The organism is Acinetobacter sp. ABJ-A23_2 (assembly GCF_044538765.1).
GTDB classification, from domain to species: domain Bacteria; phylum Pseudomonadota; class Gammaproteobacteria; order Pseudomonadales; family Moraxellaceae; genus Acinetobacter; species Acinetobacter nosocomialis_A.
In genome coordinates this window covers 1-90,870 of record NZ_JBIUCP010000009.1, presented here as the reverse complement: position 1 = coordinate 90,870, position 90,870 = coordinate 1, and the positions used below count along the sequence as shown (strand labels likewise).

The following is a 90,870-nucleotide window of genomic DNA, read 5'->3' as shown; positions in this document are numbered from 1 at the left end:
TATTATATAAATAATATATTTATACTTATGCAAAATTATTTTTATAAATAAAACAATTTAGCACTAATAATTATAAAAATAATAAAAAATGGAGGAAAATACACTCATCTTTAAACCATATATTATAAAAAAAATTATTATTTTTATGTCTAAATCAGAATGAATATCTAATTGTCAAAATATTATAATTATCAAATTATTTGAGTAGAAATATGGATTGACACTTTTTGAGATCTACCCAATACTAAATTTTAATTATTGAGAAACATATCTCAATAATTGCCTAACGCAATAAATAAATACTTACTTAAAAATACATAAATATACAGGAAATAGACCATCATGTTCTTACTGAAAACTCTCGTATCTTCAATAACAAAAGTTACTCAGGACTTGAGTAATGTTGTATCAGTGAATCCTGTTGTAAACACAGGTTCTACTGTTAATGTAAACGTTTCCGATATAAATATTGCTACTGGAAATGTTTCAACATCAGGCTTACTTTCTAATGTTGTTTCAACTGTAACCAATACCGTTTCTCAGACAACAGGCTTAGTCTCTGGTGTAGTGGGTACCGTAACAGGTGCTGTTGGTGGTGTAACTGGTGGCGCTACTAGCGGCAATCCAGTCGGTGCAGTAACCGACATCCTTGGCGGTGTGACTGGCACTATCGGCGGCCTGACTGGTGGTTTAACTGGTGGCGTGACTGGCGGCAATCCAGTCGGTGCAGTAACCGACATCCTTGGCGGTGTGACTGGCACTATCAGCGGCCTGACTGGTGGTTTAACTGGTGGCGTGACCGGCGGTAATCCAGTTGGTGTAGTAACTGACATTATTGGTGGTGTAACTGGGGCTATCGGCGGTGTGACTGGTGGTGCTGGCGGTAATCCACTTGGTACTGTTACTGACATTATCGGTGGTGTGACAGGCGGTATTATTGGTGGTGGTACATCACCTATTTCCCCAGTTGTTGATGTGGTTCAAGGCGGCATCGATGTTCTTCAAGGTGTGGAAAGCCTAAAAACCAGCATTATTAATACAGGAATTAATACTGTTGCAGACACTGTAGTTGGTGTACTTCCTCAAACTGAGCACCCTGTTACTGATATTGCTCACCTCGGCACTTTAACTTTCGAAACATCTCGCGACACTGTAAATGGTGCGCTTGAGGTTGTATCTGATTTAGTAGGTGGCGATATTCAAGGCGCTACCCAATCTGCAACTGGTATTGTCAACACGCTCATTACCAATGGTACAGCTGCGACTGGTATTTTAACTGACATTCTTGGCGGTGTGACTGGTGCTATTGGTGGTGTGACTGGTGGCGTAACTGGCGGCGTAACTGGTGGTAATCCGCTTGGTACTGTTACTGATATTATCGGTGGTGTGACTGGCGGCGTAACTGGTGGTAATCCGCTTGGTACTGTTACTGATATTATCGGTGGTGTGACTGGCGGCGTAACTGGTGGTAATCCACTTGGTACTGTTACTGACATCATCGGTGGTGTGACTGGCGGCGTAACTGGTGGTAATCCACTTGGTACTGTTACTGACATCATCGGTGGTGTGACTGGCGGCGTAACTGGTGGTAATCCGCTTGGTACTGTTACTGACATTATCGGTGGCGTGACTGGCGGTATTATTGGTGGTGGTACATCACCTATTTCCCCAGTTGTTGATGTGGTTCAAGGCGGCATCGATGTTCTTCAAGGTGTCGAAAGCCTAAAAACCAGCATTATTAATACAGGTATTAATAATGTTGCAGACACTGTAGTTGGTGTACTTCCTCAAACTGAACACCCTGTTACTGATATTGCTCACCTCGGCACTTTAACTTTCGAAACATCTCGCGACACTGTAAATGGTGCGCTTGAGGTTGTATCTGATTTAGTGGGCGGTAATATCCAAGGCGCTACTGATCATGCAACTGGTATCGTCAACACACTCATTACCAATGGCACAACTGCGACTGGTATTTTAACTGACATTCTTGGCGGTGTGACTGGTGCTATTGGTGGTGTGACTGGTGGCGTAACTGGCGGTAATCCGCTTGGCACAGTGACTGACATCATCGGTGGAGTTACTGGCGGCGTAACTGGTGGTAATCCACTTGGCACAGTGACTGACATCATCGGTGGCGTGACAGGTGGTGTTACTGGCGGTAATCCGCTTGGGACCGTTACTGATATCATCGGTGGTGTGACTGGCGGCGTAACTGGTGGTAATCCACTTGGCACAGTGACTGACATTATCGGTGGTATAACTGGTGGCGCTACTGGCGGTAATCCACTTGGTACTGTTACTGATATCATCGGTGGTGTGACTGGCGGTATTATTGGTGGTGGTACATCTCCTATTTCTCCAGTAGTTGATGTAGTTCAAAGTGGTATCGATGTTCTTCAGGGTGTGGAAAGCCTAAAAACCAGCATTATTAATACAGGAATTAATACTGTTGCAGACACTGTAGTTAGCGTACTTCCTCAAACTGAACACCCTGTTACCGATATTGCTCACCTCGGCACTTTAACTTTCGAAACATCTCGCGACACTGTAAATGGTGCGCTTGAGGTTGTATCTGATTTAGTCGGCGGTAATATCCAAGGTGCAACTGATCATGCAACTGGTATTGTCAACACGCTCATTACCAATGGCACAACTGCGACTGGTATTTTAACTGACATCCTTGGTGGTGCGACTGGCGCTATTGGTGGTGTGACTGGTGGTGTTGGAGGTGACAGTCCTCTTGGTACTGTTACTGACATTATTGGTGGATTAACTGGTGGTGCGACTGGCGGTAATCCACTTGGCACAGTGACTGACATCATTGGCGGTGTAACTGGTGGCGCTGCTGGCAGTAACCCTATTGGTGTCGTAACAGATATCGTAGGTAGCTTAACTGGTGGTGTAACTGGTACAGGTGGCACAGACGTTATTTCTAACTTATTAGGTGGAGTAACTGGCGGCAATGTAGGTGGAGTCACTTCTACAGTATCGAGCGTAACAAACACGGTTCATACTCTAGTATCTCAGTCATTACTTACTGACCACTTCTTAGATAATACTTTACATACAGTTTAATAATCTTTAAGAAAGCCACTAATAAAGTGGCTTTCTTTTTAAATATATTTTTAAATATTAATTAATATTAATTCATTTCTTGCCATCTATAATATTTCTTATGTGCCAGCTCTAACATTGCATAATCATTAGGAGTATCACCATAAGCATAAATAGTAGAATATTGGGTTAAATCATATTTATTTTTTATTCTATTTACTTTTTCTAAATAACCACAATCACCATCAACAAAATTACCAGTTAAAATACCATTATCTATTTCAAGTTGATTACAGATAACGTCCAAATCTAAAGACTGACACCAACTTTCTAAATAAACACCCAATGAAGCGGATACCACAACAACCTGATCTCCTTGCTGTTTATGCCAATGAATACGTTCTAAAGCATTTTCACGAATACAGGCAGGAATTACCGTTTTAGCAAACTCTTGTCCCATATATTTTAGGGAATCTGCATCGTAGCCTATATATCCCACCTGACAGAGCTTAGTTCGTATGGTCTTATCCGTTACCCATCCAAACTTATAGCCTGCAATATAAGGTGCAAGACGAATACCACCTAGTATTTGAGTTTTTCTGCTCAAAGAAAATTTAAGGAACAAACTGAAAGTATCGTTATGGGTGATCGTGCCATCAAAATCAAATAAAGCCAGATTCATTTATCGTTATCTCTAATATAATTAAAAAGTTATAAATTTAAATTTTTTAAAAATTACTAAACAACAGATACAAAAAAACCGCTATAAAAGCGGTTAATTCTTCAAGTTGGTGCGCTCAGAGAGATTCGAACTCCCGACCCCTTAGTTCGTAGCCAAGTGCTCTATCCAGCTGAGCTATGAGCGCGTAACTTGTGTGCCTTTCAGCGATTCGTTCTGTTTTACTTGGTGCGCTCAGAGAGATTCGAACTCCCGACCCCTTAGTTCGTAGCCAAGTGCTCTATCCAGCTGAGCTATGAGCGCATTAAGTAAATGGCGGTGAGAGAGGGATTCGAACCCTCGATACCAGTAATAGGTATGCTTCCTTAGCAGGGAAGTGATTTCAGCCACTCATCCACCTCACCGGAACGAGCCGCCATAATACAAACTAAAACCCTATTGTTCAAGTCATCATACTGAAATTTTCTTATTTTTTCGTTCAATGAATTATTTTTTAAGCAATTTCCTTATTATTTTCGTCTTTTTCGATCAAACGCTTGTTAAGATAGATATTATTTCTTCATTAAAATACAGTAGTGCATAACACATTATTGCAAACCTAAACGTGCAGTTCGGGTCTGCATGGCTTATGCTAAACTTATCTGCCAAGCGTGAAATCAAAAGACATGACAAAAAACTGGGCTGATCCCGAAGCGAAAGCTGAAGCTGAACGTTATGACAATCCTATTCCAAGCCGTACTCTAATATTAGATACGTTGGAACAATTGCAAACACCGCAATCTCATGCAGAACTTGTTGACCATTTTCATATTCAAGACCAAAAAAGTATCGAAGCTTTAAGCCATCGCTTAAGTGCAATGGTTCGTGATGGTCAAATCATGAAAGACGGGTTCAAGTTTCAGTTAGTGACAGACCAACCCACTTATGAAGCGACCGTCTATATTAATAGTAAAGGTTTAGGCACCGCACATATTGATGGTCAAGATGATCTTTTACTTCCTGAGCGTGAGTTACGTTTAGTCTTTAATGGTGATCGAGTCCGAGTTCGGCAGACCTCTGTAGACCGAAAAGGTAAACCGTGGGGGTTCATTACCGAGGTTCTACAACATCGTGTAAAACAGTTAATTGGTAAATTATCGGTACATGAAGGTGAATACTTTATTCAACCTAATAATCCAAATCAGCACCAACCTATTCCATTAGAAAAAGAATTAGTTGCACATGCCAAAGCGAATGTTGGTGATATGCTTCGTGTTGCCATAGATACCTACCCAACCCGTGAAGAGTTTGCAACGGCGCATATTATTCAATCTATGGCAGATAAAGCGGATACTGAAATTATTATTCCGCAGACTATTCTTGAGTTTGGCTTACCTTACGAATTTCCAGATGAAGTTATAAAAGAAGCTGAAAGTTTTAAAGAACCTTCTGCACAAGACCGTGAAGGACGAGTTGATTTAAGAGATTTAGCACTCGTCACAATCGATGGTGAAGATGCTCGAGATTTCGATGATGCTGTATATGCAGAAAAACGTCCAGGTGGTGGTTATCGCGTTGTCGTAGCAATTGCCGATGTCAGCCATTATGTACGTTTAGACTCAGCTCTGAATGAAGAAGCAGAAGAACGTGGTACTTCGGTTTACTTCCCGCACTTTGTATTACCAATGCTACCAGAAGCATTATCAAATGGATTGTGTTCACTTAACCCGCACGTAGACCGTTTATGTATGGTCTGTGACCTAAAAATCTCACGTACTGGTCGTGTAACGGGTTATGAGTTTTATCCATCTGTGATGCACTCGAAAGCACGTTTGACCTATACACAAGTAGCGCAATATTTTGACGGTGCAACCGATGCGATTCCAAAAGATCGTGATATTCACAAATCGCTAAATACGCTTTTCCAGCTTTATCAGATTCTGAAAAATTTACGTGCTGATCGTCATGCAATGGAATTTGAAACCATTGAAACGTACATGACTTTTGATGAGCTAGGCGGAATTAAAGAAATTTTGCCTCGTACACGTAATGAAGCACATAAGCTGATTGAAGAATGTATGTTACTTGCTAACGTCGCCGCGGCTGAATATGCATTAGAACATGATGTTCCAATGTTATATCGCGTACACGAAGCGCCTGAGTTCTCACGTATTCAGAAAGTAAAAGACTTTGTTAAACTTCTTGGCTTACCTTTCCCAGATCAACCAACCCAAGCAGATTATCAAAAAGTTATTGAGGCAACTAAAGACCGCATTGATGCGCCAAGCATTCATGCAGTGTTATTACGCTCAATGATGCAAGCTTACTATGGTGCTAAAAATGCCGGTCACTATGGTTTAGCTTATGAAGCTTATACGCACTTCACATCACCAATTCGCCGCTACCCAGACTTATTGTTACATCGTGCTATTAAAGCTCATTTGAAACAAAAGCCTTATCCGCTCTCTGGTGCAGCTTTAGATGATGCTGGTGAGCATTTCTCTCAAACCGAGCGCCGTGCTGATGAAGCATCTCGTAGTGTAACGACTTGGTTGAAATGTCACTATATGCAACAGCACTTAGGTGATGAGTTTATTGGTATTGTGAGTGCTGTCACTGAATTTGGTCTATTCGTTACTCTTAAAGACCTCTATGTTGATGGCATGATTCATATTAGCCAGCTCGGCGATGATTTCTTTATTTATGATCAAGCAAGTCAAAACCTTATTGGACAAAATCGTGGTCAGGTCTTCGGTTTAGGCGATGAAGTTAAAATTCAGGTTGCTGGTGTAAATCTGGAAGAACGTAAGATCGATTTCCAACTTATTCAGCAAGTGACTCATGCTGGACGAGTAGTTCGTAGTCGTGCCCCACGTACAACCAGAACAGCAACACAAGCAACTGAAGAAGTTTTTGGTAAACCACCTACTACTTCAAATGATGGCGAAAAACCTGTCCGTAAAAAGAAGGAAAAAGGTAAACCAAGTTCATATACTAAAAAATCTGGTAAAAAAACCACTACGAAAGCAGAGGCTAAGCCAGAAAAAGTAAAGAAAAAAGCAAAACCAAAAAAGAAAAAGTCGAATGCCAAATCTAAGGCTGACTAATTCATAAATGTTTTTATTCTTTGTTATTAAGCTCCCAAACATGGGGGCTTAATATTTTTAGAACGTTTATTTTCAATTTAAGCTTGATTTCCTGCCTAACAATACCTACATCTAATACTATGTTTAAAAAATAATGTGGCTATTAGCAATGACTTTACAGCAAGCGACTCTACCTACTCCCCGCTTTGACCAAATTACATTAGATAATTTAAAACAAGATATTCAACAAGCGATTCAAGTAGGACAAGAGTTCTTAAACACACTTACAGCTGCACCTTCTGACACAGACCAGCAACTTGCTGTACTTGAACAAATTGATACCCTTGAAAATAATCTCAGTGAATCATGGGGTGTTTTATCGCATTTAAATGCAGTGATGAGTAATGCTGAAACTAGAGAAGTCTATCAGTCACTCTTACCTGCTTTAAGTGAATATTACACTCAGCTTGGCCAACACACGGCGCTGTACCAGACCTATCAACACATTCATGATGGTCAGAGCTATTCAACGCTAAGTCCTGCTCAACAAAGTGCTATCCGACTCGCATTACGTGACTTCAAACTTTCTGGCGTTGCTTTAGAAGGTGACGAGAAAAAACGCTACGCAGAGATTTCTGCACGACTTTCACAGCTTTCTTCTGACTTCTCAAACCATGTACTTGATGCGACACAGGCTTACTTTAAACCACTTACAGAAGACCAGCTAAAAGGTCTTCCAGAAAGTAATGTTGAGTTACTAAAGCAGTACGGTAAACAGCGCGAGCTTGACCAAGCTGTAGCAACTTTAGATTTCCCAGCTTATTTTGCAGTCATGACCTATGCAGATGACCGTGTATTACGTGAAGAGCTTTATAAAGCTTATGTCACTCGTGCATCGGATCAATCTGAACAAACAGAGTTTGATAACAGCAAAATTATGGAAGAAATCTTGAGCCTTCGCCAAGAAATGGCAAAACTACTTGGTTTCAATAACTACGCTGAATATTCTCTTGCTAGTAAAATGGCTCCTGACGTCAAAACAGTTCACGACTTTTTAGCCGACTTAGCTGAGCATGCACGTACCCCTGCTCTCCAAGAAGTTGCTGAGCTACAAGCAATTGCCAAACAAGATGGGATTGATGAACTCAAACCTTGGGATACGACTTACTATTCTGAAAAGCTTAAACAACAACAGTTCAACTTATCTCAAGAAGCATTAAAACCTTACTTCCCTGCTCCGAAAGTCATTCAGGGCTTATTCCAGATTGTTCAGCGCCTATACGGCATTAAGATTGTTGAACGTGAAGCTCCTGTTTGGCATCCAGATGCACGCTATTTTGAATTAGAAGACCAAGGCCAAGTAGTTGGCGGGTTCTTCTTTGATTTATATGCACGTACTGGTAAACGCGGCGGCGCATGGATGAGTGGCTTCCGCTCACGTATGCAAACTGTTCATGGTTTACAAAAACCAATTTGCTATATGGTGTGTAACTTCACTCCACCTGTAGGCAATCAGCCAGCCTTACTGACTCATGATGAAGTCATTACACTGTTCCACGAATTTGGACATGGCTTACACCATATGTTAACTGAAGTAGATAATATCTCGGTTGCAGGTACTCACGGCGTTGCTTGGGATGCAGTCGAGTTACCAAGTCAGTTTATGGAGTTTTGGTCATGGGACAAAGAAAGTCTTGATGTTTTAAGTGAACATATTGAAAGCAAGCAGACCTTACCTCAAGAGTTACTCGATGCATTATTAAATGCTCGTTTCTTCCAGTCTGGCATGCAAACTTTACGTCAACTTGAATTTGCACTGTTTGACTTAACTATTCACACCAAGACTCCTGCGTTGAATAGTGAGCAAATTCAGCAGACTTTAAATGACATTCGCAAACAGTACGCAGTAGTTCCAACTGTCGACTACAACCGCTTCCAACATAGCTTTAGTCATATTTTTGCAGGCGGTTACGCAGCGGGTTACTACTCTTACAAGTGGGCAGAAGTTTTAGCGAGCGATGCATTTGATCGCTTTGAACATGAAGGTATTTTCAACACTCAAACGGGTAAAGAATTCCGTCAAGCAATTTTAGCTGTCGGTGGGAAAGACACAGCTCTTGAAGCATTTGTCAATTTCCGTGGTCGTGAACCAAAAATTGATGCATTGTTACGTCATCAAGGTTGGACGAACGACAACAAAACCGCTTAAACTATGGGCCTAAATTGATCGTGTGGTTAGGGTGATAAAGATGAAAAAACGTTTCATTGCTGGGGCTAAATGTCCAAAATGTGAAGCCATAGATCGGATTGTCATGCTAACCACCGCTGAAGACGAATGGATTGAATGTATCGAATGCGGTTATAGCGAAAATCGTCCGACTCATATTGATGAGCCAGAAACACCTGCTATACCTGATGAAGTTGGAGTAATACAGTTCAAGCCTCGTCGTTCTGACTAAAGGTCTTAAACATGCCACTACAAAGAAAACAAAACTCAAAACTCTTGTGGATTTTAATTGGGGGCTTAAGCATTCTTGTAGTGCTTTTTTTCGCAGCACAATGGTTTTTCAAAAAAACCGAATCGTCAGCACCAATGGTTGATCTTCAACCTGTCTCGACACCTGCACCTCAAAAAACTACAAAACCATCTGCAAGCTCTGAGCCTGTCGCTCAAACACAAACTGCTAACGCGCAACAGCTTGTAAATGAAGATGTGCTCAAACAACCTGTTCCAGCTCAAGAATCTTTAGCAAAAGAAGAAGTGTCTAAACTCAATGACATTCACCATCAGCTGCAAGATCAGGAAGAGACATTAAAAGCTCAACATGCTGATGCAGATCAACTGATTAAGCTAAAAGAAGAGCAAGTGAAGCTCCTTGAGGCTCAGGTTAAACAACAATAGTATTTGTTTAACTCTAAATATGATGCAAAAAAGCTAGTTCATACGGAACTAGCTTTTTTATTTATTAAGAATTTATCTGCTCAAAATAACTACGACATAAAAAAACACCCTCTTAAAGAGAGTGTTTTCACTCAGCTTATATTTTTAAATTACTTGTACCAACCAAATAGTTTCAGCACTAATGGAGCATAAGTGACTAATACCAATGATGAGAACAAGACAATAATTGGTAATAACCAACGTTCATATCGGTAGTAGAAACTTGTGTATTTCTCTTTGGCTTCTGCATCGGCAGCATTTACCTCATCATCACCAACGGATAACCGCGTGAGTAGATGGTTCAAGGCAACTGGTGGTGTTACATAACCAAACTCGAATGCAACCAATACAATCATCCAGAAGTGAATTGGGTGAATACCATTTTCGTAGGCTACAGGAGCAATCGTTGCTGCTACTAAAATTACAGCACCAAATGGATCTGTACACATACCAATAATGGCAAGTAGTAATGCAATAAATGCGAGCGAAATATAAATATTACCCAAGTGAGTCGGCAACATTTCAACAATTTCGGTACGCTCGATTAAACCACCCACACTTGCAGACAACGCCATTAAAATAATAAGCGCGCCAATATGTCCAACTGTTTCTGATGTTGCAAAACGTAATGCACCACCAAAACCTAGACGGAACTGTGAACTATGTGGATCGTGTGACTGTAAGAATGGAGATTTTTTCTCATGTTCACGAACAATTGCTTCATGAATATTTAACGCTGGTGCCTCTTTAGGCATAACCATTTTATCGTACAAGATCATCGCAATGAGCACGAGAGGCAGAATCACTGGTGCAGTAAATTCATTCATACCTGTATCTAATGCATATTTATAAAATGCAAGAACAACTACAGTAATCAAGATGTATGGAATAACCGGTACAAAAGCACGTGCCATACCTGGAAGTGCTACTTTCGGTGAGTTCACGCGGAACTTCTCTTCTGCCAAGAAAAGAGAGACACCCAAGAAAATAAATGCAGTTAACCAGAAGACATAAATACCATGTCCAAATAATTCATCAGACGTAACATGACGACTATCCAACATCGCAATTAGAACGACTAAAAGGCAAGGACGTACCACTACACCTAGTGAACCAGACATTGCAGATACAGCGAGTGCATACTGACGGCGAGCGCCTGCATTCCAGACTTCTTTATAAATAATCGCACCGGCCGCTATAACGAAAATTCCAGAAGCACCTGTATAGGCAGTTGGTACAGCAGCAGCGATCAAAATTAACCAAGTTAAAGTTTCTGGTGCCAAGTTCCATGGACGAAGTACGTTTAGGAACAAATCCATAACACGTGTTTGCGTGAGCAACATACCTGCCCAAATAAACAAGGCAAGGTTTAAGAAAATGCCCGAGAACTCTACCAACTGACCAAGGTAAATCCCTTGCCCCATTGGGTAATCCATAAAGAACGTAAATGCTACACCTGTAATCACAGCCATATATGCATACAAAGGCACACATAATAAAGCTAAGCCAATATTGCCACCCTCACGTTTTGCTGGTGGGGAAACAAATAGCTGATAAAGACTAATTAAAGTAAGGACGACAAATAAAATCATCCATAACCAGTAAATAATGATTGTTTCATGAGTTGGAGAAACCCCTGAATTAATCACAGAACGGTACTGGCTAATTACTGAAGAACTAAGCAATGCATTACCAAGCAACATAAAGAAGGCATACACTTTGTAGTCCAGCTTGGTTGCAGGGTTACGTAAACCAATATGGTGAAACTTCAACGATGCAGTAATCGCTGAGATTAAGACCATAAAGACTAGTAAAATTGCGCGGTTCTCTGTTCCAAATTTAAATATGCCAAAGAAACCCGTTTCAATCGTACGATATGTACGTACCCCTGGATTTGCTTCAATATATTTAATGGTTTTATCGTAAGCCAGATATTTATCTTCACATTGCTGCTGTGCTGCTTGTAAGGATGCACGGACATCACTTTCTGAGGCAGCACCAAAGAAGCTTGCGAAATCATCAGATGCGTTCGCTTTCATTTGCTCTTTTACTTGAGCATCAATATTTGGATGTCGATCACAAGACGGCTTTTCAGGCTCCGCACGCAAAAACGAATATTGCATGCCTATAGCAGGGTCACCATAAAGACGTTCCCCGATACGTAATAATTGTCCGTGGATCATTTCCCCGGTACCAATTATGAGCGTCATTAATAGTAAAATGAGGATTACGAATGTTGAGATCCATTCGTTCCATATATAACCCAGCAGACCTAATCCAGATCTTTTTTCTTGATATTCTTGCATAAATATTCCAATTTTGTTCTCTCAAACCCCTCATAACAAAGGCTTTGAGTCATGCAATTTCCTTGGTCAGGGGTATCGTCCATTCCCCTTCTACCAATCCCTTTATTCAACGATCAAATTTGCATCAAACTTTATCAATAAAGAATGACTAAAATCTCTTTTTTAACAGTTTGTATTGTCAATCTTTCTATTTGAACCTTTGTATAAGCCAATAGCATCCTCCAAAGATTGCACCGCCTATCGCCCCATATAAATGAGCTTCGGTTAAAACAGGACTCCCTATCAACTGTGCTGTGCCTGTTTGTCCAAAGGTGTTTTCCCAAATCAGCTTGGCAATAATTAACCCTAAAACCAGTAATGCAAAATTCCGTTCTTTACGGTATTGCAAATAAACTAAAGCAACAGCCGTATACAGCCCATGGAGTACTCCAGATAGACCGGCATATGCATCGATATAAGGCAAATAAAAATAGAACACCAAACTGATAAAAGGCGGCAAAAGAAAAAGAAGACTTAAGATGTGCCACACTTTGGTATGCGGAAATATGAAGGGCAAACATGCGAATGCCATCATATTTAAAAGAAAATGAATCCAGCCAACATGTACCCAGTGTGCTGTCCACAAACGCCAAAACTCACCGAGTAAGCTTTCGCGCCAATAAATAAAATAGTCTGGAAATACTTGTAGACATGCAGAAACAGAAATGCACCCTGCGACCAAAAGCACTTTTTTATTGAGTACATGATCTTTCATAGCACACTCCTTTTAAAACCGAACCCCTTACGATTAATCAGAAAATACGTAGCAACCGCAAGGAGTTAGTTTCTTCAGATCTGTTTACTGTGCAGGTGCAGAGGTCGAGTCAGCTGGAACTTCTGATGCAGCTCCACCATCAAACAACTCATCCAGTTCTGCTGAACCTTCGTTTTTCTCATCCCAGAAATGAGACATACCATTATCACCTGTACGAACACCTGTATGCTCAGTCCAATAGCGGTCAGAAATACCACGGACAATTAAACCCGCCATACTATCGATTAACTTGAAGTTCGGATTGACTGGCTTGTCATCTGCTTGAGATGCAGCATAAGTTTTTAATGCATCACGGATTTTGGCGTCGTCACCACTCGCTTGAGCAGCTACAGCATAGAGTGCATGGGACAAACGAACACCTTTTTGCTCACCGATTTGCACTGACTGCTTTAACGTCTCATACGGGTCTGGTTTACCTTCGTTAGCCCCTGGTAATAAAGTCCAGATCACCGCACGTGTTGCATTTGGTGCTCCCCAGAACTTTTGGTTATCAAGACAAACCATGCCACGTTCTACAATAGCAGCAATATCTTTCGGAACATTGACAGAACCACCTGAGTTAATGTCATTCGTCACCGCTTGAAGACCACTGATCATTCCAAGTAGATATACAGTCTGATCGGTATCACTACGCATAGTTGGACAAGAATCACCTAAATGGTACTTATATTTAGATTCCCAACGATCAGCGAATAATTTATAGCCGGTATATTGGCGTTCAGCAGCAATAGCAGCCCAACGCTTCTGCGCAATACGTGCATCTTGAGCTTCTGTTACTTGTCCTGCTTTTGAAGCGCGCAAATAACGTAACTCCTGTTCTAATGCTTGGTTTTCCGCACATACACCTGAAGCAGCATACATTAAGACAGCAACACGAGTAGGATCTGCACCCATACCTTTAGTCGACATGATTGCAGGAGTTAAGGCACTACCAGTATTACAAACCATTTCAGCATCTTGCATTGCCAAAATAGGTGGAACGACGTGCTTTTCCGTAAAACCTAAAGCAACATTTGCTCCGCTTTTCACGACGTATGAACAACCTGATAAAACTGAAGCTGCAAGAAAACTCATCGCCAAACCTTGGCTTATTTTTTGGACTTTAGACATCTTCCTGTCCTCGATGTAATTTGTTTTTTCCTTTTCAGATGTACATTAGCAGATGCATATCTTGAATAAAAGAGTAATTACTCTAATTGTAGCGCTTATACTTTGACACACTTCACAGCAGATAAAATTGACAGTTTTTCAGGGAAACAAAAATTTTAGGCAAAAAAAAGTAGCATTGCGACGGTTCAGCACATGCTACTTATTAACTGGGATAAGCTTTTAACGGCTTATATTATTGTTGTTCTATATAATCCTTGAGTAAAGTTCCTGCTCTTCCTACTACTACAGCCATAACAACTGCAATTAACAGAAACATCCACATTGAAATCTCCATGAGAGACCTCCTTACTACATTCGCACCCAGTAAAACTGGACACTTGATGAAATTAATCGATTAACCAATTAAACTATTGGCTGACCGACGACCTTTGCATCCTCTGTCTCTTAACTTTGCTATAATTAGCTTTATTAAGATATTCCCTGAGTAAAGTTCCTGCTCTTCCTATCACCACTGCCAAAATGATGGCAATGACCAAGAACGACCATGTTGGCATCTCCATTTGAGACCTCCGACACACTTTACGTTGGTGTTTGTACTTTAACCGATAGAATAATAACCATATTGAGAAATTGTCGGACAATTGACTTTCTTGCTATTTTTTCTGTATTTTAACTAGACAATTTAAATTTTCCGAAAATAAATAAATTTTAATTATTTGATTTTTAAAATTTTTAAATAAATATACAAATGTAGAATTGTCTAACAATTAATAGAATTTTTCTAAGGTTTTAAGTTGTTTCCACTGCGACAAAGGCATTTGATCAAACCAAATCACAGAAGTTAGTGTCTTATGCTCTTCAAAATAGATCACTATGAAAATCTGATAATCAATTATTTTTAAAATTTCTACACGAGAAATGGTTTGTTCTGAATGAAAGCTAAGTGACCATAATTTCTGATCTAAATAAGCAATTTGAACGAGCTGTGGTCGCTTTAAAAAGAAAATAAAACTTATAAATAATAAACAGACCGCAACCAACCACCAGAGTATTGTTATCAGCTGATAAAACAGAGCTGCTAAACCTAGGCCAATAAAAAACTGAAATATAATCGAGAAACGGCTATATTTCAGTTTAAAATTCAATTGGTTGACCAAAACTAATCAGCCATGAACATAATGCTTTAATTTATGAATAAAATCACGTAATTCAGTACGTGGTGGTTCAGATACTTCCATAAACCAGTCAAGTAAATCAGGATCTTCCTGCTCTACTAATTCAGCAAATAATGCTTTTTCTGCTGGATCTGCCTTTAAGTAATAATTTTTCACATACGGGTCAAAATAGACATCAATTTCCTTTAAACCGCGGCGTGCGCGATAAACTACTTTACGTTCTTCCAAGGTCATTTCTTCAGACATTTATTTCCCCATCTGCGTTGATAGTGCGCCTAGTTTACCTGATCACATAAGAAAGTTCGCTAAAAATATCAAATTGACCAAACTTATCACTTCATAGCTATAAATGAGCATTCATCACATTGTTAGACCTAGTGAGCTTCCCGTATTTTAGACTTATAACATCAAGCCCAAACCAAGGAAGAAATACAATGCAATCTGGTGCTATTCGTCCCATTCCAAATATGTTACCTCGCCATCTATTAAATGAAGAACATGAAGCTTTCCGAGAAACTGTACGCAAGTTTTATGAAAAAGAAGTGGTGCCAAATACTGAAAAATATGAGAAACAACAACATGTGGACCGAGATCTTTGGAATAAAGCGGGTGCGTTAGGTTTACTGTGCACAACCATGCCAGAACAATACGGTGGCTCAGGTGTAGACCGTCTATACAGTATGATTCTTATTGAAGAACAAGCCTATGCCATGGACTCAAGTACAGGTTTCTCGCTGCATTCCGATATTGTCGCCAACTATATCAATAACTTTGGAAATGAAGAACAAAAGCAAAAATGGCTCCCTAAGATGGCGACTGGTGAAACAGTGACCGCAATTGCCATGACAGAACCAGGAACGGGTTCAGATTTACAAGCTGTTCGAACAACAGCCGTTCTTGATGGCAATGAATATGTCATTAATGGTTCAAAAATATTTATTACCAATGGCTATTTGTGCGATATGGCCATCGTGGTCTGTAAAACAGGTAACAGCGATAAAGGCTCTGCCAATTTATCACTTATTATTGTTGAAGCTGACCGTGCCGGTTTTACTAAAGGTAAGCCACTCAACAAAATTGGCATGAAAGGCCAAGATACATGTGAACTCTTCTTCGATAACGTTCGTGTTCCTAAAGAAAATCTTTTAGGCATGGAAGGTATGGGCTTTATTATGCTCATGAAAGAATTAGCATGGGAACGTATGTTGGTTGCAATTATCTGCCAAGCTGGTGCAGAAGCAGCGTTTGCACATACTGTTCAATATACAAAAGATCGTAAAGCATTTGGCAAGCCAATTAGTGCTTTCCAGAATACACGTTTTAAACTAGCAGAATTACGCACAGAAATTGATTTCTGTCGTACCTATTTAGATCGTTGTATGGAATTACAACTTGATGAAAAATTAAGTGTCGAAGCTGCTGCTGCCGCAAAATATAAAATTTCTGATATGTTTTCAAAAGTGGTTGATGAATGTCTTCAATTACATGGAGGCTATGGTTACATGCTGGAATACCCAATTGCTCGTGCTTATATTGACCACCGAGCAAACCGCATTTATGCAGGCACCAATGAAATTATGAAAGAGTTAATTTCCAGAACACTTTAATACCATACATAAAAAAGGAGGCGATCTGCCTCCTTTTTTATTTCAAATCTTAAGACACTAGCTTTGGCTTACGTGTATTTACATCTGAATGTTTGTGAAAATGAAGAATGCCATCATCGAACTTAGCATTTTGTAATGACTTTCTATCTTCAAGATAGTTATTGGTTACTTGCCATGGAGCATGCTTACCTTGCTTTGGAAGCTCATGAGCTGCACGACTAATATAACCAGAAGATAGTTTACCCATTACAGTATCTTCTTCCATTTCGTTTTTATTTCCCGCTGGAATAACTTCGTCATAGTTATTCTTGTCCATATAATTTAATAGACGGGAAATATAATCAGCTGCAATATCAACTTTTAATGTCCAAGATGCATTCACATAGCCAATAATCATTGCCATGTTTGGAATATCACTTAGCATAATGCCATTGTAAAGCATATGTTCTGAGGAGTTGATTGGCTTACCATCAACTTTAGCTTGAACACCACCCATAATTTGAACTTGTAAACCAGTTGCAGACACTATGATGTCGGCATCAAGGTGTTTACCAGACTTTAATTGAATACCAGTCTCTGTAAATTTCTCAATCTGATCAGTTTCAACACTCGCCTTACCTTCACGAAGAATCTTAAATAGATCACCATCAGGTACTACACATAAACGCTGATCCCAAGGATTATAAGAAGGCGTAAAGTGTTTCATATCTACTTTACCCTTAAGCTGCATTTCAATTGCTTTTAAGAGTAAACGACGAACTGTTTTAGGATGCTTCTGAGACAATGCGTAAATTGCGCGTTGCATACCAATATTACGAGCACGGGTAAATTTGTAAGCCGCCTCTTCAGACATAAATCTACGAGTCTTTTCATAGATGAAGTCAATAGAAGGAACAGTTGCAATATACGTAGGCGAACGTTGTAACATCGTCACGTGACCTGCACCACCTTTTGACATTGCAGGGACCAGAGTAATTGCAGTAGCTCCACTACCAATAATTACTACTTTCTTACCTGTATAGTCTAAGTTTTCCGGCCAATGTTGCGGATGAATGAGTTGACCTTTGAAAGCTTCTTGATTTGGGAAAGTCGGTGCATAGCCTTGGTCATAATTATAATACCCGGTACAACCTACAACAAAGTTAGCTACCCAAGTCTGCTGTTTTTTATTGCTATCTTCGACAACAACATTCCACTTCTTAGATGAAGAATCATAATTTGCAGAGAGTACACGATGACCAAAGTGAATTTTTTCTTTTAACTTAAACTCATCAATCACTTCACCTAGATACCCTTTAATAGAAGCACCATCAGCCAATACATTTGCTTTACGCCATGGTTTAAAGTTAAAACCAAAAGTGGACATATCAGAATCTGAACGAATACCAGGATAACGGAAAAGATCCCAAGTCCCGCCAAAGGATTCACGACGTTCTAAAATTTCAAACTGACGTTGCGGAGAATTTTTAGATAAATGGGCAGCAACTCCGATTCCTGAAATGCCTGCACCAATGATTAAAATATCAACTTGCTTTTCCATTTTATTTTTATACCCATTGTTGAGAATATGACTTTATTAAAGCACAATTTTGACAATACACAATGTCAAGTTTGACCGTTTATCCGTTTTTTTATGTCACTTGAGGACATTTTTTTATTTTTATAATTTTCAGAAAATAAAAAAGACCGGCATAAAGCCGGCCTTTTCCGAATAATATCAATTATTCAGCTGAAGTGTTAACTTCACGATCTACAAGCTCAACGTAAGCCATCGGTGCTGCATCACCAGCACGGAAGCCCGCTTTAAGAACACGTAGATAACCGCCGTTACGTTCTTTGTAACGAGGGCCGAGTACGGTAAATAATTTACCTACAGTTGCAGCATTACGAGTACGAGCAAATGCTAAACGACGATTTGCTACAGTATCGTTTTTTGCTAGAGTGATTAAAGGCTCAGCAACACGACGTAATTCTTTAGCTTTAGGCACAGTTGTTTTGATCAACTCGTGTTCAAATAAAGAATTAGCCAAGTTTTGGAACATCGCTTTACGATGGCTGCTTGTACGGCCTAATTTCACACCACTATTACGATGACGCATGGTGATAGTCCTACTTAATTAACGGCTACGATAGGCAAAACGGTCGTCCATACGAAGACTAGCTGGTGGCCAGTTTTCAAGACGCATACCGAGTTGTAAGCCTTTCGATGCCAAAACATCTTTGATCTCTGTTAACGATTTTTTACCAAGGTTAGGAGTTTTTAACAACTCAACTTCAGTACGTTGAACGAGATCACCAATGTAGTAAATATTTTCTGCTTTCAAACAGTTAGCAGAACGAACAGTAAGCTCTAGATCATCTACTGGGCGAAGCAAGATTGGGTCAACTTCTTCACGAGGTTCTTGAGCAACTGGAGTTTGGTCTTTCTGAAGATCAACAAAAATTGCAATTTGTTGTTGCAAGATTGTTGCCGCTTTGCGGATTGCTTCTTCAGGATCAACCGTTCCATTTGTTTCAAGATCGATTACCAGTTTATCTAAATCGGTACGTTGTTCAACACGCGCATTTTCAACGGTGTAAGAAACACGTTTAATTGGGCTATAAGAAGCATCTAATTGTAAACGACCTACAGGACGTGTTTCACCTTCAGGGAAACGAGAATCAGAAGTTTCATAACCACGACCTTGAGAAACTTTCAAGCGCATTTTTAATGAACCTGAAGCACTCAAAGTACCGATTAAATGATCTGGGTTAACCACTTCAACATTATGAGGTAAACGAAGGTCAGCAGCAGTAATATCGCCAGGACCTTGTTTTTCTAATGTTAAATAAGCTTCATTTTGATCGAACAGCTTAATAGACAATCCTTTTAGGTTCAGCAAGAGCTCGACGATGTCCTGCTGCAAGCCTTCTAAAGTACTGTACTCGTGCTCGACACCTTCTATCTCTACTTCAACCACAGCAGCGCCAGGTAAAGAAGACAATAGAATGCGACGTAAAGCATTACCAAGAGTGTGGCCAAAACCACGCTCTAAAGGTTCTAGAATCACTTTTGCCGAGGTCCCGCTAACCGCTTCGACCTTGATCGCTTGCGGAGTTAGAAACTCGTTTGCAGTACGCGTCATTATTGCTACCTCAAGGATTATTTAGAATACAATTCTACAATCAAGCTTTCGTTGATTTCAGCAGGTAAATCAGAACGATCTGGTGCAGCTTTAAACGTACCTTCAAGTTTAGAATGATCAACATCAATCCAAGCTGGAATACCACGTTGAGCAGCTAATTCAATCGCGTTTTTGATACGCAATTGTTGTTTAGCACCTTCGTGAACCGCAATTACATCACCCGCTTTAACTTGAATAGATGCGATGTTTACACGACGACCATTCAAAGTAATGCTACGGTGACTTACTAACTGACGAGCTTCTGCACGTGTAGAACCAAAACCCATGCGATAAACAACGTTATCAAGACGGCTTTCAAGCAATTTCAACAAGTTCTCACCAGTTGCGCCTTTAACACGAGCTGCTTCTTTATAGTAGTTACTAAATTGACGCTCTAACACACCGTAAATACGACGGACTTTTTGTTTTTCACGTAATTGTAGTGAATACTCAGATTGCTTACCACCGCGAGCCTGACCATGTTGACCAGGTGCTTTGTTAGCTTTTTTAGTTTTGACGTCAAATGGTTTAACGCCAGATTTAAGTTGCAGGTCTGTCCCTTCGCGGCGAGAGAGTTTGCATTTTGGACCAATATAACGAGCCATGAATGTTTCTCCTTACACGCGACGTTTTTTAGGTGGACGGCAACCGTTGTGAGGAATTGGAGTCACATCGGTAATGCTGTTAATCTTATAACCCACTGCGCCTAATGCACGAACCGCAGACTCACGACCTGGACCAGGACCTTTTACAAGGACGTCTAGGTTTTTCAAACCGTAATCTAAAGCTGCTTTACCAGCAACTTCAGCAGCTACCTGAGCAGCAAACGGAGTTGATTTACGTGAACCACGGAAGCCTTGTCCACCTGAGGTGGCCCAAGCCAATGCATTACCTTGACGATCGGTAATCGTAACAATGGTGTTATTAAAAGACGCGTGAATGTGTGCAACACCTTCAGAGACGGTACGAGTGACCTTCTTGCGTGTGCGAGTATCTTTAGCCATCTTTTAGCTTCCAGAAATCTTACTTTTTAATCGGTTTGCGCGGACCTTTACGGGTACGTGCGTTAGTTTTGGTGCGTTGACCACGGACAGGCAAGCTGCGACGATGACGAAGGCCACGATAGCAACCTAAATCCATTAAACGTTTAATGTTCATGGAAATTTCGCGACGTAAGTCACCTTCGGTAGGAACCTTAGCAACTTCTGCACGAATCGCATCAAGCTGTGCATCGTCCAACTCACGGATCTTAGTAGTCTCAGTAATACCAACTGAAGCTAAGATATTCTTAGCAGTGTGGCGACCGATACCAAAGATATAAGTGAGGGAGATAACAGCATGCTTGTTATCCGGAATGTTTACACCGGCAATACGAGCCATTCACTTTCTCCAAAAAGGCAGTAGAGATAATCAACCGCCCCACAAAAATCTTGAGGGGCGGATATTAACCCAATTCGCCTACTGAAATCAACAGGTCTTGATTAGATTAACCTTGACGCTGCTTATGACGAGGTTCTGCGCTACAAATCACGCGAATAACCCCATTACGACGGATAACTTTACAGCTACCACAAATTTTCTTTACAGAAGCTTGTACTTTCATGATGAAACCTCTAAGTGCGCTTATCCCTTAGGATGAGCAGTCGTTTTTCTCATTAATGTTTGATTGTCATATTGATGAGATGTTAAATGCGCTTGTAGCTGAGCCATAAAGTCCATAACAACAACGACTACGATCAGTAATGAGGTACCACCCAAGTAGAATGGAATACCAAAAGAACTTTGTAGAATCATTGGCATCAAACAAATGACTGTAATATAAATCGCACCAATAAACGTCAAACGATTAAGAATATGATCTAAGTAACGAGCAGTTTGCTCACCTGGGCGAATACCAGGCACATAAGCTCCGCTGCGTTTTAGATTTTCTGATACTTCCTTAGGGCTAAATACTAAAGCCGTATAAAAGTAACAGAAAAAGATAATTAACGCACCAAAGAGCACCAAATACAAAGGCTGTCCAGGCGACAATACCAAAGCTAAATCTTGTAAGCTACGTTTAATTAAACCAGCACTCGGATCTGCACTACCTACCCATTGACCAAGACTTGCTGGGAACAATAGTAAAGAGCTTGCAAAAATCGCAGGAATCACACCAGCCATATTAATTTTTAATGGTAGATGTGTTTGCTGAGCTGTAAATATACGACGCCCTTGCTGCTTCTGCGCATAGTTTACTGGAATACGACGCTGTGCTTTTTCAATAAACACAATCGCAGCCAATACACCAAGAGACAAAAGACCAAAGATAACAAGACCAATTAAACTTGTTTGACCATTATCTACAGATGACACTGATTGCATAATTAACTTAGGCAAACCAGCTACAATACCTGCAAAAATAATCATTGAGATACCATTACCGATACCTCTTTCAGTGATTTGTTCACCTAACCACATTAAGAACATAGTTCCAGCGATAAGTGATGTAACAGCAGGAATATAAAATGCAAGACCCGTAGACAGAGTAATACCCTGACCAATAAGGCCCGCACACATACCTACTGCCTGAACCACTGCAAGTAGTAATGTACCTTGACGCGTATATTGATTAATTTTTCGCTTACCTTGCTCTCCTTCCTTTTTCAAGGCTTCAAGAGAAGGAATCACCGTTGACATTAACTGCACAATAATTGATGCAGAAATATAAGGCATGATCCCTAAAGCAAGAATAGACATTCGCTCTAAAGCACCGCCAGAAAACATATTGAATAGCCCAAGAATAGTTCCTTGGTTTGCATGAAATAAATTTTCTAACGCAGCATTATTAATGCCTGGTACTGGAATATGCGCTCCTAGTCGAAAGACCAGCAATGCACCGATTAGAAAACTCATCCGGCGAATAATTTCACGGTATTTCACATGAAATGGCTGACCTTTCATCATGTTGACATGACCTGAAGAACTAGGAGACATAGACACTCGAGATTACTCCTCGACTTTACCGCCAGCTGCTTCAATTGCAGCTTTAGCGCCTTTAGTCAATGCAACACCTTGAACAGTGAATGCACGAGTGATTTCACCAGAAAGCACGATACGAGCACGAATTTGATCGCGACGAACAACATTCGCAGCTTTTAAAGTTTCAAGGCTAACGATGTCGCCTTCCACTTTAGTTAACTCAGACAAACGTACTTCAGCAGTTTTTAAAGCGATTTGGCTAGTGAAACCGAATTTAGGTAAACGACGATAAATCGCTGTTTGACCACCTTCGAAACCTGGACGAACGCCACCACTTTTACGTGATTTTTGACCTTTGACACCACGGCCACCAGTCTTACCAACGCCAGAACCGATACCACGGCCTAAACGACGGTGTTCACGTTTTGCACCTTCTGCAGGTGCAAGCTCATTTAAACGCAGAGTCATGGCTTATTCCTCTACACTAACCATATAGTAGACTTTGTTGATCATACCGCGGTTAGAAGGCGTATCTTGCACTTCTACAGTATGACCAATACGACGCAGACCTAAACCTTGTAAGCAAAGCTTGTGATTTTTCAAGCGATGTGAAGAAGATTTAGTCTGGGTAACTTTAATCGTTTTCATGATTGATTACCCTTGAATTTCTTCTACTGATTTACCACGTTTCGCAGCGACTTTCTCAGGAGAAGTCATATCACGCAAACCTTTAAAAGTTGCGTTTACTACGTTAGCAGCATTTGTAGAACCATAACATTTAGCAAGTACGTTATGTACACCTGCAGCTTCAAGAACGGCACGCATTGCACCACCAGCGATTACGCCAGTACCTTCTGAAGCAGGTTGCATGTATACACGGCTTGCACCATGACGAGCATTCACAGGGTGTTGTAAAGTAGTACCAGCAAGGTCTACAGTGATCATGTTGCGACGAGCAGCTTCAAGTGCTTTAGAAATAGCAGCAGGAACTTCACGTGCTTTACCACGACCAAAACCAACACGACCATTACCATCACCCACAACAGTTAATGCTGTGAAAGAGAAGATACGACCGCCCTTAACAACTTTGGCTACACGATCAACGGCAACCAGCTTTTCAACAAGACCTTCGTTTTGTTCAACTTTAGCCATGATTAGAACTCCAAGCCGTTTTCACGAGCAGCATCAGCCAAGGCTTTGATACGACCATGATATTTAAAACCAGAACGGTCAAATGCAACTTTAGTTACACCAGCTGCTTTCGCACGTTCTGCGATTAAAGCACCTACTTTAGTAGCCGCGTCTACATTACCTGTAGTACCGCTACGTAAAGATGCATCCAAAGTTGAAGCTTGCGCTAAAACTTTGCCACCATCTGCTGAAATAACTTGAGCATAGATGTGACGCGGAGTGCGGTTTACACACAAACGAGTCGCACCCAATGCACGAATGTGCAAGCGTGTGCTTTTCGCACGACGCAAACGGGATTGTTTCTTTTCGTTCATAAGAACCTCGCGCCTTATTTCTTCTTAGCTTCTTTACGAAGAATGACTTCATCCGAATAACGAACACCTTTACCTTTATATGGTTCAGGAGCACGGTATGCACGGATTTCTGCCGCTACTTGACCTAACAACTGCTTGTTTGCTGATTTCAAAATGATTTCAGTAGCAGTTGGAGTTTCCGCTGTTACACCTTCCGGTAAAGCGTAGTCAATTGGGTGTGAGTAACCAAGGTTAAGGTTTACAACAGTACCTTTAACCGCAGCTTTATAACCAACACCAACTAGCTGCAACTTACGTTCGAAGCCTTCGCTAACACCTTTTACAAGGTTGTTCAATACAGCGCGAGCAGTACCAGCTTGCATCCAAGCATCTTTCGATTCTTTAACTGGAGCAAGTTGAAGTTTACCTTCTTCCTGTTTTAGCTCGACCAGCGCATGCAGGTTGAAAGACAATGTACCTTTAGTGCCTTTCACTTCGACCTGCCGGCCGTTCTGAGTAACTGCTACACCATTAGGTACAGTTACTGGGGCTTTAGCCACACGAGACATGAGGAATCACCTATTAAGAAACAAAAGCAATAACTTCACCACCAACGCCCGCAGCACGTGCAGCGCGATCAGTCATGATGCCTTTGCTTGTAGAAACAATTGCAATACCTAAACCTTGCTTAACGCTTGGAAGTTTATCTTTACCACGGTATTGGCGAAGACCTGGACGGCTTACGCGCTTAACCATTTCGATAACTGGTTTGCCTTCGAAATATTTTAAAGTAATTGTCAAAGTAGATTTTGTCTCTTCTTGAGCAACTTCTACATTTGAAATATAACCTTCTTGTTGAAGTACGTTTGCAATTGCAACTTTCAACTTAGAAGAAGGCATAGAAACAGTTTGTTTCTTAGCCATTTGTGCGTTACGAACACGTGTTAGCATGTCGGCAACGGTATCTTGCATACTCATTTAGTCGCTCCTTACCAGCTTGCCTTAACAACGCCTGGTACATCACCCTGCATTACTGTGTCACGTAATTTGTTACGGCTTAAACCGAACTTACGGAAGTAACCATGAGGACGACCAGTTAAACCACAACGGTTACGAAGACGTACCGGAGATGCATTACGTGGCAATGCTTGTAACTTTAACATCGCTTCGAAACGCTCTTCTTCACTTGCATTTACGTTTGCAATCGTAGCTTTTAATTCAGCACGTTTTGCAGCGTATTTAGCAACTGTTTTTTCGCGTTTCAATTCGCGATTAATCATACCTTTCTTAGCCATATCGACCTCTTATTTGAACGGGAAGCCGAATGCACGCATAAGCGCACGGCCTTCGTCATCGGTGCGAGCAGTCGTAGTAATAGTAATATCCATACCACGAATACGATCAATCTTATCGAAATCGATTTCAGGGAAAACGATTTGCTCTTTCAAACCCATTGAGTAGTTACCACGACCATCAAATGATTTCGAAGAGAAACCACGGAAGTCACGGATACGAGGGATTGCGATTGAGATCAAACGGTCCAAGAATTCGTACATTTGGTCGCCACGTAAAGTAACTTTACAACCAATCGGCCAACCATCACGGATTTTGAAACCTGCGATAGATTTACGAGCAAGTGTAATTACTGGTTTTTGACCAGCAATTAATTGCATGTCGACTACAGCGCCATCTAATAATTTCTTATCAGTTGCAGCTGCGCCTACACCCATGTTTAGGGTAATTTTTGTGATGCGTGGAATTTCCATCACGTTCTTAATGCTAAGTTCTTCTTGTAACTTTGCTTTAAGTTCATCGTTGTAACGTGCTTTAAGTCTGGCCATTGCCTTTTCAACCTATTACTTCGCTACCGCCACTGATTCACCATTTGATTTATAAACGCGAGTTTTCACGCCATCAATCACTTGGTAACCAACACGGTCAGCCTTCTGGGTTGTAGCATTTAAAATTGCCACGTTTGAAATATGAAGCGAAGCTTCTTGAGTAACTACACCGCCTTCAGCGCCAGTTACACGGTTAGGCTTTTGATGCTTCTTCACTAAGTTAAGGCCTTCAACCTTAACGCGGTCTTCAGAAACAGACAATACAGTACCCTGTTTGCCTTTTTCTTTACCTGCGATCACGATAACTTGATCGCCTTTTTTAATCTTAGCCATGATTGCCTCTTATAGAACTTCAGGAGCCAATGAAATGATTTTCATGAACTGTTCAGTACGAAGTTCACGAGTCACTGGTCCGAAGATACGAGTAGCAATCGGAGCTTTGTTGTTGTTCAAGATAACTGCAGCATTATCATCAAAACGGATCACAGAACCATCTGGACGACGAATGCCGAATTTAGTACGAACTACAACCGCATTCATCACGTCACCTTTTTTAACACGTGCGCGTGGGATTGCTTCTTTTACAGTAACTTTAATAATGTCGCCAACAGAAGCATAACGACGATGTGAACCACCAAGTACTTTAATACATTGTACGCGGCGAGCACCACTGTTGTCTGCTACGTCGAGCATAGTTTCGGTTTGAATCATTGCCCTACTCCAAAACCGAGCATCACCGGTCACAATTTCGAAAGGCTCAAAGAGTACTCGAAATTGACCGATGATGCAACAAGAACGTCGAATTACTCAGCAGCTGCTTCAACTACTTCCACTAAAGTCCAAGCTTTAGTTTTAGAAATTGGGCGGCTTTCTTTAATGGTTACAACATCGCCAATTTTAGCAACGTTGTTCTCATCATGAGCGTGTAACTTAGTTGAACGGCGAATTGACTTGCCATACAACGGGTGTTGAACGCGGCGTTCAATAAGAACAACAATAGATTTATCCATTTTGTCACTTACGACTTTGCCGGTTAACGTGCGGACTGTTTTTTCACTCATTGTCCGTTCCCCTGTTTTTCGGTAAGGAGTGTCTTAATACGAGCAATTGTCTTACGAGCAACTTGCACTTCGTGCGATTTACCCAACTGACCAGTTGCTTTCGCCATACGAAGACGGAATTGGTTAAGCTGTTGCTCATCAAGCAAAGCTTTCAACTCTTCTACCGATTTTTCACGTAGATCTTTAGTTTTCATTACATTACCGTCCGAGTCACGATAGTGGTTTTAAACGGAAGTTTAGCAGCAGCTAAAGCAAATGCTTCACGCGCTAATTCTTCGTTCACACCTTCAATTTCGTACAGGATTTTACCTGGTTGGATCTGGCAAACCCAGTATTCCACGCTACCCTTACCTTTACCCATACGCACTTCAAGAGGCTTTTGAGTAATTGGTTTATCCGGGAATACGCGAATAAAGATTTTACCACCACGCTTAATACGGCGGCTAATAGTACGACGTGCAGCTTCAATCTGACGCGCAGTCATACGACCACGTTCAGTTGCTTTAATTGCAATCGAACCAAATGATACTGTACTACCACGATGCGCTAGACCAGTGTTACGGCCTTTGTGCACTTTACGGAATTTGGTACGTTTAGGTTGCAACATGGATTATTCTCCCTTGTCAGCAGCACGGTCACCGCGACGACCACGACGCTCTTGACCTTCACCACGACCACGACCACGTTTAGCTGGACGATCTTCAGCAGGAGCAGGGTTCATGACTTGTTTCATGCCACCTAAGATCTCGCCACGGAAAATCCAAACTTTAACACCAATCGTACCGTAAGTTGTTTCTGCACGCATAGTTGCATAGTCAATGTCTGCACGTAACGTATGCAAAGGTACACGACCTTCACGATACCATTCTGTACGAGCAATCTCTGCACCACCTAAACGGCCAGACACTTCAACTTTGATACCTTTAGCACCAGCACGCATAGTGTTTTGAACCGCACGCTTCATAGCACGACGGAACATAACACGCTTTTCTAATTGAGAAGCAATTGCTTCAGCAACTAAACGCGCATCTAAGTCTGGGCGATCAATTTCGTTGATACTTACTTGCGCTGGAACACCCATAATGCTGGTAAGTTCGCGCTGTAATTTCTCAATATCTTCGCCTTTTTTACCGATTACGATACCAGGACGAGCTGTGCTAATAGTTACTTTAGCAGCGCCTGATGGACGTTCGATAAGAATATTGCTTACCATCGCATTCTTAAGTTTTTTAGTTAAAAACTCACGAACTTGAAGATCTTTAAGCAAGTATTCAGCGTATTGTTTCGGATTCGCATACCAGTTAGCGTTATGACGTTTCACAACACCTAGGCGGATACCGATTGGATGAACCTTCTGACCCATATCAAACCCCTACCTTAACGGTGATGTGACAAGTACGCTTAGTAATACGATCTGCACGGCCTTTAGCACGTGGCATAATACGTTTAAGGCTCATGCCTTCATCAACGTAAATCGTAGAAACTTTAAGATCGTCAACATCTAAACTGTTATTGTGTTCAGCGTTTGCAATCGCAGATTCCAATGCTTTTTTTACTAAAACAGCAGCTTTTTTATTGCTGAAGTTTAAGATATTTAAAGCATGCGCAACAGATTTGCCGCGAATAAGATCTGCAACCAAACGTGCTTTTTGTGCCGAGATAGCGGCACCGCGTAATTTAGCAGTTACTTCCATCATGACACCTATTAACGTTTAGATTTCTTGTCAACACCGTGACCACGATAGGTACGAGTTGGCGCGAATTCACCGAGTTTATGACCAACCATATGCTCAGTAACAATTACTGGAACGTGATTACGACCATTATGAACAGAGATTGTTAAACCAACAAAATCTGGAAGGATCATCGAACGACGAGACCAAGTTTTGATCGGCTTGCGAGAGTTACTAGCAACAGCCGCTTCAACCTTAGCGAACAAGTGCGCATCGACGAATGGGCCTTTTTTCAGAGAACGAGGCATTAGTCAGATTCCTTTACTTGACGCGACGGTCGCGAATAATCATCTTAGTCGTACGCTTATTGGTACGTGTCTTGTACCCTTTAGCTTTTTGACCCCATGGGCTTACAGGTTGAATACCTTTGTTACGCCCTTCACCACCACCGTGTGGGTGGTCAATCGGGTTCATCGCCATACCACGTACGGTAGGACGAACACCACGCCAGCGTGAAGCACCAGCTTTACCCAATGAACGAAGGTTGTTTTCTTGGTTAGAAACTTCACCAATTACAGCGCGGCATTCAACGTGTACTTTACGCATTTCGCCTGAACGAAGACGAATAATCGCGTAAGAACCATCACGACCCAACAACTGAACAGAAGCACCAGCAGAACGCGCTAATTGCGCACCCTTACCAATTTTAAGTTCAACGTTATGAAGTGTAGAACCGATCGGCATGTTACGAAGTGGCAAGCAGTTACCTGGACGAATTGGAGCATCGTTACCAGATTGTACTTTATCGCCAGCACGTAAACCTTTAGGTGCAATGATATAACGACGCTCACCGTCAGCATATTTCAATAAAGCAATATGTGCTGTACGGTTTGGATCGTATTCAATACGCTCTACAACAGCTGGAATGCTGTCTTTGTTACGTTTGAAGTCAACGATACGGTAGTGTTGTTTATGACCACCACCAACGTGACGAGTAGTAATGTGACCGTTGTTATTACGACCACCAGTACGTTTTTTAGCTTCAACCAACGGTGCGTAAGGAGCGCCTTTGTGAAGATGGTCATGAACCACTTTCTCTACAAAGCGACGTCCTGGAGACGTTGGCTTACATTTTTGAATCGGCATAATTTTCGTCCTTATTCCGCTGCGCTTTCAGCGGTATCGCCCAAGTCAGCCATTTCAACATCTTGGCCGGCTTTCAGGGTGACGTATGCTTTTTTAACATCAGAACGACGTCCTAATGTACGACCAAAGCGCTTAGTCTTACCTTTAGTAATAGTTGTGTTAACTTTAACAACTTCTACACCAAAAAGTTTTTCAACTGCTTTTTTGATTTCAAGCTTAGTAGCATTGATGTCTACTTTAAATACTTGAACACCAACAGTATCACCTAAAACTTGTGCCTTTTCTGAGAAGACTGGTCCTTTAAGGACTTGATAGATACGTTCGTTGTTCATCCGAGTTCTACCTCAATTTTCTTAGCAGCAGCTACAGACATCACAACTTTATCAAACGCGATCAAGCTTACAGGATCGATTGCAGTTGCATCTACCACATCTACATGCGGAAGGTTGCGTGCTGCAAGATATAAGTTCTCATCTACAGCGTCAGTAACGATTAATGCACGAGCAGCATTTAAGTCGTTAAGTTTTGCAAGCAATTCTTTAGTTTTTGGAGCTGCAACAGCAAACTCTTCAACTAATACAAGGCGATCTTGGCGAACAAGTTCAGCTAAGATACATTGCATTGCACCGCGGTACATCTTACGGTTTACTTTTTGAGACCAATCTTGTGGACGAGCAGCAAAAGTTTTACCACCACCAACCCAGATAGGGCTACGAATAGAACCCGCACGAGCACGACCAGTACCTTTTTGACGGAATGGTTTTTTACCACCGCCAGAAACGTCTGCACGCGATTTTTGAGCACGAGTACCTTGACGACCACCTGCTAAGTAAGCAGTAACAACTTGGTGTACAAGAGCCTCGTTAAATTCACGTCCGAAAGCAACTTCAGACAATTCAACAGCAGAGCCGGAAACAGTTTTCAAATTCACGGTATTTCCCCTCAGGCCTTGATGGTAGGACGTACAATTACGTCACCGCCAGTTGCACCAGGAATTGCACCTTTAACAACTAAAACAGAACGTTCAGCGTCAATAGATACGATTTCAAGACCTTGTACTGTTACGCGTTCATCACCTAAGTGACCAGCCATTTTTTTGCCTTTGAACACGCGTCCAGGAGTTTGGTTTTGACCTGTAGAACCTAATACACGGTGAGAAACTGAGTTACCGTGAGTAGCGTCTTGGGTACGGAAGTTCCAACGTTTAACACCACCTTGGAAACCTTTACCTTTTGATTGACCAGTTACGTCAACAATTTGACCAACTGTGAACAAATCAACGCCAATAGTACCGCCAACTTCACGACCGTCAAGCTCAGCTTCAGTAACACGGAACTCTTTAACTAAACGACCAGCAGCAACACCAGCTTTCGCGAAGTGACCTTTCTGAGCGTTAGTTACGCGAGATTCGCGACGTTCACCAGTAGTTACTTGAACAGCTTGATAACCATCAGTTTCAAGTGTTTTGATTTGCGTAATGCGGTTTGGATCGACTTCGATGACTGTAACAGGTACAGAAACACCAGCATCTGTAAAGATGCGAGTCATACCACATTTGCGACCGACTAAACCAATAGCCATGTGCATAAACCTCTAAAAAAGCGGCCTAATTAACTAATCGTTAATTAACCGAAAGCCTTAACCCAAAGCGATCTGAACATCAACACCAGCTGCAAGATCCAACTTCATCAATGCATCAACAGTTTTATCTGTAGGTTGAACGATGTCGATCAAACGTTTGTAGGTGCGGATTTCGTACTGGTCACGCGCATCTTTGTTAACGTGCGGTGAAGTAAGAACGTTGAAGCGTTCGATGCGAGTAGGCATCGGAATTGGACCACAAACTTGTGCGCCGGTACGCTTAGCGGTTTCTACGATCTCTTGAGCTGATTGATCAATCAGACGATGATCAAAAGACTTAAGACGGATACGAATTCTCTGGTTAGACATACCAGTAAACTCCAAGCCAAATATATAAAGAATCACCTTTGACGCATCTCACCTATTGGTAAGTGTCAAAGGCAGTGATAATCACCAAGGTCGTGATCGATGCCACGACTGTAATGCACATTTACTACTTTCTTCGCAGTAAATGCCCTCTTCTTGAGGGTCGCTCATTATAACGATTGTTTAAGTCTTATGCAATTCTCTTTTTCTATTTTTTGTTCAAATCCTGCTTTAGCCAAGTATGAGTAATTCATTCTATGCACTTATTACAAACTCGATCGCTTTATTTAAGAGTTGATTACCCTGTTCAAATTTTTGTGCTTCCGAATATTGCAGTTCTCTTGCCGATTGAACATATTCACCGTCAAAAATAGATAGCTCCTCTTCATTTTCAAGTAAGAGTTCTAAAGCTGCCGGTGTCATTTCCGGATGAAATTGAAAACCTAATACATTTTTCCCAATCTGATATATCTGATTACGACAAGCAACGTTCTCAGCTAAACGTATAGCACCTTTAGGTATTTCAAATGTTTCACTATGCCACTGCATCACATTAATTTCTTCAGGTAGCGGAAAGCTTTCTTGGGGTAAGTTAGCAACTCTTTGAACTGTCGACCATCCAAGTTCTTGATAACGATTGCGACTAACAGCTGCACCTAATGCATTTGCAATTAACTGCCCACCTAGACAAAGACCTATAGCAGGTTTTCCTGCCGCCAAATATCGACGCAACCATCTTTTTTCTATTTTAAGCCATGGATAGTTTGCCTCGTCATTTACACTCATGGTTCCACCCATGATTAATAGTAAATCTACTTCTTCAATTCGTGGTAAAGCTTCTATTTCAAGTGACCGATCAACTGGTAGTGCAAAGAACTCCGTAGAGCTAATAGTGGCCTGATGAGCTTTTAAAAATGAATAACAGCTTCCAAACCCTTCGCCAGCAATATGTTGAAAATAGTGAACACGTAAATGCGACTTCATGCGCTTAAACCTATTGTTGTTAGAATGTTGGTTTGATCTTTGCAAAAATAAAGCCAAGTTTTTAGTGAATGTTACAGCAGTAACGAAACATCTTAGAATTAATCAAAAATCTAGCGAATAAGTGAGTTTTCTCTTAATCTAATCTTATTATTTAAAGCATAGTGCCCCATGAAAAAGCATAACAATTTCCAAACCCGACTCATTCATGCACCACGAAAAGCGCCTCAATTCATCGAGACCGTGCAACCTCCCTTATTTCGTGCATCGACTATTATTTTTAAATCAACTGCGCACCTTTTTGACCGTCATTGGACCAATCCTTATGACTACAGTTATGGTACACACGGCACACCAACAACGTTTACCTTAGGCGACAATATTGCCCAAATAGAGGGTGGTTCATACTGTTTACTTGCACCAAGTGGGTTATCTGCAATTAATCTAGTTAACTCTACTTTTTTAGGAACAGGGGATGAAGTTTGGGTACCAGATAATATATATGGCCCAAATCTGGAGCATCTAAACTATTTAAAAGATCAATATGGTGTTAGCGTCAAAGTTTATAATTCAATTGATGCCTCAAGCTTTAGACCAACTGAAAAAACCAAACTTTTATGGATAGAAGCAGCAGGTTCTGTCACTCTCGAATTCCCTGATCTTAAAGAGTTAGTTAAAAAAGCAAAGGCACATGGAGTTGCAACTGCTTTAGATAATACTTGGGGAGCTGGACTTGCATTTAATACTTTTGATTTCTCTGATGAGCACTTGTCAGTAGATTTAACTGTTCATGCGCTAACAAAATATCCAAGTGGTGGTGGTGATATTTTAATGGGAAGTGTTGTAACACGTGATGAGAAGTTACATCATCGTTTGTTCCGAATGCATGCCATTTTAGGAATTTCAGTATCTGGCGATGATACAGCTCAAGTTCAACGTAGCCTTGCTCACATGTCGTTAAGATATGAACAACAATCAAATAATGCTAAAACACTGCTGAAATGGTTAAAGGAACAGCCGCAGTTTGCTCAAGTTTTACATCCGAGTGATGAAGCTTCCCCAGGTCATCAATACTGGCAAGAGATTTGCACAACAGGTAAGAGTGCAGGATTAGTCAGTGTAATATTTAAACCTGATTATGACATTTCAGCAGTACGTCGTTTTTGTGATGCTCTTAAGCTATTTAAACTTGGCTTTAGCTGGGGTGGACCAGTTAGCCTTGTCATGCTTTATGATTTAAAAATGATGCGAAAACTTGAGAATACACATTTACAACAAGGTTTATTGGTTCGTTTGTGTATAGGTCTGGAAGATCCACAAGATTTAATTCAAGATATCGAAAGTGCACTGAAACATTTGTAAAACGACAACATCAATAGTGGCTCGCTCCAAGGGATAAAAATATATGGGTACACCGATTGTTATTGCTAAAAATATTAATGACACATCAAAAGAAATTGTTTTGCTTTCTCAATTTGCCAACCGGCATGGACTAATTGCAGGTGCTACAGGTACAGGTAAAACAGTCACATTAAAAGTGCTCGCAGAAAGTTTTTCTCGAATCGGTGTTCCCGTCTTTCTTGCCGATGCAAAAGGTGATGTTTCTAGCCTAGCAAAAGCTGGAGAGGCTTCAGATAAATTTAATGAACGCTTAAAGCTTTTACAAATTGATAGTGTTCCTTTTGCTGCCAATCCCGTTATTTTTTGGGATTTATTTGGGCAACAAGGCCACCCTATTCGGACCACTATTTCCGAGATTGGTCCAATTTTATTAGCACGTATACTTAACCTAAATGACACTCAAGAAGGTGTTTTATCTGCTGTGTTCCGCATCGCAGATGATCAAGGACTATTGTTAGTCGACTTTAAAGATTTAAAAGCCATGATCACGTTTGTGAGTGAACATGCGGCAGAATTTAAAGCCGAATACGGCAATTTATCTCCAGCCAGTTTAGGAGCGATTCAGCGTAATTTGCTCGCTCTTGCCGACCAAGGTGGAGATCAATTCTTTGGAGAGCCAGCGTTAAATATTCTTGACTTTATACAAACTGACGCTAATGGACTCGGCTATATCAACATTCTTGCTGCTGATAAGCTCATGAATACACCTAAGCTATATGCTACTTTCTTGTTATGGATGCTTTCTGAGTTATTTGAACAGCTTCCTGAAGTTGGTGATATGGATAAACCGAAACTCGTGTTTTTCTTCGATGAAGCTCACTTGTTATTTGATAATGCCAGTCAAGCTTTACAAGAAAAAATTGAACAAGTTGTACGTTTAATTCGCTCTAAAGGTGTCGGTATTTATTTTATTACCCAAAATCCACTCGATTTACCAGAAAGTGTTTTGGGTCAACTTGGTAACCGCGTACAACATGCCCTACGTGCCTTTACACCTAAAGACCAAAAAGCAGTAAAAACCGCTGCGGATACGTTCCGCTCCAATCCTAATTTCAAAGTGGATGAGGCGATTACACAGCTAGCCGTAGGTGAAGCACTCATTAGTTGTCTAGATGAGCAAGGTACACCACAAATTGTCGAGCGCGGTTGGGTCATGCCTCCCTACTCTTCTTTTACCCCTATTACGCCTGAAGAACGAAAGACTCTGATTTCTCAAAGTATTATTGCTGGCGTCTATGAGCAAGCTGTAGATCGCGAGAGCGCTTATGAAATGCTCCAAAATAAAGTCGCTGAACGTGAGCAGCAAAAACAGGATGCTGAGCTTGCCAAAGAGCAAGAAGCTTTAGCGAAGCAACAAGCCAAGGAACAAGAACGTTTAGCACGCGACCAACAGAAGGAAGAAGAACGTGCTGCAAGAGAACGAGCAAAACTAACTCAAGATATTGTCGGAACTTTTGCAAAAAGTGCTGCTCGAAGCTTAGGCGGCAGTACAGGACAGAAATTGGTGCGGGGGCTACTCGGCTCATTATTTGGAAAATAAAAACTTAATCAAATCATTATGTTATTTTAAGGGATTTAATATCCCTTAATTTTTTTAAGGTTTTTGTAAAAAAGCTATTGCCACAATTTTTTTAAAGATGTATTTTAAATACATCTTATATAGCCAGATAATTAAGGTCTAGCCATGACTCCACAACAAATTGAACTCGTTAAATCTACTGTACCTGTATTACGTGAACATGGCGTTACGCTGACTACATACTTTTATAAACGTATGTTGAATAACAACCCAGAATTAAAAAATGTATTTAATCTTGATGATCAGACCAGCCTGCGCCAACCTCGCGCTCTTGCAGCAGCAGTACTCGCGTATGCTGAAAATATTGAAAATCCTACAGTGCTCGCTAAAGCAGTTGAACGTATTACCACTAAGCATGTGAGTTTAGATATTCAGCCAGATCAATATGCAATTGTGGGCGACAACTTACTTCATTCAATTAGTGAAGTTTTAAATGTTCCATTTGAATCAGAACTGATTGAAGCGTGGAAACAAGCTTACTTACAGTTGGCAGATATCTTAATTGGTGTTGAAAAACAAAAATATGAACAGCTTGAAAGCTTAAAAGGTGGATGGGCTGGCTGGCGTTCATTTGAAATTACACAAATTGATCCTCTTGAGTCTGGCAAACGCTTTACGTTAAAAGCGACTGACCACGAAGATGTACTGACTAGCCCAGCAAATGCTTTTATTTCAGTAAAAGTTCAAGTTCCCGATCAACAACTCGAACAACCTAAAGCTTTTAAATTTACAGAAGCTCAAGAGAACAATACTTATCATTTTGATGTTCAACCTGAAGAAAACCATACAGAGTTTTCGGTCTCTAACATTTTGCTTGAACACTATAGAGTGGGTGATCAAGTACAAGTTTCAGCCCCTTTAACGCTGTAACTGAAAAAGCGCTAGCCTGAAAGTTTTATTCTTTAGACTTTCAGGCTAAGATGATCAACCTCTTAACCTTTAGTTTTTGGTGATCATGCAACTTAATAAATTTACCGATTATGCTTTGCGAATATTAATGTATGTCGCTCGCCCAAGTGACGCGCCCTACACAATTGCAGAAATCGCTCAAGATTTATATGTTTCGCAAAATCATCTCGTGAAGGTTGTCCATTTTATGGGTAAACAAGAGTGGATTATCACCATTCGCGGTAAAGGTGGTGGAATTCGCTTAAACCCCAAAGCATTAGACTTAAAGCTCGGTGCAATTGTCCGAATTTTACAAGGTGACCATCAAATTGTTGAATGCAACACCCCACCGTGCGTTCTACGCTCGCATTGCGGTTTAAAAGGAATTCTTGATCAAGCTTTAGAAAGCTTCTATCAAAGTTTAGACCAATATACGCTGGGAGAAGTCTTACAACAGCCTAAATCTGCTTCAAACACCTCACCTATAGACTTTTTACAAATCTAGTGCCCGTAATTCTATTTATCTTTGCAAGCAAGCTTACTGAAAATTAGCAAGAATAACCAAGCTCCTTTATACTAGGCGCGAGCCCTCTCATTTAAAAAGTTATTTTTTATGCGTCGTAGTGAAAAATCGAAAGACACCAAAGCCAGACTCGCACCCAAGCAAAAGATCAGTTATGAAAAGAAACCAGATCCAGCAATCACAGCTTATGCTGTGCAATCTCTGAACTGGTTACGCCAAGCTGAGTTTTTAATGAGTGCTCCTAAATTGGCACTTTGTGTTGAAGATAGTGGCTACGAGATTGCTTTTGCAGGGCGCTCAAATGCTGGTAAGTCTAGTGCTATTAATGCCTTAACCAACAAAAAACAACTCGCACGTGCCTCAAAAAAACCTGGCCGTACTCAAATGATTAACTTCTTCAGCTTAGGTAATCCTGATCAACGCTTAGTTGACCTTCCTGGTTATGGTTATGCAGCTGTACCAGAAGATATGAAGCGTGTTTGGCAAAAAGAATTAGAAAATTATCTAATCCATCGTAAAAGCTTACAAGGATTAGTTTTACTTATGGATATTCGCCACCCTTTACAGCACTTTGACATGATGATGCTAGAGTGGGCTTATTCACGCCATCTATTTGTTCATATTCTTTTAACCAAAGCAGACAAACTGAACCGTGGTCCAGCAAACAAAGTCTTGCTTGAAGTTAAACAACAATTGAAAAAAATGAAGCTTGATTTCTCTATTCAGCTTTTCTCATCACTTAACAAATTAGGTTTAGAAGAACTCGCAAGTGTGATGGCTGGTCGTCTACATTTCACACTTGATCAAGAGCCAGAATTTGACGTTGACGCGATCCCTGAGGCAAGCGATGAGGATGCTGAAGAGTAAATCGTCAAAACAGATACAATTTCTTCATTAAATTTATATTCAATTGGCCCCTATTGCTAAACACAAATGTAGGGGCTTTTTTTATACTCGTTATAACTTCATCGAGTTAAAAATCAGGACTAAATGATGAAATTGTTATCTTTTTTGAAGAACAAGGCTTTAGGTTCTTCTATTGACTATAAAATTCTTCCACGCAAAGTAAAATTTGACTGGAAAGATACCCCTGTAGACTGGATTCCAAACCAACCGTTTGCAAGTTATTTTATTAATGAAATTAATAATATCCTGCCTGCTGGAGAGTTCTGGTTCTGCCGACTCTATAACAAAGTTTTGCCTCGTATTACCGATGAAAAACTTAAACAGGATGTTCAAGCATTTATTCGCCAAGAAGCAATGCACGCAAATGCACATACTTCTGCCAATAAAGAATATTTGAGCGCACGTAATATTGATATCCAGAGAAATCTGGACATTATGAATTATCTATTTACCACTGCCTTAGCAGATAAACCATTCGACAAAGAAGTCCCTCAATTTCTACAAGGGCAATGGGACCTTTTCCGTTTGGGCGTTATTGCAACTGTTGAGCATATGACCTGTGTACTCGGTAAATATGCGCTTTACAACAAACGTTGGGAAGAATTAGGCGCAGATCCTGAAATGGTCGATCTGGTTAAATGGCATGGTTCAGAAGAAATTGAACACCGTACCGTTGCTTTTGATTTATATCGCCATTTGGGTGGTGGATATATTCCACGCTACTATTTAAGCCTTGCAGTGATTGTACTGGTGCTTGGATTATGGGTAGATGGCGCTGCACATATTATGAAACAAGATCCACGTTTTGCTAATGCTGCTAAATCTAGATTTTTCCCAGTATGGGTTGCTGTAGAGTGGTATAAAATTAGCAGAAAAGATAATCAGGTTTTACCAAACCCAATCTGGTTGATTGCCCAACAAATTGATTACCTCATGCCTTGGTATGATCCAGTCAAGGAAGGCAGCACTGAAGATGCGGTAAGTTATTTATCGCAATCTCCAGCAGCAAAAAGAGCCGAGTTACAAGCGGCTTAAAAATAAAAAAGCAGGATTTAAAACCCTGCTTTTTTATTTAGGAGATTAGACACTGATATCTTTATCTTTTGTATAACGATCAACAACCACACTAATCATCATATCACCCTGCACATTTACCACTGTTCTTACCGTATCCAATAGGCGATCAATCGGAAGTAAAATTGCAATTGCTTCAGCCGGTAAACCTACAGACTGTAAAACCATAATCATGGTAACCATACCAGCACTTGGAATGCCAGGGGCCCCTAGTGATGCAATCATTGCTGTTAAACACACAATAATTTGTTGTGTCAGGTTTAAGTCTAGCCCCACCAAATTTGCGACAAACAATGCAGCAGCTGCTTCATATAGTGCTGTGCCATCCATATTAAGCTGTGTACCTAAAGGAATTACAAAACCAGCTGTTTGCGGACGAACCCCTAAGTTTTCCTGTGCGCATTTCATACTAAGGGGCATTGTGGCAGAACTAGAACTGGTTGCAAATGCTGTAATTAGCGCTGTACGTGTTCCTTTGAAAAAAGCCCAAGGACTCATGCGGCCAAAAATCCAAAGTAGTAACGGTAAAACAACAGCGCCATGAAAAATGGTAGTCCCTGTCACTACAACAGCAAACTCAGCCAAACGACTGAGTACCGAAATATCTTCCGTTGCCATTAACTTTGCTAATAAAGCAAAAATACCCAAAGGTGCTAGCTTCATTACCCAGCCGACTAGCATCATCATCATTTCAAAAAATTGATGACTTAATAAGCGAATACTTTTAAAACGCTCACCGCCATGGACTAAAGCAACACCAACAAATAGTGCAAACACCACAACGGCTAAAACGTTACCATCGCTGAATGCTTTAAATGGATTAATTAATGTATTTTGAATAAAATTAGTGAAAAAACTTGCAGGATTTAAACTATCTGGTGCCTGATAGTTTTGCATAGACGTTTGGAAAATAGAGATATCTATACCACGTCCTACTTCAAATAGATGAGCACAACTTATACCTAAAATTAAAGCTAATGTTGTTGTAGTCAAACAACATAAAAAGGTAATTTTCCAGACTGGACCTAACTGCCCTCCCGCCTGCAAATTAGATACACCCACAACAATCGAGCTAAAAATCAAAGGCACCAACAACATTTTAAGCAGCCCAATAAAGACACTACTTAATATGCCTAACCCATATAAACTATGTTTTACAAACGCAGTATCGGGATACAACGTTAATATAAAACCAAAGGCTAAGCCTAAAATGGCAGCAATAAGAATTTGTGTGTTTAAGTTCATATCAGCATTATTTTTTTCAGTTGGCAATCCTTTTGCAAATATGACATGAGCTTGCTTTTCATACGAGCAATTTTTTGTCACATCGTTTCAATTAAAAATAAAAAAGCCATCTTATGAGATGGCTTTATGAATAAGCTTATTGCGTTTCAATTTCGCGCAAACGGATCAAACCCTCTTGCACCGTACTACATACAAGTTGGCCATTTTGCCACATACGGCCAAAATTCAATCCGCGAGAAGCTGCACTAACCGTTGCCTCCATGTCATAAAGCATCCATTCATCAGCACGGAGTGGTCGATGGAAATAAATGGCATGATCAATACTGGCACATTGCAAACTTGGAGAAATATAGCTTAAGCCATGTGGTCTTAAAGCCGTAGTCATTAAAGTGAAGTCTGAATAAAACGCCACAATTGCTTGGTGTAAAGCAATGTCATCTAGCTGTTTTGGAATACGATCATGGGTACGAATATAGTGCGCATTATAGGGAGCTTCGGGTTGCGGCTGAAATGGATTGACTGGATCAATCGGACGAATTTCAACATGACGCTCACGCATGAAACTTGCACGGACATTTTCTGGTACAAAGTTAAGAATACCTTCTTTAAGCTCACTTTCCGATTTTAATGTCTCAGGAGCTGGGTATTCCGGTTCTGAATGTTGGTAGTTCAAACCTTCTTCAGGGTTGGCGAAAGACACCATTGCCGAGAAAATAACTCGTCCATGTTGGATTGCCCGAACTTGGCGGCTAACAAAGCTTTTACCATCACGCAAACGATCTACTTCATAGATGATTGGAGCATTAATGTCGCCACCATATAAAAAGTAAGCATGCATTGAATGCGCAGGACGGTCGGTTGTATAAGAGGCAGCACGTAAAGCCTGACCTAAAACCTGACCTCCAAAAACACGTTTACCGACCAAATTACGGCTCATGCCACGGTAAATATTTTCTTCAAGCTTTTCTAAAGTGAGCAGCTCAACCAGTTCTTGGGTTAACGCATTCATGAGAGATACCTTCATATTGCAGGCAAAATTGGCATTAAAAGACAGATGTGTAGAATCTATTGTGCCATAAAAAACTATTTGTACATGGAACAATCAGTCAACTTCTGACGAACATTGCCCTTAAAACAGCTAAAAATACGATTTTTAACGATAAAAAATACCAAAAGCATTATAATTTATAAGAAAGTAGCATATTGTTTTTTTTAATAAATGCCTCAAAATAATTACCCTCTGCATTTGGTGCCGGGATTTGTCTTTAAGAAGTAGGAGTTCTTATGTCCAAGAGTGGGTTTGGTCAAATGTATCGTCGGCTTTCGAGTAAGCTACTTGACCTCGTGGTAACACCACATGTTCTTGGGGAAGTTCCTACTGAACCAGTATCAGAAACAGCGGAAACTGAAGCAAAGACTGAGCGCCAAAAAGTGGTGTGCTATGTCTTACAAAACCATTCTCGCAGTAACGCTTTAGTGGTGGATGGGGAAACTCGCCGTTTAAATTTAAAGCCGGCATTAGATCCGTTAGTCATCGGTTCTCATCAGGAAAAAGCATCAGTTTTATTTTTACAGCATAATGATGAAAATAACCTGTTAAATCCCCCACCTCATGCTTTTCCACCTCGCTTAATTAAACTGATTGAAGTTTTACAGGCAAATCCTGAGCTCGATATAGAACTGGTTCCAGTAACCGTTTTATGGGGCCGTTCGCCAGATAAAGAAGACTCTTGGTTCAAGCTCTTGTTCTCAGATACATGGGCAACACCAAGTACAGTTAAGCAGCTTGTGAATATCGGTTTACATGGTCGCCAATCTTATTTGGAGTTCCATGAACCGCAGTCTTTACGTGACCTCGTTGAATATGCTCAACAGCATTATCCGAACCTTTCACCAGCGACTTATATTGTTAGTACTTTAAATGACTACCTTGACCGTCAGCGTGAAGTGGTCTTAGGTCCTGACTTATCAGATCGTCGCAATGTCATGCAGTCAGTTGTAAAGTCTCGTGACGTGCAAGAGGCTATTCGACGCGAGAGTATTCGCGGCAAAATCAGCATGCTCGAAGCAGAACGTCGTGCGATTGGTTATGTCAATGAAATCGTATCTGACTACTCACACTCAGCAGTTCGCTTTGCAGATTTAGCATTAACACGCCTATGGACTCAGCTTTATGACGGCGTAGAAGTTCATAACTTTAGTACCGTTCGTGAACTCGCGAAAGATTACGAAATTGTTTATACACCGTGTCATCGCAGCCATATTGACTACTTATTATTGTCTTATGTGATTTATAGACGCGGCCTAATGGTTCCGTATATTGCTGCTGGTGACAACTTGAACTTGCCTTTCGTGGGCCAGCTTTTACGTGGTGGTGGTGCTTTCTTTATTCGCCGCTCTTTCCGTGGCAATGGTCTTTATACAACTGTATTTAAAGAATATTTATACAGCATTCTTTCTCGCAATACGCCACTTGAATACTTTATTGAAGGTGGTCGTTCGCGTACAGGTCGTTTATTACCACCGAAAACCGGTATGCTTGCCATGACTGTTCATAGTCATTTACGTGGCCGTACAAAGCCAATTGTATTTGTACCAACTTATATTGGTTATGAACGTCTGATGGAAGGTTCGACTTACGTTGGCGAAATGCAAGGTAAGCCAAAAGAAGCTGAATCTATTTTTGGTATTGTTAAAACATTACGAAAAATTGAGCGCATTTTCGGTAAGGTACACGTTAACTTTGGTGAACCCGTTTTTCTTGATGATTTGCTTAAACAGCATAACGCAGAAAATGTCTATATCGAGAAAAATGACGACCCAATTCCTCAAGCCGTTTCAGATGCTGTAAATAGCTCTGCACATGCAATTTTAGAAAATATTAACCGTGCGGTAGTTATTAACCCGGTTTCTTTACTCTCTATTATCTTACTTGCAACTCCAAAGCATACGCTTGATGAAGAAATCTGTATTAAGCAGCTTGAAGCTTACCGCAATTTAGCATCGAATTTCCCTTATGATCAGCGTACAGAAGTAACGCCGTTATCTGGCAAAGAAATTATTGCTTACGGCTTAAAGCTTAAATTGATTAAGCGTGTACAACATGCGCTTGGCGATATTATTGCGATTGAAGATAATCAAGCAGTTCTGCTTACATACTTCCGTAATAACATTTTGCATGCTTTCGTTTTACCTTCATTGGTTGCATCGCTTGTTGAGCATAACGGTAAAATCAGTCGTGCTGATTTAAGTAATGTCATCTATACGCTTTATCCATTCTTAAAAGCTGAACTATTCCTTAAGTGGCAAAGCAGTGAGCTTAAAGAACAGATTGAGCAATATGCAGATGCATTGGTTCAATCCAACCTTATTCAGCAAGATGACGAAGGTAACTTGATTAGCTCTGCTCCAAATACTGAAGAGCACAATCAACTTGTAGTATTAGCAACACCTGTTAAACAAAGTCTTGAACGTTATTACATGACTTTAGCTTTAATCACTCAACGTGGTTCGGGCAACATCTCAGCAAAACAAGTTGAAGAATTAAGTCATTTGTTAGGACAACGTTTATCTGTTCTTTATGAGTTTAATTCTCCTGAGTTCTTTGACAAAGCACTGTTCCAAAGCTTTATTAAAGTTTTAACTCAGCAAAATTATATTCGCACAAATGACCAAGGCCAAATCGAGTTTGATGATAATTTCCGTCAAATGGCAGCAGGCGCACAGTTAGTACTTGATGAAGTAACATTACAAATGTTGCAACACATCACGACCTTTACTGATGAAGAGTTAAAAGAAGCTCTTGAAGCAATGGCATCTCAACAAGCGAAACGTCGTTTAAAACGTAAAAAAGCTTAAAATTTTACTCAAAATAAAAGGCAACTCAGGTTGCCTTTTATTTTATCTACGCATTGAACATTCGAAGTAACGTGGATCATCGATACAACGTAAACGCTTCATCAACTCAACAAAGTAAGCATCATAATATCCAGAGCGAACATATTGATTGCGTATTTTGGCTACCATAATGTCGTAGCTCTGCTTTTCGTAAAAAGAAACATCTACCCAATAATAGGCAGGTAAATGGTTTTCCCACTGTATCGCTCGATTCGTTAATAATTGGCTATTTTGCACAAACCAAGCCCGAATTTTTCGGCCAAAATTGGCAGGATAAGCTTGAGGTTTAATAATTAAATTTACTCCGAAATAAGCCAGTGGAAAGTTAATCACCTGAGTGTCTGGCCCAAAATCTTTCTGTAAGTTATAAGGTAAAAGCCCATAAATCGGTGCAGGCATAATATCGATTTTGTTTTGCTGAAATTGTGCAATCGCATTAGATAAATCAACATAGACTGGCTGCGCCCCTACACTTCTCACCAAAGCCTGTTGTGGCGGATTATTGGCTAACACCCCGACTCTTTGACCTCTAAGCTGTGCCACTTTTGATATTTTTTTATTTTTCATGACCATATAGGCAGTTCCTACCGGAATCATACCCACCACTTCATAGTCTTGATTAATGAGTTTTTTCTCAATTGTCGGGTGATTTAAAAGCTGTAATAAATTTCGAGCAGTCCTGTTATTAGGTATAAGGCCAATCCCAGAGCTACTTCCCATAAAATGGTTGTATTGATATGTATTAAAGTTACTGGCTGCTAAACCTGAACATTTACCATCATCAAAAGCTTGAATGGCTTGCTGCTCTTTTTGATAACTGACAACTTTAAATTTGACATTATATTGCTGAGCATATAATCGGATGTCATTTAAACGACGCGTTATATCCCCTTGGGTACCCATAGGATCATATGTGCACCACAACTGATCCTCGGCCCAACTCGCAACAGACATTGCACTCAAAATAAGAGCTAAACAAAATTTCTTTACTTTCAACATTTTTATCTTTATCGGCAATTTATTTGCCTCTTCAGGTATTTCTATTGTTATTTAAAGTTTAGTCTAAATTTTGATTTGTACCATGAGCATTTAAACATAATAAATAGTCATTAAAGCAAATCGGGTGTTCAAGCTGAAAACCTGTTTCAAATAAATGTTTCGCATATATTTTTTTACCTGAAACATGAGCTGAATCCAAGGTAAGTAGCGGTAAGTCTAATTGGCTTTGAAACCAAAGAATGACTTCATGTAACGGTACAGGGGCATTATTAGCAACAAGATAACTCTTATGCGGTTTTTCATAATCGGCTAAAAATGCTAAAAATCTTGCCAAGTCATCAATATGAATACGATTACTATAGTGAATATTTGGATAAGTCTGTGTGTTTTCAGCCATTCGTTTTAATCGGTCGACCGAAGCACCATAGATACCTGTAGGACGTACAATCACACACTGCGACGGAAAATATTTCTGCCAAAGCAATTCCATATTATGAAGGATATGCCCTTGAGCATCATTCGGATGAATCTCACTATGATCATCAATCGCTTCACCAGAATTTTCACCATATACCCGCGTAGATGACACGACAATCAATCTTTTGACTGGATGAGCTTTTAAAGCCTGACGAATAGGTTCAATACTGTCCACATAAGTATGTTGATAACCTTGAACTGTACTATCGTCCGGAGAAAGTAAAATATAAACTACATCTACAGGCGCAATTTCACTTAAATCGAGCGTAAAAATATCCTGTACAAGGTGTGTCCCGTAAGGATCTGTTTTTTCACTGCGGCTGATTGTGGTAATTTGATGTCCTGTCTCAAATAGTTGTTTAGCAACACGCTGAGATGTTTTACCATAACCGATAAATAATATATGCATAGAAAACTCGTTGAGGGGACATGACTTCAGTCCATCAGTTACAAGGCGTTGGATCGGCTTCAGCAGCCCTACTCGAAAAACTAAATATTTTTACCACAGATGATTTACTGTTTCATCTGCCCCGTGATTATGAAGATCGCAGTACCATTATTCCTATGAATCAATTGGTGGTTGGTCGTAGTTATTTACTCGAGGGTGAAGTCAAATCTGTTGATTTCCCTCCAGGTAAACGTAAATCTATGGCTGCATTAATACAAGATGAATTTGGTAAGGTGACTTTACGTTTTTATCATATTTATAAAAACTTAACCGACAAAATAAAACCTGGTAACCGTTTACGTATTTTTGGTGAAGTTCGCGTAGGTGCACGAGGGCTTGAGCTTTATCATCCAGAAATTCAGCTCATTAATGAACATACACCACTGCCAAAAACGCAGCTCACAGCAATTTACCCGAGTACTGATGGATTAACACAACCTAAATTACGCGAATATGTTAAACAGGCGTTGAAGCATCATAGTGATGCTCTACCCGAGTTACTCCCTAAGCAATATACAAATGGGTATGCTCTCAAAGAAGCTTTACATTACATTCATGAGCCACCTGTCGATGCCAATATGCTCCAATTGGCCGAAGGATCTCACCCTGCACAGCAGCGACTTATTTTTGAAGAACTGGTCGCACATCAAATTAGTCTTCTCACCCGACGTGCTTATATTCGTCAAATTGCCTCGCCCGCTTTCCCAAGCAGCAAAGTACTTGCGAAAAAACTGTTAGAAGCTCTACCCTTTCAAATGACCAATGCACAAAAGCGTGTATCCAAAGAAATTTTAAGCGACTTAAAACAACACCAGCCTATGCTGCGTTTGGTACAAGGTGACGTAGGTGCAGGGAAAACTTTAGTTGCGGCAGTTGCAGCATGTCATGCATTAGAAGCAGATTGGCAAGTTGCATTAATGGCACCTACCGAAATTTTGGCAGAGCAGCATTATTTAAATTTTAAACGTTGGTTTGAACCTTTGGGCATTACGGTCGCTTGGTTATCTGGCAAACAAAAAGGTAAAGCGCGAGCACAAGCTGAACAACAAATTAAAGAAGGTCATGCCGAACTGATTGTAGGTACTCATGCCTTATTTCAAGATAATGTTGGGTTTGCAAAGTTAGGTCTTGTTATTATTGATGAGCAACATCGCTTTGGGGTAGATCAACGGTTAGCCTTACGTAATAAAGGCGCTGAACAACTAACTCCACATCAATTGGTCATGACTGCAACGCCAATTCCTAGAACATTAGCGATGAGCGCTTATGGCGATTTAGACACATCCATTATTGATGAATTACCACCAGGCCGTACACCAATTCAGACAGTTACTATTCCGCTAGATCGTCGTGAAGAAGTGCTAAATCGAATTGCTACAAATTGTCGAGAAGGCAAACAAGCTTACTGGGTATGTACTCTGGTTGAACAGTCCGAAACTTTAGATGCTCAAGCCGCGGAAGCCACCTATCAAGAAATGAAAGAGCGCTTTCCTGAACTTAATATTGGTTTAGTTCATGGCAAAATGAAAGCTGATGAAAAGCAATCTGTCATGCAAGCATTTAAAAATAACGAACTACAGCTCTTGATTGCAACAACGGTCATTGAAGTCGGTGTAGATGTACCCAACGCTTCAATTATGGTCATTGAAAATGCTGAACGACTAGGACTTTCACAGCTACACCAATTACGTGGTCGTGTCGGACGAGGTGCAAAAGCCAGTTTTTGTGTTCTTCTTTATAAACCCCCACTTTCACAAAATGGTCAGGAAAGACTATCTATTTTAAGAGAAAGTAATGATGGCTTTGTGATTGCAGAAAAAGACCTTGAGCTAAGAGGTCCGGGTGAATTATTAGGAACAAAACAGACAGGTGATATGGGGTTTAGAGTCGCACGTTTAGAACGAGATGACCATTTACTGAGTCAAGCGCATTATGTCGCACAACAAGTTCTAAAAAACTATCCAGAGCAAGCTGATGCCCTCCTGAAGCGCTGGCTTCCTGAAGCACCACGATATGCTTATGTTTAAGTTGTTCAACCCTCAATATCTGTTTCAGTTATTGTCCCCTTGCCTGTTATGTGAAATAGGAACACGGGGCAAATACTCTCTTTGTAAAGAATGTTGGGAACAACTACCGTGGCTTAAGCAGACAGTTCAGCGTAATGATCTATCTGTTCTTGTGGCCTGTCATTATACCTATCCAATTAACCGCATAATTCAGCAGTTTAAATATGAACAAAAATTACATTACCAAACCTTACTTGCTGAAGTTTTGCAGCAGATAAAATTTCCTAAAATACAGGCCATAGTACCGATGCCTATTTCTAAACAACGTTTAACGGAACGTGGTTTTAATCAATCCTTATTACTTGCCAAACTTCTAAGCAAGCAATTAAGAATACCCGTTTGGCAGCCTGTACAGCGCCTAAATGAGCGCTCTCAAAAAGGGTTATCTCGACTTGAAAGATTTGAAAATATTCAACAGCAATTTGTTGCGATAACTCAAGAAAAACGACGCTACCGTCGTGTGTTGATTATTGATGATGTAATCACAACAGGAAGTTCAATTTCCGCTTTAAGTCAGGCACTCAAACAGCTAGGTTGCACCTCTATTTATGCAAGCTGCCTAGCTGCTGCCTCATCTACATCGTATTAAAATAATCAAACTGTAGATAAGTTTTGCTCACACCATGGAATTACAATTTCTTTAGTTAATGGCGCAAGTTTGGTCTCGGAATCATTAAATTTCACCCACTTCATTTCAGCAATTTCAGCTGCAATTTGTGGAGATTGTTTTAATCGAACCAAATATAAATGGCTAATCAGCGTATGGTCCGGTTCATTAGCAGCTGCTGTCTCAAAACGCCCTATAAACTGTTCTATTACACACGGGCTGCCTATTTCTTCCAAAATTTCACGTTGTATGGCTGTTTCTGGAGCCTCATTCGGCTCCAGCTTACCGCCTACTTGCATAAAAGCTTGTGTATTACGCTTTCTAACAAGCAATAATTCATTGTGTTCATTTAAGATCACCGCAGCGGCGACCGTAATTATTTTCACCTATTTAACCTCGTTTATGGTTGAACGTCTGCATTAGCCCATTTTGGAGCTGGTGGTTGATATTGTTCAAATTGTTGAAGAATATCCTCGATTTTATCCGATGCGATCAATTTATCAGCGAATCGCGCTTGGCTAAAACCTTTATCTACAGTTCCTTGAACCATTTTAAGCAAATCTTCATAAAAGCCCGCTACATTTAGAAAAGCACACGGCTTTTGATGAATACCTAATTGCGCCCACGTCCATTGTTCAAAGATTTCTTCCAATGTACCTGCACCACCTGGTAAAGCAATAAAACCGTCCGACAGATCTGCCATTTTGGTCTTACGCTCATGCATATTCTCGACGACATATAATCTTGTCAGTCCGGGATGAGCTAACTCGCGATCGACTAAAGCACGAGGAATGACGCCAATGACCCGCCCACCGGCTTGCAAAGCACTATCAGCGACAACGCCCATTAAACCTGAACGGCCACCGCCATAAACGAGAGTTTTACCTTGTTTGGCAATAATTTGACCGGTTAATTGAGCAATTTGTTGAAAGATTGGGTCTGAACCTAGAGATGAACCACAGAAAATGCAAATTGAATTCATAGTATAAAAACCGTTTTATTGAACTGTCATGCTGACAAACTAGACTATCGACAGAGTTTTTTTTTGCAAAATAGCGTATTGGCAAGTGTTTTTCGGCAAATCCTTGTCTAAAATACACCCATCGATTTCCATCAGACTGCGTGAGGAAAAAAGACACATGCTTGAAGCCTTTTATGCCACAGAACGCGGAAGTCTGGAAGATGCCACCATCAACGGTGGATTTGATCTACATCCCGAATTAGTATGGCTTGATCTAATTGCACCCTCTCAAGAAGAACAACAATGGGTCTTAGATGCCTACGATCAGAACTTACCTACACTAAAATCGCTAGAAGACATTTCATCTTCTGCTCGATTCTACCGTGATGATGACGGTATTTTGCATATCAGCACCTATTTTTTAACGAAAAATAAAAATTATCAGGTCGATGGTGATGCTGAAGAGTCATCGCATATGCTTGCCATGGTGCAAACCGTAGCATTCATTTTACACAAAGATCGCTTATTTACTTTGCGTGGTGAAAAGTTAGTTGCCTTTCGTGCTTTTCGTGCTCGAGCTCGTCGTAATGACTACGAAATGGATTATAAAGATCCAACATGGATTTTATTGGGCTTACTTGAAGCAAAGCTAGATGAGCTTGCGGATATCTTGGAAGATATCCACAAGGATCTAGAAAAATACTCAACCGAGGTTCTCAATAACCATCAACGTGAGAAGATTTTAGACCTTGATGACATGATTACCCGCTTGGCTCAACAAGAAGACATGCTTGGAAAAGCACAACTTTGTTTAATTGATTTACGACGTGTCTTAACGTTTTTATCTCGTCCACGTGCCTTAGGCAGTCATATCTATGATGCCGATATTCGAGAGCTCAGTGAAGACGTCCGCTCGCTTGTAGAACATGATGCGTTCTTATTCCAAAAAGTACGATTCTTACTTGATACAACGTCTGGGTTCATTAACACCGAACAAAACGATACGATTCGTCGATTCTCGATCTTACCAAGTATGTTAGCGCCACCGATGCTCATCGCAAGTATCTATGGTATGAACACTGAAGTATTGCCTTTTGCTCATGGTAAAAGTAGTTTTATCGCTGTCTTATTAATTATTGCTGGCTTTTTTATTGGCCCTATCATTTACTTCCGCTGGAAAAAATGGATTTAAAGTCTGCACTTACAATCTATTAATTTCTATAAAAAAAGCACCTAAATTTAGGTGCTTTTTTTATTTTTGCATAATCAGACCAAATGTAGATCTTCTTGCAAATGGCAAGCTTGAATGATTTTCAGCATCTTCTCTGGAACATTTTTAAAATTTAATCCAGACTTCTGTGGAGTCTGACGTAACCATTGAACTAATACAGCCAATGCTAACGTATTACCATGCTCAAGCTGTTTTAAATCAACAATTAGAGGAAAGCTTGTTTGCTTCTTAATAATTGCCAATCCAGCTTGGTATTGTTGTTCAGCATTTTCAAAATCGATTTTGCCTGAAACAACTAACTCTTGGTTAAGATACTGAACCACTCTTCACCTACTTATTTTTGTTTGTTCTGATTAACAGCAGCATCTGCATCAGGTTGGAATGTAGCAATTGCTTTATTTAAATCGCCACCATTACGCTTCACAGTTGCAGCAAACTGGTTGCGGAACTGTAAACCTAAATCAATACCAGAAACATTGATGTTACGGATTTTCCACTGCGAACCTTTGTCAGCCAACTGGAACGACACAGGAATTTTGTCGCCATTGTGGTTGAAGTCTAAAGTCACAACAGGGTTTTTACCTGCAGTCGCTTTATAAGGACGCATGGTGTAAGTTTGGTTTGTATACTTAGCAAATGCACTACCGTAATTCTCAATTAATGTATTACGGAAGTTTGTTTCAAACTGAGCACGCTGTGCAGCTGTACTATACTGATTTGTCGCATAAGTACCCATCACAATACGAGTGAACGCTTGCGAGTCAACATACGGATCTAAGTTCTGACGTATGATTGATTTAACCAAAGCAGGGTTGTTTTGTAACTTGGCATGATCTGTTTTTAAACGAGCAATCAAACCATCAGCAACACGCTTAATAAAATCAGGTGGTGCTTCTGAAGGTGCAGCAAAAGCTGTACCTGCAATCATAGTAGACAAAATACTTGCTGTCAGGGTTTGTTTAAACAACGTATTCACCTGGAACCACTCCTTCAAATAATCTCTTACTCAACAAATGACGGCTGTGCGCTGCTGTCAGTACTTGCAGGAGCTTTTTCTTCTGCTGAGGATGATGAACCAGCGGCAACTTTACCTGCGCCACCACCAGTAATAAATTTACTAATTAAATCTTCTAAATCCATCGTTCCTTGGGTGTTAGAAATTGTATCGCCACGTTTAAGGTAGTTAAGACCACCACCTGGTACGATTTTTAAATATTTCTCACCCAACAAACCATTGGTTGCAACCATTATATAAGCATCTTCATCAATACTGGTGATGGATGACATGTTACTGATCAGTTGCTGTTCCATTGTTTTTTGTTGCGCTGGAGTCGCTTGCGTATAATCAGAACTATAACGTAATTCGTCTAAAGCATTTTTTTGAACTTCTTTTAACTGCTGAGCATTAAAACTTGTCAGTTTTCCATCAAGGTCAAAAGTTACTGTAGCTAAACGCGTAACTGGATCAAGCGTAATTGAATCAACACGACCAATTGTTACACCGCTCATCGTTACTTTAGCACGTGGTTTAAGTCCGTTAACGTTATCAAACTGAGCTTTCATGGTGTAACCTTCGCTCAAGTTTGTACCTACCAAACCACTTACTTTCATTGCTAAAAAGAATAAAGCGATACCGAAGATAATGACAAAGATACCTACGGCCAGCTCACTAGTACGTGATTTCATTAAATCCCTCCGAACATGACCGCAGTCAACACGAAATCAAAACCTAAAACACATAATGAAGAATATACAACCGTCCGGGTCATTGCCGTTGCAATACCTTCAGGTGTTGGATCACATGCATACCCTTGGAAAACTGCAATCCATGTACAAAGTAAAGCAAATACAATGCTCTTAATGATGCCATTTACGACATCATGGCCAAATTGAACATTATTTTGCATACCACTCCAGAAGGAGCCTTCATCAACGCCAAGAAAGTCAACGCCAACCATTTTGCCGCCAACGATACCAATCGCAGCAAAGATAACAGTTAACATTGGCAAACTGACTATGCCAGCCCAAAGACGTGGTGATACGATTTGCTTTAAAGGGTCAACACCAATCATTTCCATACTGGCAAGCTGTTCACTTTGTTTCATTGAACCAATTTCAGCAGTTAATGCAGAACCTGCTCGTCCAGCGAAGAGTAAAGCAGCAACAACTGGTGCAAGCTCACGCAGTAGGGTTAAAGACACCATCGTGCCTAGCATTGATTCACTACCCACATTGACCAATATTGAGTAGCCTTGCAATCCGAGTACCAGACCAATAAATAAACCTGATACCGTAATAATAAGTAAAGACATTACCCCTACACGATGCATTTGATAGACGAAACGTCCAAAACCGCCCGATGAAGGTAATGAAAAAATAATCTGTAAGAGCATCAGTGCCGCAACACCAATCCCTCGAATCCGCTCAATAACGAGTCTACCTAACCAGGCAATCGTATTCATGGACGAACCTCGTTATCTAAATAAGCTTGGTGGCTAAACTGGTATTCAACCGGACCTTCTGCCGAGCCGGTTAAGAATTGTTTTACAAATGGCGAAGCATATTTTTGCAATTCTTCTGGCGTTCCTTCCCCTTGAATTTTCCCTTCTGCCACAACATAAATGTAATCGGCAATAGATAAGGTTTCAGGAACATCATGCGAGACAATAATGGTGGTTAAATCAAGTGCCTCTCGCAATGAGCGTATGAGACGCGTTAAAACCCCTTTTACAATCGGGTCCTGCCCTGCAAAAGGTTCGTCATACATAATTAAATCTGGATCAAGTGCGATTGCACGAGCCAAAGCAACTCGTCGATTCATACCGCCTGATAGCTCAGTAGGCATAAGCTGTTCTGTTCCACGCAAGCCCACCGATTCAAGTTTTAAAGCGACCAGTTCTGCAATGAGATTTTCAGAAAGCTTAGTATGCGCACGAATTGGAAAAGCGACATTTTCATAAACCGACATATCGGTAAATAAAGCTCCGCTCTGGAACAGCATTCCCATACGTGCACGAGCGGCGAACAATTCCTGACGTGACATTTGAGCAATATCTTTACCATCAAGCAAAACCTCACCCTGATCAGGAACAAGTTGTCCACCAATCAAACGTAATAAAGTCGTTTTACCTGTACCAGATGGTCCCATAATGGCCGTAATCTGACCGCGACGTATATTTAAACTAATATTGTCATAAATGACGCGTTCCCCTCGATTAAAACTCAAATTTTTCACTTCAATGAGTGACTGAGTCGAGAGAGGAGTTTTATTATTCATAATGGCAATCATTCCTGCACTTTTATGCCCGCATACTATAACACTGAATTTTGGGAATCTTGTTGTAATTTTGACAAAAGCAAAAGCAAGCCCATTTATAAATATGAGCTAGATTTTAAAAAGAAATTTATTGATTAAGAACTTGAAACTGATCTACGAAATGGCCAGTTAACAAAGCATACGCAAAATAGATTCCATTGCACAAAGCGAGTGCAATAAAAAGGTATGGCAAACCACGTTGAAGTAATAATTTACTCAACCATGCCAATGGAGTCTCTTTTCGCTTACTTTTACGCATTATTACAATAAATGTTGAACTATTTCACACTTTGTTATTTTATAACAAAACTGAAAAATAAAAAAGGCCAGTATGTTAACTGGCCTTTTTTTAAATCTTTTTAAGATTAACGGTCGAATTTACGACGCGGTTTATCATCAAAACTACGACGCGGACGATCTTCACCACCGAAGCTACGTTTTGGACGATCTTCGCCACCAAACGCTGGACGCTCACCACGTGGTTTGTCGTCAAAGCTACGACGTGGCTTGTCATTAAAACCACCTTCACGACGTGGACGATCTTCACCACCGAAACTACGTTTTGGACGGTCACCGAAACCACCTTCACGACGTGGTTTATAGTCTACGCGGTTACCACGGTTGTCATCATTTGAATCAAAACGAGGCTTATCGTTAAAACCACCTTCACGACGTGGGCGATCAGAGTTGAACTCGCGACGTGGACGGTCTTCACCACCAAAGCTACGTTTTGGACGGTCTTCAAAACCCCCTTCACGACGTGGGCGATCAGAATTGAACTCGCGACGTGGACGGTCCTCAAAACCACCCTCACGACGTGGGCGATCAGAATTGAACTCGCGACGCGGACGGTCTTCACCACCGAATGGACGATCACCACGTGGTTTGTCATCGAAGCTACGACGTGGACGGTCATCACGACCACCTTCACGACGTTTGAAGTTGCTTTCGCCTTCAAAACGACGACCACCGCCAAAACCGCCACCACCACGACGACCATCACGACCACCGTTGCCGCCACGACCACGACCACCACCGTCACGACCTGAACGAGCAGGAGGTGGAGATGGCTCTAAGCCTTCAATTTCAGAAACACTTAAACGCGCTTCTAAATATTCTTCAAGTGCACGAATCTTACCGCGCTCACGATAAGTCGCTAAAGTAATCGCTTGACCAGTACGACCAGCACGACCTGTACGACCAATACGGTGTACGTAGTCTTCGTGCTTCATTGGTAAGCCGAAGTTAATTACGTGAGAAATAGTTGGTACGTCAAGACCACGAGCAGCAACGTCAGTTGCAACTAAGATCTTCGCACGACCTTCACGGATACTACGTAAACGACGGTTACGAACCGTTTGTGGCATTGCACCGTGAAGTGCAACAACTGAATGACCTGCTTCTGCAAGTTCTTCAGCCAACATATCAGTGTCTTCTTGAGTGCTAGCGAAAACTACAGCTTGATCTAAGTTTTCATCACTTAACCAGTGAGTAAGTAATTTTTTCTTGTGCTCAAAGCCATCAGTCCAATGCAATGTTTGCGTAATATCTGTATTGGTTGAATGACCTGTTTCAATTGCGATACGCATTGGATCTTTCATCATGCATGCTGCAAGACGAATAATACGATCAGCAAATGTTGCAGAGAACATTAATGTTTGTTTACGGTTAGCCGCTAATTCGCTAATTGCTTCTAAGTCTTCAGAGAAACCTAGGTCAAGCATACGGTCCGCTTCATCAACGATTAAAGCATCTACTTGGTCTAATTTAATTTGACGACGATTTACCAAGTCAAGTAAACGACCTGGTGTTGCAACAACAACTTGCGCGCCTTTTAACTGTTGGATTTGTTTAGCAAACGGCATACCACCCATGATGGCAGCAATACGAACACCTTTCATGTGACGTACAAATGCGATTGCATCTTGGCTTACTTGTTGCGCCAATTCACGAGTTGGTGAAATTACTAAAATATTCGGTTGTGTTACAGCTTTCATGCGTTCTTTGAACGGAACGAAAGTTTCTTGACCTGCCAAGTTATTTAATGTCGGCAACAAGAATGCAGCAGTTTTACCAGAACCAGTCTGGCTAGAAACTAAAAGGTCTTTACCTTCTAAAGCTGCAGGAATAGATTGTTCTTGCACAGGAGTCGGGGTAGTAAAACCTAAACCTTCAAGCGCTTGTTGTAAGGTTTCATGCAAAGAAAATTCGGCAAAAGTTTTGCTCATAGAGAGTTTCACCCTAGTGGGTGCTCCATTTTTAATAAGTACAAAATAGACATCGGCACAAAGCGGCAAAGCAAAATTAGCTGAACCTTATTATTCAGCGGCAATCCGAGTAACGACGATGTGGATTAAACGCACGCTTGATTACGGCCGAACCTGAAGAATCGCTGAGCGATCGGGGCGCAAGAAATGGTCCTCTCTATGGACAGCGTGCGCTTACAATGAATAGAACAGAATGTTCAGGTAATGAACGGAAATTTAAGTGCGTGGGCGGATTATAGCAGAAAGAATTTAAAAGTCATGTGTTTTAATCAACTTTATCGTTATTTCTACTATTATTTGTATTTTACCGATCATTAAAAAGTTAAAACCCTCTATAAAAAGAGGGTCTTAACATTGAAAGTATTTCTAAATTATTTTGCAGCTTTGTCCCAAGCAGGAACAACTGTTTGCATTAATGGCTTTAACATTTTAAGTGAACATGCAATCACTTGACCATTTTCAAGTGAATCATTTCCACCACGAGCATCAACCACTACACCGCCCGCTTCTTTAATAATAAGCTCACCGGCAGCGATATCCCATGGTTTTAAACCAAGTTCAAAGAAACCATCGAAACGACCAGCAGCAACATAAGCTAAGTCGAGAGCAGCTGAACCACCACGACGGATTTGAGCACCCGCTTGAGTCACAGCTAATAATGAAGCAAAGTGCTGCTCTGCATAAGATACGATTTCACCAGCACGTTTAGCACGGTAAGGGTGACCTACTGCCAAGAATGTATTTTCTAAGCTATCTTTTACATTTACACGAATACGACGTTGGTTCATTACCGCACCGCGACCGCGACTTGCAGAGAACAATTCGTCACGTACAGGATCGTAAATTACACCGTGTTGAGTAACGCCTTTATGTTGAACTGCAATAGAGATACAGAAATGAGGGAAACCATTAATAAAGTTTTGCGTGCCATCAAGTGGGTCAATGACCCAGCACCAGTCTGCATCATGGCCTTTGCCTTCTTGCAAACCGAACTCTTCACCTAAGAAGCTATGGTTTTTATAACTTTTACGTAACGTATCAATCGTTAATTGTTCTAAATAACGATCTACACGTGTTACCGGGCCATCAATGCCTTTCTCTTCAACTTGCAAATCGAGTTTATGACGATTTTGATGCGCTTTTAAAAGCTCTTGACCAACTGTTTGAGCCGCACGCGCAGCCATAACCACCATAGGTTCCATTGAACACCCACTACAATACAAATTTGAAGATTTTGACAAAGAATAATGCATAAAAGCGCATACATTTTAGCAAATGAATGCGCTTTATGGGAAAAAATGTTTCAAAAATTTTATTAAAGGCTTAAACCACCTGATTTTGCTTAAGCCAAGCTCTCTCAATTGAGTTCAAAATACCCTTAGCATCTAGACCACAATCTTGCAGCATTTGATTATGCGAAGCCTGATGCAGGAATGAATCTGGCAAACCTAAGTTAATGATAGGTTTCACAATTTGCTCTTGTGCCATAAACTCATTCACAGCACTACCTGCACCACCCATAATCGCGTGTTCTTCAACTGTTACGAATAAATGAGTATGTTCAGCCAAGTCTCGAATCATTTGTTCATCAAGCGGTTTTACAAAGCGCATATTTACGACACGCACACCAACATCGTGTTTTTGTGCAAGTTGCTCGGCAGCTTCTATAGCAACCATGACACGGCTACCAAATGCTAGAACTGTAATTTGCTCATCACTATTTGGTTTAATTTCTGCAACGATTTCAGCTTTACCTAATTCAAGAACAGTCATTTCTTTTTGAATTTCAACACCAACACCTGCACCACGTGGATAACGTACTGCGGCAGGGCCATTATAGGCATAAGCTGTATGAAGCATTTGACGACATTCATTTTCGTCTTTTGGCGCCATAATTACCATATTCGGTACAGTACGCATATAGGCATAGTCATATGCACCTGCGTGTGTTGGGCCATCTTCACCTACTAAACCAGCACGGTCGATCCCGAAAGTTACATCAAGATTTTGTAATGCAACATCATGAATAAGTTGATCGTAACCACGCTGCAAGAATGTCGAATAAATTGCAACAACAGGTTTTAGTCCTTCACATGCCATACCTGCTGCAAGCGTCACAGCATGCTGCTCTGCAATGGCTACATCAAAGAAACGTTGTGGGAATTGCTTGGCAAACTTAACCATGCCCGAGCCTTCACACATAGCAGGCGTGATCGCAAGCAAACGCTCATCTTGAGCAGCTTCGTCACACAACCACTCCCCAAAGACATCAGAATATTTAGGTGGTGTTTTCCCGCCTGAAGCAGCATTAATTTTGCCAATCGCGTGGTAAGTAATTGGGTCAGCTTCCGCTGGAGCAAAGCCTTTGCCTTTTTTAGTATAAACGTGAACTAAACGTGGACCTTTACGTTTTTTGAGCGCATTGAACACTTGAACCAACTGAGTGACGTCGTGCCCATCAAATGGTCCAAAATAATCAAAACCAATTGCTTTAAATAGATTATCTGCTGCATCGGTTGCTGATTGGTGTAATCGAGAGTTATAGGTCCATTTTGGGTGTGGCTGAATATAAGCCTCACCATGTTCATCTACATTGACTAAATGACCTTTTTCCCAAATTGCAGCTAAATGCTTAGCAAAGCCACCAGTACTGCAAGAAATTGACATGTCATTGTCATTAAGTACAACAATCAAGTCAGCATCATGTGCGACAGCATCGTTCATGGCTTCAAAAGCCATGCCTGCAGTCATTGCACCATCACCCACAATACAAACAACTTCACATGGATCATTTTGATAGCGGCGTGCAAGTGACATACCCAAGCCAGCTGAAATAGCTGTTGATGAATGCCCTACCCCAAAGGTATCAAAAACCGATTCTTCTCTAGCAGGGAAAGCTGCTAAACCATTTTTTGAACGGATAGTTGTAATTTGTTCACGGCGACCAGTCAGGATTTTATGTGGATATGCTTGATGTCCCACATCCCAAACTAAACGGTCATTTGGTGTATTAAAACAATAATGCAGCGCAACCGTCAGCTCAACCACGCCAAGGTTAGCACCGAAATGGCCACCACTCTGGCCTGCTGCATATAAAATATATTGACGCAACTCATCAGCCACTTGAACCAGTTGACTATGCTCGAGCTGACGTAATTGTTGAGGATGATCAATTGCATCTAACAATGGCGTAACAGGGCGTTGAGTTGGAATTTCGGTATACAACATATGTGGCAAAGCCTTTATAAGCCTGGCAAATCCTAAGCTGGGTCAAAATGGGTCGATCATACAATCGAATGAAGTCACCTTCAATCAGCCACATTTGCGAACGAGATCATGCAAAGCAGTCTCTCATACATTATGGGTATGGTTGGCAGATTATCCTGAATAATCTGACTATTTATCAACTATTATCGTCTTCTTTATACAAAAAAGAAAACCTTAGTGTGCAAAATGATTATGACAATTCGACCAATCTCCCAGCATTACGCTATACTTTAAACCGTTTTCGGTTAAAAGATGAGTTAATCTGTGCCTATAGAGTTCATTGCAACATCAAAACTCCCGACCGCTTTTGGTGAATTCAATATTTCTGTGTTTCAAGATCCAGCAACAGGTGAAGAACATGTGGCACTTTCTAAAGGGTTAGAAAATCCACCAACAGGCCCTGTTTTAGTCCGTGTACATTCTGAGTGTTTAACAGGTGATGCGTTTGCGTCATTGAAATGTGATTGTGGACCACAATTGCAAGCGACTCAAAAACTCATCAATGAAGCAGGACAAGGCGTAATTTTATATTTGCGCCAAGAAGGTCGTGGAATTGGTTTAACCAATAAAATTCGCGCTTATGCCCTACAAGATCAGGGACACGATACAGTAGATGCCAATTTACTACTGAATTTACCTGCCGATGCACGTCGTTACGATATGTGTAGCATCATGCTCGACCACTTAAAAGTAAAAGAAGTAAAGTTAATTACCAACAACCCTTTGAAAATTCAGGCACTCAAAGATCAAGGTATTAACGTTGTAGACCGTGTACCGTTAACTGTAGGTCGTAATCCTTTTAATGAACAATATTTAAAAACCAAACGTGAAAGAATGGATCACCTTTATCAAAAAGATGATTTTTGATTTCAAATCCAAAGTTTAAAAACAATGTCTAAGGGATTTTTTCAAGATTTAGAAAAAATCCCTTACTTTTTTTATGGTTTTATGTTTTGATGTATTTAATTTATATCAATCATCTTTGAGGGTCATTATGCAACATCCGACTTCCACAGATATTCAACGTGTCCGCGAATTTCTCCTCGATTTACAAGCCCGTATTTGCGCTGGTTTAGAACAACAAGAAAAAGCTGGCGGTGGTACGGCAGAATTTATTATTGATGATTGGGAACGTCCAGAAGGTGGCGGCGGTCGTTCACGTGTGCTGCAAAATGGCACAGTGATCGAAAAAGGCGGTGTAATGTTTTCTCACATCAACATTAGCAAACTTCCTGCTTCTGCAACAGAACGTCACCCTCAAATTGCAGGTGCTAAAGCTCAAGCACTCGGTGTTTCTTTAGTTATTCACCCTAAAAACCCAAATATTCCAACCTCTCACGCAAATGTACGTTTATTCGTTGCAGAACGTGAAGGACAAGATCCAATTTGGTGGTTTGGTGGTGGTTTTGACTTAACGCCATTTTATCCAGATGACCAAGATGTTTTAAATTGGCATCAAGCTGCTTATGACCTATGTAAACCTTTTGGCGACAATGTTTACAACGAACACAAGCAATGGTGTGATGACTATTTTTATTTAAAACATCGCGATGAACAGCGCGGTGTCGGTGGTTTATTTTTTGATGATTTAAATTGCTGGGATTTCGAAACTTGCTTTAAATATATTCAAGCTGTAGGCAATGGTTATTTAAATGCCATTTTGCCAATTTTCGAAAAACACCGTGAACAGCCGTATACCGAAGCTCAACGAGAATTTCAGCTTTATCGCCGCGGCAGATATGTTGAATATAACCTCGTGTATGACCGTGGTACTTTATTTGGTCTGCAAACAGGCGGCCGTATTGAGTCGATTTTAGTGAGCTTACCTAATTTAGCTGCATGGTCGTATCGCCCTGAATGGGATGAAGACTCATCAGAAAAACGTTTAACTGACTACTACTTAAAACCTCGTGATTGGTTAGGCTTAAAAGAAAAAGTCGCTTAATTTTTTGTTTTGGAGATTCTTTGGCTTCCACCCTAAAGGATCTCCTTTTTTGTTTTCAACTTTTCTACACCCTCCAAATATTTTTTCTTGTGCCAATTTGACTTATAGTGAGGCCTGCTGAATATTCAGTATAGGCTTTATCTGCTTCATGCCATTTTAAAATTTTGGATACAAGAATGACCAAACAGTTTGCAGTAATTGGCAACCCGATCGAACAATCACGCTCTCCTGAATTGCATCATGCTTTCGCTGAAAAAACAGGTGTTGATCTAAACTATCAAAAACGGCTGGCTTCTCTCGATGGTTTTGAATCGAGCATGCGCAGTTTCTTTGCAGAAGGCGGCAGTGGCATGAATGTTACTGTTCCGTTTAAAGAGCAAGCTTTTGCTTTATGTGATGTGTTAACTGAGCGTGCTCAAATTGCTAAAGCTGTAAATACGTTATGGATGGAAAATGGCAAATTGCATGGCGACAATACTGACGGTCAAGGCTTAGTTGCCGCAATTCAAGCATTAAAATGGAATCTTGAAAATACAACTATTTTAATTTTAGGGGCTGGTGGTGCAACTCGTGGAGTTATTTATCCGCTTGTACAAGCTGGCGCTAAAAAAATCGTTATTGCAAATCGAACTCTGGCTCGTGCAGAGCAACTTGTAGACGACTTAAAAACAGCAGTTCCACAAGCCCAATTACAAGCTATTTCTCTAAATGACTTAGAAGGGAGTTTTGATATTGTAATTAATGCGACATCTGCAAGCCTTTCAGGCGATGCTCTACAACTTCCTGAAAAATTACAATTCAAACATGCTTATGAGATGGCTTATGGCAAACCTTCTAATTTCCTAGATCAAGCAAAACAACGCAATGTGCCTTATGCAGAAGGTTTTGGCATGTTAGTAGGCCAAGCGATTGAAGCTTTTTATATCTGGAATGGTGTAAGACCAGACTTAAAAGATTTCTTATAAACAAAAAAAGAACCTACTTAAAGTAGGTTCTTTTTTTATCTCATTTACTATTTTTTAGCAGCAACCATTTGCTTATAAACATCTCGGAAAATTTCATAATCAATAAATTCATTATGTTCAGGTTTTAACTTCTGAATTGTTTTTTCCGTAAGCTGTTGTTTACGAGCGGCTACATAGACATTCCCTAAAATATCAGCCGTTTCTGATAACAAATGCTTTTCTTCAGCAGAAACACCATTTTGTTTTTCAAATTCTAACTGATACTGTTTTGAGAAAAGTTGAGCTGGCTGTTTATATTGTTTCTGTAGTTTCTGCCAAGCTTCACGCCCTGCTTTACCTTGTATAGTCTCTATTACAATATGATCTACAGCACGACCTAATTCATGATCAAACTGCTCATCTTGCTCAAGATGATGCTTTTGCTGTAAAGCTGTAATACGTTCTAAAGCCTTTCCTTGAGGATTATAAGTATCTTCCTCAGAGAACCAGTAAGCATAAACCTCAGCAATTTCTTGTAGCTGTTGAACAGAGTAATACTTAATATATGACGGTTTTTCGGCAGTCAATTTGGCAATAAATACTGCTTTATAAGTTCTGTCATAAGCATGCGTTGCATCATAGGTTTTATCTGCAAGTACAGCCAGATTTGTATCTAAATCTTGTACATCACTATGTGTGCCTACTGGATGCTCTAACACATCACCTTGACCAAGTTTTTCTCCAAAGCCTTTAATAAAGTTTTCCAGCATAGAGCCTTTACTTGCTTCAGCTACAGACTTGGCTTGTTTAAGTTGCTGCTGATCAATTGAGGTTGCTTTACCGTAGTTTAAAATTTGCATATCCGCTTTAATATTAAAGCTGTGTTTAAACTCAGCTGGCGTATAAGCAACATCATAAGTCATGTTCACTGCACGGCCTTTGTCATCTAAAGCTACATCAATCGTAATTGGATTTCTTTGCTTCGGTAAAGCTTGTTCAATCTCAGCCTTGTGTTTTAGCCATAGTGCTTTGAATGCTTCATCATTGATAAATTGGTTTTGGTTATAAGCTTCAAAAGTTTGTTTTAAAGCATCTCGGCGAGACTTGGTTTGAACTTTTTCAGCACTTGCAGCGCTTTGATCAAGCACATCTATACCGTAGACTTGGCAATAATTAATATCACCTAAAGCAACAGGTTTCTTCAGTGATTTTAATTCAATACATTGATCTTCAGTGAGGTTTACAACATCTTCAGCTTGTGCATCTTGTACACCATCTGCAGCAGCTTCTTCACTGGCATCTTCGTCTTCAGAAACTGATGCATCTGCAGCTTCCGGAGCTTGTGCTGCCGTACTTAAATTATCTTCACCTTCATCATCTGATGAAGAAAGAGCACCATCAAAGTGTGCGTTGATTAAACTATATAGTTCCTGACTTACAGCAGCGGCATCATCCGAAGAAACTTTTTGTTCTTCTTTATCAGCAGCTCCTTTTTTCGCTTCAGCAGTAGCAAGCTCATTGGCTACCTTTTCTGCCATCTTTTCGTTGTCGAAACCTAAAACACTTTTTTGAAGGTACTTATCATTGACCTGACCATACAACTCAACTTCTAAAAGTAATTCTTCAATCGTAGTTTTTAAACGAATTTTATCAACAGCCCCAGCCTTACGATCAGTATCTGTCAGAGATACGCGTTGTAAGTTTTGCGGGTCAGCCAAACGATAAGAGACCGCACTAGATGATTTAACATATTCAATAAACTTCTTCATATCGACATTTTTAAAGAAGTCTTTGTACTTTGAAAAATCAATATAAGCTAAATTGTTTTGATTTTCTTTATTGACTAAATACGGCATTAAACCGAAGTAATTTACGTAAAACTTATAATTTTCTAAATCAAGCACCATTGGCAATTTTGCCTGAACCAATAGCGTTGGCTTTTCATATCTGGCAGTTAGGTTAAATGAGCCCATTTTTTGACGATAATGAATTGAGCCGTCATAGCTAAATTGAAGATCATTTAATAAATTAATTAATACGGCGTTTACTTTGTCAGAACGTGCTGATGAGGTCAGTCCCAAATCGCCTTGTTCATTTGCAATAGCTGCATATAAGGTCTGTTTCTGCGCTTTACTTAAGCTAACTTTTTGCTCACGTAGATACTGATCAACTTTCTTTTGTAATTCAGCATTAAGCTTAGGTGTATTTTCAGCTTTTGAGTTTTGCTTTATTTGTGATGGATCAACCGTAATTTTAAAGTTTCCGCGATAATCGTAACTTGGATATTCATACATCGCGTTAACGCTTTGAATAGCTTTTTGCTCTAAATTCGCAGATGCCACTTGTGGTCGCACACTGTGTTGCGCACATGCCGTCAAGCCCAAACTAAATAAACATAAACTGAGATATTTTAAATGCATAACCTTTTTTAAAACCTTATCGCTTTATCTTTTCAGCAAAACTTGCTAAAAATAAAAAATTAGTTGTTTTTTCACATAAAAGTATAAGACCTGACTTTATCAGAAAATATAATTTCCAGTGTATTTATTTTCGACAAAATTCGCTTTTCTGACATTCTTTTCGGGTGTGATTAACATTGTATTTTTATCATGCGAGTGAATAATCAAATCATCGATTGAGATAATCCCACAATGATTCAAAATTAGGATTAAAGCCATGCCAGCATATAAAGCTCCCTTACACGATATCCGCTTCTTAATGAATGAAGTACTAGACTACCCTGCTCACTATAAAACTTTATCAAATGGTGAAAGCGCAGATCCAGATACTGTAGATATGATTCTTGAAGGTGCAGCCGATTATTGTGAAAACGTACTGTCACCACTTAACCAATCTGGCGATGAAGAAGGTTGCCATTTTGACAACGGCGAAGTAAAAACGCCAAAAGGTTTTAAAGAAGCTTATGACCAGTTCGTAATGGGTGGCTGGCAAGGGCTTTCTTATCCTGAAGAATTTGGTGGTCAAGGCCTGCCAATGTCTTTAAACCTGATCAAATCAGAGATGATGGGTACTGCAAACTGGTCATTTACCATGTACCCAGGTTTAAGTTCAGGTTGTATGAACACTATTTTGCAATTCGGTACAGATGAGCAAAAACAAACATATATGCCTAAACTTGTTGAAGGTACATGGAGCGGCACAATGTGCTTAACCGAACCTCAATGTGGTACAGACTTAGGCCAAGTAAAAACTAAAGCTGAACCTCAAGCAGACGGTAGTTACAAAATCACGGGTACAAAAATCTTTATTTCTGCCGGTGAACACGATTTAACTGAAAACATTATTCACATTGTGCTTGCGCGTCTTCCAGATGCACCAGCGGGTACACGTGGTATTTCTTTGTTTATCGTACCTAAATTTATGCCTACAGCTGATGGCGGTGTTGGTGAACGTAATACAGTGACTTGTGGTTCAATCGAACACAAAATGGGTATTCGTGCTTCTGCAACTGCTGTACTCAACTTTGACAATGCAACAGGTTACCTGATTGGTGAAGTAAACAAAGGTTTACATGCAATGTTTACCTTCATGAACACAGCGCGTATCGGTACTGCAGTTCAAGGTATTGCACATGCTGAGTTATCTTTCCAAGGTGCTCTTCCATATGCTAAAGACCGTATGTCTATGCGTGCGCTTTCTGGTAAGAAAGATCCAGATAAAGTTGCTGATGCAATCATTCACCATGCAGACGTACGCCGTATGCTTTTAACTCAAAAAGCAATCGCTGAAGGCGGTCGTGCAATGATTTACTACGCTGCACAAATCGCTGACAAAATGACAGATGCGTTAACACGTGGTGATCAAGCTGCTTTTGAAGACTACGATGACAAACTTGGTTTCTATACACCGATCTTAAAAGGTTTCTTAACTGAACTTGGTTTAGAAGCTGCTAACCACGGTATGCAAGTTTATGGCGGCCATGGTTATATTAAAGAATGGGGTATGGAGCAAATCGCACGTGATGCACGTATTGCGACCTTATACGAAGGAACAACTGGCGTTCAAGCACTCGACTTAATTGGTCGTAAAGTGTTGTTAAGTTCAAAAGGTAAAGTAGTACGTGAATATACTGCTGAAATCTTAAAATTCTGTGCTGCTCACGCACGTAATAAATACTTACGCCGTTTTGCTTGGGACTTAACCAAGCTTTGTGCGCAGTGGAATACGTTAACAGTTCGTATCATGCTTGCTGCACGTAAAGACCGCGACATCGTATCTTCTGCTTCTGTAGATTTCTTGATGTTCTCAGGCTATGTCATGATGGCTTATTTCTGGGCACAACAAGCTGTGGTTGCTTCTGAAAAATTAGAAGCAGGCAACGGTCAAGAAACTCCTGAATTCTATAAAGCAAAAATTAAAGTTGCTGACTTCTACTTTGACCGTTTATTGCCACGTGCACAAGGTCATGCAGAATCAATGGTGACTACGTCTCGTACACTTACTTCATTACCAGTTGAACACTTTAGTTTCGACTATTAATAATAAGTAAGTATTAAAATCAAAAGAGCGCAATATAAATTGCGCTCTTTTTTATTAAATTAAAATTAAATTTATTCTTTATTAAGCACATAGGCTTTTGTGGGAACAAAATAGTTTTGTTCTAGAAATTCACGATTTTTACCATAATCGCTGTAGAACAACTTCTCCAAATTTACGATTAATTTTTGTTTTGAAATAATATTAAAATAAAAATTAACATCTGATGTTGGACATTGAATCTTTAACTCATGAGCAGCAGAATCAACTTTCCACGTCAAAGAAGGACATAATTGATTAATGGCTGCACTTTTTGCACCGTCTTTATTACTAATTCGGCCAAAATGAATAACATTCCAATACGCCGTACCATCAGGTAATAAATTTAAAATATATTCTGCTTCACCTGTTTCACAATCGGCAAAATTATCTTCACACGAAATACGAGTATGGTAGCGACCCGCATATTGTTGATCTGTTTCAGATAATTTTGAAGTCTTATCTTGCACACCATCAGGCAAGAAAGTTCGTCCCGCGGCATCATCCAAAGTTTTAACCACAGTAGTACTTTTAACTAAACTATCTTCATGTTTAGAGGTCGTTGCTACCGCTGAGTGATCCTTAGAATCGGCATGATTTGCATCACAGGCACTCAGTCCCATACATAAAATGGCAGCCAAACCCAAATGTTTCATTAAAAGACCAGATGACTTCAAAGATATATACATCATTTACATACAACAGCAATGCTACAGTTCAAACTAGAATTCAAGAACGATCTCATCACTGCTACAAACACTTTCAGCCCCGAAAGAGTGCATTTTAGTTGATGTTGCTTTCATTCATTTAAACCATTTACATATTTTAACTATTTTTAGTTTTACCAGACTTTAATTTGCTAATTTTGACGCCATATTTCTATTAACCAAGAGAAATAAATATCTCTTGTCATTTATATATTTGAGGAGAACTACATGACCAATTCTGGTTTATATCGCTCGAACCGACAAAGCATGATCGCCGGTGTAATGGGCGGTATTGCTGAACGTTTTGGTTGGAACGCAAATTTATTACGCATTATTTTCGTATTGGTTTCGGTAATGAGTGCGGCTTTCCCAGGGATTTTAGTCTACTTGGTTTTATGGTTAGTCATTCCTAAAAGACAGCCTGAACAAGTACAAGGTTATCAACAACCTGTTCGTACTGTACGAGAAGAACAAATACATTAAATAACTTAGTTTATTTTGGTCGCTACGGTTGCATCCCCTAATCAACCGTAGCTTTTTTTATTTTAAAAATTATAGTTTTCGATTTAACTGTTGCTGTAAAGCCGCGATCATATCTGCACGACTAATCATTCCTATAAGCTTACGATCTTCAACCACAGGAATGTAGTTAAACGACTTTTCAACAAAGTATGGCACTAAATCTTGAATAGGTTGAGTTGGTAGTACAGTAACCACTCGACGACTCATGATCTGCTTTACATAATGCTGCCAAGAGTTTCTTGGATCAGCTGCCCTTTTAAACCATTCTACGACTTCATATAACGCTAAAGTTCCCACCAAATGGTTTTCTGCATTGACCACAGGTAAACTCATGAGATTCTGCTGTTTAAACTTATCTAATGCCTGATGAATATCATCATCTTCATGTAGTTTAATCACATCACGGCTCATAATATCCTGACAGATATATTGGTTCACCATACGTTCATTAGCGTGCTCTTGCGCTTCTAAAATAATTTTTTCTAAGTCGTACTGGCTGATATCTAACAATTCAGTATGATGTTCTAATGCATACTCAATATCTTTTGGCTGAATTGATACTTTTTGAGTAGGTGTTGGATCTTTGCTTCGCTCATTTAAATGTGCAGTAACCGGATAATGTCGCCCAATTAATCGATTAAAAAATACAGCAAAACCAAGTAGAAGTAATGAGTTGAGCAGAACCGGATAAAAAACGAAATAAAAGCCTAATTTATGAATGGCAGCGCCGCCCAACACAGCCGTAATTGCGACTGCTCCACTCGGCGGGTGTAAAGAGTCGGTGGTCATCATTAAAAAGATGGCAAGCCCAACAGCCACACTAAAAGCTGTAGTTAAATCAGGAATCCACTGCGCACAAGCAACCCCAATAATTCCGGCTAATGTATTACCGACAATAACATTCCATGGTTGAGCCAATGGACTGGCTGATACTGCAAATAAAAGAACAGATGATGCCCCCATAGGCGCGATGTACCAAGCATTAATTCCGCCAAGAACATACCAACTAATTAAGGAAGAAATTGCTAAACCACATAGTGCTCCAATACCGCAAAGCAATCGCTCTTTTAGTGGTAAAACCTTAAAATTCGGCTTTAAAATCTGTAACCATTCTCGCTGTATAACACTCACAGTACACCTTAGGGGATATGCCGTTATTTATAACGGGCAAAAGTATACGCCCAAAGCCACATAAAGTGCATTTAAATTATATCTTTTAAATATCAGAAAACTTGTTGAACATATTCTTACTATTTTAAAACTTTAATATTCAATTAATTTTTCATTCAAATAACGCCAGTACCGTTTCGGCAAATACTGCACGTGGAGTTTGATATTCTGACGTTCTATAATATTTACGCTCTTAAAATAATCTTTCCAAAGCTGATCATACAAAACTTCCTGCTCATCTAACTCAAGCTGAAAACTTTGACTCATGCCATTTTTTAAATTACGGTCAACCTCAGAAGCTTCGAGTGAAACTTCATGTATTTCACGTAAATCATAATAAATTCCAAACTTACGTTGCTCATCATAAATGAGCCAACGCTGATCTTGATAACGCCGTTTAAAATGCGGCTGGATAAGCGGTAAAACATTAAAATCAGGACGAACCAGACTTAAAAAAAGCTCATCTTTAGTTTTCTTAAACCGAATAAAAGCCTCCATTCTATGCTTTTCTCGCCCGACTTTTTTCGTCCACTGCGCAATCGCTAAAACACTTGGGTGCGAATAATCTTTTTCTACAGACGAATGACTACTAAACACATAAATACAATAATTAAATAAATGCTGATAGGCATCTAAAGATTCAGATAAATAAGCAAAATAAAATTGTTTCAACGAAGAGGACGAAAGCTTTTTTTGTAGCGCTACCCACACACGTTCAGCATGTTGCTCGTTATTTGCAACTTCAATTTTATCGGCAAATAAGCCATGTTGAGCCGCATCATTTAAACAGAGCCTGACCTGTAATTCTTTAAATTGAAATGCACGAAAAACACAGCTTAGCAGCCCAACCATTGAACCATCAAAATAGTAAGCGACTTCCTCATTAAACATGGCTAAAACCCAAGGCTTAATTGTGGCGAGAGTTGCTGCACATATTTCGAAGATCCCTGCGTTAAAATTTGCTGTCGAATATAGCCAGAAGATAGTTCCTTTTGGAATTTTGGACTGTCTTCACAGCGAATAAAGTATTTTGCACGCTGGTAAGCCACGCCTAGTTTTTTAAGTAAATCGATATGGATTTTTCCAAAACGGCGAGCCTGCACAATTTTCTTGGCCGATTTCACTCCAATGCCCGGTACACGCAAAATCATTTGATAATCTGCACGGTTTAAATCTACCGGAAACTGTTCAGGATGCCTTAATGCCCAGCTTAGTTTAGGGTCAACATCAAGATCTAAATTAGGATGTTTTTCATTGACGATTTCATTGACTTCAAAACCATAAAAACGCATCAGCCAGTCACTTTGATAGAGACGATTTTCACGAAGCAACGGCGGCGCAGAACCCACTGCTGGCAAGTAATTATTTTCAGTATTAATTGGGATATAACCCGAAAAATAGACGCGTTTGAGTTTAAATTCTTTGTAATGCTTGTCTGCCATAAACAAGACATCTTGGTCTGACTCTTGATGGGCCCCCACTACCATTTGAGTGGTTTGCCCTGCTGGTACATATTTCGGTACATGCTTAATGATTTGGCGTTCATCTTTAAGCTGAATGAGCCTGTCACGGACTAAACCTAAATCTTTCTGTACTTCTTGATGTGATTTTTCTGGTGCAAAAGTTTTTAGCCCAATCTCTGTTGGCATCTCTAAATTAATACTCATACGATCAGCATATAAACCTGCTTCATGAATCAGTTCAGGCGATGCTCCCGGTATGGTTTTTAGGTGAATATAGCCATTAAAGTTTTCTTCAAGACGTAACTTTTTTACCACTTGGAGCATACGCTCCATCGTATGATCGGCCGATTTAAAAATACCAGAGCTTAAAAATAACCCTTCAATATAATTACGGCGGTAAAAATTAATGGTTAAATCTACGACCTCTTGCACCGTAAATGCCGCACGCTGGACGTCGTTAGAGCGACGTGAAACACAATAGGCGCAGTCAAAAATACAAACATTACTAAATAGAATTTTTAAGAGAGATACACAGCGGCCATCTTCGGTATAGCTATGACAAATACCCGAATGACTGGCATCCCCTAGACCTTTATCTTTGTTTTTACGGTCACTGCCACTTGATGAACAAGACACATCATATTTAGCAGCATCAGCAAGAATTTGTAGTTTTTCCCGAATGCGATCAGACATATCAAACGACTCATTTGTGGCATCGTTTAAAAAATATCATTTCGCATTCTTAAATTTAATCTAGTAAAGTACGCTCAGCGTCATGAGATGACGTTTAAAATGAACTAGCTTAATTAACGTATTCTTCAAGCTGCTTTACACGCTTTTCATACTCTTGCATTGGGCAATATGAATACATCGGTGAGCCAATGTATGAACCTGCATTATTACATTCCTGATCTACATAGGCTTTCCAAAGTCGCTGAGATTTTAAAATATCTTGGTAACGTTGTGGCTGTTTGTATTCTTCGCTTTGTGCACGAATTTGATCAATCAGAGCAACAATTTTTTCTTCATAAGTCTTTTTAGCTTGTTCAGAACAACTATACACGACCATATTATTAATACTTTCAAGCTTCATTTCTTTAATGGTCTGGTCTACACATTGATTGTATTCATCTTGCTCATCAGTTTCGGTTTGCGCGTAAAGCCATGGACTACAGAAAAGGCTGGATAAAACAATAAGTTTGCAGCAAAATTTCAACATAACTTCTTCTCAGTTCTATAATTTTTAATATGCTTCAATATAACAAAAAAATGATTATTCACGCACTTGCGCTTGCACCCATACCATTGCTGAGTTTATCTGCCTTAGGGGTCATAACATTAAATTCTGAATTTAGCCTTTATTCGATTGGAGTTATTTTTCTAGCCCACTTCTTATTTTATTTACTTTTTTATGGCCTTCTGGTTATTCCCTTTGCATATATCATTTCCTATTTTCTCGCTCGTAAAAATCGTTTAAATCTGATGAGTATTTTTATCTGCGCAACTGTCATCTGGATTTTGATTAGCCCGATTGCACGTTTGTTTTTTGTCGGTTCATTCCCTTCTCCTTGGTGGGATATTTATAAGATCTACAGTTTTTATCTCATGATTTTATTTACCAGCTTTTGCTACTGGTTAAGCTTGAAGTGGCTAAGCCGAAAACAAATAGGCTAATCGCGCATTCCTTTGATTAAGCCTTTGCCACTCCCCCACAAAATCCTTATACTTAGGGGCAATTTTTCTCATAAATTCGTGGATGCTACATGAGTCGCGCCATCTCGCATATTGATACATTTCAGGGTTTAATTCTTGCCCTACAAAACTACTGGGCCGAACAAGGCTGCGTCGTATTACAACCTTACGACATGGAAATGGGCGCTGGAACATTCCACACCGCAACATTCTTACGTGCTTTAGGGCCTGAGACTTGGAACGCGGCATACGTTCAACCTTCACGTCGTCCAAAAGATGGCCGTTATGGTGAAAACCCGAACCGTTTGCAACACTACTACCAGTTCCAAGTGGTACTTAAGCCAAACCCAGACAATATCCAACAGCTTTATCTCGATTCTTTAAAAGCGATCGGGATTGATACGCTTACTCACGACATTCGTTTCGTAGAAGACAACTGGGAATCTCCAACTCTTGGGGCTTGGGGCTTAGGTTGGGAAGTTTGGCTCAACGGTATGGAAGTGACTCAGTTCACTTACTTCCAACAAGTTGGTGGCGTTGAGTGTTATCCAGTAACAGGTGAAATCACTTACGGTTTAGAACGTCTTGCGATGTACCTTCAAGGTGTTGACTCGGTTTATGACCTAGTTTGGACCAAAGGCCAATTCGGTACCGTGACTTACGGTGACGTATTCCATCAAAATGAAGTTGAGCAATCGACTTATAACTTTGAATACGCTCCAGTTGAAAAATTATTTGAACTCTTTGACTTCTATGAGTCAGAAGCAAACCGTTTAATTGAAGCAAAACTTTCTCTTCCTGCTTATGAGCAAGTGGTTAAAGCGTCTCATACCTTTAACTTGCTTGATGCACGTGGCGCAATTTCTGTAACTGAGCGTCAACGTTACATTTTACGTGTACGTACTTTAGCGCGTGCTATTGCACAAAGTTATGTACAAGCACGTGCGGAGCTTGGCTTCCCAATGGCAGAACCACACTTACGTGATGAAGTATTGGCGCAGTTAAAAGCACAAGCTGAAAGTGAAGCAGCAAAGGCGGAGAAAAACTAATGAGCAAACATACTGTTTTATTCGAACTTGGCTGTGAAGAGCTTCCACCAAAAAGCTTAAAAACGTTACGTGATGCACTACAAGCAGAAACGGTAAAAGGCTTAAATGAAGCTGGTTTAAACTTCGCATCTGTTGAAGCTTATGCTGCTCCACGTCGTTTAGCGCTTAAAATTGTTGATATCGATGCTGCTCAAGCTGATACACAAAAACGTTTTGACGGCCCTGCTGTTCAAGCAGCTTACGATGCAGAAGGCAAACCGACTAAAGCACTTGAAGGCTTTATGCGTGGTCAAGGCATTACAGTTGATCAGCTTTCTACTTTCCAAGCAGGTAAAGTTGAAAAAGTTTGCTATCTAAAAGATGTAAAAGGTCAAAGCCTTGACGCTTTACTTCCACAGATTTTGCAAACTGCGTTAGACAATTTACCAATTGCTAAGCGTATGCGTTCTGCTGCAAGCCGTACCGAATTTGTACGTCCAGTGAAATGGGTTCTCTTACTTAAAGATGACCAAATTGTTGACGCAACTATTCAAGATCATAAAGCTGGCAATGTGACTTATGGTCACCGCTTCCATGCACCTGAAGCAGTGACTTTAGCGCATGCAAATGACTACTTAGCTGCTTTAGAAAAAGCTTACGTTGTTGCGAACTTTGAAAAACGTCAAGCAACTATTCAAGAACAAGTGAAAAAGTTAGCTGATGAAGTTAACGCGACTGCGATTGTTCCAGCGGATTTACTTGATGAAGTAACAAGTTTGGTTGAATGGCCAGTTGCTCTTCGTGCAAATTTTGAAGAGCGCTTCCTTGCTGTTCCTCAAGAAGCTCTCATTACGACAATGCAAGACAACCAGAAGTATTTCTGTTTGATCAATGCGGAAGGCAAATTACAGCCTTACTTCATTACTGTTTCAAATATTGAGTCTAAAGATCCAACTCAAATTATTGAAGGTAACGAGAAAGTTGTTCGTCCTCGTTTGTCTGATGCTGAATTCTTCTTCTTACAAGATCAAAAGCAACCGCTTGCATCTCGTAAAGAAAAATTAGCAAATATGGTATTCCAAGCACAGCTTGGTACGCTTTGGGACAAATCAACACGTATTGCAAAACTTGCTGTTGCATTATCTTCAATTACTGGTGCAAACACAGCCGATGCTGAAAAAGCTGCATTACTTGCTAAATGCGACTTAACCTCTGAGCTTGTAGGTGAGTTCCCAGAACTTCAAGGTATTGCGGGTACTTACTACGCACGTATTGAAGGCGAAAACACTGAAGTTTCAGAAGCTTTAGGTGAGCAATATTTACCAAAATTTGCGGGTGATGTTTTACCTAAAACTAAAACAGGTACAACGATTGCTCTTGCTGACCGTTTAGATACGCTTGTTGGTATTTTCGGTATTGGACAAGCGCCTACAGGTTCTAAAGACCCGTTTGCACTTCGTCGTTCAGCAATTGGTATTTTACGTTTAATCATTGAAAATGAATTAGATGTAACAATTGAAGAGTTAGTAAATCTTGCGCTTCAAGGTTATGGCGATATCGTTAAAGACCATGACAAGACTCTCGCTGATGCTGTTGCGTTCTTGGAAGGTCGTTACCGTGCTAAGTACGAAGACCAAGGTGTTGCTGTTGACGTACTTCAAGCAGTTCAAGCACTTGCACCGAAGTCTCCACTTGATTTTGACAAGCGCGTAAATGCTGTTAACCACTTCCGTACATTACCTGAAGCTGCTGCACTTGCTGCTGCAAACAAACGTGTTGCTAATATTCTTGCAAAAGAAGCCACACCAGAAGGTTCTGTCGTTGAAGCGAACTTAGTTGAAGACGCTGAAAAAGCATTATTTGCCGAACTTCAAGCAGTGACTCCTGCGGTTGAACCATTACTTGCAGCAAAAGACTACACTGCTGCCCTTTCTAAGCTTGCAGCACTTCGTGCGCCGATTGATGCATTCTTTGATGGTGTAATGGTAATGGCAGATGATGCTGACCTAAAAGCAAACCGTTTACGTTTATTGGCTCAGTTACGTAACTTGTTTACTGCTGTGGCTGATGTGAGTGTGTTGCAGGGCTAATTAGCTCATTATTAAATAAAGGGATCTTTTAGAGATCCCTTTATTTTTTAGTTAAACAAATGCTTTAATTTCTTCTAAACTTTTCGATGGCTCAAACCACATAAAATCATAATCGGCCACATCATGAATATAAAACGGATCATTTTTCATGATTTCTTCGGCTTCTTGAATCGAAGAGCTTAAAACCAAAATCACCCCACCTACTCTATTTTCTCGACGGCCCGACGCTAAAAACTTCTTTTGCTCATAGTAATGATCTAAAAACGCAATATGTTCTTTGAGTACAGCATCAACTTCGGCTAACGGTTTTTTATAGGTCAAGGTAACAACAATCATCTCATTCTCTTAAAGCAAGTAGCGCATTACATATGCTTATTCGATAGTACGCCTATTCCCCCAATTCATCCACACCAAACTCCCTACAATAATTACTCCACCTAGCAGCACCATAATTGATGGTTTTTCATTTAAGAAAAGCACTGCCAAACTCATTGCGACAATAGGCGAACAATATAAAAAATTCGATGCAATCGTTAACGGCATATTTTTAAGTACATATCCCCAAAGCACATACGCCATTGCACTTGGAAAAATACCTAATAGGACAACTGACATATTGGCTTGCCAAGTAGCATGTAACATCTCATTCGGTAAATGGGCACTATAAAATAGTAAAGGAATGGTACCGAACCAAATGATGTAGCACATCATACTCAAAGCATCATAATTTAAAGCAAATTTCTTATATAAATTAAAGTACAGCCCCCATGCAATTGCAGCTAAAACAATCAACAAACTGTAAGGGCTCGGCACACCAAAACCATGATCTCCACTAACCACCAACACGGCGCCGCAAAGTCCCAGCAAAATACACAACCACTGTTTAAAACTGATTTTTTCTTTAAAAAGCAAAGCTGAAATAATAAAAGTGAATAGTGGAATGGATTGGCTCAAAATACTAGATGCGACCGCAGTCACATATTGCTGCCCTGTATTGATCAGCAAATGATGCAACGTTACAGAGAAAAATCCTAAGACCCCAAGTGCAGGAACATGTTTCCACTTTAGAGGCTGTATGCCTTTTTTCATGACCAAAAGCAGTAAAAAAACCGATGCAATAAAAAAACGGAGCAAGGCAATATGCTGCGGTGTATATGAGTGCAAGGCACTATGCACACCAATAGGTGAATAGCCCCAACAAAAGACGGTCACAGCAATACATAAATAGAGCTTAAATACGGGAGGCTGGGTTTCGGCAGCAAGAGAAATTGCCATGTTAAATCTGCACTAATGAAATGGAACTCTTTCATCATATGCACATGGATAGTTGAATAAAATTAACTTATATTGAGTTAAATATTCATTAAAAGTGAATGATAAAATATGGATATCGCCCAGTTAAAAATGTTTCAAACCGTGGTTGAATGCGGCACCATGGCTAAGGCATCAATGCAACTACATTGTGTACCCTCCAATATCACAACACGCATTAAACAACTTGAAGAAGAACTCGGTGCACCGCTGTTTTATCGTGAAGGAAAAAGCTTAAAGCTCACGCCATCTGGAGAAATCTTTCTCGATTATTGCCGTAAAATTTTAGCGCTCTGTGATGAAGCCAAACGAAGTATTCATCCTAATGCCCCACCTTCTGGCCCATTAAAAATTGGAGCTATTGAATCGTCTGCCACAACTCGTCTGCCTAGCTTACTTGCGAAATATCATCAACGTTATCCAGAAGTTTCCATTCAAATTATTACTGGCACATGGAAACAGCTATTAGTCGATATTTCTCAGCACAAACTTGATGGTGCAATTGTCGCAGGCAATATTGAGTTCCCGATGCTTAATAAACTCAGTATTTATCAAGAAGACATGGTCCTAATTGCGTCCCATTCTTTGGGAGAAATTCATTGCCAAGAAGATCTGATTGGTAAAGAAATTTTTATGTGGACTGAAGGCTGCCCTTACCGTGCAGCTCTCGAAGATTGGCTTAAACTCAAGAATATTTCACTTCCCATCACCAGCATTACCAGTTATGCCACCATTATTGGGTGTGTGAGTGCGGGTTCTGGCGTGGCGTTAGTGCCTAAGAGTATTTATGAACAATATAAAAATTTAGCGCATATTCAGAGTTATAAGTTTGAACATCTTGCCTTTATGCAAAATCACTTTTTCTGGCATAAAAATGTGAGCAACCACAAAGCAAGAGATACATTTATAGAGTTAATTAAGTCTGAATTTTATTTATGAATATTGGGAATAGTAAGTCTATTGCTATTAAATGATGAATTCTCGTAATCAAATCGTATGGGTTTTATCTCATGGCTGCACAAGGTTTATTTTTAACAGTAAGATCAGCACTTCAACTTTTAAAGTAATTGGGGAGATTGGTCCAAATGAAAACCTTACAAGTGTTATGCGTTGCAAGCTCTATATTGGCTTCATCAACCCTTTTTGCTGAAACAACACAGCCTCAACAAGTAAGTGAAGCAACATCTAAAACTCAACCTTATGGTGATAACCCAAGTTTAGGACGTGTCCTGTTATATAAAACAGGAAAAGGCATACAAAATTTAGGAGACTCTATTCAAGGGGCTTCAGAAAAAACTTCGAATAAAATTAGTGAAAAATGGAAAAACACCAAAGAATTTACAGCTGAAAAAGCAGAAGTCGTTCAACAAAAAGCAGATACCGCAAAAGTCTTTACTGAACAGAAAATAGAGCAAGCCAAACAAAATATTACCAGTAGTCGAAATGGTGAAAACATACCGATAGAACAAGGTGAGTTAAGCAAATCTAGCACGACGACCAATTAAAATTGGGTTTGAGGAGCGCGATCATGTCGCGCTTTTCAAAAATATATACTTTGAAAAAGAAATACACCCACCACAAAGAGCTAGGAATCTGCCTTATGAATAGTCAAAAACTTCTCTTTTCAACACTATGCTGTGTAGCATTAACTGCATGTGCGACCACCAAATCTGTTTCTTCTTATTCTCAGGCACAAGTTTTAGAACAAGATACAAATATTGAAGCTTATCCAACCACCACCGGCAATGTAGCCAAACTTATTAAACACGATAAACAAGCTTGCATGATTGAATTTACGGGTTATTTAGGTGGAGGCCAAGTGACTGAGCACTGGATTTTTAACAATAAAGGCCTGATTTCAGCTCAATCATTTACAGAGCAATATCCAGATTCTTCCGGCATATTAAGTCAAGCCACCAACTCGACAACAAAAAGCTCAACCACGTTTAATATTCAAGATCCAGCAATTCAAAATAATTTTAAAAAGCTCCAGAGCAACTTTAGTAAAGCCAATTTAGAAAAATGTGATTAAAAATTTTCCAAAAAAAACTCGTTGCAGAAGTAATCTTTTGCAACGAGCCATAGCCATTTTAAATTTCTTGGACCTAATAAAAAATTATAAATATGCTATTTAGTTAACGGTTAAACCATTGGTTGCCGCCAGTAAATCAATACGTGGGAAAACTAAGCCCGTTCTTGAGTCAGTAATAGGTTTACCCGTGGTTTTTAAACGGTTAATGGTCTGATCGATAGTTTCAGTTGGTGTAACACTGTTTGCTCTTAATAATGCAATTGCGCCAGCCACATGTGGTGTCGCCTGAGAAGTGCCTCCCATGGTATAGCCACCCGCAGTAATCATTGCTCCTGGTGCCAATAAAGTCACAAGGCTGCCCCCATTACTAAAGCATGCCACCTTGTCCGCTGCCGTGGTTGGGTCAGAACATTTCACTGGGTTCCCCCATGACACACCACCAATATTACTGTCATATACAGCACCTACTCTTACCGCTCCAGCAACACAAGCAGGTGAAGAAATACCATCAGGGAATGCATCATTACCAGTTGCAACTACTGGGACTACTCCAGCAGCTCGCGCATTTGCAAATGCTGTTCCATAACTACTATTACTACATTCAGATTTGTATTTAACACCAGGAACACCAAGGCTCAAATTTATCGCTTTAATATTGTATGTTTTAGCGTTATTTACTGCCCAGTTAATGCCCGCAATGATATCACTATCATAAGCTGAACCTGATCGAAAAACGTCTATTCCAATAATTTTTGTTTTGGTAGCAACTTTAGACACAATCGCTGAAACATTACTACCATGACCATTATCGTCAAGTGAGCCATCATCTGGAGCACTATCAAATGAATAAACGACACGGCATGTACTTGAAGGTGTATTCACCGCCGTACAGCCAAAATCCGAATGCAAATAATTTACCCCTGTATCCAGCACAGCAACACTAGAGCCAGTTCCGTTGAAACCTTTAGTATTGGCCTGAGGCTGATTAATTAAAGGCAGACTTTCCATCGTCGTAGGTTGATTAATTCGGTTTGGATATACAGCCTTAACGTTCGGATCGTTAAGTAAATCAACTAAAGCTTCTCTATTACTAATTCGATAAAAAGCTAAAGGCAAATTATTGTAGTCCCGAAGTACTTGTACCCCTACACCACGATTAAACCTCGACTGTATATTCTTTTTATTTGCAGCAATATAACTTCGCCGCTCCAAACCTGAAGCTACACTTTCCGAAGGGATATTGTATTCAACGATAAGGTCATTAGAATCATTGGTGACCAAAGCATCTAAATCAATTTTACCCTGAAATACTTTTTGTTTTGCTGCCTGATTTAACTGCTGTTTAGCACCTTTAGAGTCCAAAGGAAGAGCAGATGCAGTCGTACTTAAGATCGTACATAGACCTAATAGAAATAACGTTTTACTTTGCATTATTTTTCTCCGTAGTCTTTCGACTAACAATTTACTTATTTCGCTTTTATTTCATTTGCTGGATCTTTTTCTGGATCAATCGGTTGAATAGAAAGATCACTTTTTGTGTCATAAAAAGGAACAGTATCTGCTGATACCGGGCTGGGTTGAGTCGAATTTAAAGATACGTTTTTAGGTTGAGCAGGCTCCTTAAGTTTAGAAAGTAAAGATGAAGTGTCTGGTTGTGATGAATTCGGCTTATGTAAAGCAGAATTGAACACCTCAGATGCACCGCTTGTTGGCTTAAAATAAAGAACAACGGCGACTAAGCCGACCAATATGAAAAGGGAAGCAATAATTTTCATCATTTAAGATCTCTGTTTTTTTGTTTATAGACATCTATATTTATTTTTGATTATTCGAAATAAGGCGCTATTTCTTTAGATATATTTCATGTGAAATTTCTATTTCTTGAAATATATAAACATGAGAAAAGCGAAACCACCTTTTCCCGAATAAGCAAAAATACAGTTCTGCCCTGTACATTTATATTTCTGGCAGAATATGGTTCAAAAAAGCGCCAAAAAGCACCCTATTCTCATAATAAGCAATAACTATGCCGTTAACTCCAATAAAAAATGAAAAAAGAATCATCTTTAGAGATATAGAAAAATGGTTATGTTGAATGCTTTTAATTGTTTTTATTTCAGAGAACAAAAAGAGAGGAAATATTTTGCTGGTTTTAAATCATAAAATATCGATATCTATTTCACTTTATTATTAATATTTTTCTTTCTCCACAATTTCTCCCTTATGTGTTTATTGACTGTAATGCTGTTGTAACGTTTTGATGAAGGTGATTCCCAAGCGAATCAAGGTTTGACTATGATGCGATTGCGTTTATGAAATACCTCACTAAAGGGTATATTCTTTGAAGGATATCGCAATGAAAATGATGAAAACAGCTATCGTGACTGCAAGTGTTCTTGCTTCTGCCTCTATTTTTGCACAAAGTGCGGGCGTTAATGCAGGTGCCTCTGCCCAAGTTAATGTACAACCAGGTGGGCTTGTTAGTGGCGTAGCCAATACAGTCAAAAATACTGCTCACACTGTAGGCCATACTGCAAAACATGCTGGTCATGTAGCGGCTGACACTACAGTTAAAGCAACTAAAAAAACAACAGGTAAAGTGACTGAACTTTCTTCTGATGCTGTAACAGGCACTAAACATTTTGCTACTGAAGCAGCAACAGGAACAAAAAATTTAGCGACTAAAGCCGCAACGGGTACTAAAAACTTAGCAGTTGAAGCTAAAGCTGATACAAAAGCGCATCTTGATGCAGTAAAAACTAAAGTTGCAGAAAAACAAGCTGAACAAAAAGAATTTACTGCTGAAAAACAAGCTGATGCTCAAGCACGTGTAGATGCGGTTAAAGCCCGCGTAGCTCAAAACCAAGCAGAGCAAAAAGAATTTGTTGCTGGCACTAAAGCAGATGCTCAAGCACAATTAAATGCAGCTCAACCAGCTCATGCAGTTAACGCTCAAACAGGTGTAAACGTTGGTGTTAATGTTGCTCCAGTTGGAATTAGTGCAAATGCCAACGTAAATGCAGGTGCTCAAGGTTCTACACAAAAAACTGAAAAGAAATCTTTCGTTAAAGGTCTTCTCGGTACTAACTAATCAGTTATCAATAAAAAAAGGGCAATTTATTGCCCTTTTTTATTTATCTAAAAGTTATTTAGCGTGTTTCAGTTAAAACCAAGCCTGCACGTAAACCGATCTTCACATTTGGGTTTGGAAATAAAATCCAGACCTGCTCTTGCTCAACTACATAATTACCCGAAGGTTGCATCGCAATGATTTCACCTTGGGTAAATGTCGAAAAGTTCGGAGCCTCAGCCGATAAGTTCATTTGGAAATCCTCATCTTTTTTAATTAAAGAGTCAGATACCTGAAACACTCGAATTTTCGATTTATGCCGCATCGGTAAAGCTTGTTCAGAAACCACATTGCGAATGACTTCATCAATTGCAGCAAACTGGCTCAAGTCATTTTGTCCAAATGGCAAGGCTTTACCCAACTCCAAGGTGGCACTCGCAGCTTTAAAGCTCTCACTGGTAAAATGTGTGAAGGTTTTACCTGCAGCGCGGTGATAAACCAAAGCATCTAAATCAGCAGCATCAAGACTTGCTATCAAATCAGCATCGTAGTCATGGGTTTGATAAGGCAATAAAGCAAAGGTTGGTAATAATGAAGCCCGAATTGCCGTATGCAAATCATAGTGATAGCGCTTAGCATCACTCGCACTTTCCTGAAAGAAAGTGGCAACTGCGTGTTCCAAAACCTCAGCTCGCTTAGATTCCTCAGTCACGGGTAGAGTTTTATATCCACCACAAAACATTCGGTTTACATCATCATGCACATAACGCTTACCTTGACGCATTGCATAAGGGTTACCCAACACAAGCAGCAACCTCACAGCAAGGTTTAAACGTCCTGCAAACAAATCGGTGCAAAGTTGAGACAACAACTCAATTGGTGCTGTTTCATTACCATGTACCCCAGCTGACAGTACGACAGCTTTGTCGTACTGTACATATGGCGTACATTCAAGAAGTCCCTCACCTAACCAACGCCAAGAAAAATTTTCTTGTTTTCCCTCGCGTACTGTAGGCTGCTCACCTTGTAAGGTTAATGCTAGAAAATCTTGCATGTCACCTCCTCATTATTTTTGGAAAGGATAAACCGAACCCAAACCTAAAATTTTGGTGAGTTCATCAAGCGCCATACGGCTTTCCATAAGTAGGTGCGGATCTGCCAAATCTTCTTGAGCTAAACGATCACGATAGTGTTTATCTACCCATTGATTGAGTGTGCCAAACAACTGATCATTCATGAGGACTTTTGGATTTACAGCATTTAATTCAGTTTCATTTAAAGCTACACGCAAGCGTAAACATGCTGGTCCACCACCATTACGCATACTTTCACGTAGGTCATAAACCTGAATTGCATCAATTGGTGTACCCATTTGAATCATATCGTTCAAATAGCTCCACACTGCAGCATTTTGGCGAGACTCTTCCGGTACAACAATGGTCATACCACCATCAGGGCGAGTCAAAATCTGGCTATTAAATAAATAAGTAGCCACAGCATCGTCTACCGTAACGCGGCTTTCAGGCACTTCAATCGAAATAAAATCTTCACCAATGCTTGCCATTTTTTGACGAATTTCAGCAAAAGCTTGATCTTGATTTAAGAAAGCGTGTTGATGGTGGAATAGAACTTGCTGGTTACTTACCGCGATCACATCGTTATGGAAAACGCCTTGATCAATCACATCAGGATTTTGTTGAACAAAAACAGTATGAGCATCATCTAAACGATGTAAACGTGCAATTGCTTCACTTGCTTCACGCGTCTGACGTGCTGGATAACGTTTTGGTCCCGGTAAGCCATTATTTAAATGTTGTTGACCATAAACAAAAACCTGAACACCGCGCTTAGCATAATCACCACCTAAACGATTGTGATTTGCTGCACCTTCGTCACCAAATAAAGCCACTTGTGGTAAAGCTTCATGGTGTACAAAGTGACGTTCATTTTTAAAGATGGCTTGTAAAACTTGGCTCGTTGTTTCAGCTTCAATTGAACGGTGAAACTTATTGTTCAGGTTCGCTGCTGTAAAATGCACGCGTTCATCTTGGCTATCTGCCGAAGGTGAAACTGTTGCAGCATTTGCAGTCCACATTGGAGAAGCTGAACTTAAAGATGACAATAGCTCTGGTGAATAACGCATTGCTTGAGCAACAACACTAATGTCATCTCCAGTAAAACCTAAACGGCGTAACATTGGAACATGTGGACGTTCATGCGGAGCAAGTACACCTTGTTTCATTCCCATATCAGCCAAGGCTTTCATTTTTAATAAGCCTTGTTTCGCTGCTAATTTTGGATTCGAGGTGTTATTACGGTTTTTGGTTGATGCTTCATTACCAAAAGACAAACCCGCATAGTGATGTGTTGGACCCACTAAACCATCGAAATTTACTTCATATCCTTTCATTTTTTCTTTCCCTAGTGTTAAGGCAACACAATCCCTGGAGATAATTTTTCTGGCAAACTTAAGCTTTCACTTTCAAGTGAAGCCATTGGCCAAGCACAATAGTCAGCAGCATAAAACGCGCTTGCACGGTGGTTACCCGAAGCTCCAACACCACCAAATGGCGCAGCACTTGAAGCGCCTGTTAATGGTTTGTTCCAGTTTACAATACCGGCACGTGCTTCAATCAGTAAGTCATCAAAGAGTTCACGTTTTGGAGAAACCAAACCAACAGACAAACCAAAACGAGTTGCATTAGCAATTTTCAATGCTTCATCAAAGCTGTCATAACGTTGAATGGTAGTAAGCGGACCGAAATATTCTTCATCTGGAATACCAGCCACACCTGTTACATCAACAATACCTGGAGTAAGTAGCGAGCTGTCTTCTTGAGGACGCGTCATTGGCAATAAGCTTTTGGCACCAAGCTCAAGTAACTTTTGCTGAGCATTCATCATGTTTGTTGCAGCAACTGATGAAATCACACCACCCATAAATGGTTGTTGTTCGTCGTTCCAGCGGCCTACTTTCAGGTTTTTAGCCACTTCAACAAAACGTTGAATAAATGCATCACCTTCAGCACCATTTTTGACTAAGATACGGCGTGCACATGTACAACGCTGACCTGCCGAAACAAAAGCAGATTGAATAGCAAGATTAACTACTGCATCGACATCAACAATTTCATCAATAATCAATGCATTATTGCCGCCCATTTCAAGCGCAAGAATTTTTTCAGGTGCACCCGCCATTTGCTTATGCAAGTGATAACCAGTGTTTGCACTTCCAGTAAACAATAGACCATCAATTTCATGGGAAGCCGCCAAAGCTTCACCAGTAGTACGGCCACCTTGAACTAAGTTCATTACGCCATTTGGCAAACCTGCTTGTTGCCAAAGTTTTACAGTTTCTTCAGCAGTCCAAGGTGTTAACTCACTTGGTTTAAATACAACTGTGTTGCCCGCAAGCAATGCAGGAACAATATGTCCATTTGGTAAATGGCCCGGGAAGTTATATGGACCAAAAACTGCAAGTACACCATGTGGACGGTGACGTAACGATGCTACACCATCTGCCATTTCAGTTGAGCTTTCACCGGTACGTTGGTGATAAGCACGAATCGAAATCGCAACTTTGCCAACCATTGACTGAACTTCAGTTAACGTTTCCCAAAAAGGTTTACTGGTTTCTTGGCTAATGACTTCTGCTAAATGTTTTTTATTTTCTTCAAGCAGCTTTGCAAACTTTTCTACAATCGCTACGCGCTCAGCAAAAGGTAAGCGTGCCCATGCAGGAAATGCTGTACGTGCCGCTTGGCAAGCTTTCTCAACATCACTAGCTGTAGCTTCAGTACCAGACCATACAGTTTGGTTATCAACCGGATTTGTTTTTACAAATGTTGTACCGCTGCCTTGTAACCAGACACCGTTTATAAATAAAGAGTTTGACATCAGGATACTTCCATAGGATTTAGTGATAACACACGAACAGCGTGACCTTCTTGTACGCCGAGTTTTTCAGCTTGTTCATGGGTTAAATTTAGAGTGCTATCTACGAGATCAAGCTTCATTAACATAGCTCGATAGTCGTGATAATTATCATTGGCAACAAGGTATTGTGTTTTACCTACTGTTGCTTCATTTGTAATTTTGACTGTTAAAAATTGGCTTTCTTTAACTGCACGTAACTCATCAATATTGGCTTCAATGGTTGGGCCCGCATCAAAAATATCGACATATCCTTGATAACGTAAACCTTCTGACTCAAGCACATGATAAGCAGGCAAAGTATGTGGATGCATTTTTCCAATTACTTCTTGCGCGTCTTTTGGCAAGAGGTCTACATAAACTGGAAAACGTGGCATAAGTTCCGCAATAAAAACTTTTTGACCAATTCCACTTAAATAGTCTGCTGTGGAGAAATCCATATTGAAGAAATGGTGTCCAATCGCATCCCAGAAAGGCGAGCATCCATTTTCATCAGAGAAACCACGCATTTCAGCAATGAGTTTTTTCTCAAAATATTGCTTAAATGCTGCGATAAACATAAAACGGATTTTTGATAAGAATTTACCGTTTTGGTTCTCACGACGTTCCGGATCTAAAAATAATGTACAGAGCTCACTACTTCCTGTTCTGTCATTACTTAAAAATAGAGTCGGTAATGCTTTATAGACATTTAATGCTTTTGAAGCGTGTACTTGTGTTCCCACATGAAAGTTGTACCAAGGTTCGATTAAACCTACAGCAACTTCAATTGCACTCACCCCAATAACACGTTGAGCTTCTGTATCTTCAAGAACAAACAAATAACCTTGTTCGCTCTTATGAACATTACCATTTAAAGTATTGCGAGTACGTGAAATTCGAGCCGAAAGCGTATCCATATTTTGTGGCAAGGAAGTCAGGCCAACACCTGACTTACCTGCTAATTTATAAATATCTTCAAGGTCTCGAAACTCGGCATGACGGACAATCATCATGGCTAGCTTTCCTTTTTTTTATTTAGCCAACTTTGCCAAAGCTCTTTTTAAACGAGCAATTCCTTCATCAATATCTTGTTCAGGAATAATCAGAGAAGGAGTAAAACGAACCACGTTTGGTCCTGCGATTAAAGCGAGTAGTCCTTCTTCGCCTGCCCAAGTTGTAATGTCTTTTGCTTTACCTGCATATTCAGCTTTTAATACACAGCCAATCAATAAACCTTGACCACGAATTTCATCAAAAACTTGATATTCAGCATTTAAAGTATTTAATGCATCAAGGAAATATTGATGACGGTGTTTTACACCTTCAAGTACTTCTGGCGTATTAATAAACTCGAATACAGCACCAGCAACCGCACTTGCTAACGGATTACCACCATAAGTTGTACCGTGTGTACCCACTGAAAAATGCGGCGCAAATTTATCAGTTGTTAACATTGCACCCACTGGAAAACCACCGCCCAATGCTTTTGCAGTAGTGAGTACATCTGGTGTAACACCATAGTTCATGTAGGCATAAAGTGAACCTGTACGGCCTACACCTGTTTGCACTTCATCAAAAATAAGTAAGGCACCAAACTCATCACACAGTGCACGTAAACCTTTTAAAAATTCGATGTCAGCAGGGATAACACCGCCTTCGCCTTGGATCGGTTCAACAATCACGGCACATGTTTGTTCGTTAATGACTGCTTTGGCAGCTTCTAAATCATTGTAAGCAACATGGCTAATGCCGTTTGGAAGTGGTGCGAAGTCTTGTGAATATTTAGGTTGACCACCTGCTGAAACGGTAAATAATGTACGGCCGTGGAAAGCATTATTAAATGCCACAATGCCACTTTTACCCGCAACACCGCTGTCGAGTCCAACTTTACGAGCAAGCTTTAATGCTGCTTCATTCGCTTCTGCACCTGAGTTACAGAAGAATACTTTGTCTGCAAATGTATTTTCGGTGAGTTGTTTAGCAAGGCGTAGAACAGGTTCATTGGTATAACCGTTACCTACATGCCAAAGTTTTGTAGCTTGTTCTGTTAATGCATTTACTGCCACTGGATGCGCATGACCTAATGCGTTTACTGCAATCCCGCCTGCAAAATCGATATATTCTTTATTTTCTTGATCCCAAATACGTGAACCTTCACCACGTACCGGAATGAAATTTGCCGGTGCAAAAACTGGAACCATCCAGTCATTAAAGTTGCTTCGAGTTACAGAAATTGGCTGTTCCATGCTTACCTCAGTATCTATTTAATTTATTTAATCTGTCTTACTGTCTTTCATTTAATTTATTTAGAAAAAGGGACTGAACAAATAACCCTATACATCCTTTATATTTGCTCAGCCCACTTTTCCTAAAAGGTAATTTCCTCAGATTAGCCTGGGAAAATACCGCGTTCTTTACGAGCTTTTAAGATACGCTCACATGCCAAGATGTAAGCTGCTGTACGTAAAGTACAAGCATTGCTGTTTGCTGTATTCCAAACGTCATGCATAGCTTGAACCATCAACTTGTCTAAACGCTCGTTGATTTCTTCTTCGGTCCAGAAGTAGCTCGCCATGTCTTGAACCCATTCGAAGTAACTTACAGTTACACCGCCGGCGTTACATACCACATCAGGAACCACAACAATGCCACGCTCAACTAAAATATCTTCAGCTTTAGGATAAGTCGGGCCGTTCGCGCCTTCTAAAATCAACTTAGCTTTAATTTTTTCAGCACGTTCAACTGTGATTTGACCTTCTAACGCAGCAGGAATAATGATGTCTACATCTGCAGTCCAGAAATCTTCATCAGCAATTGCTTGCGCGCCAGCGAAACCACCAACACCACCTTGGTTTGCATTTACGTGTTCACGTAATGCAACAAGATCAATACCGTCAGCATTGAAAATTGTGCCAGTGTGATCTTGAACGTGAGTGATTTTTGCTTTTGATTCAACAAACAAGAAAGCAGCTTCACTACCTACGTTACCAAAACCTTGAACAGCGATTTTCGCGCCTTCAATTGGTAAATTGATTTTTGCAGCTACTTCGCGACCTGTAACGAATACACCGCGACCAGTCGCTTTAACACGACCTAAAGAACCACCTAAGTGAACTGGCTTACCAGTTACAACACCAGTTACTGTATAACCTTGGCTAGTAGAATAAGTATCCATCATCCAACCCATGATATTGGCATTTGTACCAACGTCTGGAGCTGGGATATCTTTTTGAGGCCCGATAATATGACCGATTTCAGTCGTATAACGGCGAGTTAAACGCTCTAATTCACGATTTGAAAGTTTACGTGGGTCAACACGGATACCACCTTTTGCACCACCAAATGGTAAGTTCAAAACAGCAGTTTTAATTGTCATCCATGCAGATAACGCCATCACTTCATTTAAATCAACGTTTGGATGGTAACGTACACCACCTTTACCAGGACCACGAGACAAGTTGTGTTGTACACGGTAGCCTTCAAAGTGCTGAATAGAACCGTCATCCATCACGATTGGCACGTCAACAATAAGCGCACGCTTTGGACGTTTTAAAGTGTCGATAAACTCAGCTAAGTGGTCTAAGTACGGAGCAACACGGTCAATTTGTGCCAAGTAAGTTTGCCATGCATCGCTGTGTTCGTTTACGTATGAAAGATCTGACATCTTTTTTCCTATTTACCTATACAGACTCAGATGTGATAAATCCGCAGTCTTTATTATTCAGCAACCAAAACCTTGCAATAACAATGTCTTGATTTATTTATAAAATCTTCAGCTCTTCTAAAGCTTCAGACCTTTTAAATTCCATCTTGTGATATCAAAAGTACGATTTACTTTTATATATCGATATCTTTTACAATCTTTCTTTTGCCTCATCTGCTGTTTATAAAAACGTCTTTATAAAAGCAAAAGTTCCACCGCAATCAACTCAAACAAGTCGATCGTAAATAAGTACAAAAGAGGTGATATAACCGTTTGGGAGTTAAAAAGAACTAGGGTTCATAAAACGAAAAAACCATAAGTCCATAAAATTATTTTTGACTAATCGATAGATCCCTCCATTAGTCTTTTTAAATAAAAATTGTTCACTAATACTGCAAGCTTCACGTCACTACTCAAGCTGGTTAATCATGCTTTCATATAGACATAAAATCTTTAAGTAAATATAGCACAGCGCAAGGTAATTTAGAACATTTTAAAATAAACAAGCAGAGAAAAAATAATCAATTTTCTCTAAATTTTATAATAAAAAAGTAACTGAGCCTAAAAAAACCTTAAGC

At 40.1% G+C, this 90,870-nt stretch carries 93 protein-coding genes, 3 tRNA genes and 2 pseudogenes; 29 read left to right on the top strand and 69 right to left on the bottom strand.

All coding sequences use genetic code 11. The features are described 5' to 3' along the window. The first annotated feature begins 342 nt into the window (after positions 1-342). Positions 343-3,078, top strand: coding sequence for a beta strand repeat-containing protein (locus ACH63V_RS05405; RefSeq protein WP_396462937.1), 2,736 nt, complete (start codon positions 343-345; stop codon positions 3,076-3,078). Positions 3,079-3,145: 67 nt separating this feature from the next. Here ACH63V_RS05405 and ACH63V_RS05400 read toward each other — a convergent pair whose 3' ends face one another. The 4 genes from ACH63V_RS05400 to ACH63V_RS05385 all read right to left on the bottom strand — a co-directional run bounded on the left by ACH63V_RS05400 (position 3,146) and on the right by ACH63V_RS05385 (position 4,140). Beyond that, the gene (locus ACH63V_RS05400; RefSeq protein ID WP_343568733.1) at positions 3,146-3,739 is read right to left on the bottom strand and encodes an HAD-IB family hydrolase; all 594 of its coding nucleotides are present in this window, start codon (positions 3,737-3,739) and stop codon (positions 3,146-3,148) included. Positions 3,740-3,846: 107 nt separating this feature from the next. After that, a tRNA-Arg gene (locus tag ACH63V_RS05395) sits at positions 3,847-3,923 on the bottom strand. A 39-nt stretch (positions 3,924-3,962) separates the two neighbouring features. Further along, positions 3,963-4,039: transfer RNA gene (locus ACH63V_RS05390), tRNA-Arg, on the bottom strand. A gap of 10 nt (positions 4,040-4,049) precedes the next feature. Beyond that, positions 4,050-4,140 (bottom strand) — tRNA-Ser (locus ACH63V_RS05385). Positions 4,141-4,401: 261 nt separating this feature from the next. Here ACH63V_RS05385 and rnr point away from each other — a divergent pair. The 4 genes from rnr (at position 4,402) to ACH63V_RS05365 (ending at position 9,703) form a co-directional block, all read left to right on the top strand. Next, positions 4,402-6,822, top strand: a complete 2,421-nt coding sequence (gene rnr, locus ACH63V_RS05380; RefSeq protein ID WP_396462936.1) for a ribonuclease R — start codon at positions 4,402-4,404, stop codon at positions 6,820-6,822. Between the two features lie 133 nt (positions 6,823-6,955). Further along, positions 6,956-9,010 (top strand): M3 family metallopeptidase, encoded by a 2,055-nt coding sequence (locus ACH63V_RS05375; RefSeq protein WP_396462935.1) that lies wholly within the window; start codon positions 6,956-6,958, stop codon positions 9,008-9,010. A gap of 40 nt (positions 9,011-9,050) precedes the next feature. Next, positions 9,051-9,260, top strand: coding sequence for a YheV family putative zinc ribbon protein (locus tag ACH63V_RS05370; protein ID WP_191001078.1), 210 nt, complete (start codon positions 9,051-9,053; stop codon positions 9,258-9,260). An 11-nt stretch (positions 9,261-9,271) separates the two neighbouring features. Then, a complete protein-coding gene (locus tag ACH63V_RS05365) occupies positions 9,272-9,703 on the top strand; it encodes a hypothetical protein (RefSeq protein ID WP_396462934.1) in 432 nt (143 codons plus the stop codon). Positions 9,704-9,852: 149 nt separating this feature from the next. Here ACH63V_RS05365 and ACH63V_RS05360 read toward each other — a convergent pair whose 3' ends face one another. From ACH63V_RS05360 to ACH63V_RS05340, 5 genes are all read right to left on the bottom strand, one after another. Next, on the bottom strand, positions 9,853-12,048 hold the full coding sequence (locus ACH63V_RS05360; RefSeq protein ID WP_263614646.1) for a TRAP transporter large permease subunit: 2,196 nt from the start codon (positions 12,046-12,048) through the stop codon (positions 9,853-9,855). Between the two features lie 187 nt (positions 12,049-12,235). Beyond that, on the bottom strand, positions 12,236-12,802 hold the full coding sequence (gene rrtA, locus ACH63V_RS05355) for a rhombosortase (RefSeq protein ID WP_004711824.1): 567 nt from the start codon (positions 12,800-12,802) through the stop codon (positions 12,236-12,238). 84 nt (positions 12,803-12,886) lie between these two features. Further along, a complete protein-coding gene (locus ACH63V_RS05350) occupies positions 12,887-13,972 on the bottom strand; it encodes a hypothetical protein (protein ID WP_209045130.1) in 1,086 nt (361 codons plus the stop codon). A 767-nt stretch (positions 13,973-14,739) separates the two neighbouring features. Continuing rightward, a complete protein-coding gene (locus ACH63V_RS05345; protein ID WP_396462933.1) occupies positions 14,740-15,129 on the bottom strand; it encodes a hypothetical protein in 390 nt (129 codons plus the stop codon). Positions 15,130-15,135: 6 nt separating this feature from the next. Continuing rightward, entirely contained in the window at positions 15,136-15,393 is a 258-nt protein-coding gene (locus ACH63V_RS05340) for a succinate dehydrogenase assembly factor 2 (protein WP_002049719.1), read from the bottom strand. Positions 15,394-15,581: 188 nt separating this feature from the next. Here ACH63V_RS05340 and ACH63V_RS05335 point away from each other — a divergent pair, with 188 nt between their 5' ends. After that, positions 15,582-16,754 carry an acyl-CoA dehydrogenase family protein gene (locus tag ACH63V_RS05335; protein ID WP_311069731.1) on the top strand — a complete coding sequence of 391 codons (1,173 nt, stop codon included), beginning with the start codon at positions 15,582-15,584 and terminating at the stop codon, positions 16,752-16,754. Positions 16,755-16,803: 49 nt separating this feature from the next. Here ACH63V_RS05335 and ACH63V_RS05330 read toward each other — a convergent pair whose 3' ends face one another. From ACH63V_RS05330 to ACH63V_RS05185, 30 genes and pseudogenes are all read right to left on the bottom strand, one after another. After that, positions 16,804-18,294, bottom strand: a complete 1,491-nt coding sequence (locus tag ACH63V_RS05330) for an NAD(P)/FAD-dependent oxidoreductase (RefSeq protein WP_174735283.1) — start codon at positions 18,292-18,294, stop codon at positions 16,804-16,806. A 181-nt stretch (positions 18,295-18,475) separates the two neighbouring features. Continuing rightward, positions 18,476-18,853: a 50S ribosomal protein L17 gene (gene rplQ / locus ACH63V_RS05325; protein WP_002049717.1), complete on the bottom strand. Its 378-nt coding sequence runs from the start codon at positions 18,851-18,853 to the stop codon at positions 18,476-18,478. Between the two features lie 18 nt (positions 18,854-18,871). Next, positions 18,872-19,879, bottom strand: coding sequence for a DNA-directed RNA polymerase subunit alpha (locus tag ACH63V_RS05320; RefSeq protein ID WP_004705386.1), 1,008 nt, complete (start codon positions 19,877-19,879; stop codon positions 18,872-18,874). A gap of 17 nt (positions 19,880-19,896) precedes the next feature. Continuing rightward, positions 19,897-20,523: a 30S ribosomal protein S4 gene (rpsD, locus tag ACH63V_RS05315; RefSeq protein WP_002049716.1), complete on the bottom strand. Its 627-nt coding sequence runs from the start codon at positions 20,521-20,523 to the stop codon at positions 19,897-19,899. 12 nt (positions 20,524-20,535) lie between these two features. Next, positions 20,536-20,922, bottom strand: coding sequence for a 30S ribosomal protein S11 (gene rpsK, locus ACH63V_RS05310; RefSeq protein WP_001040166.1), 387 nt, complete (start codon positions 20,920-20,922; stop codon positions 20,536-20,538). Between the two features lie 19 nt (positions 20,923-20,941). Next, positions 20,942-21,298 carry a 30S ribosomal protein S13 gene (gene rpsM, locus ACH63V_RS05305; protein WP_263614651.1) on the bottom strand — a complete coding sequence of 119 codons (357 nt, stop codon included), beginning with the start codon at positions 21,296-21,298 and terminating at the stop codon, positions 20,942-20,944. A gap of 106 nt (positions 21,299-21,404) precedes the next feature. Continuing rightward, positions 21,405-21,521 (bottom strand): 50S ribosomal protein L36, encoded by a 117-nt coding sequence (gene rpmJ, locus ACH63V_RS05300; RefSeq protein ID WP_000867907.1) that lies wholly within the window; start codon positions 21,519-21,521, stop codon positions 21,405-21,407. 20 nt (positions 21,522-21,541) lie between these two features. Further along, entirely contained in the window at positions 21,542-22,861 is a 1,320-nt protein-coding gene (gene secY / locus ACH63V_RS05295; protein ID WP_191001672.1) for a preprotein translocase subunit SecY, read from the bottom strand. A 45-nt stretch (positions 22,862-22,906) separates the two neighbouring features. Then, positions 22,907-23,347 carry a 50S ribosomal protein L15 gene (gene rplO / locus ACH63V_RS05290; protein WP_002049750.1) on the bottom strand — a complete coding sequence of 147 codons (441 nt, stop codon included), beginning with the start codon at positions 23,345-23,347 and terminating at the stop codon, positions 22,907-22,909. Between the two features lie 3 nt (positions 23,348-23,350). Beyond that, positions 23,351-23,527: a 50S ribosomal protein L30 gene (gene rpmD / locus ACH63V_RS05285; RefSeq protein WP_000849088.1), complete on the bottom strand. Its 177-nt coding sequence runs from the start codon at positions 23,525-23,527 to the stop codon at positions 23,351-23,353. 6 nt (positions 23,528-23,533) lie between these two features. Further along, complete coding sequence (gene rpsE, locus ACH63V_RS05280; RefSeq protein WP_001141025.1) at positions 23,534-24,031, bottom strand: 30S ribosomal protein S5; 498 nt, start codon at positions 24,029-24,031, stop codon at positions 23,534-23,536. 2 nt (positions 24,032-24,033) lie between these two features. Next, a complete protein-coding gene (rplR, locus tag ACH63V_RS05275; protein ID WP_002049741.1) occupies positions 24,034-24,384 on the bottom strand; it encodes a 50S ribosomal protein L18 in 351 nt (116 codons plus the stop codon). A 14-nt stretch (positions 24,385-24,398) separates the two neighbouring features. After that, positions 24,399-24,932, bottom strand: a complete 534-nt coding sequence (gene rplF / locus ACH63V_RS05270) for a 50S ribosomal protein L6 (protein WP_004705382.1) — start codon at positions 24,930-24,932, stop codon at positions 24,399-24,401. 13 nt (positions 24,933-24,945) lie between these two features. Continuing rightward, positions 24,946-25,341 carry a 30S ribosomal protein S8 gene (rpsH, locus tag ACH63V_RS05265; protein ID WP_002049732.1) on the bottom strand — a complete coding sequence of 132 codons (396 nt, stop codon included), beginning with the start codon at positions 25,339-25,341 and terminating at the stop codon, positions 24,946-24,948. Positions 25,342-25,352: 11 nt separating this feature from the next. Next, the gene (rpsN, locus tag ACH63V_RS05260) at positions 25,353-25,658 is read right to left on the bottom strand and encodes a 30S ribosomal protein S14 (protein WP_002049689.1); all 306 of its coding nucleotides are present in this window, start codon (positions 25,656-25,658) and stop codon (positions 25,353-25,355) included. Between the two features lie 9 nt (positions 25,659-25,667). Then, the gene (gene rplE / locus ACH63V_RS05255; RefSeq protein ID WP_044119300.1) at positions 25,668-26,204 is read right to left on the bottom strand and encodes a 50S ribosomal protein L5; all 537 of its coding nucleotides are present in this window, start codon (positions 26,202-26,204) and stop codon (positions 25,668-25,670) included. A gap of 15 nt (positions 26,205-26,219) precedes the next feature. After that, positions 26,220-26,537 carry a 50S ribosomal protein L24 gene (rplX, locus tag ACH63V_RS05250; RefSeq protein ID WP_002049703.1) on the bottom strand — a complete coding sequence of 106 codons (318 nt, stop codon included), beginning with the start codon at positions 26,535-26,537 and terminating at the stop codon, positions 26,220-26,222. Between the two features lie 9 nt (positions 26,538-26,546). Beyond that, positions 26,547-26,915, bottom strand: a complete 369-nt coding sequence (rplN, locus tag ACH63V_RS05245; RefSeq protein WP_001982634.1) for a 50S ribosomal protein L14 — start codon at positions 26,913-26,915, stop codon at positions 26,547-26,549. Positions 26,916-27,007: 92 nt separating this feature from the next. Further along, a complete protein-coding gene (gene rpsQ, locus ACH63V_RS05240) occupies positions 27,008-27,265 on the bottom strand; it encodes a 30S ribosomal protein S17 (protein WP_001291845.1) in 258 nt (85 codons plus the stop codon). Beyond that, positions 27,262-27,459: a 50S ribosomal protein L29 gene (rpmC, locus tag ACH63V_RS05235; RefSeq protein ID WP_000849928.1), complete on the bottom strand. Its 198-nt coding sequence runs from the start codon at positions 27,457-27,459 to the stop codon at positions 27,262-27,264. The genes rpsQ and rpmC overlap by 4 nt, the downstream gene beginning before the upstream one ends. Beyond that, positions 27,459-27,872, bottom strand: coding sequence for a 50S ribosomal protein L16 (gene rplP / locus ACH63V_RS05230; RefSeq protein WP_002049688.1), 414 nt, complete (start codon positions 27,870-27,872; stop codon positions 27,459-27,461). Before rplP ends, rpmC begins: the two co-directional genes overlap by 1 nt. Then, positions 27,812-28,628 (bottom strand): annotated as a pseudogene (gene rpsC, locus ACH63V_RS05225) (30S ribosomal protein S3). Before rpsC ends, rplP begins: the two are co-directional and overlap by 61 nt. A 1-nt stretch (position 28,629) precedes the next feature. Next, the gene (rplV, locus tag ACH63V_RS05220; protein WP_001982638.1) at positions 28,630-28,959 is read right to left on the bottom strand and encodes a 50S ribosomal protein L22; all 330 of its coding nucleotides are present in this window, start codon (positions 28,957-28,959) and stop codon (positions 28,630-28,632) included. Between the two features lie 11 nt (positions 28,960-28,970). Further along, positions 28,971-29,246, bottom strand: coding sequence for a 30S ribosomal protein S19 (gene rpsS / locus ACH63V_RS05215; protein WP_001138119.1), 276 nt, complete (start codon positions 29,244-29,246; stop codon positions 28,971-28,973). A 13-nt stretch (positions 29,247-29,259) separates the two neighbouring features. Further along, a complete protein-coding gene (gene rplB / locus ACH63V_RS05210) occupies positions 29,260-30,084 on the bottom strand; it encodes a 50S ribosomal protein L2 (RefSeq protein ID WP_002049686.1) in 825 nt (274 codons plus the stop codon). Positions 30,085-30,095: 11 nt separating this feature from the next. Further along, positions 30,096-30,416 (bottom strand): 50S ribosomal protein L23, encoded by a 321-nt coding sequence (rplW, locus tag ACH63V_RS05205; RefSeq protein ID WP_002049693.1) that lies wholly within the window; start codon positions 30,414-30,416, stop codon positions 30,096-30,098. Next, positions 30,413-31,015, bottom strand: coding sequence for a 50S ribosomal protein L4 (gene rplD / locus ACH63V_RS05200; protein WP_002049755.1), 603 nt, complete (start codon positions 31,013-31,015; stop codon positions 30,413-30,415). Before rplD ends, rplW begins: the two co-directional genes overlap by 4 nt. Before the next feature lie 11 nt (positions 31,016-31,026). Then, the gene (gene rplC, locus ACH63V_RS05195) at positions 31,027-31,665 is read right to left on the bottom strand and encodes a 50S ribosomal protein L3 (protein WP_263614652.1); all 639 of its coding nucleotides are present in this window, start codon (positions 31,663-31,665) and stop codon (positions 31,027-31,029) included. Positions 31,666-31,722: 57 nt separating this feature from the next. Then, on the bottom strand, positions 31,723-32,034 hold the full coding sequence (gene rpsJ / locus ACH63V_RS05190; RefSeq protein WP_000070912.1) for a 30S ribosomal protein S10: 312 nt from the start codon (positions 32,032-32,034) through the stop codon (positions 31,723-31,725). Between the two features lie 252 nt (positions 32,035-32,286). Next, on the bottom strand, positions 32,287-33,015 hold the full coding sequence (locus ACH63V_RS05185; RefSeq protein ID WP_396462932.1) for a type 1 glutamine amidotransferase: 729 nt from the start codon (positions 33,013-33,015) through the stop codon (positions 32,287-32,289). A gap of 168 nt (positions 33,016-33,183) precedes the next feature. Here ACH63V_RS05185 and ACH63V_RS05180 point away from each other — a divergent pair, with 168 nt between their 5' ends. The 7 genes and pseudogenes from ACH63V_RS05180 to ACH63V_RS05150 all read left to right on the top strand — a co-directional run bounded on the left by ACH63V_RS05180 (position 33,184) and on the right by ACH63V_RS05150 (position 39,344). After that, on the top strand, positions 33,184-34,374 hold the full coding sequence (locus tag ACH63V_RS05180) for a PLP-dependent transferase (RefSeq protein WP_396462931.1): 1,191 nt from the start codon (positions 33,184-33,186) through the stop codon (positions 34,372-34,374). A 43-nt stretch (positions 34,375-34,417) separates the two neighbouring features. Then, positions 34,418-35,953 (top strand): helicase HerA-like domain-containing protein, encoded by a 1,536-nt coding sequence (locus ACH63V_RS05175; protein WP_311069738.1) that lies wholly within the window; start codon positions 34,418-34,420, stop codon positions 35,951-35,953. A 23-nt stretch (positions 35,954-35,976) separates the two neighbouring features. Further along, a pseudogene (locus ACH63V_RS05170) lies at positions 35,977-36,095 on the top strand (hypothetical protein). 2 nt (positions 36,096-36,097) lie between these two features. Then, entirely contained in the window at positions 36,098-36,862 is a 765-nt protein-coding gene (locus ACH63V_RS05165; protein WP_263614656.1) for a globin domain-containing protein, read from the top strand. Between the two features lie 85 nt (positions 36,863-36,947). After that, the gene (locus tag ACH63V_RS05160; protein WP_145849729.1) at positions 36,948-37,385 is read left to right on the top strand and encodes an Rrf2 family transcriptional regulator; all 438 of its coding nucleotides are present in this window, start codon (positions 36,948-36,950) and stop codon (positions 37,383-37,385) included. Positions 37,386-37,493: 108 nt separating this feature from the next. Next, positions 37,494-38,270, top strand: coding sequence for a ribosome biogenesis GTP-binding protein YihA/YsxC (yihA, locus tag ACH63V_RS05155; protein ID WP_005067265.1), 777 nt, complete (start codon positions 37,494-37,496; stop codon positions 38,268-38,270). 123 nt (positions 38,271-38,393) lie between these two features. After that, positions 38,394-39,344 (top strand): metal-dependent hydrolase, encoded by a 951-nt coding sequence (locus ACH63V_RS05150; protein WP_396462930.1) that lies wholly within the window; start codon positions 38,394-38,396, stop codon positions 39,342-39,344. 45 nt (positions 39,345-39,389) lie between these two features. On the opposite strand, the gene ACH63V_RS05145 is transcribed toward ACH63V_RS05150, so the two are convergent. Both ACH63V_RS05145 and ACH63V_RS05140 read right to left on the bottom strand, forming a co-directional pair. After that, positions 39,390-40,655, bottom strand: a complete 1,266-nt coding sequence (locus ACH63V_RS05145; protein ID WP_057069029.1) for a dicarboxylate/amino acid:cation symporter — start codon at positions 40,653-40,655, stop codon at positions 39,390-39,392. A gap of 109 nt (positions 40,656-40,764) precedes the next feature. Beyond that, positions 40,765-41,637: an acyl-CoA thioesterase II gene (locus tag ACH63V_RS05140; protein WP_311069741.1), complete on the bottom strand. Its 873-nt coding sequence runs from the start codon at positions 41,635-41,637 to the stop codon at positions 40,765-40,767. Between the two features lie 275 nt (positions 41,638-41,912). Between ACH63V_RS05140 and plsB the strand changes: the two genes are divergently transcribed. Next, positions 41,913-44,486, top strand: a complete 2,574-nt coding sequence (gene plsB / locus ACH63V_RS05135) for a glycerol-3-phosphate 1-O-acyltransferase PlsB (RefSeq protein ID WP_311086483.1) — start codon at positions 41,913-41,915, stop codon at positions 44,484-44,486. A 42-nt stretch (positions 44,487-44,528) separates the two neighbouring features. Here the strand turns inward: plsB and ACH63V_RS05130 are convergent, their stop codons facing one another. Both ACH63V_RS05130 and ACH63V_RS05125 read right to left on the bottom strand, forming a co-directional pair. Then, a complete protein-coding gene (locus ACH63V_RS05130) occupies positions 44,529-45,524 on the bottom strand; it encodes a putative solute-binding protein (RefSeq protein WP_311069743.1) in 996 nt (331 codons plus the stop codon). A 58-nt stretch (positions 45,525-45,582) separates the two neighbouring features. Further along, positions 45,583-46,410 (bottom strand): NAD(P)H-binding protein, encoded by an 828-nt coding sequence (locus tag ACH63V_RS05125; protein WP_174723493.1) that lies wholly within the window; start codon positions 46,408-46,410, stop codon positions 45,583-45,585. A gap of 20 nt (positions 46,411-46,430) precedes the next feature. Here ACH63V_RS05125 and recG point away from each other — a divergent pair, with 20 nt between their 5' ends. Both recG and ACH63V_RS05115 read left to right on the top strand, forming a co-directional pair. Further along, entirely contained in the window at positions 46,431-48,476 is a 2,046-nt protein-coding gene (recG, locus tag ACH63V_RS05120; RefSeq protein WP_396462929.1) for an ATP-dependent DNA helicase RecG, read from the top strand. Next, positions 48,469-49,104, top strand: coding sequence for a ComF family protein (locus ACH63V_RS05115; RefSeq protein WP_396462928.1), 636 nt, complete (start codon positions 48,469-48,471; stop codon positions 49,102-49,104). Before recG ends, ACH63V_RS05115 begins: the two co-directional genes overlap by 8 nt. Before the next feature lie 5 nt (positions 49,105-49,109). On the opposite strand, the gene ACH63V_RS05110 is transcribed toward ACH63V_RS05115, so the two are convergent. Further along, the gene (locus tag ACH63V_RS05110; protein WP_263614662.1) at positions 49,110-49,508 is read right to left on the bottom strand and encodes an NUDIX domain-containing protein; all 399 of its coding nucleotides are present in this window, start codon (positions 49,506-49,508) and stop codon (positions 49,110-49,112) included. Between the two features lie 14 nt (positions 49,509-49,522). Then, complete coding sequence (locus tag ACH63V_RS05105; RefSeq protein WP_396462927.1) at positions 49,523-50,104, bottom strand: TIGR00730 family Rossman fold protein; 582 nt, start codon at positions 50,102-50,104, stop codon at positions 49,523-49,525. 157 nt (positions 50,105-50,261) lie between these two features. Here ACH63V_RS05105 and ACH63V_RS05100 point away from each other — a divergent pair, with 157 nt between their 5' ends. Beyond that, positions 50,262-51,275: a magnesium and cobalt transport protein CorA gene (locus ACH63V_RS05100; protein WP_263614664.1), complete on the top strand. Its 1,014-nt coding sequence runs from the start codon at positions 50,262-50,264 to the stop codon at positions 51,273-51,275. 74 nt (positions 51,276-51,349) lie between these two features. Here ACH63V_RS05100 and ACH63V_RS05095 read toward each other — a convergent pair whose 3' ends face one another. From ACH63V_RS05095 to dxs, 8 genes are all read right to left on the bottom strand, one after another. Continuing rightward, positions 51,350-51,637 carry an STAS domain-containing protein gene (locus ACH63V_RS05095; RefSeq protein WP_263614665.1) on the bottom strand — a complete coding sequence of 96 codons (288 nt, stop codon included), beginning with the start codon at positions 51,635-51,637 and terminating at the stop codon, positions 51,350-51,352. Between the two features lie 11 nt (positions 51,638-51,648). Next, entirely contained in the window at positions 51,649-52,290 is a 642-nt protein-coding gene (locus ACH63V_RS05090) for a phospholipid-binding protein MlaC (protein WP_263614666.1), read from the bottom strand. Between the two features lie 26 nt (positions 52,291-52,316). Further along, the gene (locus ACH63V_RS05085; protein ID WP_263614667.1) at positions 52,317-53,000 is read right to left on the bottom strand and encodes an outer membrane lipid asymmetry maintenance protein MlaD; all 684 of its coding nucleotides are present in this window, start codon (positions 52,998-53,000) and stop codon (positions 52,317-52,319) included. Beyond that, entirely contained in the window at positions 53,000-53,776 is a 777-nt protein-coding gene (gene mlaE, locus ACH63V_RS05080) for a lipid asymmetry maintenance ABC transporter permease subunit MlaE (RefSeq protein WP_004705340.1), read from the bottom strand. Before mlaE ends, ACH63V_RS05085 begins: the two co-directional genes overlap by 1 nt. Continuing rightward, entirely contained in the window at positions 53,773-54,591 is an 819-nt protein-coding gene (locus tag ACH63V_RS05075; RefSeq protein WP_263614668.1) for an ABC transporter ATP-binding protein, read from the bottom strand. Before ACH63V_RS05075 ends, mlaE begins: the two co-directional genes overlap by 4 nt. A 404-nt stretch (positions 54,592-54,995) precedes the next feature. Next, positions 54,996-56,858 carry a DEAD/DEAH box helicase gene (locus ACH63V_RS05070; RefSeq protein WP_311069750.1) on the bottom strand — a complete coding sequence of 621 codons (1,863 nt, stop codon included), beginning with the start codon at positions 56,856-56,858 and terminating at the stop codon, positions 54,996-54,998. Positions 56,859-57,268: 410 nt separating this feature from the next. Beyond that, positions 57,269-58,099 (bottom strand): inositol monophosphatase family protein, encoded by an 831-nt coding sequence (locus ACH63V_RS05065; RefSeq protein ID WP_000433617.1) that lies wholly within the window; start codon positions 58,097-58,099, stop codon positions 57,269-57,271. A gap of 121 nt (positions 58,100-58,220) precedes the next feature. Beyond that, entirely contained in the window at positions 58,221-60,125 is a 1,905-nt protein-coding gene (gene dxs / locus ACH63V_RS05060) for a 1-deoxy-D-xylulose-5-phosphate synthase (protein ID WP_396462926.1), read from the bottom strand. 303 nt (positions 60,126-60,428) lie between these two features. Between dxs and ribA the strand changes: the two genes are divergently transcribed. The 3 genes from ribA to aroE all read left to right on the top strand — a co-directional run bounded on the left by ribA (position 60,429) and on the right by aroE (position 63,074). Next, a complete protein-coding gene (ribA, locus tag ACH63V_RS05055) occupies positions 60,429-61,031 on the top strand; it encodes a GTP cyclohydrolase II (RefSeq protein ID WP_001121170.1) in 603 nt (200 codons plus the stop codon). A gap of 127 nt (positions 61,032-61,158) precedes the next feature. Then, positions 61,159-62,109 (top strand): oxygen-dependent coproporphyrinogen oxidase, encoded by a 951-nt coding sequence (hemF, locus tag ACH63V_RS05050; RefSeq protein ID WP_396462925.1) that lies wholly within the window; start codon positions 61,159-61,161, stop codon positions 62,107-62,109. Between the two features lie 176 nt (positions 62,110-62,285). Further along, positions 62,286-63,074 carry a shikimate dehydrogenase gene (aroE, locus tag ACH63V_RS05045; RefSeq protein WP_396462924.1) on the top strand — a complete coding sequence of 263 codons (789 nt, stop codon included), beginning with the start codon at positions 62,286-62,288 and terminating at the stop codon, positions 63,072-63,074. Positions 63,075-63,121: 47 nt separating this feature from the next. Here aroE and ACH63V_RS05040 read toward each other — a convergent pair whose 3' ends face one another. After that, the gene (locus ACH63V_RS05040; RefSeq protein ID WP_396462923.1) at positions 63,122-65,473 is read right to left on the bottom strand and encodes a hypothetical protein; all 2,352 of its coding nucleotides are present in this window, start codon (positions 65,471-65,473) and stop codon (positions 63,122-63,124) included. Positions 65,474-65,729: 256 nt separating this feature from the next. Here ACH63V_RS05040 and ACH63V_RS05035 point away from each other — a divergent pair, with 256 nt between their 5' ends. Next, positions 65,730-67,553, top strand: a complete 1,824-nt coding sequence (locus ACH63V_RS05035) for an acyl-CoA dehydrogenase C-terminal domain-containing protein (RefSeq protein ID WP_396462922.1) — start codon at positions 65,730-65,732, stop codon at positions 67,551-67,553. 71 nt (positions 67,554-67,624) lie between these two features. Here the strand turns inward: ACH63V_RS05035 and ACH63V_RS05030 are convergent, their stop codons facing one another. Beyond that, on the bottom strand, positions 67,625-68,272 hold the full coding sequence (locus ACH63V_RS05030; protein ID WP_396462938.1) for a hypothetical protein: 648 nt from the start codon (positions 68,270-68,272) through the stop codon (positions 67,625-67,627). Positions 68,273-68,524: 252 nt separating this feature from the next. Here ACH63V_RS05030 and ACH63V_RS05025 point away from each other — a divergent pair, with 252 nt between their 5' ends. Then, positions 68,525-68,779, top strand: coding sequence for a PspC domain-containing protein (locus tag ACH63V_RS05025; protein WP_002052345.1), 255 nt, complete (start codon positions 68,525-68,527; stop codon positions 68,777-68,779). A gap of 69 nt (positions 68,780-68,848) precedes the next feature. Here ACH63V_RS05025 and ACH63V_RS05020 read toward each other — a convergent pair whose 3' ends face one another. The 4 genes from ACH63V_RS05020 to ACH63V_RS05005 form a co-directional block, all read right to left on the bottom strand. Further along, positions 68,849-69,949: an HPP family protein gene (locus ACH63V_RS05020; protein WP_396462921.1), complete on the bottom strand. Its 1,101-nt coding sequence runs from the start codon at positions 69,947-69,949 to the stop codon at positions 68,849-68,851. Between the two features lie 132 nt (positions 69,950-70,081). Further along, positions 70,082-70,879, bottom strand: coding sequence for a TIGR03915 family putative DNA repair protein (locus ACH63V_RS05015; protein ID WP_396462920.1), 798 nt, complete (start codon positions 70,877-70,879; stop codon positions 70,082-70,084). A 2-nt stretch (positions 70,880-70,881) separates the two neighbouring features. Next, the gene (locus tag ACH63V_RS05010; protein ID WP_343568770.1) at positions 70,882-72,144 is read right to left on the bottom strand and encodes a putative DNA modification/repair radical SAM protein; all 1,263 of its coding nucleotides are present in this window, start codon (positions 72,142-72,144) and stop codon (positions 70,882-70,884) included. A 109-nt stretch (positions 72,145-72,253) separates the two neighbouring features. Then, on the bottom strand, positions 72,254-72,670 hold the full coding sequence (locus tag ACH63V_RS05005; RefSeq protein ID WP_396462919.1) for a lysozyme inhibitor LprI family protein: 417 nt from the start codon (positions 72,668-72,670) through the stop codon (positions 72,254-72,256). 29 nt (positions 72,671-72,699) lie between these two features. Between ACH63V_RS05005 and ACH63V_RS05000 the strand changes: the two genes are divergently transcribed. From ACH63V_RS05000 to glyS, 3 genes are all read left to right on the top strand, one after another. After that, on the top strand, positions 72,700-73,125 hold the full coding sequence (locus ACH63V_RS05000; protein WP_396462918.1) for a hypothetical protein: 426 nt from the start codon (positions 72,700-72,702) through the stop codon (positions 73,123-73,125). An 89-nt stretch (positions 73,126-73,214) separates the two neighbouring features. Continuing rightward, positions 73,215-74,192, top strand: a complete 978-nt coding sequence (gene glyQ / locus ACH63V_RS04995) for a glycine--tRNA ligase subunit alpha (protein WP_002044989.1) — start codon at positions 73,215-73,217, stop codon at positions 74,190-74,192. Next, positions 74,192-76,261: a glycine--tRNA ligase subunit beta gene (gene glyS, locus ACH63V_RS04990; RefSeq protein ID WP_396462917.1), complete on the top strand. Its 2,070-nt coding sequence runs from the start codon at positions 74,192-74,194 to the stop codon at positions 76,259-76,261. Before glyQ ends, glyS begins: the two co-directional genes overlap by 1 nt. A gap of 51 nt (positions 76,262-76,312) precedes the next feature. Here glyS and ACH63V_RS04985 read toward each other — a convergent pair whose 3' ends face one another. Both ACH63V_RS04985 and ACH63V_RS04980 read right to left on the bottom strand, forming a co-directional pair. Then, entirely contained in the window at positions 76,313-76,597 is a 285-nt protein-coding gene (locus tag ACH63V_RS04985; RefSeq protein ID WP_016142940.1) for a YciI family protein, read from the bottom strand. A gap of 36 nt (positions 76,598-76,633) precedes the next feature. Then, positions 76,634-77,536, bottom strand: coding sequence for a DMT family transporter (locus tag ACH63V_RS04980; protein WP_396462916.1), 903 nt, complete (start codon positions 77,534-77,536; stop codon positions 76,634-76,636). A gap of 108 nt (positions 77,537-77,644) precedes the next feature. On the opposite strand from ACH63V_RS04980, the gene ACH63V_RS04975 reads away from it, so the two are divergent. The 3 genes from ACH63V_RS04975 to ACH63V_RS04965 all read left to right on the top strand — a co-directional run bounded on the left by ACH63V_RS04975 (position 77,645) and on the right by ACH63V_RS04965 (position 79,604). Then, positions 77,645-78,511 carry a LysR family transcriptional regulator gene (locus ACH63V_RS04975; protein ID WP_396462915.1) on the top strand — a complete coding sequence of 289 codons (867 nt, stop codon included), beginning with the start codon at positions 77,645-77,647 and terminating at the stop codon, positions 78,509-78,511. Between the two features lie 146 nt (positions 78,512-78,657). Continuing rightward, positions 78,658-79,077, top strand: a complete 420-nt coding sequence (locus ACH63V_RS04970; protein ID WP_263614683.1) for a hypothetical protein — start codon at positions 78,658-78,660, stop codon at positions 79,075-79,077. A gap of 95 nt (positions 79,078-79,172) precedes the next feature. Next, positions 79,173-79,604, top strand: coding sequence for a hypothetical protein (locus tag ACH63V_RS04965; protein WP_396462914.1), 432 nt, complete (start codon positions 79,173-79,175; stop codon positions 79,602-79,604). 99 nt (positions 79,605-79,703) lie between these two features. Here the strand turns inward: ACH63V_RS04965 and ACH63V_RS04960 are convergent, their stop codons facing one another. Continuing rightward, positions 79,704-81,035, bottom strand: a complete 1,332-nt coding sequence (locus tag ACH63V_RS04960; RefSeq protein WP_311069768.1) for a S8 family serine peptidase — start codon at positions 81,033-81,035, stop codon at positions 79,704-79,706. A gap of 35 nt (positions 81,036-81,070) precedes the next feature. Beyond that, entirely contained in the window at positions 81,071-81,379 is a 309-nt protein-coding gene (locus ACH63V_RS04955; RefSeq protein WP_031945722.1) for a hypothetical protein, read from the bottom strand. A gap of 581 nt (positions 81,380-81,960) precedes the next feature. Here ACH63V_RS04955 and ACH63V_RS04950 point away from each other — a divergent pair. Further along, complete coding sequence (locus tag ACH63V_RS04950) at positions 81,961-82,695, top strand: hypothetical protein (RefSeq protein ID WP_396462913.1); 735 nt, start codon at positions 81,961-81,963, stop codon at positions 82,693-82,695. Positions 82,696-82,753: 58 nt separating this feature from the next. On the opposite strand, the gene astE is transcribed toward ACH63V_RS04950, so the two are convergent. The 6 genes from astE to ACH63V_RS04920 all read right to left on the bottom strand — a co-directional run bounded on the left by astE (position 82,754) and on the right by ACH63V_RS04920 (position 90,253). Further along, positions 82,754-83,728: a succinylglutamate desuccinylase gene (astE, locus tag ACH63V_RS04945; RefSeq protein ID WP_396462912.1), complete on the bottom strand. Its 975-nt coding sequence runs from the start codon at positions 83,726-83,728 to the stop codon at positions 82,754-82,756. Positions 83,729-83,740: 12 nt separating this feature from the next. Beyond that, positions 83,741-85,084 carry an N-succinylarginine dihydrolase gene (astB, locus tag ACH63V_RS04940; protein WP_396462911.1) on the bottom strand — a complete coding sequence of 448 codons (1,344 nt, stop codon included), beginning with the start codon at positions 85,082-85,084 and terminating at the stop codon, positions 83,741-83,743. 17 nt (positions 85,085-85,101) lie between these two features. Beyond that, positions 85,102-86,571 (bottom strand): succinylglutamate-semialdehyde dehydrogenase, encoded by a 1,470-nt coding sequence (gene astD / locus ACH63V_RS04935; protein ID WP_396462910.1) that lies wholly within the window; start codon positions 86,569-86,571, stop codon positions 85,102-85,104. Beyond that, positions 86,571-87,602, bottom strand: a complete 1,032-nt coding sequence (astA, locus tag ACH63V_RS04930; protein ID WP_396462909.1) for an arginine N-succinyltransferase — start codon at positions 87,600-87,602, stop codon at positions 86,571-86,573. Before astA ends, astD begins: the two co-directional genes overlap by 1 nt. Before the next feature lie 18 nt (positions 87,603-87,620). Continuing rightward, positions 87,621-88,835: an aspartate aminotransferase family protein gene (locus ACH63V_RS04925; RefSeq protein ID WP_396462908.1), complete on the bottom strand. Its 1,215-nt coding sequence runs from the start codon at positions 88,833-88,835 to the stop codon at positions 87,621-87,623. A gap of 143 nt (positions 88,836-88,978) precedes the next feature. After that, the gene (locus ACH63V_RS04920; RefSeq protein WP_134262440.1) at positions 88,979-90,253 is read right to left on the bottom strand and encodes a Glu/Leu/Phe/Val dehydrogenase; all 1,275 of its coding nucleotides are present in this window, start codon (positions 90,251-90,253) and stop codon (positions 88,979-88,981) included. Positions 90,254-90,870: the final 617 nt, after the last annotated feature.

What these genes read in the sequence shown, in the direction of transcription:
- ACH63V_RS05405 (WP_396462937.1), top strand. Translation starts at nt 343, where the DNA reads ATGTTCTTACTGAAAACTCTCGTATCTTCAATAACAAAAGTTACTCAG.
- ACH63V_RS05400 (WP_343568733.1), bottom strand. Translation starts at nt 3,739, where the DNA reads ATGAATCTGGCTTTATTTGATTTTGATGGCACGATCACCCATAACGAT.
- rnr (WP_396462936.1), top strand. Translation starts at nt 4,402, where the DNA reads ATGACAAAAAACTGGGCTGATCCCGAAGCGAAAGCTGAAGCTGAACGT.
- ACH63V_RS05375 (WP_396462935.1), top strand. Translation starts at nt 6,956, where the DNA reads ATGTGGCTATTAGCAATGACTTTACAGCAAGCGACTCTACCTACTCCC.
- ACH63V_RS05370 (WP_191001078.1), top strand. Translation starts at nt 9,051, where the DNA reads ATGAAAAAACGTTTCATTGCTGGGGCTAAATGTCCAAAATGTGAAGCC.
- ACH63V_RS05365 (WP_396462934.1), top strand. Translation starts at nt 9,272, where the DNA reads ATGCCACTACAAAGAAAACAAAACTCAAAACTCTTGTGGATTTTAATT.
- ACH63V_RS05360 (WP_263614646.1), bottom strand. Translation starts at nt 12,048, where the DNA reads ATGCAAGAATATCAAGAAAAAAGATCTGGATTAGGTCTGCTGGGTTAT.
- rrtA (WP_004711824.1), bottom strand. Translation starts at nt 12,802, where the DNA reads ATGAAAGATCATGTACTCAATAAAAAAGTGCTTTTGGTCGCAGGGTGC.
- ACH63V_RS05350 (WP_209045130.1), bottom strand. Translation starts at nt 13,972, where the DNA reads ATGTCTAAAGTCCAAAAAATAAGCCAAGGTTTGGCGATGAGTTTTCTT.
- ACH63V_RS05340 (WP_002049719.1), bottom strand. Translation starts at nt 15,393, where the DNA reads ATGTCTGAAGAAATGACCTTGGAAGAACGTAAAGTAGTTTATCGCGCA.
- ACH63V_RS05335 (WP_311069731.1), top strand. Translation starts at nt 15,582, where the DNA reads ATGCAATCTGGTGCTATTCGTCCCATTCCAAATATGTTACCTCGCCAT.
- ACH63V_RS05330 (WP_174735283.1), bottom strand. Translation starts at nt 18,294, where the DNA reads ATGGAAAAGCAAGTTGATATTTTAATCATTGGTGCAGGCATTTCAGGA.
- rplQ (WP_002049717.1), bottom strand. Translation starts at nt 18,853, where the DNA reads ATGCGTCATCGTAATAGTGGTGTGAAATTAGGCCGTACAAGCAGCCAT.
- ACH63V_RS05320 (WP_004705386.1), bottom strand. Translation starts at nt 19,879, where the DNA reads ATGACGCGTACTGCAAACGAGTTTCTAACTCCGCAAGCGATCAAGGTC.
- rpsD (WP_002049716.1), bottom strand. Translation starts at nt 20,523, where the DNA reads ATGGCTCGTTATATTGGTCCAAAATGCAAACTCTCTCGCCGCGAAGGG.
- rpsK (WP_001040166.1), bottom strand. Translation starts at nt 20,922, where the DNA reads ATGGCTAAAGATACTCGCACACGCAAGAAGGTCACTCGTACCGTCTCT.
- rpsM (WP_263614651.1), bottom strand. Translation starts at nt 21,298, where the DNA reads ATGGCTCGTATTGCCGGTGTAAACATTCCGGATAACAAGCATGCTGTT.
- rpmJ (WP_000867907.1), bottom strand. Translation starts at nt 21,521, where the DNA reads ATGAAAGTACAAGCTTCTGTAAAGAAAATTTGTGGTAGCTGTAAAGTT.
- secY (WP_191001672.1), bottom strand. Translation starts at nt 22,861, where the DNA reads ATGAAAGGTCAGCCATTTCATGTGAAATACCGTGAAATTATTCGCCGG.
- rplO (WP_002049750.1), bottom strand. Translation starts at nt 23,347, where the DNA reads ATGACTCTGCGTTTAAATGAGCTTGCACCTGCAGAAGGTGCAAAACGT.
- rpmD (WP_000849088.1), bottom strand. Translation starts at nt 23,527, where the DNA reads ATGAAAACGATTAAAGTTACCCAGACTAAATCTTCTTCACATCGCTTG.
- rpsE (WP_001141025.1), bottom strand. Translation starts at nt 24,031, where the DNA reads ATGGCTAAAGTTGAACAAAACGAAGGTCTTGTTGAAAAGCTGGTTGCC.
- rplR (WP_002049741.1), bottom strand. Translation starts at nt 24,384, where the DNA reads ATGAACGAAAAGAAACAATCCCGTTTGCGTCGTGCGAAAAGCACACGC.
- rplF (WP_004705382.1), bottom strand. Translation starts at nt 24,932, where the DNA reads ATGTCTCGTGTGGCTAAAGCCCCAGTAACTGTACCTAATGGTGTAGCA.
- rpsH (WP_002049732.1), bottom strand. Translation starts at nt 25,341, where the DNA reads ATGAGTATGCAAGATACCGTTGCCGACATGCTAACACGTGTTCGTAAC.
- rpsN (WP_002049689.1), bottom strand. Translation starts at nt 25,658, where the DNA reads ATGGCTAAGAAAGGTATGATTAATCGCGAATTGAAACGCGAAAAAACA.
- rplE (WP_044119300.1), bottom strand. Translation starts at nt 26,204, where the DNA reads ATGGCCAGACTTAAAGCACGTTACAACGATGAACTTAAAGCAAAGTTA.
- rplX (WP_002049703.1), bottom strand. Translation starts at nt 26,537, where the DNA reads ATGGCTAAGATTAAAAAAGGCGATCAAGTTATCGTGATCGCAGGTAAA.
- rplN (WP_001982634.1), bottom strand. Translation starts at nt 26,915, where the DNA reads ATGATTCAAACCGAAACTATGCTCGACGTAGCAGACAACAGTGGTGCT.
- rpsQ (WP_001291845.1), bottom strand. Translation starts at nt 27,265, where the DNA reads ATGAGTGAAAAAACAGTCCGCACGTTAACCGGCAAAGTCGTAAGTGAC.
- rpmC (WP_000849928.1), bottom strand. Translation starts at nt 27,459, where the DNA reads ATGAAAACTAAAGATCTACGTGAAAAATCGGTAGAAGAGTTGAAAGCT.
- rplP (WP_002049688.1), bottom strand. Translation starts at nt 27,872, where the DNA reads ATGTTGCAACCTAAACGTACCAAATTCCGTAAAGTGCACAAAGGCCGT.
- rplV (WP_001982638.1), bottom strand. Translation starts at nt 28,959, where the DNA reads ATGGAAGTAACTGCTAAATTACGCGGTGCCGCTATCTCGGCACAAAAA.
- rpsS (WP_001138119.1), bottom strand. Translation starts at nt 29,246, where the DNA reads ATGCCTCGTTCTCTGAAAAAAGGCCCATTCGTCGATGCGCACTTGTTC.
- rplB (WP_002049686.1), bottom strand. Translation starts at nt 30,084, where the DNA reads ATGCCGATTCAAAAATGTAAGCCAACGTCTCCAGGACGTCGCTTTGTA.
- rplW (WP_002049693.1), bottom strand. Translation starts at nt 30,416, where the DNA reads ATGAACAACGAACGTATCTATCAAGTCCTTAAAGGACCAGTCTTCTCA.
- rplC (WP_263614652.1), bottom strand. Translation starts at nt 31,665, where the DNA reads ATGGCTATTGGTTTAGTCGGTCGCAAATGTGGTATGACTCGCATCTTT.
- rpsJ (WP_000070912.1), bottom strand. Translation starts at nt 32,034, where the DNA reads ATGTCTAACCAGAGAATTCGTATCCGTCTTAAGTCTTTTGATCATCGT.
- ACH63V_RS05185 (WP_396462932.1), bottom strand. Translation starts at nt 33,015, where the DNA reads ATGAAGTCGCATTTACGTGTTCACTATTTTCAACATATTGCTGGCGAA.
- ACH63V_RS05180 (WP_396462931.1), top strand. Translation starts at nt 33,184, where the DNA reads ATGAAAAAGCATAACAATTTCCAAACCCGACTCATTCATGCACCACGA.
- ACH63V_RS05175 (WP_311069738.1), top strand. Translation starts at nt 34,418, where the DNA reads ATGGGTACACCGATTGTTATTGCTAAAAATATTAATGACACATCAAAA.
- ACH63V_RS05165 (WP_263614656.1), top strand. Translation starts at nt 36,098, where the DNA reads ATGACTCCACAACAAATTGAACTCGTTAAATCTACTGTACCTGTATTA.
- ACH63V_RS05160 (WP_145849729.1), top strand. Translation starts at nt 36,948, where the DNA reads ATGCAACTTAATAAATTTACCGATTATGCTTTGCGAATATTAATGTAT.
- yihA (WP_005067265.1), top strand. Translation starts at nt 37,494, where the DNA reads ATGCGTCGTAGTGAAAAATCGAAAGACACCAAAGCCAGACTCGCACCC.
- ACH63V_RS05150 (WP_396462930.1), top strand. Translation starts at nt 38,394, where the DNA reads ATGATGAAATTGTTATCTTTTTTGAAGAACAAGGCTTTAGGTTCTTCT.
- ACH63V_RS05140 (WP_311069741.1), bottom strand. Translation starts at nt 41,637, where the DNA reads ATGAATGCGTTAACCCAAGAACTGGTTGAGCTGCTCACTTTAGAAAAG.
- plsB (WP_311086483.1), top strand. Translation starts at nt 41,913, where the DNA reads ATGTCCAAGAGTGGGTTTGGTCAAATGTATCGTCGGCTTTCGAGTAAG.
- ACH63V_RS05130 (WP_311069743.1), bottom strand. Translation starts at nt 45,524, where the DNA reads ATGTTGAAAGTAAAGAAATTTTGTTTAGCTCTTATTTTGAGTGCAATG.
- ACH63V_RS05125 (WP_174723493.1), bottom strand. Translation starts at nt 46,410, where the DNA reads ATGCATATATTATTTATCGGTTATGGTAAAACATCTCAGCGTGTTGCT.
- recG (WP_396462929.1), top strand. Translation starts at nt 46,431, where the DNA reads ATGACTTCAGTCCATCAGTTACAAGGCGTTGGATCGGCTTCAGCAGCC.
- ACH63V_RS05115 (WP_396462928.1), top strand. Translation starts at nt 48,469, where the DNA reads ATGTTTAAGTTGTTCAACCCTCAATATCTGTTTCAGTTATTGTCCCCT.
- ACH63V_RS05105 (WP_396462927.1), bottom strand. Translation starts at nt 50,104, where the DNA reads ATGAATTCAATTTGCATTTTCTGTGGTTCATCTCTAGGTTCAGACCCA.
- ACH63V_RS05100 (WP_263614664.1), top strand. Translation starts at nt 50,262, where the DNA reads ATGCTTGAAGCCTTTTATGCCACAGAACGCGGAAGTCTGGAAGATGCC.
- ACH63V_RS05085 (WP_263614667.1), bottom strand. Translation starts at nt 53,000, where the DNA reads ATGAAATCACGTACTAGTGAGCTGGCCGTAGGTATCTTTGTCATTATC.
- mlaE (WP_004705340.1), bottom strand. Translation starts at nt 53,776, where the DNA reads ATGAATACGATTGCCTGGTTAGGTAGACTCGTTATTGAGCGGATTCGA.
- ACH63V_RS05075 (WP_263614668.1), bottom strand. Translation starts at nt 54,591, where the DNA reads ATGAATAATAAAACTCCTCTCTCGACTCAGTCACTCATTGAAGTGAAA.
- ACH63V_RS05070 (WP_311069750.1), bottom strand. Translation starts at nt 56,858, where the DNA reads ATGAGCAAAACTTTTGCCGAATTTTCTTTGCATGAAACCTTACAACAA.
- ACH63V_RS05065 (WP_000433617.1), bottom strand. Translation starts at nt 58,099, where the DNA reads ATGGAACCTATGGTGGTTATGGCTGCGCGTGCGGCTCAAACAGTTGGT.
- dxs (WP_396462926.1), bottom strand. Translation starts at nt 60,125, where the DNA reads ATGTTGTATACCGAAATTCCAACTCAACGCCCTGTTACGCCATTGTTA.
- hemF (WP_396462925.1), top strand. Translation starts at nt 61,159, where the DNA reads ATGCAACATCCGACTTCCACAGATATTCAACGTGTCCGCGAATTTCTC.
- aroE (WP_396462924.1), top strand. Translation starts at nt 62,286, where the DNA reads ATGACCAAACAGTTTGCAGTAATTGGCAACCCGATCGAACAATCACGC.
- ACH63V_RS05040 (WP_396462923.1), bottom strand. Translation starts at nt 65,473, where the DNA reads ATGCATTTAAAATATCTCAGTTTATGTTTATTTAGTTTGGGCTTGACG.
- ACH63V_RS05035 (WP_396462922.1), top strand. Translation starts at nt 65,730, where the DNA reads ATGCCAGCATATAAAGCTCCCTTACACGATATCCGCTTCTTAATGAAT.
- ACH63V_RS05025 (WP_002052345.1), top strand. Translation starts at nt 68,525, where the DNA reads ATGACCAATTCTGGTTTATATCGCTCGAACCGACAAAGCATGATCGCC.
- ACH63V_RS05015 (WP_396462920.1), bottom strand. Translation starts at nt 70,879, where the DNA reads ATGTTTAATGAGGAAGTCGCTTACTATTTTGATGGTTCAATGGTTGGG.
- ACH63V_RS05010 (WP_343568770.1), bottom strand. Translation starts at nt 72,144, where the DNA reads ATGTCTGATCGCATTCGGGAAAAACTACAAATTCTTGCTGATGCTGCT.
- ACH63V_RS05005 (WP_396462919.1), bottom strand. Translation starts at nt 72,670, where the DNA reads ATGTTGAAATTTTGCTGCAAACTTATTGTTTTATCCAGCCTTTTCTGT.
- ACH63V_RS05000 (WP_396462918.1), top strand. Translation starts at nt 72,700, where the DNA reads ATGCTTCAATATAACAAAAAAATGATTATTCACGCACTTGCGCTTGCA.
- glyQ (WP_002044989.1), top strand. Translation starts at nt 73,215, where the DNA reads ATGAGTCGCGCCATCTCGCATATTGATACATTTCAGGGTTTAATTCTT.
- glyS (WP_396462917.1), top strand. Translation starts at nt 74,192, where the DNA reads ATGAGCAAACATACTGTTTTATTCGAACTTGGCTGTGAAGAGCTTCCA.
- ACH63V_RS04985 (WP_016142940.1), bottom strand. Translation starts at nt 76,597, where the DNA reads ATGATTGTTGTTACCTTGACCTATAAAAAACCGTTAGCCGAAGTTGAT.
- ACH63V_RS04980 (WP_396462916.1), bottom strand. Translation starts at nt 77,536, where the DNA reads ATGGCAATTTCTCTTGCTGCCGAAACCCAGCCTCCCGTATTTAAGCTC.
- ACH63V_RS04975 (WP_396462915.1), top strand. Translation starts at nt 77,645, where the DNA reads ATGGATATCGCCCAGTTAAAAATGTTTCAAACCGTGGTTGAATGCGGC.
- ACH63V_RS04970 (WP_263614683.1), top strand. Translation starts at nt 78,658, where the DNA reads ATGAAAACCTTACAAGTGTTATGCGTTGCAAGCTCTATATTGGCTTCA.
- ACH63V_RS04965 (WP_396462914.1), top strand. Translation starts at nt 79,173, where the DNA reads ATGAATAGTCAAAAACTTCTCTTTTCAACACTATGCTGTGTAGCATTA.
- ACH63V_RS04960 (WP_311069768.1), bottom strand. Translation starts at nt 81,035, where the DNA reads ATGCAAAGTAAAACGTTATTTCTATTAGGTCTATGTACGATCTTAAGT.
- ACH63V_RS04955 (WP_031945722.1), bottom strand. Translation starts at nt 81,379, where the DNA reads ATGAAAATTATTGCTTCCCTTTTCATATTGGTCGGCTTAGTCGCCGTT.
- ACH63V_RS04950 (WP_396462913.1), top strand. Translation starts at nt 81,961, where the DNA reads ATGAAAATGATGAAAACAGCTATCGTGACTGCAAGTGTTCTTGCTTCT.
- astE (WP_396462912.1), bottom strand. Translation starts at nt 83,728, where the DNA reads ATGCAAGATTTTCTAGCATTAACCTTACAAGGTGAGCAGCCTACAGTA.
- astB (WP_396462911.1), bottom strand. Translation starts at nt 85,084, where the DNA reads ATGAAAGGATATGAAGTAAATTTCGATGGTTTAGTGGGTCCAACACAT.
- astD (WP_396462910.1), bottom strand. Translation starts at nt 86,571, where the DNA reads ATGTCAAACTCTTTATTTATAAACGGTGTCTGGTTACAAGGCAGCGGT.
- astA (WP_396462909.1), bottom strand. Translation starts at nt 87,602, where the DNA reads ATGATGATTGTCCGTCATGCCGAGTTTCGAGACCTTGAAGATATTTAT.
- ACH63V_RS04925 (WP_396462908.1), bottom strand. Translation starts at nt 88,835, where the DNA reads ATGGAACAGCCAATTTCTGTAACTCGAAGCAACTTTAATGACTGGATG.
- ACH63V_RS04920 (WP_134262440.1), bottom strand. Translation starts at nt 90,253, where the DNA reads ATGTCAGATCTTTCATACGTAAACGAACACAGCGATGCATGGCAAACT.